This window comes from Stenotrophomonas sp. YJH_SMC_43, from assembly GCF_059372535.1.
On record NZ_JCAFVQ010000003.1, the window covers coordinates 736,324 to 847,989 of the forward strand.

At 65.3% G+C, this 111,666-nt stretch carries 102 protein-coding genes and 1 tRNA gene (2 of these 103 cut by a window edge); 51 read left to right on the plus strand and 52 right to left on the minus strand.

Annotation, left to right across the window (positions count from 1 at the left end; translation table 11 throughout):
* Window positions 1-378, minus strand: the start of a protein-coding gene (gene trpE, locus AC5QAH_RS15560; protein WP_235650923.1) for an anthranilate synthase component I. The gene continues 1,098 nt to the left of window position 1, outside the view; only the first 378 of its 1,476 coding nucleotides appear in the window; its start codon is at window positions 376-378; the stop codon falls past the left edge of the window.
* Between the two features lie 178 nt (window positions 379-556).
* Window positions 557-2,914 carry a Tle-like phospholipase domain-containing protein gene (locus AC5QAH_RS15565; protein ID WP_197597817.1) on the minus strand — a complete coding sequence of 786 codons (2,358 nt, stop codon included), beginning with the start codon at window positions 2,912-2,914 and terminating at the stop codon, window positions 557-559.
* A 105-nt stretch (window positions 2,915-3,019) separates the two neighbouring features.
* Here AC5QAH_RS15565 and AC5QAH_RS15570 point away from each other — a divergent pair, with 105 nt between their 5' ends.
* The gene (locus AC5QAH_RS15570) at window positions 3,020-3,883 is read left to right on the plus strand and encodes an ankyrin repeat domain-containing protein (RefSeq protein ID WP_238379173.1); all 864 of its coding nucleotides are present in this window, start codon (window positions 3,020-3,022) and stop codon (window positions 3,881-3,883) included.
* A 15-nt stretch (window positions 3,884-3,898) separates the two neighbouring features.
* On the opposite strand, the gene yegS is transcribed toward AC5QAH_RS15570, so the two are convergent.
* From yegS to AC5QAH_RS15590, 4 genes are all read right to left on the minus strand, one after another.
* Entirely contained in the window at window positions 3,899-4,834 is a 936-nt protein-coding gene (yegS, locus tag AC5QAH_RS15575; protein ID WP_010482660.1) for a lipid kinase YegS, read from the minus strand.
* Window positions 4,835-5,115: 281 nt separating this feature from the next.
* On the minus strand, window positions 5,116-5,598 hold the full coding sequence (locus AC5QAH_RS15580) for a GNAT family N-acetyltransferase (RefSeq protein ID WP_012481443.1): 483 nt from the start codon (window positions 5,596-5,598) through the stop codon (window positions 5,116-5,118).
* 60 nt (window positions 5,599-5,658) lie between these two features.
* Window positions 5,659-6,333: a ribulose-phosphate 3-epimerase gene (rpe, locus tag AC5QAH_RS15585; protein WP_032127160.1), complete on the minus strand. Its 675-nt coding sequence runs from the start codon at window positions 6,331-6,333 to the stop codon at window positions 5,659-5,661.
* 57 nt (window positions 6,334-6,390) lie between these two features.
* A complete protein-coding gene (locus AC5QAH_RS15590; protein WP_005411327.1) occupies window positions 6,391-6,720 on the minus strand; it encodes a J domain-containing protein in 330 nt (109 codons plus the stop codon).
* A gap of 141 nt (window positions 6,721-6,861) precedes the next feature.
* On the opposite strand from AC5QAH_RS15590, the gene AC5QAH_RS15595 reads away from it, so the two are divergent.
* From AC5QAH_RS15595 to AC5QAH_RS15630, 8 genes are all read left to right on the plus strand, one after another.
* Window positions 6,862-7,788, plus strand: a complete 927-nt coding sequence (locus AC5QAH_RS15595) for a phosphoribosylaminoimidazolesuccinocarboxamide synthase (RefSeq protein WP_029379835.1) — start codon at window positions 6,862-6,864, stop codon at window positions 7,786-7,788.
* A 136-nt stretch (window positions 7,789-7,924) separates the two neighbouring features.
* Window positions 7,925-8,410 (plus strand): Mpo1 family 2-hydroxy fatty acid dioxygenase, encoded by a 486-nt coding sequence (locus AC5QAH_RS15600; protein ID WP_010482667.1) that lies wholly within the window; start codon window positions 7,925-7,927, stop codon window positions 8,408-8,410.
* 332 nt (window positions 8,411-8,742) lie between these two features.
* The gene (locus AC5QAH_RS15605; RefSeq protein WP_227200354.1) at window positions 8,743-11,574 is read left to right on the plus strand and encodes a monovalent cation/H+ antiporter subunit A; all 2,832 of its coding nucleotides are present in this window, start codon (window positions 8,743-8,745) and stop codon (window positions 11,572-11,574) included.
* Window positions 11,574-11,966, plus strand: a complete 393-nt coding sequence (locus AC5QAH_RS15610) for a Na+/H+ antiporter subunit C (protein WP_010482669.1) — start codon at window positions 11,574-11,576, stop codon at window positions 11,964-11,966. The genes AC5QAH_RS15605 and AC5QAH_RS15610 overlap by 1 nt, the downstream gene beginning before the upstream one ends.
* The gene (locus AC5QAH_RS15615; protein ID WP_338712995.1) at window positions 11,963-13,498 is read left to right on the plus strand and encodes a monovalent cation/H+ antiporter subunit D; all 1,536 of its coding nucleotides are present in this window, start codon (window positions 11,963-11,965) and stop codon (window positions 13,496-13,498) included. Before AC5QAH_RS15610 ends, AC5QAH_RS15615 begins: the two co-directional genes overlap by 4 nt.
* The gene (locus AC5QAH_RS15620) at window positions 13,495-14,001 is read left to right on the plus strand and encodes a Na+/H+ antiporter subunit E (RefSeq protein WP_010482671.1); all 507 of its coding nucleotides are present in this window, start codon (window positions 13,495-13,497) and stop codon (window positions 13,999-14,001) included. The genes AC5QAH_RS15615 and AC5QAH_RS15620 overlap by 4 nt, the downstream gene beginning before the upstream one ends.
* Window positions 13,998-14,282 (plus strand): K+/H+ antiporter subunit F, encoded by a 285-nt coding sequence (locus AC5QAH_RS15625; RefSeq protein ID WP_005411334.1) that lies wholly within the window; start codon window positions 13,998-14,000, stop codon window positions 14,280-14,282. Before AC5QAH_RS15620 ends, AC5QAH_RS15625 begins: the two co-directional genes overlap by 4 nt.
* Entirely contained in the window at window positions 14,279-14,668 is a 390-nt protein-coding gene (locus AC5QAH_RS15630) for a Na+/H+ antiporter subunit G (RefSeq protein ID WP_126929389.1), read from the plus strand. The genes AC5QAH_RS15625 and AC5QAH_RS15630 overlap by 4 nt, the downstream gene beginning before the upstream one ends.
* Window positions 14,669-14,803: 135 nt before the next feature.
* On the opposite strand, the gene AC5QAH_RS15635 is transcribed toward AC5QAH_RS15630, so the two are convergent.
* A complete protein-coding gene (locus AC5QAH_RS15635; RefSeq protein WP_495232442.1) occupies window positions 14,804-15,769 on the minus strand; it encodes a sodium:calcium antiporter in 966 nt (321 codons plus the stop codon).
* 74 nt (window positions 15,770-15,843) lie between these two features.
* Complete coding sequence (locus tag AC5QAH_RS15640; RefSeq protein ID WP_495232443.1) at window positions 15,844-16,500, minus strand: hypothetical protein; 657 nt, start codon at window positions 16,498-16,500, stop codon at window positions 15,844-15,846.
* A gap of 125 nt (window positions 16,501-16,625) precedes the next feature.
* Here AC5QAH_RS15640 and AC5QAH_RS15645 point away from each other — a divergent pair, with 125 nt between their 5' ends.
* Entirely contained in the window at window positions 16,626-17,162 is a 537-nt protein-coding gene (locus AC5QAH_RS15645) for a hypothetical protein (RefSeq protein ID WP_054172656.1), read from the plus strand.
* Window positions 17,163-17,232: 70 nt separating this feature from the next.
* On the opposite strand, the gene hmgA is transcribed toward AC5QAH_RS15645, so the two are convergent.
* Both hmgA and hppD read right to left on the minus strand, forming a co-directional pair.
* A complete protein-coding gene (gene hmgA, locus AC5QAH_RS15650) occupies window positions 17,233-18,531 on the minus strand; it encodes a homogentisate 1,2-dioxygenase (RefSeq protein ID WP_495232444.1) in 1,299 nt (432 codons plus the stop codon).
* 103 nt (window positions 18,532-18,634) lie between these two features.
* Window positions 18,635-19,747 (minus strand): 4-hydroxyphenylpyruvate dioxygenase, encoded by a 1,113-nt coding sequence (gene hppD / locus AC5QAH_RS15655; protein ID WP_180870439.1) that lies wholly within the window; start codon window positions 19,745-19,747, stop codon window positions 18,635-18,637.
* Between the two features lie 129 nt (window positions 19,748-19,876).
* Here hppD and AC5QAH_RS15660 point away from each other — a divergent pair, with 129 nt between their 5' ends.
* Window positions 19,877-20,368, plus strand: a complete 492-nt coding sequence (locus tag AC5QAH_RS15660; RefSeq protein WP_026347199.1) for a MarR family winged helix-turn-helix transcriptional regulator — start codon at window positions 19,877-19,879, stop codon at window positions 20,366-20,368.
* 81 nt (window positions 20,369-20,449) lie between these two features.
* Here AC5QAH_RS15660 and AC5QAH_RS15665 read toward each other — a convergent pair whose 3' ends face one another.
* The 4 genes from AC5QAH_RS15665 to AC5QAH_RS15680 form a co-directional block, all read right to left on the minus strand.
* Window positions 20,450-21,589 (minus strand): hypothetical protein, encoded by a 1,140-nt coding sequence (locus tag AC5QAH_RS15665; protein ID WP_049453963.1) that lies wholly within the window; start codon window positions 21,587-21,589, stop codon window positions 20,450-20,452.
* Window positions 21,590-21,790: 201 nt separating this feature from the next.
* Entirely contained in the window at window positions 21,791-22,396 is a 606-nt protein-coding gene (locus AC5QAH_RS15670) for a thioredoxin family protein (RefSeq protein WP_197576800.1), read from the minus strand.
* Between the two features lie 19 nt (window positions 22,397-22,415).
* The gene (locus AC5QAH_RS15675; RefSeq protein ID WP_043399407.1) at window positions 22,416-23,915 is read right to left on the minus strand and encodes a peptide MFS transporter; all 1,500 of its coding nucleotides are present in this window, start codon (window positions 23,913-23,915) and stop codon (window positions 22,416-22,418) included.
* A 181-nt stretch (window positions 23,916-24,096) separates the two neighbouring features.
* The gene (locus AC5QAH_RS15680) at window positions 24,097-24,972 is read right to left on the minus strand and encodes a tryptophan 2,3-dioxygenase (RefSeq protein ID WP_019338596.1); all 876 of its coding nucleotides are present in this window, start codon (window positions 24,970-24,972) and stop codon (window positions 24,097-24,099) included.
* 336 nt (window positions 24,973-25,308) lie between these two features.
* On the opposite strand from AC5QAH_RS15680, the gene pdhA reads away from it, so the two are divergent.
* The 5 genes from pdhA to AC5QAH_RS15705 all read left to right on the plus strand — a co-directional run bounded on the left by pdhA (window position 25,309) and on the right by AC5QAH_RS15705 (window position 30,383).
* The gene (pdhA, locus tag AC5QAH_RS15685; protein ID WP_019338597.1) at window positions 25,309-26,391 is read left to right on the plus strand and encodes a pyruvate dehydrogenase (acetyl-transferring) E1 component subunit alpha; all 1,083 of its coding nucleotides are present in this window, start codon (window positions 25,309-25,311) and stop codon (window positions 26,389-26,391) included.
* Complete coding sequence (locus AC5QAH_RS15690; protein WP_010482686.1) at window positions 26,384-27,451, plus strand: alpha-ketoacid dehydrogenase subunit beta; 1,068 nt, start codon at window positions 26,384-26,386, stop codon at window positions 27,449-27,451. Before pdhA ends, AC5QAH_RS15690 begins: the two co-directional genes overlap by 8 nt.
* A gap of 1 nt (window position 27,452) precedes the next feature.
* Complete coding sequence (locus AC5QAH_RS15695) at window positions 27,453-27,806, plus strand: SH3 domain-containing protein (RefSeq protein WP_005411349.1); 354 nt, start codon at window positions 27,453-27,455, stop codon at window positions 27,804-27,806.
* Complete coding sequence (locus AC5QAH_RS15700) at window positions 27,803-29,185, plus strand: 2-oxo acid dehydrogenase subunit E2 (RefSeq protein WP_049411758.1); 1,383 nt, start codon at window positions 27,803-27,805, stop codon at window positions 29,183-29,185. The genes AC5QAH_RS15695 and AC5QAH_RS15700 overlap by 4 nt, the downstream gene beginning before the upstream one ends.
* 220 nt (window positions 29,186-29,405) lie before the next feature.
* Complete coding sequence (locus AC5QAH_RS15705) at window positions 29,406-30,383, plus strand: hypothetical protein (RefSeq protein ID WP_241874076.1); 978 nt, start codon at window positions 29,406-29,408, stop codon at window positions 30,381-30,383.
* A gap of 36 nt (window positions 30,384-30,419) precedes the next feature.
* On the opposite strand, the gene AC5QAH_RS15710 is transcribed toward AC5QAH_RS15705, so the two are convergent.
* The 3 genes from AC5QAH_RS15710 to AC5QAH_RS15720 form a co-directional block, all read right to left on the minus strand.
* Window positions 30,420-30,806: a VOC family protein gene (locus AC5QAH_RS15710; RefSeq protein ID WP_049435714.1), complete on the minus strand. Its 387-nt coding sequence runs from the start codon at window positions 30,804-30,806 to the stop codon at window positions 30,420-30,422.
* A gap of 263 nt (window positions 30,807-31,069) precedes the next feature.
* Window positions 31,070-31,777: a helix-turn-helix transcriptional regulator gene (locus tag AC5QAH_RS15715; RefSeq protein ID WP_241874077.1), complete on the minus strand. Its 708-nt coding sequence runs from the start codon at window positions 31,775-31,777 to the stop codon at window positions 31,070-31,072.
* Entirely contained in the window at window positions 31,777-32,412 is a 636-nt protein-coding gene (locus AC5QAH_RS15720) for a Rossmann-fold NAD(P)-binding domain-containing protein (RefSeq protein ID WP_197579075.1), read from the minus strand. The genes AC5QAH_RS15715 and AC5QAH_RS15720 overlap by 1 nt, the downstream gene beginning before the upstream one ends.
* Before the next feature lie 105 nt (window positions 32,413-32,517).
* Between AC5QAH_RS15720 and AC5QAH_RS15725 the strand changes: the two genes are divergently transcribed.
* Window positions 32,518-34,056, plus strand: a complete 1,539-nt coding sequence (locus AC5QAH_RS15725) for a GGDEF domain-containing protein (protein WP_010482693.1) — start codon at window positions 32,518-32,520, stop codon at window positions 34,054-34,056.
* A gap of 95 nt (window positions 34,057-34,151) precedes the next feature.
* On the opposite strand, the gene AC5QAH_RS15730 is transcribed toward AC5QAH_RS15725, so the two are convergent.
* Window positions 34,152-35,078: a DUF808 domain-containing protein gene (locus AC5QAH_RS15730; protein WP_010482694.1), complete on the minus strand. Its 927-nt coding sequence runs from the start codon at window positions 35,076-35,078 to the stop codon at window positions 34,152-34,154.
* A 209-nt stretch (window positions 35,079-35,287) separates the two neighbouring features.
* On the opposite strand from AC5QAH_RS15730, the gene AC5QAH_RS15735 reads away from it, so the two are divergent.
* Window positions 35,288-36,931 carry an ABC1 kinase family protein gene (locus tag AC5QAH_RS15735; RefSeq protein ID WP_224329419.1) on the plus strand — a complete coding sequence of 548 codons (1,644 nt, stop codon included), beginning with the start codon at window positions 35,288-35,290 and terminating at the stop codon, window positions 36,929-36,931.
* Window positions 36,932-37,171: 240 nt separating this feature from the next.
* Complete coding sequence (locus AC5QAH_RS15740) at window positions 37,172-39,277, plus strand: phosphoglycerol transferase I (protein WP_049453975.1); 2,106 nt, start codon at window positions 37,172-37,174, stop codon at window positions 39,275-39,277.
* 519 nt (window positions 39,278-39,796) lie between these two features.
* On the opposite strand, the gene AC5QAH_RS15745 is transcribed toward AC5QAH_RS15740, so the two are convergent.
* Complete coding sequence (locus AC5QAH_RS15745; protein WP_049453977.1) at window positions 39,797-42,166, minus strand: DUF3772 domain-containing protein; 2,370 nt, start codon at window positions 42,164-42,166, stop codon at window positions 39,797-39,799.
* Between the two features lie 141 nt (window positions 42,167-42,307).
* A complete protein-coding gene (locus AC5QAH_RS15750) occupies window positions 42,308-42,556 on the minus strand; it encodes a hypothetical protein (RefSeq protein WP_006474562.1) in 249 nt (82 codons plus the stop codon).
* A gap of 182 nt (window positions 42,557-42,738) precedes the next feature.
* Between AC5QAH_RS15750 and AC5QAH_RS15755 the strand changes: the two genes are divergently transcribed.
* From AC5QAH_RS15755 to AC5QAH_RS15765, 3 genes are all read left to right on the plus strand, one after another.
* Complete coding sequence (locus tag AC5QAH_RS15755; RefSeq protein WP_019336294.1) at window positions 42,739-43,233, plus strand: lipocalin family protein; 495 nt, start codon at window positions 42,739-42,741, stop codon at window positions 43,231-43,233.
* Between the two features lie 13 nt (window positions 43,234-43,246).
* The gene (locus tag AC5QAH_RS15760) at window positions 43,247-44,455 is read left to right on the plus strand and encodes an NAD(P)/FAD-dependent oxidoreductase (protein ID WP_049453979.1); all 1,209 of its coding nucleotides are present in this window, start codon (window positions 43,247-43,249) and stop codon (window positions 44,453-44,455) included.
* A gap of 126 nt (window positions 44,456-44,581) precedes the next feature.
* Entirely contained in the window at window positions 44,582-45,064 is a 483-nt protein-coding gene (locus tag AC5QAH_RS15765) for a hypothetical protein (RefSeq protein WP_019661543.1), read from the plus strand.
* An 83-nt stretch (window positions 45,065-45,147) separates the two neighbouring features.
* Here AC5QAH_RS15765 and AC5QAH_RS15770 read toward each other — a convergent pair whose 3' ends face one another.
* Window positions 45,148-45,582: a PepSY domain-containing protein gene (locus AC5QAH_RS15770; RefSeq protein WP_043401290.1), complete on the minus strand. Its 435-nt coding sequence runs from the start codon at window positions 45,580-45,582 to the stop codon at window positions 45,148-45,150.
* Window positions 45,583-45,733: 151 nt separating this feature from the next.
* On the opposite strand from AC5QAH_RS15770, the gene AC5QAH_RS15775 reads away from it, so the two are divergent.
* Genes AC5QAH_RS15775 through AC5QAH_RS15785 form a run of 3 tightly spaced genes read left to right on the plus strand, consistent with a single transcriptional unit; the run spans window position 45,734 to window position 47,999 of the window.
* Window positions 45,734-46,024, plus strand: a complete 291-nt coding sequence (locus AC5QAH_RS15775) for a PepSY domain-containing protein (RefSeq protein WP_010482069.1) — start codon at window positions 45,734-45,736, stop codon at window positions 46,022-46,024.
* Window positions 46,024-46,683 (plus strand): response regulator transcription factor, encoded by a 660-nt coding sequence (locus tag AC5QAH_RS15780; RefSeq protein ID WP_019336299.1) that lies wholly within the window; start codon window positions 46,024-46,026, stop codon window positions 46,681-46,683. Before AC5QAH_RS15775 ends, AC5QAH_RS15780 begins: the two co-directional genes overlap by 1 nt.
* Window positions 46,680-47,999 carry a sensor histidine kinase gene (locus AC5QAH_RS15785; protein ID WP_262088842.1) on the plus strand — a complete coding sequence of 440 codons (1,320 nt, stop codon included), beginning with the start codon at window positions 46,680-46,682 and terminating at the stop codon, window positions 47,997-47,999. Before AC5QAH_RS15780 ends, AC5QAH_RS15785 begins: the two co-directional genes overlap by 4 nt.
* Window positions 48,000-48,087: 88 nt before the next feature.
* Here AC5QAH_RS15785 and AC5QAH_RS15790 read toward each other — a convergent pair whose 3' ends face one another.
* Both AC5QAH_RS15790 and speA read right to left on the minus strand, forming a co-directional pair.
* Complete coding sequence (locus tag AC5QAH_RS15790) at window positions 48,088-48,408, minus strand: DUF6122 family protein (RefSeq protein ID WP_191850154.1); 321 nt, start codon at window positions 48,406-48,408, stop codon at window positions 48,088-48,090.
* 43 nt (window positions 48,409-48,451) lie between these two features.
* Entirely contained in the window at window positions 48,452-50,341 is a 1,890-nt protein-coding gene (gene speA, locus AC5QAH_RS15795; protein ID WP_191850156.1) for an arginine decarboxylase, read from the minus strand.
* Between the two features lie 191 nt (window positions 50,342-50,532).
* Between speA and speE the strand changes: the two genes are divergently transcribed.
* Complete coding sequence (gene speE / locus AC5QAH_RS15800; protein ID WP_049453982.1) at window positions 50,533-51,387, plus strand: polyamine aminopropyltransferase; 855 nt, start codon at window positions 50,533-50,535, stop codon at window positions 51,385-51,387.
* A gap of 144 nt (window positions 51,388-51,531) precedes the next feature.
* On the opposite strand, the gene AC5QAH_RS15805 is transcribed toward speE, so the two are convergent.
* Window positions 51,532-52,437 carry an aspartyl/asparaginyl beta-hydroxylase domain-containing protein gene (locus tag AC5QAH_RS15805; RefSeq protein ID WP_024957655.1) on the minus strand — a complete coding sequence of 302 codons (906 nt, stop codon included), beginning with the start codon at window positions 52,435-52,437 and terminating at the stop codon, window positions 51,532-51,534.
* A gap of 436 nt (window positions 52,438-52,873) precedes the next feature.
* Here AC5QAH_RS15805 and AC5QAH_RS15810 point away from each other — a divergent pair, with 436 nt between their 5' ends.
* Window positions 52,874-53,533: an RIO1 family regulatory kinase/ATPase domain-containing protein gene (locus AC5QAH_RS15810; RefSeq protein WP_019337340.1), complete on the plus strand. Its 660-nt coding sequence runs from the start codon at window positions 52,874-52,876 to the stop codon at window positions 53,531-53,533.
* 125 nt (window positions 53,534-53,658) lie between these two features.
* On the opposite strand, the gene AC5QAH_RS15815 is transcribed toward AC5QAH_RS15810, so the two are convergent.
* The gene (locus AC5QAH_RS15815) at window positions 53,659-53,997 is read right to left on the minus strand and encodes a P-II family nitrogen regulator (RefSeq protein ID WP_005411374.1); all 339 of its coding nucleotides are present in this window, start codon (window positions 53,995-53,997) and stop codon (window positions 53,659-53,661) included.
* A 136-nt stretch (window positions 53,998-54,133) separates the two neighbouring features.
* Here AC5QAH_RS15815 and ubiK point away from each other — a divergent pair, with 136 nt between their 5' ends.
* Together ubiK and arr are read left to right on the plus strand one after the other, a co-directional pair.
* Window positions 54,134-54,385: a ubiquinone biosynthesis accessory factor UbiK gene (gene ubiK / locus AC5QAH_RS15820; protein ID WP_010482078.1), complete on the plus strand. Its 252-nt coding sequence runs from the start codon at window positions 54,134-54,136 to the stop codon at window positions 54,383-54,385.
* 124 nt (window positions 54,386-54,509) lie between these two features.
* Entirely contained in the window at window positions 54,510-54,944 is a 435-nt protein-coding gene (arr, locus tag AC5QAH_RS15825) for an NAD(+)--rifampin ADP-ribosyltransferase (RefSeq protein WP_043401276.1), read from the plus strand.
* Between the two features lie 151 nt (window positions 54,945-55,095).
* On the opposite strand, the gene AC5QAH_RS15830 is transcribed toward arr, so the two are convergent.
* Entirely contained in the window at window positions 55,096-55,461 is a 366-nt protein-coding gene (locus AC5QAH_RS15830) for a hypothetical protein (RefSeq protein WP_241874727.1), read from the minus strand.
* Between the two features lie 55 nt (window positions 55,462-55,516).
* Window positions 55,517-56,119 carry a DUF998 domain-containing protein gene (locus tag AC5QAH_RS15835; protein WP_241874083.1) on the minus strand — a complete coding sequence of 201 codons (603 nt, stop codon included), beginning with the start codon at window positions 56,117-56,119 and terminating at the stop codon, window positions 55,517-55,519.
* A 647-nt stretch (window positions 56,120-56,766) separates the two neighbouring features.
* Here AC5QAH_RS15835 and AC5QAH_RS15840 point away from each other — a divergent pair.
* Together AC5QAH_RS15840 and AC5QAH_RS15845 are read left to right on the plus strand one after the other, a co-directional pair.
* Window positions 56,767-57,123, plus strand: a complete 357-nt coding sequence (locus AC5QAH_RS15840; protein WP_049453991.1) for a hypothetical protein — start codon at window positions 56,767-56,769, stop codon at window positions 57,121-57,123.
* Between the two features lie 45 nt (window positions 57,124-57,168).
* A complete protein-coding gene (locus tag AC5QAH_RS15845; RefSeq protein WP_191863448.1) occupies window positions 57,169-57,657 on the plus strand; it encodes a cold-shock protein in 489 nt (162 codons plus the stop codon).
* 63 nt (window positions 57,658-57,720) lie between these two features.
* Here AC5QAH_RS15845 and AC5QAH_RS15850 read toward each other — a convergent pair whose 3' ends face one another.
* Window positions 57,721-58,626 (minus strand): Abi family protein, encoded by a 906-nt coding sequence (locus tag AC5QAH_RS15850; protein ID WP_495232445.1) that lies wholly within the window; start codon window positions 58,624-58,626, stop codon window positions 57,721-57,723.
* 445 nt (window positions 58,627-59,071) lie between these two features.
* Between AC5QAH_RS15850 and AC5QAH_RS15855 the strand changes: the two genes are divergently transcribed.
* Entirely contained in the window at window positions 59,072-60,571 is a 1,500-nt protein-coding gene (locus AC5QAH_RS15855) for a YifB family Mg chelatase-like AAA ATPase (RefSeq protein ID WP_049453993.1), read from the plus strand.
* Between the two features lie 186 nt (window positions 60,572-60,757).
* Here AC5QAH_RS15855 and AC5QAH_RS15860 read toward each other — a convergent pair whose 3' ends face one another.
* The 3 genes from AC5QAH_RS15860 to yidA form a co-directional block, all read right to left on the minus strand.
* Window positions 60,758-61,144, minus strand: coding sequence for a hypothetical protein (locus AC5QAH_RS15860; RefSeq protein WP_049453994.1), 387 nt, complete (start codon window positions 61,142-61,144; stop codon window positions 60,758-60,760).
* 95 nt (window positions 61,145-61,239) lie between these two features.
* Complete coding sequence (locus tag AC5QAH_RS15865) at window positions 61,240-63,558, minus strand: TonB-dependent receptor (RefSeq protein WP_495232446.1); 2,319 nt, start codon at window positions 63,556-63,558, stop codon at window positions 61,240-61,242.
* A gap of 362 nt (window positions 63,559-63,920) precedes the next feature.
* Complete coding sequence (yidA, locus tag AC5QAH_RS15870) at window positions 63,921-64,754, minus strand: sugar-phosphatase (protein ID WP_049453999.1); 834 nt, start codon at window positions 64,752-64,754, stop codon at window positions 63,921-63,923.
* A gap of 149 nt (window positions 64,755-64,903) precedes the next feature.
* Between yidA and AC5QAH_RS15875 the strand changes: the two genes are divergently transcribed.
* Window positions 64,904-65,566, plus strand: coding sequence for an exopolysaccharide biosynthesis protein (locus AC5QAH_RS15875; RefSeq protein ID WP_126560868.1), 663 nt, complete (start codon window positions 64,904-64,906; stop codon window positions 65,564-65,566).
* A gap of 90 nt (window positions 65,567-65,656) precedes the next feature.
* Here AC5QAH_RS15875 and AC5QAH_RS15880 read toward each other — a convergent pair whose 3' ends face one another.
* Both AC5QAH_RS15880 and AC5QAH_RS15885 read right to left on the minus strand, forming a co-directional pair.
* Entirely contained in the window at window positions 65,657-66,967 is a 1,311-nt protein-coding gene (locus tag AC5QAH_RS15880; protein ID WP_495232447.1) for a PQQ-dependent sugar dehydrogenase, read from the minus strand.
* The gene (locus AC5QAH_RS15885) at window positions 66,960-67,400 is read right to left on the minus strand and encodes a DUF2231 domain-containing protein (RefSeq protein ID WP_043401242.1); all 441 of its coding nucleotides are present in this window, start codon (window positions 67,398-67,400) and stop codon (window positions 66,960-66,962) included. The genes AC5QAH_RS15880 and AC5QAH_RS15885 overlap by 8 nt, the downstream gene beginning before the upstream one ends.
* A gap of 310 nt (window positions 67,401-67,710) precedes the next feature.
* Here AC5QAH_RS15885 and AC5QAH_RS15890 point away from each other — a divergent pair, with 310 nt between their 5' ends.
* Window positions 67,711-69,477, plus strand: a complete 1,767-nt coding sequence (locus AC5QAH_RS15890) for a S8 family serine peptidase (protein ID WP_159360678.1) — start codon at window positions 67,711-67,713, stop codon at window positions 69,475-69,477.
* On the plus strand, window positions 69,477-70,070 hold the full coding sequence (locus tag AC5QAH_RS15895) for a S8 family serine peptidase (RefSeq protein ID WP_043401240.1): 594 nt from the start codon (window positions 69,477-69,479) through the stop codon (window positions 70,068-70,070). Before AC5QAH_RS15890 ends, AC5QAH_RS15895 begins: the two co-directional genes overlap by 1 nt.
* Window positions 70,071-70,206: 136 nt before the next feature.
* Here the strand turns inward: AC5QAH_RS15895 and AC5QAH_RS15900 are convergent, their stop codons facing one another.
* The 5 genes from AC5QAH_RS15900 to cyoA form a co-directional block, all read right to left on the minus strand.
* Entirely contained in the window at window positions 70,207-70,878 is a 672-nt protein-coding gene (locus tag AC5QAH_RS15900) for an SCO family protein (protein ID WP_159360826.1), read from the minus strand.
* A 143-nt stretch (window positions 70,879-71,021) separates the two neighbouring features.
* Window positions 71,022-71,354, minus strand: a complete 333-nt coding sequence (cyoD, locus tag AC5QAH_RS15905; RefSeq protein ID WP_006399830.1) for a cytochrome o ubiquinol oxidase subunit IV — start codon at window positions 71,352-71,354, stop codon at window positions 71,022-71,024.
* A 1-nt stretch (window position 71,355) separates the two neighbouring features.
* Window positions 71,356-71,991 (minus strand): cytochrome o ubiquinol oxidase subunit III, encoded by a 636-nt coding sequence (cyoC, locus tag AC5QAH_RS15910; RefSeq protein WP_010482111.1) that lies wholly within the window; start codon window positions 71,989-71,991, stop codon window positions 71,356-71,358.
* Window positions 71,988-73,964 (minus strand): cytochrome o ubiquinol oxidase subunit I, encoded by a 1,977-nt coding sequence (gene cyoB, locus AC5QAH_RS15915; RefSeq protein WP_010482112.1) that lies wholly within the window; start codon window positions 73,962-73,964, stop codon window positions 71,988-71,990. Before cyoB ends, cyoC begins: the two co-directional genes overlap by 4 nt.
* A gap of 5 nt (window positions 73,965-73,969) precedes the next feature.
* Entirely contained in the window at window positions 73,970-74,875 is a 906-nt protein-coding gene (cyoA, locus tag AC5QAH_RS15920) for a ubiquinol oxidase subunit II (protein WP_049454007.1), read from the minus strand.
* Window positions 74,876-75,058: 183 nt separating this feature from the next.
* On the opposite strand from cyoA, the gene AC5QAH_RS15925 reads away from it, so the two are divergent.
* The 4 genes from AC5QAH_RS15925 to AC5QAH_RS15940 are packed head-to-tail and all read left to right on the plus strand — an operon-like array spanning window position 75,059 to window position 78,931.
* Window positions 75,059-76,474 (plus strand): aminotransferase-like domain-containing protein, encoded by a 1,416-nt coding sequence (locus tag AC5QAH_RS15925; RefSeq protein ID WP_049454009.1) that lies wholly within the window; start codon window positions 75,059-75,061, stop codon window positions 76,472-76,474.
* Between the two features lie 55 nt (window positions 76,475-76,529).
* Window positions 76,530-76,808: a hypothetical protein gene (locus AC5QAH_RS15930; RefSeq protein ID WP_005414763.1), complete on the plus strand. Its 279-nt coding sequence runs from the start codon at window positions 76,530-76,532 to the stop codon at window positions 76,806-76,808.
* Window positions 76,808-77,407 carry a DUF6436 domain-containing protein gene (locus tag AC5QAH_RS15935; RefSeq protein ID WP_049454011.1) on the plus strand — a complete coding sequence of 200 codons (600 nt, stop codon included), beginning with the start codon at window positions 76,808-76,810 and terminating at the stop codon, window positions 77,405-77,407. Before AC5QAH_RS15930 ends, AC5QAH_RS15935 begins: the two co-directional genes overlap by 1 nt.
* Window positions 77,408-77,416: 9 nt before the next feature.
* On the plus strand, window positions 77,417-78,931 hold the full coding sequence (locus AC5QAH_RS15940) for an aminotransferase-like domain-containing protein (protein ID WP_049454013.1): 1,515 nt from the start codon (window positions 77,417-77,419) through the stop codon (window positions 78,929-78,931).
* A gap of 97 nt (window positions 78,932-79,028) precedes the next feature.
* Here the strand turns inward: AC5QAH_RS15940 and AC5QAH_RS15945 are convergent, their stop codons facing one another.
* Together AC5QAH_RS15945 and AC5QAH_RS15950 are read right to left on the minus strand one after the other, a co-directional pair.
* Entirely contained in the window at window positions 79,029-80,330 is a 1,302-nt protein-coding gene (locus AC5QAH_RS15945) for an aminotransferase class V-fold PLP-dependent enzyme (RefSeq protein WP_495232448.1), read from the minus strand.
* Window positions 80,330-82,732, minus strand: coding sequence for a TonB-dependent receptor plug domain-containing protein (locus AC5QAH_RS15950; protein WP_495232449.1), 2,403 nt, complete (start codon window positions 82,730-82,732; stop codon window positions 80,330-80,332). The genes AC5QAH_RS15945 and AC5QAH_RS15950 overlap by 1 nt, the downstream gene beginning before the upstream one ends.
* Before the next feature lie 199 nt (window positions 82,733-82,931).
* Here AC5QAH_RS15950 and AC5QAH_RS15955 point away from each other — a divergent pair, with 199 nt between their 5' ends.
* From AC5QAH_RS15955 to AC5QAH_RS15965, 3 genes are read left to right on the plus strand one after another with little or no spacing between them, the layout of a single operon-like run.
* Window positions 82,932-83,759 carry an AraC family transcriptional regulator gene (locus tag AC5QAH_RS15955; protein WP_071305528.1) on the plus strand — a complete coding sequence of 276 codons (828 nt, stop codon included), beginning with the start codon at window positions 82,932-82,934 and terminating at the stop codon, window positions 83,757-83,759.
* A 13-nt stretch (window positions 83,760-83,772) separates the two neighbouring features.
* Entirely contained in the window at window positions 83,773-84,852 is a 1,080-nt protein-coding gene (locus AC5QAH_RS15960) for an alpha/beta hydrolase family protein (RefSeq protein WP_071305529.1), read from the plus strand.
* A gap of 54 nt (window positions 84,853-84,906) precedes the next feature.
* Entirely contained in the window at window positions 84,907-85,578 is a 672-nt protein-coding gene (locus tag AC5QAH_RS15965) for a VOC family protein (RefSeq protein WP_049435756.1), read from the plus strand.
* A gap of 1 nt (window position 85,579) precedes the next feature.
* Here AC5QAH_RS15965 and AC5QAH_RS15970 read toward each other — a convergent pair whose 3' ends face one another.
* From AC5QAH_RS15970 to AC5QAH_RS15980, 3 genes are all read right to left on the minus strand, one after another.
* On the minus strand, window positions 85,580-86,983 hold the full coding sequence (locus tag AC5QAH_RS15970) for a TPM domain-containing protein (protein ID WP_071305530.1): 1,404 nt from the start codon (window positions 86,981-86,983) through the stop codon (window positions 85,580-85,582).
* A gap of 2 nt (window positions 86,984-86,985) precedes the next feature.
* A complete protein-coding gene (locus AC5QAH_RS15975) occupies window positions 86,986-88,824 on the minus strand; it encodes a M3 family metallopeptidase (RefSeq protein ID WP_311068768.1) in 1,839 nt (612 codons plus the stop codon).
* A 73-nt stretch (window positions 88,825-88,897) separates the two neighbouring features.
* Window positions 88,898-89,410, minus strand: a complete 513-nt coding sequence (locus AC5QAH_RS15980) for a hypothetical protein (protein WP_019336311.1) — start codon at window positions 89,408-89,410, stop codon at window positions 88,898-88,900.
* Between the two features lie 82 nt (window positions 89,411-89,492).
* Between AC5QAH_RS15980 and AC5QAH_RS15985 the strand changes: the two genes are divergently transcribed.
* Complete coding sequence (locus AC5QAH_RS15985) at window positions 89,493-90,119, plus strand: YiiX/YebB-like N1pC/P60 family cysteine hydrolase (RefSeq protein WP_053443660.1); 627 nt, start codon at window positions 89,493-89,495, stop codon at window positions 90,117-90,119.
* Between the two features lie 54 nt (window positions 90,120-90,173).
* Here AC5QAH_RS15985 and AC5QAH_RS15990 read toward each other — a convergent pair whose 3' ends face one another.
* From AC5QAH_RS15990 to AC5QAH_RS16005, 4 genes are all read right to left on the minus strand, one after another.
* Window positions 90,174-90,335 carry a hypothetical protein gene (locus AC5QAH_RS15990; RefSeq protein ID WP_010482135.1) on the minus strand — a complete coding sequence of 54 codons (162 nt, stop codon included), beginning with the start codon at window positions 90,333-90,335 and terminating at the stop codon, window positions 90,174-90,176.
* 273 nt (window positions 90,336-90,608) lie between these two features.
* Window positions 90,609-92,033 (minus strand): short-chain fatty acid transporter, encoded by a 1,425-nt coding sequence (locus AC5QAH_RS15995; protein WP_177178883.1) that lies wholly within the window; start codon window positions 92,031-92,033, stop codon window positions 90,609-90,611.
* Between the two features lie 176 nt (window positions 92,034-92,209).
* Complete coding sequence (gene ubiA / locus AC5QAH_RS16000) at window positions 92,210-93,103, minus strand: 4-hydroxybenzoate octaprenyltransferase (RefSeq protein WP_262102335.1); 894 nt, start codon at window positions 93,101-93,103, stop codon at window positions 92,210-92,212.
* Window positions 93,104-93,201: 98 nt separating this feature from the next.
* Window positions 93,202-95,427, minus strand: a complete 2,226-nt coding sequence (locus AC5QAH_RS16005; protein WP_311068769.1) for a polysaccharide biosynthesis tyrosine autokinase — start codon at window positions 95,425-95,427, stop codon at window positions 93,202-93,204.
* A gap of 580 nt (window positions 95,428-96,007) precedes the next feature.
* On the opposite strand from AC5QAH_RS16005, the gene AC5QAH_RS16010 reads away from it, so the two are divergent.
* The 8 genes from AC5QAH_RS16010 to AC5QAH_RS16045 all read left to right on the plus strand — a co-directional run bounded on the left by AC5QAH_RS16010 (window position 96,008) and on the right by AC5QAH_RS16045 (window position 104,020).
* A complete protein-coding gene (locus AC5QAH_RS16010) occupies window positions 96,008-97,174 on the plus strand; it encodes a nucleotide sugar dehydrogenase (RefSeq protein WP_495232450.1) in 1,167 nt (388 codons plus the stop codon).
* 1 nt (window position 97,175) lies between these two features.
* Entirely contained in the window at window positions 97,176-97,967 is a 792-nt protein-coding gene (locus tag AC5QAH_RS16015; RefSeq protein WP_495232451.1) for a WecB/TagA/CpsF family glycosyltransferase, read from the plus strand.
* Window positions 97,964-99,208, plus strand: a complete 1,245-nt coding sequence (locus AC5QAH_RS16020; protein WP_311068772.1) for a hypothetical protein — start codon at window positions 97,964-97,966, stop codon at window positions 99,206-99,208. Before AC5QAH_RS16015 ends, AC5QAH_RS16020 begins: the two co-directional genes overlap by 4 nt.
* The gene (locus tag AC5QAH_RS16025) at window positions 99,205-100,332 is read left to right on the plus strand and encodes a glycosyltransferase family 4 protein (protein ID WP_311068773.1); all 1,128 of its coding nucleotides are present in this window, start codon (window positions 99,205-99,207) and stop codon (window positions 100,330-100,332) included. The genes AC5QAH_RS16020 and AC5QAH_RS16025 overlap by 4 nt, the downstream gene beginning before the upstream one ends.
* Window positions 100,333-100,413: 81 nt before the next feature.
* A complete protein-coding gene (locus AC5QAH_RS16030; RefSeq protein WP_311068774.1) occupies window positions 100,414-101,574 on the plus strand; it encodes a hypothetical protein in 1,161 nt (386 codons plus the stop codon).
* 89 nt (window positions 101,575-101,663) lie between these two features.
* Window positions 101,664-102,725, plus strand: a complete 1,062-nt coding sequence (locus AC5QAH_RS16035) for an acyltransferase family protein (protein ID WP_311068775.1) — start codon at window positions 101,664-101,666, stop codon at window positions 102,723-102,725.
* Between the two features lie 78 nt (window positions 102,726-102,803).
* Entirely contained in the window at window positions 102,804-103,787 is a 984-nt protein-coding gene (gene galE / locus AC5QAH_RS16040) for a UDP-glucose 4-epimerase GalE (RefSeq protein ID WP_164089817.1), read from the plus strand.
* 156 nt (window positions 103,788-103,943) lie between these two features.
* Window positions 103,944-104,020: transfer RNA gene (locus AC5QAH_RS16045), tRNA-Arg, on the plus strand.
* Between the two features lie 51 nt (window positions 104,021-104,071).
* On the opposite strand, the gene AC5QAH_RS16050 is transcribed toward AC5QAH_RS16045, so the two are convergent.
* The 5 genes from AC5QAH_RS16050 to AC5QAH_RS16070 form a co-directional block, all read right to left on the minus strand.
* Window positions 104,072-104,533 (minus strand): adhesin, encoded by a 462-nt coding sequence (locus AC5QAH_RS16050; RefSeq protein ID WP_495232452.1) that lies wholly within the window; start codon window positions 104,531-104,533, stop codon window positions 104,072-104,074.
* Window positions 104,530-104,949 carry a hypothetical protein gene (locus AC5QAH_RS16055; RefSeq protein WP_495232453.1) on the minus strand — a complete coding sequence of 140 codons (420 nt, stop codon included), beginning with the start codon at window positions 104,947-104,949 and terminating at the stop codon, window positions 104,530-104,532. Before AC5QAH_RS16055 ends, AC5QAH_RS16050 begins: the two co-directional genes overlap by 4 nt.
* A gap of 155 nt (window positions 104,950-105,104) precedes the next feature.
* Window positions 105,105-106,460, minus strand: a complete 1,356-nt coding sequence (locus AC5QAH_RS16060) for a Gfo/Idh/MocA family protein (protein WP_197601638.1) — start codon at window positions 106,458-106,460, stop codon at window positions 105,105-105,107.
* Between the two features lie 65 nt (window positions 106,461-106,525).
* Entirely contained in the window at window positions 106,526-109,501 is a 2,976-nt protein-coding gene (locus AC5QAH_RS16065) for a TonB-dependent receptor (protein ID WP_495232454.1), read from the minus strand.
* A 133-nt stretch (window positions 109,502-109,634) separates the two neighbouring features.
* Window positions 109,635-111,666: the 3' portion of a TIM-barrel domain-containing protein gene (locus AC5QAH_RS16070; protein WP_495232455.1), read on the minus strand. The gene runs 1,328 nt beyond the window's last position; only the last 2,032 of its 3,360 coding nucleotides appear in the window; its start codon lies off the right edge, out of view — the gene reads right to left on this strand; its stop codon occupies window positions 109,635-109,637.

Here is a 111,666-nt window from a genome sequence, read left to right on the forward strand (position 1 = left end):
GAAGCCAAACCAGCCGACCAGGCCGCCGGTGAAGCCCGGCAGGCCTTCCAGCTTGGGCACCGAGTGGGCGCTGCGCAGCGCCTCGACTTCGGCGAAGGGATCGGCTACCTCGCGGGTGTCCACCACCTGGCCGTCTTCGCGCACGGTCAGCGTGTGGCCGTGGAAGGCATACACGCGTCGCGCCGGCAGGCCGATGATCGAGTAACGACCGAAGCGCTCGCCGCCTTCGACGGATTCAAACAGGTAGGTATTGGGGCCGTCGGCGAGCTTCAGATAGACCGAAAGCGGCGTGTCCAGGTCGGACAGCACTTCACGGACGACGGGAATATGGGTGTGGCCTTCAGCGGCCTGCTGCTGAAACTGAGCGTGCGAGTTCAAGACGACTTTCCTTCCGGGACACAACGTTATGGGGGCGGACGACGGCAACGGGCCACCATCGCCACCAACGGCGTGCGGAAGAAAGGGTATGCGGGGTCGTCAGGCTGGACACCCCTTGACTGTATCGCAGCCGGGGCGGGAGGGGAACCCCGCCGCCGCGGCGCGGTTCATTCGGCCATTAGCCCATCCGCCGGGCGTTCTCCTGGGCCTGCAGCCCCTGTTGCTGGGCCAGTCCAGCCGCCGTCACCTGTTCGCGACCGGTGTTCAGGGCGTCAACCTGCGCCGTGCTCACGGCCAGCGGCTGGGCCATGCCGGCCGCCACGTCCACGTGCGCATGTCGGCGGTGGGCCGCCTGCAGATCCGGGGTGTCGACCGCGAATGCCCGCGTGCGGTCGTCACTGAGCAGCACATGGGAAATGGCCTGCAGCCCATCGCGCTTGGCCTGCGCAGCCAACGCCCCGGCCAGCTGGTCGCTCTGCAGGTTCGGGATGCGGCCATGTGCCACATCGAGGCCGTGCACGCCGGTCTGCGCGCCCTTGAACAGATGGAAGTCGATGTGCCCCGGATCGTTCAGCGCTGGCATCTTCGCGGCCCCCTCCTGCAGCTGCGCATGCGGCCGTCCAAGCAGCTTGCGCGCGGCCGCCTCCTGGCTCGCGATTGCCGCGTCGAGACTGGGGTTCATCGTCTCGCTCATGCCATGCCGGTCCACCGACTCCCCCATGGTCGCACTGCCGCGCCCGATCACCCACGACGTCTTGGCAAGGTTGACCAGGTTCTGCGGCAGTGCCGGCGTGGGCAGGTGCGTGGCAATGCCCTTGTTGGCCATCGCACCCAGCCCGACGGTGCCGGCCAGCACGGCCGGCGCCTGCGAGGTCAGCCCGGTGATCTGATGGCTGCTCCAGTTCATGCCCATGTGGAAAGTCGCGCCGTACACGGCATAGCCATTGCGCAGCCCATTGGCCACGCCATGCACGCCCTGCTGCAGCTGGCCGCCCAGATGATGGCCGCCGGCGCGGATGCGGCCGGCATCCGCCGCTGCTTCACGGGTGGCTTCACGGGCCTTGGTTTCGTGTTGATTGCGGGCCGCGTCACCGTGCTCGCGCATCTGCCTGGCCATGTCGTCGGCACCGAGCGCACCCAGCACGCTGGCCCCGATGTTCCAGCCGTAACTGCCCTTGGCCTGCACGCGGTGGCTGACCGATTCGACCAGACCCTGCAGCTCGCGTCCCTTGGCAATGACCGTCGCACCGCCTTCGATGCCGACCCGCATGCTCTTTCCACCGTAGTCGACCACGGTGCCGATCGCATTTCCCTGCAGGGTCGACGCACGCTCGACGGCCACGCCGGACAGGCTCATGCCCCGGCCCGCCAGCGCGCCGACCTGCTCGACATGTTCACCGGCAACCCGTCCGGCACGCATGCCACGCGCACCTGCGATCAGCACCTCGGCCAACGGGCCACCGTATTCGGCAAGCTGGCTTGGCGCTTCTCGATGGCGGCGGTCCACCACCTTTCCATTCACTTCGGTCTTGGCATCCAGCAACAGTTCCATCCTGCCCGCGGCCACCGGAACATTGCGCAATGCCTCCGCCCCGGATTTCGACGCCAGCTGGTCAACCAGCTGGGCGGTGGCCGTCTGCGCACCGGCCGGCATCATCTCCTGCAGCTTGCGGGTAACCATCTGCTGCACGCCGGGCTGGCGCAGCAGCTGGCTGGTCTCGCTGGCCAGCAGGCCAAAGCCCTGCCGGTGATGCTCGTTGAGCCGCTTCAATCCGTTCTGCACATCGTTGAGCACTTCACCCGAGGTCTGGTAGGTGTGCACCGTGTCGCGCGTATTGAACACCGGCAATCCGTGGGATTTCGCGTAGCGATCGGCGGTGGCCGGATGCAGGCCCGCCGAATTGAAGGTGGTCGCATGTACACCGGTCACCGCCGAAGCGGCAGAGGCCATGCCGCCGCCAAGCGAATGACCGGCGAGTTCAAAGTGGGTACCGGAGGTCTTCAAGCGACTCGCCAGTGCCATGGCCCGATCGTAGTAGTCACTCTGCATGCCCACGCCCTGGCGTCCGTTGTTGAGGAAATCCTCGCCTCCGGACTCACGCCGCCCGCCTTTCGCCCGGGGATCGATGATTTCGCCCGTGGATCCCTTGAACACCAGCACCGGCTTGGCGTCATCACCGAACACCCTTTTGTCCGGAATGTAGATCTCTGCGCGGAAACCCGAGTCGTTCGGCCGCATCAGCTTCTTCAGGTCGGCTGCCCCCAGGCTGATGCCCGCTGCTTTGAGCGTGTCCGGGTCGGTCACAGCACTGGCTCGCGTCCACCCGACCGGCGGTTCTCCTTTGCCCTTTGCCGAGGCATACACATCATCAGCAAGCGAACCCAGCTCGCGGGCGTGATAGGTCTCGCGCAAGCGCGCCGCTTCGGTGGCGTGTCCACCGCCCTGCAGTTGCTCGACCAGGTGCTGCTGCGCCTGGACGCTCCTGGCGCGGGCCTGCAGCAGGCGTTCCTGCTGCTCGGGATCGTGACCGCTCATGGCAGACTCCATTGCTCATCAGTGAAGACGTGGTCATCCAGGACCTGCTGGAATGACCACGGCCAACGCTATCATCCCCCGAACGCGTCCATGTCAAGGAATCACATGCACCGTCACCCTCACAGTTCCTTTACGCCATTCTCCTGGCTGGCGCTGATGCTGCTGATACTGCTGAGCGCCTGCGCGCGCACGTCTTCACATGGCGCGGAGCGCTATTTCGAAGGCAAAGCCCTGGAGCTGGCCATTGCCGCCGAACAGGGAGATGCGGCGACGATCACGCGCCTGATCAAGACCGAAGGCGTGAACCCCGACAAGGAGTTCTCGAAGCAGGATGGCATTCCGCTCATCGCGTGGCCGTTGCGCGCGCGGAACCTGGAAGGCCTGCGCGCGATGCTCGACAATGGCGCCAATCCGAATGCACGGCGTATTGAAACGCTGGACGGCGAGACGTTCCGCCACAACAACGCCATGGTCTATGCCGCGAAGATGGACGATCCGCGCTACCTGGCCCTCCTGCTGGATCATGGCGGCGACCCGGACACACGCACCTCCAATACCGAAACGCTGCTGTTCCAGGCCTTCATTTCCGGCAACCTGTGGAAGAACATCCAGCTGCTGGTGGAGCGAGGCGCACACGTCAACGAATCCAACATCGGCCAGGCCGATACGGTCCTGAGCTGGTACACCGGCCGTGGCGGCTTCGAGCAGGCCTACTGGCTGCTTGAACATGGTGCGGACCCCACGATTGCATCGCCGTCATCGGCGCAACCGGGCGCGCCCGATCGGATGGCCATGGTCGAAGCGATCTACTGGGAAATCACCACACCGGACCTGCTGCCGTGGCAGAAGAAGTGCCAGCAGTGGCTGATCGATCACGGCATTGCCCGGCCGCCGCTGCCGCAGTACATCCGCGAGAAGCGTGAAGCATTCGGGTTCCCGGCGAAGGAGCAGGACATACCGCCGTTGTAGGACTTCCGGTGCGGCTCAGCGCGGCTCGGACAACAGTGCACAGCCCACGGGCAGGTGCATCCGCACCCTGCCCGGCACGCACGCGATGCGGAACTGGCGCGCCTGTACCGGTTCACCGTCCAGGTTGAGCGTCAGCGGGCGCTCGGACTCCACCTGCAACCATGGCAGCCGCGCGCGCGTTGCCAGCTGTTCCAGCGCGGCCTGGGTGCCGGACTTCAGCATCTGGCCGAGCGTGGCAGTGACTTCCCCCTCCAGCTCCGGAAGCACCGTCACGTCCAGCTGCCCATCATCGATCAGTGCCTGCGGGCACAATTGCTGGCCACCGCCTGCCTGGCGGCCATTGCCGATGCCGAGCGCGATGAAGTCGCCTTCCCACGCGAAGTCCGGGCCGGACAGCCGCGCGGTGATCGGCTCGATGCGACCCAGCTTGGCGATGCCGGTGATCACGTAGGCCAGCCCGCCCAGCATCTTCTTCAAGCCGGCATCGGTCTCCACCGTTACCTGCGTGCCAAAACCACCGCTGGCAAGGTTGGCGCACCACCAGTGGGTGCCATCGGCGTCCACGCGCAGGAGATCGATCGCATGCGGCGTCGCCTGCCCGATCAAGCCGAAGGCCTCCTTCGGCTCGGTGGGAATGCCGGCAGCAGTCGCGAAGTCGTTGGCGGTCCCCATCGGAATCAGCGCCAGTGATGGCAGCGCATCCGCCGGTTCCTCACGGTGGGCCAGGGTCTCGGCCACCGCGCTGAGCGTGCCATCGCCACCGGCGGCCACGATCACGTCCACACCATGATCGATCGCCTCGGCCACGTAGCGCTCGGCATCACCGTCCTCCCAGGTCACCCGCACTTCCAGCTGCACACCCTGCCCGCGCCAGTGGCCGACGGCGTCGCGCAACTCATCGTTGCCAGCGGATTTGCCATTGAGGATCAGGCGCCAGCGCGGTGCGGCCATGTGGTGCTTCCAGGACGGGGGCGCACAGGCTAGCAATGCGCTGTTTGTCCGCGGTGAATGTCACGCAGATGTCATTCAGCAACCGGAGAATGGAAGGCCATAGCAGGGACGACGGATGGAGGCAGGATCAGCCTCCCACGCATGCAGCGAGGCCACGCCAGTGATTGGCGTGGCTTTTTTTTCGGCGTTCGCAGGGAGTGCGAACCAAGGTTCGCACCTACCTGGTTGCGGTTCGCCCCATCGGGTTGGTAGATCCACGCCATGCGTGGATGCATTTCATTTCAACCGTTGGCGAAATCGTGCAGCGCCTGGCCCTGCAGCCGGTACACGGTCCACTCGTCCTGCGGCTTGGCGCCGGCGGCGGTGTAGAACTCGATGGCCGGGGTATTCCAGTCCAGCACCGACCATTCGAAGCGGCCGCAGCCTTCGGCCACGGCCTGCCGGGCGATGTATTTCAGCAGCGCCTTGCCTGCGCCGACGCCGCGCTTTTCCTGGCTGACGTACAGGTCTTCCAGGTAGATGCCCTTGCGGCCCAGCCAGGTGGAGTAGTTGTAGAAATACACCGCATAGCCGATGGCCTCACCGTCGGCTTCGCAGATCAACGCGCGTGCGGTCGCGTCGGCACCGAACAGGCTCTCGGCGATGCCGATCTCATCGGTCTGCACCGAATGCTCGGCCTTCTCGTAGATGGCCAGCTCACGGATGAAGTGCAGGATCAGGCCGGCATCGGCCACGGTGGCCGGACGGATGTTCAGGAGTGCCATGAGCAGAAGCAGGGGGACGGAGGGGATCAGGCGAGCTTAATCCCCTCCGTCCCCTTTTTGTCAGCGCGCAGCAGCGACGTTGGCGCGCATCTGCGCGATCACGTCCTGGTAGCTGGTCTTGGCGTTGAAGATGGCCGAGCCGGCGACGAAGGTGTCAGCGCCAGCGGCGGCGATCTCACCGATGTTGTCGGCCTTCACGCCACCGTCGATCTCCAGGCGGATGTCCTTGCCGCTGGCGTCGATCATCTTGCGCACCACGCGCAGCTTGTCCAGCGCCGAGGGGATGAAGGCCTGGCCACCGAAACCCGGGTTGACCGACATCAGCAGCACCAGGTCCAGGTCATCCAGCACCCAGTCGAGGATGTCCACCGGGGTGGCCGGATTGAGCACAATGCCCGGCTTGCAGCCCAGCGAGCGGATCAGCTGGATGGTGCGGTGCACGTGGCGACTGGCCTCCGGGTGGAAGCTGATGTAGGTGGCACCGGCTTCGGCGAAGTCCGGGATGATGCGGTCCACCGGCTCAACCATCAGGTGCACGTCGATCGGCGCGGTGACGCCGTGCTTGCGCAAGGCCTGGCAGACCATCGGGCCGATGGTCAGGTTCGGCACGTAGTGATTGTCCATCACGTCGAAGTGGACCCAGTCCGCACCGGCGGCGAGGACGTTGTCGACTTCCTCGCCGAGGCGGGCGAAGTTGGCGGAGAGAATGGACGGGGCGATGAGGCAGTTGGACATGGCCGGGGCCTTCGGAACGGGGAAAGGATTCTCCCGCCCGCAGGCGGGACTGTCGGGTCAGCGCTTGCGCAGGGTCTTGATGCGGTCGTAGGCGGCGTTGATCCGCCGCGACTTCTGCTCGGCCTGCTGCTGCAGCTCGGGGGCGGCACCGCCCAGCTTGTCGGGGTGGTACTGCGAGATCAGCTTGCGATAGGCGCGCTCTACCTCGGCATCGGTGGCCTCGGAGGTCAGCCCCAGCTCCCGGTACGGGTTCTCCTTGTTCAGGCGGAACCAGTCCGAGTCGAAGGCATGGCCGATCAACAGGCCGACCACCGCGCCAAACAGCGGATTGGGCCGGAACAGCAGGGCGCCGGCGATGAATCCGAGCAGTTTTCCGTACCAGCGCATGGCGCTCCGGGGTCGACCGACGAAATGGACGCTCATTTTACGTCACAGCGGGCCCGGACGGCTTTACACTAGGCCGCCCGCTGGTCAGCGGGCCCGCCGGGTCCGTTGGGCAGCCGTATCGACAACGCCCCAGGAGTGCCCGTGCCAACCACGCTGTTGCAATCCGATCTCCCCGGCCTGCCCTTGCGCCATCGCGGCAAGGTGCGTGATGTGTTCGATATCCCGCGCGAGCGGCTGCCTGCAGGGACCCCGCCGGGCGACTACCTGCTGATGGTGGCCACCGATCGCCTGTCGGCGTTCGACGTGGTCCTGCCCGACCCGATCCCGGGCAAGGGCGAGATGCTCTGCCAGGTGTCCAACTTCTGGTTCGCCAAGACCGCGCACCTGATGCCCAACCACCTGACCGGCATCGACGTGGCCAGCGTGCTGCCCGAGGGCGTGGATCCGGCCCTGTACGCCAAGCGTGCGGTGGTCACCCGCAAGCTGAAGCCGGTGCCGGTGGAAGCGATCGCCCGCGGCTACCTGATCGGCAGCGGCTGGAAGGACTACCAGCGCACCGGGAAGGTCAGCGGCATCGACCTGCCCGATGGCCTGCGCCAGGCCGAGCAGCTGCCGGAGCCGATCTTCACCCCCTCGACCAAGGCCGCCGTCGGCGACCATGACGAGAACATCGATTTCGATGCGATGGTGAAGCAGGTCGGTGCGGACCTGGCCGAGCGCGTGCGCGACGCCACCCTGCGCATCTACAAGTTCGCCGCCGACTACGCCCGCGAGCGCGGCATCATCCTGGCCGATACCAAATTCGAGTTCGGTACCGACGCCGATGGCCGCCTGTACATCATGGACGAGATGCTGACGCCGGATTCCTCGCGTTACTGGCCGGCCGACGAGTACGAAGTGGGTACCAGCCCGCCGAGCTACGACAAGCAGTTCGTGCGCGATTACCTGGAGACGCTGGACTGGGGCAAGACCGCCCCGGGCCCGACCATCCCGGCCGAGATCATCGAGCGCACCCGCGCCAAGTACGCCGAGGCGCTGCAGCGCCTGGCCGGGATCAGCGTCGACTGATCCGCCTGCGCCCCCGGCCGGAAAGGCGGGGGCACTCTGAAGGGGTAGTGCCGGCCGCTGGCCGGCAACCTCGGCGAATCCGCAGCCAGGCATGGCCTGGCTCTACTGTCGGCTCTGGCGGGAGTATGCTGGCCGCATGCAGACATCCACCGAGCTTGCGCGGCCGATCGACCGCTATTTCGCCAGCTACTCCGACGACCACCGCAATGTGATCAACCAGCGCATCCACGTGGTGGCGGTACCGGCGATCCTGTGGTCGGTGGTGGCCCTGCTGTGGTGCTTGCCGCCGCTGATCACCTGGTTCCAGTACGGCATCTGGTCGGCGTTCGCGATGTTCAGCGCCTGGTGCTTCTACAACAAGCTGTCGCGCCCGCTGGGCATCGGCATGCTCATCCAGTTCTTCGTGTTCGGCTGCCTGTGCCGCCTGCTGGAAGCCGAAATCGGCCTGCAGGCCCTGCGCTGGCTGGCGGTGGGCGTGTTCGTGGTGGCCTGGATTGCGCAGTTCATCGGCCACACGTTCGAGGGCCGCAAGCCCAGCTTCCTGACTGACCTGACCTACCTGCTGATCGGCCCGGCCTGGGTGATGGCCAAGTTCTACCGCAAGCTCGACTGGCGCTATTGAACTGCGGGCGGCCGACGGCGGCCGTCGTTTCCTGAACGGGCAGATTCCGTCACCCGCACTCCACGACGGCCCTGCCAGCCTGCCCCGGTGACTCGCTCCCCACGTCCCGCCCGTCGACGGCAGCCCCTGTGCGACAGGGCCTGCGGTCTCCCTGCGTGGGCGTAGGGTGTCCCCGAGGGCAACCGGGGAAGGACTGCAGGAACGTGATGCTGCACCGCAGAAAAAATGAATCAGCGAACGTTACATGCAATTGATCGCTGTTCGATGGGTTTCGGCGACATTTCGCGGCCTGTTATCCTCCCTGACCTGCTCGTGAATCATGGATTCCCTGCATGCTCCCCAGCCTGCCCCTGCTGCTGGCCCTGCCGTTCCTGATGGCAGCGGCTGTTGCGGCCTTCCCCCGTAGTTCGCGCTCGACTGCTGCCTGGCTGGCGGCGCTGGCGCCGTTGGGCGGGCTGGCCATCCTCGGCTGGCTGACCCCGTCCGTACTCGGCGGCCAGGTGATGCGGACGATGGTCCCTTGGCTGCCTCAGATCGGCCTGGACTTCACCCTGCGCCTGGACGGGCTGGCCTGGATGTTCGCCGGGCTGGTGCTGGGCATCGGCGCGCTGGTGGTGCTGTATGCGCGCTACTACCTGAGCCAGCAGGACAACGCGCACCGCTTCTACTCCTACCTGCTGCTGTTCATGGGCGCCATGCTGGGCATGGTGCTGTCGGGCAACCTGCTGTTGCTGATGATCTTCTGGGAAATGACCAGCATCAGCTCGTTCCTGCTGATCGGCTTCTGGTCGCACCGCCAGGACGCCCGCGAAGGCGCGCGCATGGCGCTGGTGATCACCGGCGGCGGCGGCCTGGCCCTGCTCGGCGGCGTGCTGCTGATCGGCCGCATCGTCGGCAGCTTCGACCTGGACGTGGTCCTGGCCGCCGGCGAGCAGATCCGCGCCAGCGCGCTGTATCCGTATGCCCTGTTCCTGATGCTGGCCGGCATCTTCACCAAGAGCGCGCAGTTCCCGTTCCACTTCTGGCTGCCGCACGCGATGGCGGCGCCGACCCCGGTCTCGGCCTACCTGCACTCGGCCACCATGGTAAAGGCCGGCGTGTTCCTGCTGGCGCGCCTGCATCCGGCACTGGCCGGCAGCGACCTGTTCTTCTACACGGTCAGCGGCATCGGCGCACTGACCCTGCTGATCGGCGCCTGGAATGCGATCTTCCAGCATGACCTGAAGGGCCTGCTGGCGTACTCGACCATTTCCCACCTGGGCCTGATCACCCTGCTGTTCGGCCTGTCCACGCCAATGGCGGTGGTGGCCGGCGTGTTCCACATCCTCAACCACGCCACCTTCAAGGCCTCGCTGTTCATGGCCGCCGGCATCATCGACCACGAAACCGGCACCCGTGACATGCGCAAGCTCGGAGGCCTGCGTAAGCTGATGCCGTTCACCAGCGCGCTGGCGATCATCGCCTCGCTGGCGATGGCCGGCATCCCGCTGCTCAACGGCTTCCTGTCCAAGGAAATGCTATTCGCCGAGGCACTGACCGCCGGTGGCGGCCCGGGCGCGATGCGCACGGCGGTGTCGATCGCCGCGCTGCTGGCCGGCGTGCTGGGCGTGGCCTACAGCCTGCGCTTCGTGCACGACACTTTCTTCGGCCCCGGCCCGCACGACCTGGACCGCGTGCCGCATGAACCGCCGCGCTGGATGAAGGTGCCGGTGGAACTGCTGGTGGTGATCTGCGTGGCGGTAGGCATCGCCCCGGCACTGACCGTGGCGCCGGTGCTGCATGCCGCTGCGGCCTCGATCCTCGGCAACGCCATGCCCGAGTACAGCCTGGCGGTGTGGCACGGTTTCAACCTGCCGCTGGCGATGAGCGCGATCGGCGTAGTCGGTGGCGTGGCGCTGTACTTCGGCCTGCGCAGGCTGATCAACCTGCACGGCGTGGAAACCCGCACCACCGGGCGCAACGTGTTCCATGCACAGCTGGATGCGATCTCCGCGCTGGCCATGCGCCTGACCAACGGCATCGCCAATGGCAGCCTGCAGCGCATGCTGCTGGGCCTGGTGCTGGTGGCCATCACCGTGGCCGCCGCGCCCTACATCGCCAACCCGGCCTCGCCGAACTGGACCAAACCGCAGCCGATCCCGCTGCTGGGCTGGGCGCTGTGGCTGGTGATGATGGCCTGTGCGGTGGCCACCCTGCGCGTCTACAAGCAGCGCCTGCTGGCGGTGCTGCTGGTGGGCGGTGTCGGCCTGATGGTGGCGCTGACCTTCGTGTTCCTGTCCGCACCCGATCTGGCCCTGACCCAGCTGCTGGTCGAGATGGTGACCCTGGTGCTGATGCTGCTGGGCATGAACTACCTGCCCGCGCAGTCCGGACCGGAGCGGCCGCGCTGGCGCAAGCGGCGCGATGCGGTGATCGCCATCATCGCCGGTGCCGGGCTTGGCGCGCTGGCCTATTCGGCGATGACCCTGCCGCCCAACACCATGGCCGGCGAGCTGCTCGCCCGCGCCCTGCCCGAGGCGTACGGCCAGAACGTGGTCAACGTGATCCTGGTCGACTTCCGCGGCTTCGATACCTTCGGCGAGATCACCGTGTTCGGCATCGCCGCGCTGGTGGTGCACGCCCTGCTGCGACGCACGCGGATGGCGCCGGAGCAGATCATGCCCGGCCCGCCGATCAAGCTGCCGGTACCGGCCGACCTGGCGCAGATCATGTTCCCGCTGACCCTGACCGTATCGATCTTCCTGTTCCTGCGGGGCCACAACGCGCCGGGCGGTGGCTTCATCGCCGGCCTGGTGCTGGCGGTACCGCTGCTGATCCAGTACGTGATCCAGGGCACCGCGTCGGTGGAATCGCGCTTCGGCTTCGACTACATCCGCTGCATCGGCATGGGCCTGCTGATCGCCCTGCTCAGCGGCAGTGCCTCAATGCTGTTCGGCGTACCGTTCCTGACCAGCGGGCACCTGGACCTGCACCTGCCGCTGATCGGCGACGTGCCGCTGGCCAGTGCCATCGGCTTCGACATCGGCGTCTACCTGGTGGTGTTCGGCGGCGCCATGCTGATGCTGTCGATGATGGGCACGATCAAGCCGTCGCGTACCCGCACTGCCCGCAAGGGTGAGATCGACCTGCAACGCCGTTCGGCCCGCACCGGGGAGATGCACTGATGGAACTGGCCCTGGCGACCGCGATCGGCGTGCTGACCGCCATCGGCATCTACCTGCTGCTGCGTGCGCGCAGCTTCGATGTGATCCTCGGCATGACCTTCCTGTCCTACGCCACCAACCTGCTGATCTTTGCCGGTGGCCGCGTGGTGCTGGGCAAGGCGCCGGTGCTGCAGGAAGGTGTGGACAGCCATCTCGGCAACTACACCGACCCGTTGCCGCAGGCACTGGTGCTGACCGCGATCGTGATCGCCTTCGCGATGACTGCCGTGAGCATCGTGCTGGCCATGCGCAGCCGCAGCGACAACCACAGCGACCACGTGGACGCCCACGAGCCGGATGACGACCTGCAGGATGAGCGCGTGCCGCCGCGCCAGGACGAGGACCGCGCATGAATCATCTGGTGATCCTGCCTATCCTGATTCCGCTGCTGGGTGCTGCACTGTCGCTGTTCGTCGAACACCGCCGCTATGGCCCCAGAGTGCAGCGCGCGGTGGCCTGGACCGCGCTGTCGGCGCTGGCGCTGGCGGTGGGCCTGCTGTTTGCCAGCACGGCCAGCGGTGACATCAACGTCTACCTGCTCGGCGACTGGCCATCGCGGCTGGGCATCGCGCTGGTGGCCGACCGGCTGTCGGCGTGGATGCTGCTGACCACCCTGCTGCTGGCCATTCCCTGCCTGCTGCATGCCTGCTCGGGCTGGGACCGCCGCGCACCGCACTTCCATGCACTGTTCCAGTTCCAGCTGGTGGGCCTCAACGGTGCGTTCCTGACCGGCGACATCTTCAACCTGTTCGTGTTCTTCGAGGTGATGCTGATCGCCTCCTACGGCCTGCTGCTCAGCGGTGGCCGCGGCCTGCGCATGCGCATCGGCCTGCACTACGTGGTGTTCAACGTCACCGCCTCGACCCTGTTCCTGATCGCGCTGGGCCTGCTGTACGCCTCACTGGGTTCGCTGAACATGGCCGAGCTGTCGCAGCGCATCGCCGAAGTGCCGCCGGCGCAGCTGACCCTGGTGAAGGCGACGATGGGCCTGTTGCTGCTGGTGTTCTGCGCCAAGGCTGCGCTGATGCCGCTGTACCTCTGGCTGCCGGAAGCGTATTCGCGCGCACCGGCCGCCGTGGCCGCGCTGTTCGCGATCATGACCAAGGTCGGCCTGTACTCGGTGCTACGCATCCAGATGCTGTGGTTCGGCGACGATGCCGGCGCGATGACCGGCTATGGCCGCGACTGGCTGCTGTGGGCCGGCGTGGCAACGCTGGTGCTCGGTGGCCTGGGTGCGCTGGCCGCAACCCGCCTGCGCGTGCTGATCTCCTACCTGGTGATCGTGTCGGCAGCCACGCTGTTCATCGCCTTCTCGGTAGGCACGCCGCAGGTGCTGTCAGCCGGCCTGTACTACTTGCCACACAGCAGCTTCGTCGCCGCCGCGCTGTTCCTGATTGCCGACCTGATCCGCCGCCGACGTGGTGGCGCCAGCGACCGCAAGGAAGTGGTGGCACCGATGCCGGGCAAGGAAACCCCAGCGGTGCTGTTCCTGATCGGCGCGGTATCGGTGGCCGGCCTGCCGCCGCTGTCCGGCTTCCTGGCCAAGGCCGCGCTGCTGGCTGGCATGCCGGCACAGTACACCGCCCCCGTCTGGACCGCGGTGCTGGTCAGCAGCCTGCTGGTGATCATGGGCCTGACCCGCGGCGGCATCCGCCTGTTCTGGCGCGTGCCACCGGTCGATCCCGAGGCACCGAAGCCGCGCAAGGCACGCCTGCGCCGGGTCGAGCTCTACGCCGCCTGCCTGCTGCTGGGTTACGGCATCGGCATGACCCTGGCCGCCGCCCCACTGATGCGCTACACCGACGCCACCGCCGCACAGCTGCTGCACCCCAGCGAGTACGTGCAGCAGCTGCGCGCGACCACGCCGGAGATCCGCCAGCCATGACCGCCCAGCGCTCCCTGTTCCGCCGCGTCATTCCCTCGCCGATGCTCAGCATCATGGTGGTGGCATTCTGGCTGCTGATGTCCGACAGCTTCACCCTCGGCCAGATCGTGCTGGGGCTGGTGCTGGGCGTGGTGGTGCCGCTGTTCGCCGCGCGCCTGGATCGCGAGTTCGCCCGCATCGGCACTCTGCGCCCGTTGCCGAAACTGCTGTGCGTGACCCTGTGGGACATCCTGATGTCCAACATCCGCGTTGCCCTGCAGGTGCTGGGCCCGGAGAAGAACATCCACCCGGGTTTCATCTGGTTGCCGCTGGACATCGCCAACATCCACGGCATCGCCGCGCTGACCAGCATGATCACGCTGACCCCGGGCACGGTCTCGGCCGCGCTCAGCGACGACCGCAAGTTCCTGCTGGTGCATGTGCTGCACCTGGAGGACCCACAGGACCTGATCGATACGATCAAGCGCCGTTACGAGGCGCCGTTGATGGAGATCTTCCCATGACCGGTTTTGAAGTCATCCAGACCACCCTGGTGGTGTGCATGCACGTGGTCGGCCTGGCGATGCTGCTGGCCACCTGGCGCCTGCTGCGCGGGCCGACCGTGCCCGACCGCATCCTCGCGCTGGACACCCTGTCGGTGACCGCGATCGCCGAGCTGATGCTGTTCGGCATGTACCTCAACTCGCCGATCTACTTCGAGGCCGCGCTGATCATCGCCATGCTCGGCTTCGGCAGCACCGTGGTGCTGAGCAAGTTCGTGCTGCGCCGGGACATCGTCGAATGATCACCGCGATCCAGATCGGCCTGTCGATCCTGCTGCTGTTCGGCTGCTTCTTCATCCTGGTCGGCGCGCTGGGCCTGGTGAAGCTGTCCACCTTCTTCAAGCGCCTGCACGCACCGACCAAGGCCAGCACGCTGGGCGTGGGCTGCGTGCTGGTGTGCTCGGTCTGCTACCACATCTTCCTCGGCCAGGACCCGCAGCCGCGCGAGCTGCTGATCACCGTGTTCCTGTTCATCACCGCACCGATCAGCGCACACATGATGGCCAAGGCCGCGCTGTCGCTGCTGATGGAAACCCGCCCCAGCCTGCCCGGCAACGAGCCGGCCGCTGAAGAGCAGCTGCCTCCGCCGGAACCGGTGCGGGAAGAAGAGACCACGCAGAGCCGGTAAATCCGGTAGCGGCCGACCTTGGTCGGCGCATTGTTTGCGCGAGTGCCAACCAAGGTTGGCACCCACCGGGTGATCGGTGGTGGGTGCCGACCGTTGGTCGGCACGAAATCAACCGCATCCACGCATGGCGTGGATCTACAACGCTGGTGCGCCCACCAGCAGCAGCTCCAGCACGAGCCAGCCGACGAACGCGACCAGCAGGATCACGCCTTCGCCACGGCTGATCTTCAGATCGCCACGCAGCATCGGGTACAGCACCAGCGCGAACGCCAGCAGCGCCGGCAGCTCCAGGCGCACGAACGAGGCCGGCAACGCCAGCGGCTGCAGCACTGCCATCGCACCAATCACCAGCAGCAGGTTGACCACGCTGGAACCCAGCACGTGGCCCAGCACCATGTCGCCATGCCCGCGACGCGCGGCGGCGATGGCGGTGGCCACCTCCGGCAGTGCGGTGCCGATCGCCACCGGCAGCAGGCCGACCAGCAGGGGCGTCCAGCCCAGGGCTACGCCGAAGTCCGCGGCGGCGCCCACCACCAGGCGCGCGCCCCAGTACAGCGTCAACGCGGCAATCAGCACGCGCAGCACGTTCAACGGCAGGCTCGTGCGGCTCAGCGCGGATTCGTCAATGGCCGCCTGCACCGCCGCGCCTTCGCTGCGGCCACGGCGCAGCAGCAGCACCTGCACCACGATGAAGCCGGCCAGCAGTATGCCGCCCTCCCAACGTGCGAGACCGCCATCAAGCCCGAACAGGATCAGCAGCACACCCGCCGCCAGCAGCGACCACCACAGCACCGTCTGCAGGCGGGCGCGCAGCAGCAGGGGCGCAGCCATGGCCGCCACGGCGAGGGTCAGGCCCAGGTTGACGATGCTGCTGCCCACCGCGTTGCCCAGGGCCAGCTCCGGTTGGCCCACCGCCAGCGCGCGCGCATTGACCGCCAGTTCCGGCAACGAGGTGGTTACCCCGAGCAGCAGCAGCCCGGCAGTGAACGGGCTGGCCCCGAAACGTTGGGCCAGGCCGGACACGGCCTTGACGATGGAGTCCCCGCCCAGCGCCAGCAGCAGCAAGCCGAGCAGGAACCAGGCAATGGCAATGGCGATCATCGAGCACTCCCCCCAGCAGTGGTGGCGCGATTCTACGCTTGGCCCGCACGCGCGGCTGGGCCGTGGATCAAGGATCAGCCACACCCTTCCGCATAATCGACCTGCGGGGTCTGCCCGACGCGCCAGGCACCCACCCGGCCATCGGCACCGAGTGCGAAGTCGATCACCGCCCCGCCCTCCTGCGCCGGGCGAACGCGCAGGTGCTGGGCCTTCTCGTCGTACTTGTCAGGGCCGACATCGGCCCGCTCCGGGTACAGCACCTGCAGCTCACCCAGGGTCATGCCGACCTTGCCGCCGCCTGGTGCGGTGATGGCTGCGCTGCGCACGTCGTAGCGCACCAGCTTGCGGCCCTCGATCATCAGGCGCGGGTCTTCAGCATCCTGCGGGCGCAGGAAGTAACAGCCATCGTTGCCATCGTCAGCCGGCAGCGGCTTGCCGGCGGCATCGATGCCCAGCCCCTGCAGCGGCGTGCCGAAGCCGGCGCGCACGTCGGCGATGCCGGCCCCCAGCTTCGCACCAGCGAAGCCGTCCAGGCGGGCTGGACTGTCCTTGCGGAGGTCGTTCGCCGGGCGAGCCGCCAGATCAGGATCCGTCGACTGGGCGGGGCCGGTCGCCGAGGCGGTTTCCGCCGGAGTGTCGCTGCCGCTGCCGGCCGCCCCCTGCTTGTCGGGGCCGCCACTGCAGGCGGCGAGCGAAAGGAGCAACAGACCGGCAATCGGAAGGTGCTTCATCGGTGCGGTTCCCTGGCACGAAGGTAGCTGCACGCTAGCGCAGCACACGTGCAGATGCTGCATTGTCATCGCGGTTTCATCGCCTTCGTTCAGGCTCGGCGAGCACCGACCTGGCTGTCCCTTCCATGCAACCGCGCAAGACCGATCTCGCCCGAACCGCGCTGCAGGCCCACCGCGCGCCGCTGGACATGCGCCAGCGCCGGCTGCTGATCCTGTGCGACGGCCAGCGCACCGTTGCCGACCTGACCGGCCTGCTCGGCCAGGAAGCACCGGCCATGGTCATCCAGCTGGTGCAGGCGGGATACCTGAGCACCGGCACTGGCGCCACAGCCCCGGCACCGTCGCCCGCAGCCGCGGTAGCGTCGGTGCCCACAGCACCGGCAGCGGCGCCTGCTGCACCCGCGATCGAACGTCGCCGCTCGCTGGTGGCCGCGCGCATCTACGTGCTGGGCATATTGGAGATGCAGCGCCACCCGCAGGCGGCAGCACTGTTCCGCGACCTGCAGCAGGCGCGTGCGGAAGAAGAGGTGCTGCAGCGGCTGCAGTCAGCGATGCAGATGCTGCCCGGGCTGACCTCGGAGGGCTATTGCCAACGCGTGCGGCAGCGCCTGCTGGAGGCGTTGCCGCTGGAGCATTGCGACGCGTTCGCGGCCACGGCCTGAAAAAAGGGGACGGAGGGGATTAAGTCGTTTGTGGCACAAACGACTTAATCCCCTCCGTCCCCTTTTTTGATCAACGGAAGTTGTTGCGCAGGCCGTTCCAGCACTGCTGGTAATCGCCCTGGCGATGGCCGGCGGCCAGTGCCTGTGCGGTCGGGCGGATCACTGCGCGGGTCTCGAACATGAAGGCCATCGTGTCCTTGATCACATCGGCCTTGGACAGATCGGCGTTGGAGGCCTTGTCGAAGGTCGGTGCATCCGGACCGTGGCCGCTCATGCAGTTGTGCAGCGAGGCACCGCCGGGCACGAAGCCTTCGGCCTTGGCGTCGTAGGCGCCATGCACCAGGCCCATGAACTCGCTGGCGATGTTGCGGTGGAACCACGGCGGGCGGAACGTGTTCTGCGCCACCAGCCAACGCGGCGGGAAGATCGCGAAGTCCATGTTGCTGGTTCCCGGCGTGTCGCTGGGCGAATGCAGCACCAGGAAGATCGACGGGTCCGGGTGGTCGTAGCTGATCGATCCGATGGTGTTGAAGCGACGCAGGTCGTAGCGGTACGGCGCGTAGTTGCCGTGCCAGGCCACCACGTCCAGTGGCGAATGGTCGATCGGCGCACGCCACAGTCGGCCTTCGAACTTGGCGATCAGTTCGAAATCACCATCAATATCCTCGAACGCCGCGTGCGGGATTTCGAAGTCGCGCGGGTTGGCCAGGCCGTTGGAACCGATCGGGCCGAGGTCGGGCAGCTTCAGCAACGCACCGTAGTTCTCGCAGATGTAGCCGCGGCTCGGGCCATCGGGCAGTTCGACGCGGAAACGCACGCCGCGCGGAATCACCGCGATCTGCTGCGGCTCGATCTCGATCACGCCCAGCTCGGTCAGCAGGCGCAGCGCGCCCAGCTGCGGCACGATCAGCAGTTCACCGTCGGCGTCGTAGAAGTAGCGGCCGACCATGTCGCGGTTGGCCGCATACAGATGGATGCCGACACCGGCATGCGCGTCGGGTGAGCCGTTGCCACCCATCGTGTACAGGCCCTCGACAAAGTCGGTCGGCAGCTCCGGCAGCGGCAGCGGGCTCCAGCGCAGCTGGTTCGGCGAGGCCGGCTGTGCACCGAAATCACACTGCAACTGCGACTGCGCAAATGGAGTGAACTCGCCATGGGTCACCGCCGGGCGGATCCGGTACAGCCAGCTGCGGCGATTGCTGCCGCGCGGCGCGGTGAAGGCGGTGCCGGTCAACTGTTCGGCGTACAGGCCGTGGGCCACCTTCTGCGGCGAGTTCTGCCCGACCGGCAGCGCGCCGGCGACGGCCTCGGTGGCGAATTCGTTGCCGAAGCCGGACTGGTAGCCACGGGCGGTGATGGCGGGGGACATGGGGGCTCCTGAAAAACGGCAAGACCGGAACGGAAAGCAGCCGAGCATGGCTCGGCTCTACAGGCAAGCAGGCGCCGGGCGTGACCCGGCGCTGCCCAGGACCTTACAGCACGCCGCGGCGGATCTGGTCGCGCTCGATGCTCTCGAACAGCGCGGTGAAGTTGCCTTCGCCGAAGCCCTCGTTGCCCTTGCGCTGGATGATCTCGAAGAAGATCGGGCCGATGCAGTTCTGGGTGAAGATCTGCAGCAGCTTGCGCTGGTGGGTTTCCGGATCGGCATCGATCAGGATCTTGTTCCTGGCCAGGCGCGGTACGTCTTCACCGTGGTTCGGCACGCGCTGGTCGATCACCTCGAAGTAGGTCTCCGGCGTGTCGAGGAAGTCCACGCCCTGCGCGCGCATCGCTTCGACCGTGTCGTAGATGTTCTCGGTGAAGCAGGCGATGTGCTGGATGCCCTCGCCCTTGTAAGCGTCCAGGTACTCGTTGATCTGGCTCTTCGGGTCGGACGATTCGTTCAGCGGGATGCGCACGATGCCGTCCGGCGCGGTCATCGCCTTGGACACCAGGCCGGTCTTCAGGCCCTTGATGTCGAAGTAGCGGATCTCGCGGAAGTTGAACAGGCGCTCGTAGTAGTCCGACCACTGCTGCATGTTGCCGAAGTACAGGTTGTGGGTCAGGTGGTCGATGAAGGTCAGGCCGAAGCCCACCGGGTGCAGGTCGGCACCGGCGATCGGCTCGTAGTCGCCGTCGTAGATGCTGCCGGCCGCGCCGTAGCGATCGACCAAGTACAGCATGCAATCGCCGATCCCCTTGATGACCGGGGCGCTGACCGCCTTGCTGTCCGGCTTGAAGGCGATGGCTTCGGCGCCGTTGCCCAGCGCGGTCTGGTAGACCTCCTGGCCCGGCTTCTTGAAGCGGATGGCGAAGCCGCACGCGCACGGACCGTGCTTCTCGGCAAAGTCGGCGGCGAACGAATCGGGGTCTTCATTGACCAGGAAGTTGACGTCGCCCTGGCGATAGACGGTAATCGGACGCTGCTTGTGCTTGAGCACCGCGCTGAAGCCCATCTTCCGGAAGTACTCGTGCAGCTCTTGGCCACGGCCGGCCGGGGCGGCGAATTCGACGAACTCGAAGCCGTCGATGCCCATCGGGTTCTCGAAGGTGGTGACCTGCATGCCGGGGTTGGGGTGCGAGGCGGTCGGGACTGCGGTATTCATGGCGTGGCTCCGAATCGGTACCGCATCGGTACAAACCAGGTGCGGGCAGGTAGGGACCCGGCGAGAATGCAGGGTCTGGACCCACCCCTTATAGTTACACTTGAAACCACCAGCAAGGTGCACCGCAACATGAGCCCCGATCCCGCCTCGACCCGCCTGCGTGCCTCGCACGTCCTGCTCGACCTGGAACAGTTCCTGCCGTACCGGCTGAGCGTGCTGTCCAACCGGGTCAGCGGCAACATCGCCAAGCTATACGGCGATCGTTACGGTCTGGCGATCCCTGAGTGGCGGGTGATCACCATCCTGGCGCTGTACCCGGGCTCCTCGGCCAGCGAGGTCTCCGACCGCACGGCGATGGACAAGGTGGCGGTAAGCCGCGCCGTGGCCCGCCTGCTGGAGCGCGGCTTCATCAAGCGCGAGACGCATGGCGACGACCGCCGCCGCTCGGTACTGGCGCTGTCGGCCGCCGGCTTCGAGGTGTACGAGACCATCGCGCCGATGGTGATCGAGATCACCCGCAAGCTGATGTCGGTGCTGAGCGAGGAGGAGGAGCAGCTGCTGGAAAAGCTGATCCTGCGCCTGGCCGGTGACGGCCTGGAGCGGATGGGCGAAGGGGTCTGAAAGCAAAAGGGGACGGAGGGGATTAAGCCGTTTCAGGCACACGAGGGCTGATTACGGCTTAATCCCCTCCGTCCCCTTATTTCAGCTCAGATGCTTGCGGCGCGCATGGATCCACGGCACCGCCAGTGCGGCAATGGCACCGCCGGCGAAGCCGAGCGAGGCGGCAACCGTGGCCGCTTCGACCGCCCCCGGCAGCGCCAGCGCGGCAGCTACAAGCAGCAGCGACGGCAGGCCGACGAAGGTGCCCAGGAAGAAATGCCAGCGCGGCGACCAGGTGTTGAGCTGCAGCAGGCTGACCGGCTGCCAGGCATCGGATGCGGCATCTTCGGCGATCTTCGCCACCGCCTTGGCCAGGTCCACTTCCGGCAGCGCGCGCCCCTGCCGTGCGATCGCCAGCAGCTCGGCCACGGCCTCCACCGGCGGGAAACTGGACGGCCACGCAACCGGCGCCGGCACGCCATAGGCGGTCAGCACCGGCACGCTCAGCCACGGCGCTACCAACGGACGCATGCGGCGGCGACCGTGCACGCACCAGATCTGCGACTGGCCGTGCGCGGTGACGCTGTACAGCGCCAGTTCGTTGGCCGGCGGATAGCCGAGCATGGTCACCCGTGCCGCCAGGCTGTCCTGGCCCATCGCGCGCAGGAAACCGGGGCGGCTGCGCCCTTCCTGCATCCACGCTAGGCCGAGTGCACCCACCAGATAGGCCTCGGCCACGTCCTTGCTGCCGGCGGCGGCGCGTTCGTCGCTAGCCAGGTACCAGGCCAGCGATTTCGGTTCGGACACATCGTCCAGGCCCCAACGGCTGTCGTCCCCCAGCACATGGCGCACTGGCAGGCGCGCGGGCGCGGTTTCGCCACGCTCGCCTGGCTGCAGGAACGGCAGCACGCCCTGGATGAAGGTGGACAGTTCGATCGCACGCACGCCATGGCCCTGCCATTCCGGCGGCAGCAACCCGGCCAGCTGGCCGTCGACGGCCAATGCATCGAGCCTTGATTTCTGCTCAACCAGTTTCTGCACCGCCCCCTTCAGCACCACGTTGTCGGGCAGCGCGATCTGCGGCAGGCGATGGCGCGGCGGGGCCAGTTCAACACTGTCCTCGCCGGTACCGGCGTCATCCAGCAGCGCCTCCTGCGGCGGCAGGGTCACACCCTCGCCTGCTTCGCCTTCGGCCAGAGTACTGGCAGGTTCGGGCAGTCGTTCGGCGTGGTCGCTGTGCATGGGCGTTCCGGTAGGTTGCATCGACGGGTGTCGACTGAGGTCCTTGCCGGTAACGGCGAGCGCGTTGCGATATTGAGATGCCGATTTCGGGAATGTGACCGCAACCACAGTAGATCCACGCCATGCGTGGATGCGACCCGACATCAGTGCCGACCAACGGTCGGCACCTGCCGAGCATGCCGGCCAGCAACCGGCACTACCCTATTCCGGTTTGTCAGGTGCCCACTGCTTGAGGAACGCGGTCACGCGCGCGGGCTGGAAGGCTTCGCCCTTGCGCAGCTCGCCGGTGGCCTGCGACACCAGCAGTCCGCCATCGGCATCGAGCACCAGCAGGTACGGGTAGTCGCGCGCCATCATCGGGAACTGGGCGAAGAAAGCGGTATTGGGTTGTTCGTCGCTGGCGTTGACCTTTACCCACACGTAGTGGGCATCGCGGAAGCGGCGCAGATCACCGTTGCCTTCCACCAGCTCGTCCAGCGCCCGGCAGCGATCGCAGGCAGCATTGCCGACCTCGAGCAGGATGCGCTTCTTGCCGCGCTGGGCTTCCACCTTGGCGGTGGCCAGATCGTCGGCGGGGTTGCGGGCCGGGTCGAACTGCGCGCCGAGCCCGGCGATGGCGGCAATATCCGCCGCCACCGGGGTGTTGCCCGAGGCCACCGGTTCGCTGGGGTCAGCGACCGGTGGCTCGGTGGGTCGGGTATCCAGCGGCTGCGTAGGCTCGGCGGCGGCAGGCGGTTGCGGTTGGGAACAGGCGCCGATCAGCGCCGCACAGACCACCACTACCGCAGTACCGAGCTTGCTACGCATGCCTTCTACCCTCTCATCGTTACTTGACGCCGTGCATCAGCTTGTTGATCAGCGGGGCGATCAGGAACAGCACCACGCCGGAGCCGATCAGGGCCCAGAACCCGAAGGTATACCCCTTCAGGGCCGACTCGACCGTCATGCCGCCTTCACCACTGACCACGCCAGCGAAGATGCCCGACAGGTTGTTGCCGATGCCGGTGGACAGGAACCAGCCACCCATGCCGAAGCCGACCAGGCGCACCGGGGCCAGCTTGGTCACCATCGACAGGCCGATCGGTGACAGGCACAGCTCACCCACGGACTGGATGACGTAGACCATGAACAGGGTCCAGAACGGGATCTTGCCGTCCACGACCATCTGCGACAGCGCGTACATCAGCAGGGCGAAGGCGGCGCCATTGAACAGCAGGCCCAGGCCGAACTTGCGCGGGATGGACGGATTGGCGCGGCCCATGGCCACCCAGATCCAGGCGATGATCGGGGCCAGGGTGATGATGGCCACCGAGTTGACCGACTGGAACCACGCGGTCGGGAACGTCCATTCACCGAACTGGCGGTTGACGATGTTCTCGGCCAGGAAGGTAAACGAGCTGCCGGCCTGTTCGAAGAACATCCAGAACATCACGTTGAAGGCGAAGATGATCAGCATGGCGATCACGCGGTCGCGCTGCACCTTGCCCTCGCGGATGCCCTCGACCAGCAGCAGGATGGCCAGCGCGGTGAACATCGCACCCAGGATCCAGGCCAGCGCGGTGGCGCCGGTGGCCAGCAGGAAGTACGCGACCGGGATGGCGACCACGGCACCGGCCAGCACCATGATGATGCGGCCGAAGCCTTCAGCGCCGGCCGGCGGTGCACCGATGCCCTTCAGGCCGGCGCGACCGATGTAGAACCACACCAGCGAGATCAGCATGCCCACGCCCGAAGCGATGAACACGACCTTGTAGGACGGCATGGCATCGGTACCGAAGACCTTGCGGGCCAGGTACTCGGTCAGCACCGGGGCGATCATCGCGCCAATGTTGATGCCCATGTAGAAGATGGTGAAGCCCGAATCGCGGCGCTCGTCCTTCAGGCCGTACAGCTTGCCGACCATGGTCGAGATGTTCGGCTTGAACAGGCCATTGCCGACGATGATCGTGGCCAGGCCGAGCTTGAAGATGTGCTCCTGCGGCAGCGAGATCATGAACAGGCCGGCGGCCATGATGATCGCGCCGGTCAGGATCGATCGCTGATAGCCCAGTACCCGGTCAGCCACGTAGCCACCGAAGATGGCTGCGGCATACACCAGGGCCAGGTAGGCGCCGTAGATGCGGCTGGCGTCGCCTTCACCGGCAGCGCTGCCGTTGTAGAACTGGGCAACGATGTACAGCACCAAGGCCCAGCGGATGCCATAGAACGCAAAGCGCTCCCAGAACTCGGTCATGAACAGCATCCACAACGGGCGCGGGTGGCCCAGCGTGGTCTTGAAGTCCGGCAGCGCCGGCTCTGGGGTGTTCGCAGTGGCGTTTACGCTCATGCGGGTTTCCTGGTTCGGTGGATGACGAGCACGTCCGCTGTGCAGTTGGAGCAACGCGCGAGGATCACCGACTTCTGGCGTTCACGTCAAATACACGCCGTTTGAGGCAGGTGCCAGCCTGCTCGCTGAACTTGCATCTGAAACGATCCAGCCAGTGGCCGGGATCCAAGCTGAATACGGATCAGCCCTGCGCTGACGGGGGCCCGGCCTGCAGGCTGGTGCGCACCTGGAACAGCTCGGGGAAGAAGGTCAGTTCCAGCGCCTTGGCCAGGAAGCCCACCCCGGACGAGCCGCCGGTGCCGCGCTTGAAGCCGATCACCCGCATCACGGTGCGCATGTGTCGGAATCGCCATAGCTGGAAGGCGGTCTCCAGGTCCACCAGGTCCTCGCACAGCGCGTACTCGCGCCAGTAGCGGTCGGTGTCCTGGTAGATGCGTTCGAAGACCGGCTGCAGTGCGTCGTCGGCCACATGCGGCTGGGTCCAGTCGTGGTTTTCATACACGGCCGGTACGGCGTGGCCGAAGCGGGCCAGGTACTTCAGGAACTCCTCGTACAGGCTGGGCGCCTCCAGCACGGTGCGCAGCTGCGCCTGTCCGGCCGCATCGTGCTCGAACACCTGCAGCATCTGCGCGTTCTTGTTGCCCAGCAGGAACTCGATGTAGCGGTACTGCAGCGACTGGAAACCCGAGGACGGGCCCAGCACGTCGCGGAAGCCCATGTACTCGGACGGAGTGAGCGTTTCCAGCACCGACCACTGCTCGGTCAGCTGGCGCAGCACCTGCTTGCTGCGCGCCAGCACCTTGCGGCACTGCCAGACTTCATCGCGCTGCAGGAAGCCGATTGCGGCACGCAGTTCGTGGCCCAGCAGCTTCAGCCACAGCTCCGAGGTCTGGTGCTGGATGATGAAGAGCATCTCGTCGTGGTGCGGCGGGTTGGACAGCGGCTGCTGCGCGCTGAGCAGCTGGTCCAGCCGCAGGTAGCCGCCGTAGGTCAGGCGCCCCTGCAGGTCGGTGTGGATGCCGGCTTCGAGATCGCGTTGGTTGTTGTCGACGGACATGGTTGCGGCCAGATCGGGGGCGGCAAGGGTAGCGCGTTGCCAGCCGCGCGGGCAGCCGCGCCGTCCATACCGGGGCGTGCGGTGCCCCGTGGAGCATTGGCCGATGCGGGGCCTGCGCGTGGAACCGATCGGGTCGTTGCGCCAGCAGTCAGCCAGAGGCGTATTCTGATGCTTTGCAGCAACGACTGAATACGTTGTTGTTATTGGCCCCCCACCCGCCGGCAGGGGTAAAACAGGGCGTTGCCGTGTTGCGGCGCAGGAAGGCTATTCCGTACGCGTTCCTTAACATGGCGATTCATATCATTTGTAACTTCTCTGTCGAAGGTGCAGTACGCAATGACGGTTGCCGCTGAATTCAAGATCGAATACCTGCAGTACCTGGACGCGGACGGCAAGCTCGTCCGCGATGACCTGCCCGCGTCGCTGCGCGACCCCAAGGTCCTGGTACCGCTGTTCAAGCAGATGCTGTTCGTACGTACGTTCGACAGCAAATCCATCGCGCTGCAGCGCACCGGCAAGCTGGGCACCTATGCCGCCTGCCTGGGCCACGAAGCGGCGCACGTGGGCATCGGCGCAGCGATGCAGAAGGACGACGTATTCGCGCCTTCGTACCGCGAGTATGGCGCGATGTTCATGCGTGGCGTGCGCCCGCACGACGTGCTGATGTACTGGGGCGGCGACGAACGCGGCAACGATTACGGCGGCAACGCGGCCAAGGACTTCCCGTTCTGCGTGCCGATCTCCACCCAGTGCCTGCATGCCGCGGGCGCCGCGCTGAAGTTCAAGCTCAACAAGGAACCGCAGATCGCGGTGGCCGTGTGCGGCGACGGCGGCAGCTCCAAGACCGACTTCTACGCGGCACTGAATTCGGCCGGCGCCTACAAGCTGCCGCTGATCCTGTGCATCGTCAACAACGGCTGGGCCATCTCGGTCCCGCGCTCGGCCCAGACCGGTGCCGAAACGCTGGCGCAGAAGGGCCTGGCCGGCGGCCTGCACTGCCTGCAGGTGGACGGCAACGACCTGATCGCCGTGCTGGCGGCGATGGAGCAGGCACGCGAGCGTGCGCTGGCCGGCGACGGTGGCACCGTGCTGGAACTGATGACCTACCGCCTGTCCGACCACACCACCGCCGATGACGCGCGCCGCTACCGCGACGACGCCGAGGTGAAGGATGCCTGGCAGCGCGAGCCGATGCTGCGCCTGCGCAAGTACCTGATCAACGCCGGTGTGTGGAGCGAAGAAGAGGAAACCGCCTGGGTTGCCGAGTGCGGCACGCGCGTGGACGAGGAAGTGAACCTGTACCTCAACACGCCGGTGCAGCCGGTCGAGGCGATGTTCGACTTCCTGTATGCCGATCCGCCGCCGGACCTGCTGGCCCAGCGTGCCCAGGCGATCGCCCTGGAGAAGCGCCATGGATGAGATCAAGAACGGCGCGCCCGGCGCGCACACCAACGCCGCCGACAGCGCTGCTATCGCGCGCGGAGAAGAGAGCATGACCACCACGCCGATCACCCTCATCGAAGCCATCACCCAGGCGCTGGCCTGGGAGCTGGAGCACGACCCGTCGGTGCTGGTGCTGGGCGAGGACGTGGGCGTCAACGGCGGCGTGTTCCGCGCCACCGCCGGCCTGCAGCAGCGCTTCGGTTCCGAACGCATCCTCGACACCCCGCTGGATGAAACCACCATCGCCGGCCTGACCATCGGCCTGGCCGCGCAGGGCATGAAGCCGGTGGCAGAAGCCCAGTTCGATGGCTTCATGTACCCGATGGTCGACCATATCGTCTGCCACGCCGCACGCCTGCGTTACCGTACCCGTGGCCGCCTGCACTGCCCGATGGTGCTGCGCGTGCCGTGGGGCGGTGGCATCCGCGCGCCGGAACACCACAGCGAAGCCAACGAGGCGATCTTCACCAACGTGCCGGGCCTGCGCGTGGTGCTGCCGTCGTCGCCGCAGCGTGCGTACGGCCTGCTGCTGGCCGCGATCCGCGAACCGGATCCGGTGATCTACATGGAGCCCAAGCGCATCTACCGCCAGTACAAGGAAGTGGTCGTCAACGACGGCGAAGCCTTGCCGCTGGACGTCTGCTTCGTGCTGCGCGATGGCACCGACGTGACCCTGGTGACCTGGGGCGCGCAGGTGAAGGAAGCACTGGAAGCGGCTGACAAGCTGGCCGGCGAAGGCATCAGTGCCGAAGTCATCGACGTGGCCACGCTGCGCCCGCTGGACTTCGCCACCATCGCCGAATCGGTGGCCAAGACCGGCCGCTGCGTGATCGTGCAGGAGGCCCCGAAGACCGCGGGCTTCGGCGCCGAGATCGCCGCGCGCCTGGCCGAGGAATCGATCTACGACCTGCTGGCGCCGGTCGAACGCGTCACTGGCTACGACACCCACATTCCGCTGTTCCGCCTCGAAATGAAGTACCTGCCGAGCGTTGAGCGGATCGTGGCTGCAGCCAAGCGCGCGGTGGCGGCCGGCTGACATGCGGGCCCGCCTTCTGGGGGCTTACCGCAGCCAGTATCCCAACCCGCTCCGGTTCCACACCGGCCAGATCGTCGAAGTAGGTGTCCGTGACGAGGAATGGCCGGCGTTTGCCTGGGTACGCACAAACGATGGGCGCGCTGGATGGGCGCCCATCGCCTGGTTGCAGCTGCTGGACGAGGGTCGCGCCGAAGCCCTGTGCGACTACGACGCCCGCGAGCTGGATGTGGAAAGCGGCGAGATGGTGAAGCTTCATCACGAACACGGTGGGTGGTGGTGGTCCGAGCGCGCCAATGGCGCGACGGGCTGGCTGCCGGCCCGCGAACTGGAACTGCTGGAAGAGAACTGCAAATGAGCCAGACCAAGAACTTCAACCTGCCCGACCTGGGCGAAGGCCTGCCGGACGCGACCATCGTCGAGTGGTTCGTCAAGGAAGGCGATGTGATCAAGCTGGACGAGCCGCTGGTGTCGATGGAGACCGCCAAGGCCGTGGTGGAAGTGCCCTCGCCGTTCTCCGGCAAGGTGCTGAAGCTGTCCGGCGGCGCCGGCGACATCATCCCGACCGGCTCGGTGCTGGCCAGCTTCGAACTGGACCCGAACCTGCCGCAGCGTGCCGATGGCCAGGACACCGGCCACAGCCATGGCCACGCAGCGCCTGCAGCCGCCCCGACCCCGCCGCCGCTGCCGGCTGCACCGGTCGTTGCGGAAGAAGCCAAGCCCGCCGCTGCCGAGCGTGATGACGCCGGTACCGTGGTCGGCGCGATGCAGAGCTCCAACACCGTGCATGCCGAACAGGCGCTGGCCGTCGGCGGCGTCAAGGCCGTGCCGGCCGTGCGTGCGATGGCGCGCAAGCTGGGCGTGGACCTGAGCCGCGTGGCCGCTACCGGCACCGATGGCGCGGTGACGATGGCCGACGTCAAGCAGGCCGCCGCCAACGGCACCGCCAAGCTTGGCGCCGCTCCGGCACCGGTCGCTGCCGCGGCGTATGCAGCGCCGGCCCCGGCGCAGGTGTCTGCCCCGGTGCAGAGCGAAGCCCGCACCCCGCTGTCCGCCGCCGGCAAGCCGATGCGCACCCAGCCGCCGGGCGTGGTCGCCAAGGGCCAGCCGGAACCGCTGAAGGGCGTGCGCCGCAACATGGCCCGCGTGATGGCCGACGCGCACAGCAAGGTCGTGCCGACCACGCTGAACGACGACGCCGACATCCACGCCTGGCTGCCGGGCAACGACGTCACCGCGCGCCTGGTTCGCGCCATCGTCGTTGCCGCACAGAAGGTGCCGGCCATGAACGCCTGGTTCGACGGTGAAGCGCTGACCCGCACCCTGCACGCTCAGGTGGACATCGGCATCGCCGTGGACACCGACGACGGCCTGTTCGTGCCGGCCCTGCGCAATGCCGACATGCTCGACGCGCGTGGCATCCGCGAGGGCGTCAACCGCCTGCGCGAGCAGGTGGAATCGCGTTCGATCGCCGCCTCGGAACTGAGCGGCTACACCATCTCGCTGTCCAACTTCGGCATGTTCGCCGGCCGCTACGCGACCCCGGTCGTGGTGCCGCCGTGCGTGGCCATCGTCGGTGCCGGCCGTGCCCGCCACCAGATGACCCCGGTGATGGGCGGTGTGGAAGCGCACAAGGTGATCCCGCTGTCGGTCACCTTCGACCACCGCGCAGCCACGGGGGGTGAAGCCGCCCGCTTCCTGCGCGCGATGATGGACGACCTGGCGCTGGCCAGCTGATCCAGCTGATCGGTGGGTGCCAACCTTGATTGGCACATGAACGGGAAAAACGCCGGGCACTGCCCGGCGTTTTTTGTGCCCGCTCTACCGTAGAGCCGAGCCATGCTCGGCTCCGTCTTCCTGGCCACCGAAGGAAGAGCGAAAACGCGTTTGAGAATAGTTGCATGGACTCCCTCGCCAAGCGCTCTAGCATCAAGCCTCTCGCCCCACCCGTTCCGTCATGCCCCCAACCACGATCATTGATGCTTTCCTTGCCAAGGGTGCCCAGCTGTTCCACGAGCGGCCCTTCGGGTCATTGCCATCACCGGAAGAAGCACTGGACGAGCTTCCGATTCCAACACTGGTCTATCTGCGATGGTTGGCTTCAACGGGCGCCTTCATCGATCAGCCGGTGGGATCGACCATCGCTCGGTCAGATTCCCCAATGGAACTCGTCGCAAACCTGCAGGCGGCATTTCATGGTGAGATTCCCGGCAATGCTCTCAGCGAGGATGCACTGGACTTCACTGTCGAGTACTTCAGTCCACGCGCCACCTTCCTCTCAGACTTCTTCTCGTTGTTCCCTCAAGATGCCACGCCTTCGCCGGACGCCATGTGGGACAAACAGGAGCAGGTGTACGCAATTATCGACTCCCGTCTGCAGTCATGGCGCAACGGCGAGCCCATCGTCCGGGCGGTGATCCCCAGTGCCGATCAACAAGGACACGCCGAACCGGCTACACCGCTGGACGCTGACGTATGGATCACGATGCTCGCAACACTATCGAATGCTGTGGTCACCCACGAAGGTGACCGTGCATACGCCAACCACTTCTACAGACCACTGACGAAACCACCGTCGGTAGAAGTCGTCCTTGCGGTCATGAGGGAATTCCTTCGGAACCCGCCACATGACGCGTCGATCATGTGTGCAGCCGAGAACTTCCTGTCGGATATTCCGCTCTCGCTCTACATCAAAGCCTATTCCATCCTCGCGCCTGAACTGCTGGACCGTTCTTCAGATGCCGCGCTCAATCTGTTTGATTATCCAGGTTGTGAACTGACGCCCCGTCAGATACGGCAGTTCATCAAGGAACTCAGGCGGTGCAATCCCGGCCGCGATGTGGTCGGAGAGCTGGCCCAGCTGGCCATTGAGTGGGATTCGCAGGACGACGAGACATTTTCAATCGTCATCGAAGCAGCGCAGAAGCAGGGGTAGGTCCAGGAGCCGGCATGTACCGGCTCCCTCCCTGATTCAATCGCGCGCGACCATGCCCTCGGCGCGGCTGTAGACACGCAGGCGGTGCCCGTCAGGATCCACTCCAACGAAGGTGTGGCCGAACTCCAGCGTCACCGGCGCCTGCAGAATCTGCACGCCTAGCGCGCGCCACGCATCGTGCGTCTGCTGCACCGTCTCGGGTTTGGCGACCAACATCGCCAGTTCCGCAGCGCCGGCCTGCGCGGACACCGCCGGCTGCACGTCATCGCGCTGCCACAGGCCCAGTGCGGCGCCATCGCCGAGCAGGAACAGCGCAAAGCCGGGCGACTGCTCGACCGGCGGTTTGCCGAGGATGCCGCTGTAGAAGGTGGCGCTGGCGGCGACGTCGCGCACGTACTGCAGCAGGGTGCTGGGCTTGAACATAGGGAAGCTCCGTTGTTGGGAGCGTCCATGGTGGTACGGACCTGCTGACAGATTCTGTCAGCAGCGTCGAGCTTGCTCGACTGCTGTTGCCATTGCCCTAGTAGAGGTCGAGCTTGCTCGACTGCTGTTCGCGAAGATCCAAGGCGGTCGAGCAAGCTCGACATCTACCAAGAGCAATCAGCAAAGAGCAAAGAGCAAAGGCCACCACTCCATCCCACCAGCAGCAGAAAGCGAAGCGCGGAAGCAGGCGGGAAAACCCGACGCTACGAACGATCCAGCCAATCCGGCGCAATGCCCTGCGCCTTCTGCCAGCGCCGCAGCAGGGTGGCGCGTGGCACGAGGTAGTGATCCTCCAGCACGCGCACCTGACGGATCCGGTCCAGCCTGAAATGCCGGAAGTCCTCGCGGCCTTCGCACCACGCCGCCAGCATCGGCACTTCGTCGAAATAGCCTAGCGCGAACGGCCAGACGATGCGCTCGCTGCGCTGGCCGTGCGCGTCCTCGTAGGCGAACTTCAGGCGCTGCTGCGAACCCACAGCTTCACGCACTGCCTGCAGACGAGCCGCGGGAACCTTGGCCGCAGCGCGCGAAGGGCCCACGCGCAGACCACTGTCACGCAGCGCTTCGCGGCGCGCCGCAGGCAACACATGCGCGATACGCGCCAGGGCGTCACGCGCAGCCTCGGCCAGCGCCGGCTCGGTGCGGGCGGCGACCCAGCGCAGGCCCAGCACCAGCGCATCGATCTCGGCCGGTGGCAGGGTCATGGGAGGCAAGGTATCGCTCGGTGCCAGCAGGTAGCCGACGCCGGCCTCGCCACGCAGGTCAGCGCCCTGCTCGCGCAGGGTCTCGATATCGCGGTACAGCGTGCGCAGACTGATGCCCAGCGCGTCGGCCAGCGTCTGCCCGGCCACCGGCCGTCGATGGCGGCGCAGCAGCTGCAGCAGCTGGGTCAGGCGCAGCGCACGCGACATCAGCCGACCAGCGCGCGCGATGCCACCACGTGCTCGCCCGGTTGCGGGGCCAGCGCGGCCTCGACCAGTGCCTTGGCGATCTCAGCGGCCGGATTGATCCGCCACGCCCGCGGCAGCACCGGCCCCAGCACGCCCAGCACCTTCAATGCGAGGCGCTCACCGCGGCGGACCTCGCTGCGCTCGCCCCCGATCAGCCCTGGGCGGACCAGGGTCAACGAATTGAAGCCCAACGCGCGAAGGTCGCGCTCCAGCTCGCCCTTCACCCGGCTGTAGAAGATCGACGACTGCGGGTTGGCACCGGCTGCGGAATTCAGCACATAAATCTGCGCACCCTGTGCCTGTGCGAGCCGCGCGAACGCCAGCGGGTAGTCATGATCGATGCGGTGGAAAGCCTCGCGGCTGCCAGCCTGGGCAATGGTGCTGCCCAGTGCGCAGATGACCGCATCCACTCGCGCCCACTCCGGTGCGGCCGGCAACGCATCGAAGGCCAGCACCGGGTTCTCCAGCTTCCCGAGAGTTACGCCCAACGGGCGGCGAGTGGGCGCCACGACGGCGCTGCAGCGTGGGTCGTCCAGCAGCCTGGACAGGGTCAGCCCGCCGACCAGGCCGGTCGCCCCCAGCAACATCACGCGCATCACCACCTCCACTGCGGCATCCTGTCGCCCATCCTAGCCGTTCAAGCCGTCGGCGGCCGCGCCGATATGCTGGAACCAGTCCCTGCCAGCCCCAGGATTCGCTCCATGACGGACCAGCCCGACCACCGCCCTGCCCCCGGTACCGCCCTTGGGCCGCCGGCACGCGTGCGCGCGGTGGTGGACGATGGCCTGGGCGACCGCGTGGTACTGCAGGGCGGCGGTGGCGTGGCCCTCCAGCAGCTGTTCGCAGGCGCCGACGCGCCGGAACCGCTGCTGGCGGCGTTCGCCAACGGCATGGCCACCCTGCCCGGCGAACTGGGCGACATGGGCGACCGCCTGCAATCGGCGCAGGCCAGCGCCGATTGGCCGCGCTACGGCCGCGCGATGCGGCAGTTGATCGACAAGTACATCCGCACCATCGAGCAGCATTCCCCGGACGGGCAGCCGGAAAGCCTGCGCCTGTCCGAGCAGCTGCGGCTGCTGCTGGGCGGTGCGGTGGTGGCCCTGCTGCAGCACGACCCGGACCTGCGCGAGCAAGCGCAGGCCCTGGCCACGCGCCTCCGCCAGTGGCAACCGGGTACCGCACTGGAGCCGATCGAACAGGGCGTGCGCGAACTCGGCCACCAGGTCGGTGTGCGTGCCGAGAGCTGGCAGGAGCAGCAGGCGCTGCTGCTGGAGCTGTTCGCGTTGCTGCTGGAGAACGTGAGCGAGCTGCTGGATGACCGCAGCTGGCTGCAGGGCCAGATCGCGGCGGTGCGCCATCTGCTGGATGGTCCGCTGGAAGCCGAAGCAGTCGAGCGCACCCGCGCCGAACTGCGCGAAGTGATCTACAAGCAGGGACTGCTGCGCCAGGGCATCGACGATTCAAAAGCGGCGATGCGCGGATTGATGGGCGAGTTCATCGAGCGCATGGATGGCATGGCCACCAGCACCGGTGAGTACCATGACCGCATCGGCAGCTACGCGCTGCAGCTGCGTGAGGCGCGCAGCATCGCCGACCTCAACCAGCTGCTGCAGGAGGTGATGCGCGATACCGGCAAGGTACAGCAGCAGGCTGCGCAGGCCCGCGATCACCTGGCCAGCGCGCGGCAGGAAGTGGAACGCGCAGAGCAGCGCATTGCCGAGCTGGAGCAGGAGCTGCGTGCTGCTGGTGACCTGGCGCGTATCGATCCGCTGACCCAGGCACTGAACCGCCGCGGCCTGGACGAACTGCTGCAGCGTGAGCTGGCGCGTGCCATGCGCAACAACTCGCCGCTGGGCGTGGCGGTGATCGATCTGGATGATTTCCACCTGACCAACGAGGCGCACGGTCACGCTGGTGGCGATGCTTTGCTGCAGCACCTGGTGGCCGTGTGCAAGCTGCTGCTGCGCGCCACCGACGGCATCGCACGGTTGGGCGGCGACGAGTTCGTTCTGGTACTGCCGGAAACCCAGGGCGCCGACAGCATGGCCACCGTGCAGCGCCTGCAACGTTCACTGGCGCACCGCGTGCTGACCGTGCAGGACCGGCGCGTGCCGGTGCATTTCAGCGCCGGGCTGGCGCAATGGCAGCCCGGTGACGATACCGAGACCCTGCTGCGGCGCGCCGATGACGCGCTGTATGCAGCCAAGCGGCAAGGCAAGAACCGGGTGCAGGCGGGCTGATGATCCAGCGTGCAGACGCTGTAGCGCCCGAGCCCATGCTCGGGCGGCGGCACGCAGCGCCGTAGAGCAGCCGAGCGTGGGCTCGGCTCTACAGATCATTTCCCGCGCAGCTTCTGGAACCCGGTCACCGCCGCCAGCACGATGGCGCCGGCGATGATGCCGACCACCATGTTGGCCGCAGCACTGATCAGCCAGCCCCACTGCCCTTCACCGCCCAGCGCCTGCACCGCGTGGTGCAGCGCCGGCACGTTGTGCACCAGGATGCCGCCGCCGACCAGGAACATGGCGATGGTGCCAGCCACCGACAGGAACTTCATCAGCCACGGCGCCGACGCCACCAGGCCGCGACCGAAAGCGGCAATGGCTCCGCCCTTGCGCGAGAGGTACAGGCCGACGTCATCAAGCTTCACGATGCCCGCGACCAGCCCATAGACGAACACCGTCATCGCCAATGCAACCACGGCCAGCGTGACCACCTGGTTGGTGAACGACGCGGTGGCCACCACGCCCAGGGTCAGCACGATGATCTCGGCCGAGAGGATGAAGTCGGTGCGGATCGCGCCCTTCACCTTGTCCTTCTCCCACGCCACCATGTCCACCTGCGTATCGGCCAGCGCCTTGCGCCGTTCGGCCTGATGCTCGGCGTCGTCCTCGGCTGAGTGCAGGAAGCGGTGCGCCAGCTTCTCCACGCCTTCGAAACAGAGGAAGGCACCACCGATCATCATCAGCGGCACGATCAGCGGCACGTTCCAGCCGCGGCTGTGCAGCCAGGCCTCCAGGGCGCTGATCGCCAGTGCTGCCGGTACCAGGATCACCTTGTTGACCAGCGAGCCCTTGGCCACCGCCCACACCACCGGCAGCTCGCGGTTGGCGTTGACCCCGGTCACCTGCTGCGCGTTCAGCGCCAGGTCGTCGCCCAGCACACCGGCGGTTTTCTTCGCCGCGACCTTGGTCAGGACCGAGACATCGTCGAGGAGGGTGGCGATATCGTCGAGCAGGGCGAACAGGCTGGCACCGGCCATGGGAAGTCCAGAGAGGGAATGAGCGGATTCTGACCGATACCGGGGCGGCTGCGGAAGCGGTCGGATTCACCGCGTGCCTACCGCCCCCCGGCGACACTGCGGAATCCGGACATTGCTGGCCAGCGGCCGGCACGACCGTCTTTGCCGCATGGGAGTTCCGCTTGAGCAATCCGCCCACCGCCAATGGCAATCCCCCGCTGGTCAAAGGCATGAACCGGCGCAGCCAGATCCTGCGCCTGTTGATGCGCTACCGCCATTCAGGCGTGTTTTCCGGCATGAACCTGGATGCCGCGGGCAATCCGGCCGACGTACCGGCAGATGGCAACCCGGAACAGTTCGTCAGTGACCTGGAAGCCTTGGGGCCCACCTTCGTCAAGCTGGGCCAGATGCTCTCTACCCGCCCGGACATGGTGCCGGTGGAGTTCGCCACGGCGCTGGAGCGCATGCAGGAGAAGGTGGCCGAGATTCCGGTCGAGCGCATCCATGCCATCGTCGAGCAGGAACTGGGCGCCCCGGTGAACAAGCTGTTCGCTGCGTTCGATCCCGAGCCACTGGGCTGCGCGTCGATCGCGCAGGTGCACCGCGCGGTGCTGCACGATGGCCGCCAGGTAGCAGTGAAGGTGCAGAAGCCTGAAGTCGCCGCGCAGCTGCGCTCGGACCTGGAGGCGCTGCGCAGCTTCGCGCTGGCCGCCGACCACCTGACCCAGGTCGGCCGCCGCGTCCGCCTGCGCGACTGGCTCAACGAGTTCGCCAAGACCCTGATGCAGGAGCTGGACTACCACGCCGAGGCCGAGAACCTGGCCCGTTTCGGCCGACACCTGAAGCCGTTCCGCCGCCTGTGGATACCGCAGCCGCTGTGGGACTACAGCAGCCAGCGCGTGCTGACCATGGAACTGGCCACCGGCGTGCGCGTGGATGCGATTCCCGATGTGCGCCGCACCGAGCAATCGATGGATCCGCTTGCCGCCGCGCTGATCCGCGGCTACCTGGACCAGATCTTCGTGCATGGCGAGATCCACGCCGATCCGCATCCGGGCAACCTGCGGGTGATGCCCGATGGCCGGCTGGCGATCTTCGACCTGGGCATGGTCGCGCACATGCCGCCGCGCCTGCGCGAGCGCTTGCTGAAGATCCTGTTCGCAGCGGTCGATGGCCGTGGCGAGGAAGTGGCCGACGACCTGATCAGCATCAGCACGCGGCTGGAGGCGTTCGACGAGGAACGTTATCTGCGCGAGACCGGCCAGTTGATCGCGCGTTACGCCGCCAGCGGCACGTTCTCCGAAGGCCGCGTGGTGCTGGACATGGTGCGCATCGCCACCGCCTGCGGGCTGCGCACGCCGCCGGAACTGAGCCTGCTGGGCAAGGCACTGCTCAACCTGGAAACCGTGTGCCGGCTGCTGGCACCAGAGCTGGAAACACGTCGCATCGTCGAGCGCCAGCTGCAGCACGTGATGCGCGCACGCCTGAAGAAATCGCTGTCTGCCGCCAACCTCGCCAGCGAGGCGATGGAGCTGCAGCAGCTGCTGCGCGATGGGCCGCGCAAGCTGTCGGACATCATGGCCCTGCTGGCCGAAAACCGCCTGCAGATGAAGGTGACCGGCCTGGAAGAATCGCGGTTGATGGAGAACCTGCAGAAGATCGCCAACCGCGTCGCGGCCGGCATCATCAGCGCCGCGTTGATCATGGCCGCCGCGATGATGATGAAGATCGACACCGGCTGGCATCTGTTCGGCTACCCGCTGATTGCGCTGATTCTGTTGTTCATCGGCGTGGTGCTCGGCCTTGGCATCGTGACCAGTGCATTGCTGTTCGACCGTCGCGCACGGGCACGCGAAGAACGCGGGCATCGCTAGCACATCAACGAAAACGCCGTATTCATGCGGTTTTTAATGCAATCCAACGTAGCCTTTCACGCTCGTTTTACCTTCTGAGCGCGATTTCGCGCGCGTCATTCCAACAAACATTTCAGTCAGGTTCGTGCATGCACTATCGGGTCATCGGCCTGTCATGTGCATGTGCTTGCGACAGCGCCGGTCGGATGGACACGCGTCGGTACGACGTCCATCAACATCCCGTCACTGCCGAAGCTGCCTATGCTCTGGATACTGTTGTTGTCGTTGTTGCTGCTGTGCTGGCTGTTCCTCGCGTCCGACAAGTGGGTGTGGTGGAAGGCCAGCGCATTCTCGCTGCTGCTGCTCATGCTCAGCGCATGGTGGCTGATCGACAAGCTGTCCGGTGATGGACTCAACGCTGCAACCCTGTACCACCTCGGCGCCGACATGGAAGGCGCCGGTGTCTCCGACTTCAAGGGCTACATCGCCGGCTTCATCGTGCTGGCGCTGGTCTCGCTGCTGCCGCTGTTCGCCACGCGGGTGAAGCGCTGGCGCCGGCCCGGCCACGGTGGCGCGTTGTTCGCCGGTTTCGCGGCCGTGTGGGTGGCCACGATCATGATCAGCCCACTGGCCCGCGACGGCCAGCGCCTCTACCAGCAGCTGCGCCCGGTCGACTTCGCGCGCATCGCCCCCGAGTACCAGGTGCCGACGCAGCCGCTGCAGCGCCCGCGCAACATCGTCTGGATCTACGGCGAAAGCCTGGAGCGCACCTACCTGGATGAGAACGTGTTCCCGGGCCTGATGCCCAATCTCAACCGGCTGGCCACAAAGTCGCTGGACGTGCGCGGGCTGGCCTCGGCCGAAGGCAGCGGCTGGACCATCGCCGGCCTGGTGTCGTCGATGTGCGGCGTGCCGTTGACCACCTCGCAGGGCGATGAGAACAGCATGGACCGCATGGGCAGCTTCCTGCCCAAGGCGGTATGCCTGGGCGACTACCTGAAGCAGCAGGGCTACACCAACCACTATCTGGGCGGTGCCAACGGTCAGTTCGCCGGCAAGGGCCAGTTCCTGGCCAGCCACGGTTTCGATGAAGTGCATGACCTGGCCTGGTTCAAGCAGCAGAAGAAGATCGGCCGCATCCACTACTCGGCCTGGGGCGTGCACGACGACGTGCTGCTGGACACCGCCTACCAGCGCTTCGAGCAGCTCTCGCGCGCCGGCTCGCCGTTCATGCTGACCACGCTGACCATGGATACCCATCACCCAGCCGGCCATCTGCCGGTGTCGTGCAAGGGCGAGCGCTACCAGAGCCAGTACGGCAACATCAACATGCTCAACGCGCTCAAGTGCAGTGACCGGCTGATCTCGCAGCTGGTGCAGCGCATCCAGGCCAGCCCGTACGGCAAGGACACGTTGATCGTGATCGCTTCCGATCACCTGGCGATGCCCAACGACCTCAGCCACATTCTGACCCGGCAGAAACGCGAGAACCTGCTGCTGTTCCTGGGCGATGGCATTGCCCCGCAGCAGCTCAGCGCCGACGCCGGCACCACCCTGGATTCGGGTGCGACCCTGCTCAGCCTGCTGGACCCGAACCTGAAGACGATGGGCTTTGGCCGTTCGCTGATCGATACCCAGCGCGCGCCCAGCGCCAGCGTGGCCACCCAGCGCGATGGCGGCCGCGACTACCCGCAGTATCTGGCCTTCGCCCGTTCACTGTGGCTGGGTGAACCGACCCGCGAGCTGAAGATCGACGGCGACGACCAGGTGGTGGTCGGCCTGCAGCACGTGCAGCCACCGGTGCTGCTCGAGTACGACAAGGACTGGGGTTTGAAGTCCGTGTATCTGGAAAACACATCGCGCCAGTTCGATGATGCCAACCCGGACAACACCCTGGCCTATGTCGACCGTTGCACCGCGTTCGAGGACGGCTCGGCCGACGGTGACTGGTGCGCCCTGCTCGTCAACCGCGACAACGGCATCAAGCTGTACCGCGACAACGACCTGCGTGGCGGCATTGCCGTGGATGCGCCGCTGGACGCCTTCCAGGGCCCACGCCCGAGCGTGCGCCAGGCACACATGATCACCCAGAAGGGCCGCCGTACCCGCGCCGGCCAGTACATGCTGCAGCTGGTGGCGAGTACGCGCCCGGATCGTGGTTTCTGGATCGAAGCGGTGTCGTCGCAGCGCAAGGTGGTGCTGGCCCAGCAGTGGGTGCAGCCCGATGCCAACGGCAAGATCAACGTGTCGTTCGGGCTGGATCACGAAGTGGACGATCTGGAGATCCGCGCGTGGTTGAACCACGCCGAGAAGCTGGCAGTGGATACGTTCGCACTGGTGCCCTCGCGCAGCCGACCGCGGGGGTAGGGTTCTTTGCAGGGCTGCGCCCTGCACCCGCTACAAGCCGGGGCAACAGCAACGGCAACAGCGTGCATTCCGTGGTTGGGTGGGGCGGTGTCGGAGTGCGGGGACGCCGTGAATCCGTCCTTGGAGGCTTGGCAGCCGCATCCATGCGGCTGACACCCCGCACTCCGACACCGCCCCACCTCTGACAGATTCCTGCGGCTGTCGGTAGGTGTCGACCTTGGTCGACACAATCTGTCAGATATCGAAAATCAAAATGGGGTCAGATCCGTTTTCCTACGGAAAACGGATCTGACCCCAAAAGCAATTCCAACAGATCGCGGAAATCTGTCGAAGGCGGGGTGGGGCCGGTTGCGGGAGTGTCCGCGGCATGGATGCCGCGGCCAAGCCCCCAAGGATGGGTTTACGGCGTCTCCCGCAACCGGACCCACCCCGCCAATCCTCGGAATGCCAGCTTTTGCTGTTGCTCTTGCGGTTGACGTTGCTTCGGCGGGTGCAGGGCGCAGCCCTGCAGAACACCCCCTACTCCTGCGGATCGCGGGTGATGTGGATGTCGGTCGGGGTCGACAGCGGAATGTTCCGCTCCGCCAGGATCTGCAGCAGGCTGAAGTACAGATCGCTGCGGGTCGCATACACCTGCCGCGGGCTGGCTACGTACGCGAAGCTGTTGATGGTGATCTGGCCACCGGCAATGCTGTCGATGTAGACCGTCGGTGCCGGCTGATTCAGCACGTTGGTGTGCGCGGTGTACGCATCCAGCAGCGCCTGCCGCAGGTTGCCGACATCGGTGCTGGGCGGCACCGCGAACTGGATCTGGATGCGGCCCTGGTTGTTGCCCATCGTCATGTTGCGCACGGTCTTGGTGACCAGCTCGGAGTTGGGCACGATCAGCGTCGACTTGTCGCCCACTTGGATCTCGGTCGAACGCAGGCTGATGCGGCGGATGTCGCCTTCCTGATCACCCAGCTTCACCCAGTCACCGATCTTCACCGGGCGCTCGGCCAGCAGGATCAGGCCGGAGACGAAGTTCTGGGTGATCACCTGCAGGCCGAAACCAATACCCACCGACAGCGCGCTGACCAGCAGTGCCAGCTTGCTCAGCTGCAGTCCCATCGCGCTCAGGGCCCAGATCACCGCGATGATGATGCCGACGTAACGGGCGACGGTGCTGACCGAATTGCGTGCGCCCAGATCCAGTTCGGTCTTGGGCAGGTAGGTGTCGGTCAGCCAGCGCTGCACCAGCTGGGTGATCGCCAGGCCGGCCAGCAGCGCCAGTACCGCCATCACGATCCCTGCCGGTGCCAGCTTGGTACCACCGATATCGAAGCCGGTCGTGAACAGAGAAGTGAATCGATCCACCACTGCGCCGATGTTGCCGAACGGTGCCACCAGGGCAAGCAGCGTGAGCAGCACAACCACGGTACGCAGCGCCGCCGACAGCAGCACGCCGGCCTGCTCCAGGCGCGACACGCTCAGGCCGGTGCTGAGCAGGATGGTCTGGCCCACCTTGCTGTCCGCGTTGAGCATCCACGTGCTCAGGTCATCAACGAACTTGAACAGCAGGGTCGCTGCCAGCACCACGATGCTGCCGCCGATCAGCTGCTGGTTCACGAACTTGGCGAAGTTCAGGTAGCCCAGCAACGTCGCGACGATGGCGGCCACCACCGCGACGTTGCCCGCCACGCGTGCCAATACCAGCCAGCTGCTGCGGCGCACCGGCGTGGCCGCGCCCACGCCATCGGCCTGTGCCTCCAGCTTGGCCTCGGCCTCGGCGGTCTGCCGGCGATGCAGACGTGCCAGGGTCACCAGCATGGCCATGATCAGGCCCAGGTAGGTCAGGGCAATCAGGCCATCCAGCGCCACCGTGGTGACATCGCTGGTGCGCGTGGCCTGGTCGAGGGCCATCAGCACCGTGCTCAGCCAGGCCAGCGCCGCCGCGCCCCACGCGTACTTGCGCAGCTTCAGCGCGGCGGTGTCGTCCAGGTTCAACAGCCGCCATGACGGGCGCTTGGGCACCAGCATGCAGGCGCTGAGTGCAGCGATGAAGGCGGCGCGGAAGGTGGCCGTCTCCAGGCCGTCGGCCACCACCTGCAGGCGCGGCGCGATGGCATCGATGGCGTCCAGCGCCGCCATCAGCACCACCACGGCATAGCCGGGCAGCAACGTGCCGACCAGCAACAACCACATGGCCAGGCCGGAACGGCGCAGGCGTCCATCAGGCGCACGATCGGACGCGGCGAACTGCCGCCCCAAGCGGCGCAGCCACAGCCGCAGCGGGAACATCATCACCAGCGCGGCGATCAGGCCCAGCAACGGCGTGCCCCAGCCATTGGCCCGGACGCCGGCAACGAACGTATCGCGCCCCTGCTCGGCCAACGGCGCGACGCGTGCGATATCGATGGGCAGGCGCTCGGCCACCTTGCTCCACAGTGCCGGAGACAACGGCGAGGCGACCTTCTTCCCCATGTCTTCGGCGCGCTGCGCAGTGCGCTGCTGGTCGATGTCGGCTGCCAGCTGCTGGGCACGCACGGCACTGGTCTTGGCCTGCGCCACCGATGCGGCCAGGCCGTCGCGCTGCTTGTTGATCGTGCGCCGTTGCGCCGTCAGTTCGGGCGGCTCGGTGGTGCCCTCGGCAGGCGTGCCCAGCTGCGCCAGTTGTTCGTCGAGGCGAACCAGCTGGGGCTGCAGCGCCTTTTCCAGCGCCTCGGCGTCACGCCGTACCTGCGAGGCATTCTCCGACAGCATCGCCAGCGTCTCGATGGCTTCAGCATCGCCACGCTTGCGATCGATCTCCTTCAGGCTGGACTCGATCTGCGCCAGCTGCTGCTTCGGCGTGGGGTCTTCATCCTGTGCCAGCACCGGCGCGGACAGCAGGAGGGCGGTGCACAGCATCAGGACCCACCAAGGGCCCCGTGCACGGATCGATCGCAGGAAAGAAGACACGCCAGCCACACCGGTTCGCGCGGACCACCGCGCCTGCGCGCGACTATACGGCACAGGCGGTAAAGGGCGGATGGGCGACGCGCAGCAGTATCAGTACTTCAGGCGCAGCTCTTCCACGGTCGGCTGCTGCAGCGCGTACCAGTCCTGGAACTCTTCCTCGGTGATCTCATCGGGCGCGTACACCGCCACCGGATGCCAGTCGTGGTCGGTCGGCAGCGGCTGGCGCGGGCCGGCACGCAGGCTGTAGGACACGCCTTCGTAGTCGACCAGATCATCGACCTGCGGCCACTGTTCGCGTGCGAACGCGGATTCACTCTTCAACAGGATCACCTGGTACATCGGCACCTCCACTTCGGTTGGATCAGGAAAACACGGCGCTGGCCGCAGGATACCGCCGCACCGGTGACAACGGGCACGCCGCAGCGGCGACGGAACGTTCTGGACACGGCCATCGCCCCGGCTTCACCCGCCCATGGCAAGGCCCTCGGCATCGTGGAGGCCCCCCCCTGCCACGACCGCCGATGACCGAGCACCCGCCGCTGAAGACCGTTGCCGACCTCAAGCTGCCCCGCTACCTGGGCACCTGGTACGAGATCGCACGCCTGCCGATGCGCCATGAACCGGAAGGCTGCACCGACGTGTCGGCGCACTACACCCTGCTCGACAACGGCAACGTTGGCGTCACCAACCGCTGCCGCATGGACGGCGAGATCGAAGAGGCCACCGGCGAGGCCTGCGCGATCGACAACGACAGCGCGCGCCTGGAGGTCAGTTTCCTGCCCAAGGGCCTGCGCTGGCTGCCGTTCGCCAAGGGCGACTACTGGGTGATCCAGGTTGCCCCGGACTACAGCGTCGCGCTGGTCGGCAGCCCGGACCGCAAGTACCTGTGGCTGCTGGCCCGCGAACCGCAGCTGGACGCCACCGTGCAGGACCATTATCTGGCGTCCGCCCGCCTGCAGGGCTTCGATCTGTCCGAACTGATCCAGACCCCGCATACCGGCCAGCCCACGGCCTGAGCCGCACACGACCATGGACCTGAAGAGTGGTTACCCGTGGTGGGCGGTGCGCAACGGCCTGATCCACGCCTTCCCACCGCTGGAAAAGGACCTGCGCTGCGACGTGCTGGTGGTCGGCGGCGGCATCACCGGTGCACTGATTGCCGACGAGCTGTCCCGGCATGGCCACGACGTGGCGGTGATCGAACAACGCGACATCGGCTGGGGCAGCACGGCGGCCAGCACCGCGCTGCTGCAGTACGAGATCGATACCCATCTGCTGGAACTGGCCCAACGCTATGGCCAGGACGCCGCCGCGCTGGCCTACCGCGCCTGTGCCGAGGCCATTCCGGCGCTGGGCGAGGTCGCTCGCGGCCTGAAGGACGTTGATTTCCAGCGCATGGACAGCCTGTACCTGGCCAGCCGCCATCGCGACGTGCCGCGCCTGATGGCCGAGGGCGATGCCCGTCGCGGTATCGGCCTGGATGCCCGCTGGCTGGGCCCGGAGGCACTGCGGGAACGTTTCGACGTTGAGGCCGGCGGCGCCCTGCTGACCCGGCAGGCGGCCCGGGTTGATCCGTATCGGCTGACCTATGCGCTACTGCAGCGCCTGCGTCGGCGCGGCGGCCATGTGCATGACCGCACCGTACTGCACAGCCTCGATGCTACCGCGCGCGGGGTGACCGCCCGTACCGAAGCCGGTGCCACCATCCGCGCACGCCACGTGGTGCTGGCCATGGGCTATGCCAACCAACGCTGGCTCAAGCAACGGGTCGCACGCAACCGCAGCAGCTACGCCTTCATCACCGATCCCATCGATGCGGACGTGCTCGGCCGGCTGCGCACCACGATGGTGTGGGAAAGCGCACGCCCCTACCTGTACCTGCGCGCCACCGGCGACCAGCGCCTGCTGGTCGGCGGGCTGGACGACGCCATCGACATCCCCGCCCGCCGCGACCGGCGCGTTCAGAGCAAGGCCGACCAGCTGATGAAGCAGCTGCTGCGCTGGTTCCCACGGCTGGACCCGGTGCCGGCGTTCTCCTGGGGCGGCACCTTCGCCGAGACCGCTGATGGCCTGCCGTTCTTCGGCCCGCACGAACAATGGGGCCCGCGGGTGCACTTCGCCATGGCCTACGGTGGCAACGGCATCACCTATTCGATGATCGGCGCGCAGCTGCTGCGGGCCCGGATCGAGCGGCGCACGCATGCGCTGGAGGGGCTGTTCGGGTTCGGCCGGTTGTAGCCTGCAGCCAGGCATGGCCTGGCTCTACCGTAAGCGGGCGCCGACAGGCATCATTCAAGCAACCCCTGCTAGCGTCGGCCTGTACCGCCGCGTGTTGCGTGGCCACCTGTCCGCTGGAGCGCCGTCATGATCCGCCCCCTGACCCTGCTGCTGTGCCTGGCCCTGCCGGGAACCGTGCTGGCCCAGTCCGCCGCAGGCGCCACCGCGCCGCAGGCGGCCGGCCTGGACCTGACGCTGCCGCAGGCGCCGATGCGCTACCTCAACGACCCGGCCCTGCAGCAGGACCCGCCGGGCACGTACTACGGCGACAAGAGCGGCCCGCGCGTGCACGACGACGCGAAGATCGCCGACGTGACCGACGACAAGGTCAAGGTGTCCGGCAGCTTCACCACCGGCATCGGCTATTCCAAGAACGGTGGCAACAGCCACTACAACGCCGCCACGCTGAACCTGAGCAAGAACTACACCACCGATGAAGGCAAGACCCACGGGGTCAACGTCAACATCCACGTGAGCGAAGGCAAGGGACCGGGCTTCTTCGGTCCGTATGGCGGCTATTACGGCCGCGGCCCGGGCTATTGGGACTACCCGCCGCCGTACGGCTGGTAAGCCAGCTCCTGTAGAGCCGAGCCCATGCTCGGCTACGGTTGGCCGCAAAGCCGAGCATGGGCTCGGCTCTACATGGCCAAACGTCAATCCAGCCAGCCATCGCGCTCGCTGTGCAGGATCCGGCCGTCATAACCGCTCAGGCGCACGTCCACCTTCTGGTTGCGTGCATTGCGGGCCTCCAGCGACCAGGTCGCACCATCGCGTTCCAGCGAATGGATCTCGCGCAGGCCATGCGCCTGTGCCCGTGCCAGCACCTGCTCGGTGGTCAGCAGCGCGCGGCCGCTGTGCTCGTCGAAGATCTCGCCGGTCTTCGGGTCCACGTAGACCTCGCTGAAGCGGCCATCGGCGCGGCTCACGTCGGCCTCCCACAGGCCATCATCGCGTTCGATCTCGTGGATCTGGGTGTAGCCGGCCTTGCGCAGGGTCTGTTCAACCTGGGCCATGCCCAGCGGCGCGGCCTGTACGGCCGGCGCGACGGTCAGCAGGGCAACAGTGGCGAGGGTGAGCGACTTCAACATGGGGGTTCTCCTGTTCGTGTTCGTGGCCGGACCATCCCGGCAACGCCACAATGCACCCCGTGGTTAACAGCGCCTTAGCCGGCACTGTTAGCCAGCTGTTAGTCACCCCCGGCACACTCACGCCTGTTCCTACAGCCCTCCCTGCGCCCCGATGCTCTCCACCCTGCCCCTGCTGCTGGCCCTGGCCAACGCTCCTACCGCCGCCGCGCCCGTCCAGGACCCGGCGCAGCAGGTCGCGCGCCGTGCCGTGCAGCAGGGCCGCTACGTGCCATTGGAAAGCGTGGTGCGCGATGCACTCAAGCGCTTTCCGGGGCAGCTGCTGGAAGTGGAGCTGGACGATGGTGTCTACGAAGTGGAGATCCTGCGCGGTGACGGCGTGGTGGTGGAGCTGGACTATGATGCGCGCAGCGGAAAGCTGCTGAAGACGGAGCTCGACGACTGATGCGCATCCTGTTGGCCGAAGACGATGCCGCACTGGCACAGCGCCTGGTGCCCCTGCTGGAGCAGGCCGGCTACGTGGTGCATGTGGTTGCCGATGGCCGCCAGGCCGAGGAAATCGGCCAGATCGAGGACCTGCAGGCGGCCATCGTTGACCTGGGCCTGCCCGGGCTTGACGGATTGAGCGTAATCGAGCGCTGGCGCGGCAACGGCCGCGGCTTCCCGGTGCTGGTGCTGACCGCGCGCGGGCGCTGGCACGACAAGCTGGCCGGCTTCGATGCCGGTGCCGACGACTACCTGACCAAACCGTTCCAGGCCGACGAACTGGTGCTGCGCATGCGCGCCCTGATCCGCCGCAGCCATGGCCATGCCAGCCCGCGACTGCACTGCGGGCCGCTGCAGCTGGACGTCAACGCCGGCCGCTTCGAACTGGACGGACAGCCGCTGGCGCTGAGCCCGCAGGAGTTCCGCCTGCTCAGTTACTTCATCCACCACAGCGGCCAGGTGATCGGCCGTGATCGTCTGGGTGAGCAGGTGTTCGAAGGCGGCCACGACCCGGACTCCAACGCGCTGGACATGCTGCTGGGTCGGGTCCGCCGCAAGCTCGGCATCGATCTGATCCAGACCGTGCGCGGCCAGGGCTGGCGGCTGGCCGCGCCGTGAGCCGGCAATCCTCGCTGCGGCGGCGCCTGCTGCTGGCTGGCGGCGTCGGCCTGCTGCTGGTTTCGCTGCTGGCCAGCGCACTACTGGGCGAACTGTTCAAGCGCAGCGCGCGTGATCGGCTGGACCACGAACTGCAGCAGGACATGCTGACCCTGCTGGCGCAGGCCGAAGTGAACCCGGAAGGACAGCTGCGCCTGCGCCAGCAACCGAATGACGCGCGCTTCCAGCGGGTGTTCTCCGGTTCCTACTGGCAGATCGCCGGTGCCGATGGCCGCGTGCTGCTGCAGTCACGCTCGTTGTGGGATGAAACGCTTCCCGCCACCGTCACTGGCCCGGCCACGCGCAACCTGGCCGGGCCGCTGCAGCAATCCTTGCGCGCACGTGTGCAGCAGGTGCGCCTGCCACGTGCCAGTGAACCGTTCGTGGCCGTGGTCGCCACCGACCGCAGCGCGCTGGATGCCGATGTTGCCGCGTTTCGGCAGCGCACCGCCATCGCGTTGGGTGTGCTGGTCGCAGCGTGGCTGGCGGTGCTGGCCAGCCAGGTGCACTTCGGCCTGCGTCCGCTGCACCGCCTCGGTGCACAGCTGGAACGGGTGCGGCGCGGCGACGCGCAACGCATCGACACGCAGGGACTGGGGGCAGAGGTCGCACCACTGGGCGAAGAACTCAACGCGCTGCTGGAGCACCAGCAACGCATGGTCGCGCGCGCGCGCACCAGTGCACAGGACCTGGCGCATGCATTGAAAACCCCATTGAGCGTGCTGGCCACCGAGGCTGACGGCGACGGCGCGGACTGGCGGACCACCGTGCGCGAGCAGAGCGCACGCATGCAGGCCAGTGTTGACCGTTACCTGGCGGCAGGGTTGGCCGCAGACCATCGCCAGCGCAGCGACGTTGCGACTGTCGCGCAGGCGCTATGCCGGTTGATGGCACGCGTGCATGGCGAACGTGGCATCACGTTCACGGCGGCAGGCATCGATCCGGCGCTGCAGTTCGCCGGCGCCAGTGCGGATCTGGAAGAGATGCTGGGCAACCTGCTGGACAACGCCGGGCGCTGGGCGCGACAGCAGGTGGACATCACCGCAGACATCAGCGACGGACAGCTACGCATCGAAGTACGCGACGACGGCCCGGGCTTGGCCGCGGAGTCACTGTCACAGGTCACCCAGCGCGGTGTGCGGCTGGATGAGCGCGAGGGCAGCAGCGGGCTGGGCCTGGCAATCGTGGGCGATATCGCCGCCAGTTATGGCGGGCGCGTGGCGCTGGAGAATGTACAGCCGGGGTTGCGTGCGACGTTGTGGTTGCCCGTGGCGTGACGCACCGCTGCGCTCGCCGGGCGCCGCCCGGCGCTACCGGTTCACCCGCACCCGGTAGGTGTCGACCTTGGTCGACACGCATCAAGCATCAACGGTGGTGCATCCACCAGCAATCAATCGCGTCCAGCACGATGTGGATGATCAAACCGATGCCGAACAACCTGGTCTTCTTCGGCACGCACAGCCCCGCGTAGGCGGCGATGGCCGGTGCAGTGTGCAGCGGGTGGAAACCGATGCTGCAGCGGTTCGGTGCGTAGATCGGATCGGCCAGCAGATGGTCCAGATCGATGATCCAGCCCAGCAGCATCAGCAACCATGCCGAGGCGAAACGCTTGCGCCAGAACAGCCATGCCAGCAGGGCTGGCACGGCGGCATGCAGGAACAGGTGGAAGATCGCGCGGGCGCTCATGGTGACCGGTAGCGCCGGGCCATGCCCGGCGTTCCCGTAATCATCAGACCAGCGGTTCGTCGGACAGGTAGGTGTAACCGGTCAGGCCGGCTTCCAGTGCCTCCGACAGCTCCTGCGCGCGTTCCGGCGACAGCTTCGCCTCGGCCACGCGCTGCGCATAGGTCGCACGCAGTTCGTCCAGGCGGTAACCCACGTAATCCAGCATCACGTCGGTGGTGTCGCCGCGGCGCTGCTGGGTGATGGCGTAGCCATCGGCGTCGGCCAGCACTTCCACCGCGTCGGTATCGCCGAACAGGTTGTGGATGTCGCCCAGGATTTCCTGGTAGGCGCCGACCATGAAGAAGCCGATGCGGTAGCTCTCACCCGGCTTCATCTTGTGCAGCGGCAGCGAGCTGTCCAGGCTCTCGTTCTCGACATAGGTTTCCACCATGCCGTCCGAGTCGCAGGTCATGTCGGCGATGATGCCGCGGCGGTCCGGGGTTTCGTCCAGGCGCTCGATGGGCACGATCGGGAACACCTGGTCGATCGCCCACACGTCCGGGATCGATTCGAACACGCTGAAGTTGACGAAGTACTTGTCGACCAGGCGCTCGTTCAGTTCGTCCAGCACCGGGCGATGGCTCTTCTCGTCATAGCTCAGGCGCGCACGCACGCCGTGGGCAATGGCGTAGAACAGATCGTCGATGCGCGCACGCTGCGGCAGGTCGATCTGGCCCAGCGCGTAGCTGGCCAGACCTTCGGCATGGAAATGCTGCGCTTCCTGGAACAGCTCCACCGCCGGGCGCACGTCCAGTTCGTCGTGGATCTCGCGCAGGTGGCGGATCGCCGCCGGCTCGTCATCGTGCTGGTCCGGCACGCGGCCTTCCTGCGCCTCTTCCACTTCCGACACGTTGGCGATCAGCACAGCGTGGTGCGCGGTCATCGCGCGGCCGCACTCGGTCACGATGCGCGGCGGGGTCAGGCCGAACTCTTCGCAGGCATTGGCCAGCGGCTGCACGATGTTGCTGGCGTAGGAATGCAGGCCGTAGTTGATCGAGCAGAAGCTGCGCGAGCGGGTGCCTTCATAGTCCACGCCCAGGCCACCACCCACGTCGACGTGGGTGATCTTCGCGCCCAGGCGCGACAGCTCCACGAAGTAGCGGGTGGCTTCGCGCATGCCGTTGGCGATGTCGCGCACGTTGGAGATCTGCGAGCCCATATGGAAGTGCAGCAGGTTCAGGCAGTCGGCGTACTCGGTGTCACGCAGCGACTTCCACAGGTCCAGCAGCTGGCGCGGCGACAGGCCGAACTTGGCCTTGTCGCCACCGCTGTTCTGCCACTTGCCGGCGCCCAGCGAGGCCAGGCGCATGCGCACGCCCAGGCCCGGCTTCACGTCCAGCGCCTTGGACTCTTCCAGCACCAGCTTCAGCTCGGACGGCTTCTCGATGACGATGAAGGTCTGCAGGCCCAGCTTGCGGCCGATCAGGGCCAGGCGGATGTACTCGCGGTCCTTGTAACCGTTGCAGACGATCAGGCCACCCGGACGCGACAGCGCCAGCACGGCCATCAGCTCGGGCTTGCTGCCCGCTTCCAGGCCGAACCCCTCGCCGTGGTGGCTGGCCAGGGTGCCGGCCACGCCACGGGTCTGGTTGACCTTGATCGGGTACACGGCGGTGTAGCCGCCGCTGTACTCCCAGTCCTGCTGGGCCTGGCCGAAGGCCGCCTGCAGCTTGCCCAGGCGCTGGCCGAGGATGTCCGGGAAGCGCACCAGCAGCGGCAGCTTGGCGCCCGCCGCGCGCGCAGCGTCGACCACCTTGGGCAGCGACACCACCGGGCCGTCCGCCCCGGTCGGTCTCACCACCATGTGCCCGGCCTGATCCACGTCGAAGTAACCGTCCGCCCAATGCGGGATCGAGTAGGTCTTGCGGGCTTGGTCGAGGGACCAATCGGTCATTTCAGTCGGCCTTGTTGGCAATAAAAGGGGGGGCATGATAACGCCTATATGCCCACAGGTTCGTTATCATGCGCGCCCGCGCCCGTGACAGGTTTCAACCTGAACGGGCCGATCCGTCCGGATGTGGCATCTGTGCCACGCGGCCCCGCCCGCCAGCCCGGCTCCACCCCTCCGAACAGGACTGTTTTCCAATGACTGACAGCAACAACTGGTACATCGAACACTTCGAGCGCACCGGCTCGGCCATCGGCTACCGCATCACCGGCAAGCTGGACGAGGTGCAGTCGCCGTTCCAGAAGATCGAGATCTTCCAGACCACCGACTGGGGCAACCTGATGACCATCGACGGGGCCATCATGCTGACCAGCAAGGACAACTTCTTCTACCACGAGATGATCAGCCACCCGGTGCTGTTCACCCACGCCGCGCCCAAGCGCGTGGTGATCATCGGTGGCGGCGACTGCGGCACCCTGCGCGAAGTGCTCAAGCACATCGGCGTGGAGAGCGTGACCCAGTGCGATATCGACGAGCAGGTCACCGTGATGGCGCGCAAGCACTTCCCGGAACTGTGCGACTCCAACGACGACGCCCGCGCCGAGCTGCTGTTCGACGACGGCGTGGCCTACATGGCCAACTGCCCGGCCGGCAGCGTGGACGTGGTGATCGTGGACTCGACCGACCCGGTCGGCCCGGGTGAAGGCCTGTTCAACAAGGCCTTCTACGAGAGCTGCTTCAAGGCCCTGAAGGACGACGGCATCCTGGTGCAGCAGTCCGAGTCGCCGCTGATGCAGCTGGAGCTGATCAACGAAATGCGCACCGAGATGGGCAAGGCCGGCTTCGGCTCGTTCAAGACCCTGCCGTTCCCGCAGCCGTGCTACCCCACCGGCTGGTGGAGCGTGACCATGGCGCGCAAGGGCGACAGCAGCTTCGACTTCCGCCAGGCCGACTCGGCCGCCAAGACCTTCAACACCCTGTACTACACCGCCGCGCTGCACACCGGCGTGCTGGTGACCCCGCCGTTCGTGCAGGCGGCACTGAAAGGTTGATCCAAACAAAAACCCGCGCTGACGACAGCGCGGGTTTTTGCTTTCTGTAGAGCCGAGCCATGCTCGGCTGCATTTCGCGCAGAAGCAGCCGAGCATGGGCTCGGCTCTACAACATCCCCCGCGCGCGACCCGGCCGCGGTTCGCTCACAGCGCCCAGATACCCGCAATCACCGCCACCACCAGGCCCCACTTGATCAGCTGGTAGGCCACCACGCTGCGCTCGCGCAGCGCCTTGGCTTTCAGGCGCACCTTGTAGACACTGCCAAACGCCTTGTTGACGCCACCGGTCGGGTCACCCGGCAGGTTCGGCGAGGCACCGCCGGCCAGCAGCGTCGCCGCCACCGCACGGTTGAACAGGCCCGGCAGGCCGAAGCGCAGCGGGCGGGCGATGTCGCAGAACAGGATCACGCGGTCATCGGGCGTCTCGTTGTGCGCGTGGTGGATGTAGGTCTCGTCGAACATCATCCACTCGCCATCGCGCCAGCTCTTCTTGATGCCGTCCACTTCGATGTAGCAGCCGTCGTTGTTCGGCGTGGCCAGGCCCAGGTGCAGGCGCAGCGAACCGGCGAACGGATCGCGGTGCGGACGCAGTTCGCTGCCCGACGGCAGCTGCGCGAACATCGCCGCGCGCACGTCCGGCAGCGACTCCAGCAACGCCGTGGTCTTCGGGCACATCGCCTTCGCCGACGGGTGCGACGGGCCATACCACTTCAGGTAGAAGCGCTTCCAGCCACGGCGGAAGAACGAATTGAAGCCGGCATCGTTGAACGTGCTGGAGGCCGCGATCTTCTGTGCATCGCGCAGCGCCAGCGCCTCGTCGCGGATCATCTGCCAGTTCTGGCGCAGCGGCTCCAGCTGCGGGAACTCCTTGGCCGGGTCCAGAAACGGCGTAGTCGGCACCTTCGAGAACATGTACATGACCACGTTGATCGGGGCCATGAAACTGGAGTGGTCCAGCAGCTGGCGCGACCAGCGTGCGCGCACCTTGCCACGGAAGTGGATGTACAGCACGCAGGCGACGAACAGCGCTGCAATGACGATTTTGATGATCAAAACACTTTCCTCCAGCCGCGGCCGGAACGGGAAACAGGGCGATGCACGGCCAAGCGGCCAGCACCGGTGGGGACCGCGGCAGGGAACGGGGACGTGCCAGGAAGGGGCGGCCGCCGATGTCGCGAATTAACAGCTTATGGTCGGCAGGCCGTGCGTCGGGGTCAAGCCAGACGTGCGTGACGTTCAGCGGGCCGCGGATGAACGAGGCGATGCGACGCCCAACCTATTGATTCTGAAAGAACCAAAGACGAAGTGAGACGGAATTGTCCGATCGGGTGCGACGAACTGTTCCAGCCACGACCCCGACATTTCTCCGACAAATCGTGGAATAGCGAACTGGCGAGTACTAAAATTAACGAAAACTTAGTAACTCCCTGTAACACCGGTTCGCTTGACGCTTTGCGCCACCCACCGGGTCGACCGAGACCCCGACATGCATCTCCCTGCCCTGCCCCCCTCCTCCTGCGGCGAAGACGCCGCCACCCCGCTGCTGCTCAAGCGCGGCGAACGCTTCCTGGCCCCCGACGTCTATCGCACCTGCCTGGACGGGCGCGAGGCGGTCATCAAGGACTACTCCCGCTACCGCGGCACCCCCGTTTCACTGATCGCGCGGCTGATGGTGCGCCGTGAGGCCCGCATGCTGCAGCGCCTGGGCGGCTGGAAGCATGCCCCCGCGCTGCTTGGCACCCTGGGTGGCCTGGCACTGGGCATGGAGTTCATTCCCGGCCAGACCCTGAGCACCGCGCAGGCCGTGGGCAATGAAGTGTTCGAGCAGCTGCAGCACGCGCTCAGCCGTTTGCATGCCGCCGGCATCACCCACAACGACCTGCATGGCACCAACGTGGTGGTCAGCGGCGGCGTGCCGGTGCTGCTGGACTTCACCTCCGCCTGGCGCGCCCCGCGCTGGCTGCGCCGCAACCCGCTCAGCCGGCAGATGCGTCGCAGCGACATGAAGAACCTGCTGAAGATCCGCCAGCGCATGACCGGCCAGGCCCCGAGTGCCGCGCAGGCCGCACTGGTGGCCGACCCCGGCTGGGTCGCTGCCGTGCGCCGGGGCTGGAAGCGGTTCTACAAGTGGGCCAAGCGCCGGTAGGGGTCGAGCTCGCTCGACCGCTTTACCGCTCTTTGTAGAGCCGGGCCCGTGCTCGGCTGCTGTTCCTGCATCGCGCGAAATGCAGCCGAGCATAGGCTCGGCTCTACAACATCCCGCCGAACGGGTTACAACGCGTCCGCGTCCAACTCACCGGTACGAATACGCACCACACTGCCCAGGTCGTACACGAACACCTTGCCGTCGCCAATCTTGCCGGTGCCCGCCGCCTTCACGATGGCCTCAACCACGGCCTCCACCTGGTCATCGGTCACCGCCACTTCCAGCTTCACCTTCGGCAGGAAATCGACCACATACTCCGCACCACGGTACAGCTCGGTATGGCCCTTCTGGCGACCAAAGCCCTTCACTTCCGTCACCGTGATCCCGGTAACCCCACGCTCGGCCAGCGCTTCGCGCACGTCGTCGAGCTTGAACGGCTTGATCACCGCCATGACCATCTTCATCGTCTATCTCCTGTCTTCCGGCGTGGAGGATAGCGCCTGAACGCGTTCGGTGCGAAACAGCCCACGCCTGTGCGGGCGACCGGCCCAGCAGTATCCTTGTGGCCTGCACGGCCCGCCCGCACCACGGAGTACCCCCATGATCGACCTGAACCAACTGGATGACCTTGCCCGTCGCTTGAGCGACCTGGTGCCGCCGGGCCTGCGCGAATCGCGCGAGGAACTGCAGGCCACCTTCAAGAGCGCGTTGCAGGCGGGTCTGGCCAAGCTGGACCTGGTCACCCGCGAGGAGTTCGAAGTGCAGCGCGCCGTGCTGCTGAAGACCCGCGAAAAGCTGGATGCGCTGGAAACGGCCGTGCGTGAGCTGGAAGGGCGCGGCACCGCAGAATGAAAAAAGAGGCGCAGTGCGCCTCCCACTACAGAGTATTTCCCGGATGGGGCCTTGCAGCAAGGCCCACCGGGCGCCCTAGACTCGCCGGCCTGTCGATCCGGCAGGACAGGTAGGGGCAGTGCCGATGGCACAGGACACCGAATGGACACCCGTTTCGCATGACACCTGCGACCAGGTCGCCGGGCCGTTCTATCACGGCACCCGCGCTGACCTCGCGGTGGGCGAGCTGCTGAGCGCGGGCTTCCGCTCCAACTATCGCGACAGCGTGGTGATGAACCACATCTACTTCACCACGATTGCCAAGGGCGCCGGGTTGGCTGCGGAAATGGCCCGGGGTGAAGGGCGGCCGCGCGTGTATGTGGTGGAGCCGACCGGGCCGTTTGAAGACGATCCGAATGTGACCAACAAGAAGTTTCCCGGGAACCCGACGCGGTCGTATCGGAGTACGCAGCCGTTGCGGATTGTGGGGGAGATTGTGGAGTGGGAGCTGTATGACGCGGAGTTCGTCCGGCAGTTGAAGGCGTTTGTTGCTTCGGGGAGTGGGGAGATCATCAATTGAGGGAAGGAGAGACACGTGCTTTGGCCGACGGAGGACCAACGCAGCAGGTCGTCGAACGATGTCCGCTCCCGGCCAAGAGCGGACTCTCGCAGTGCCTCGAACAGACCCAACCACGAATTTGCCTGGCCTGGAACGAAGTATCGGGCCGGCACTACTTGAACATCTCCAACAGATCGCTGTCTTCATGCCGCTGCTCCCACGTGGAGAGAAAACAGAAGCTCACACCACTTCGCATGGCAGCCTTCTGGAACCCGGCCAGTTCTTCCTTCGTGACCGGGTACTCAACCGGATCAAAGTGCAGAATCCCCCACGGCTTGACGAGAGAGAACCCAGGCAGGAGTTCCGAGAAGATCGCCTTGAGCTGGGGCTGGAGAGTAGAGAAGTCCTTGATCGGGCCCGCGCGATTGCCAAGGGCATGACACTGACGACGGATGGTCCTGTCTCCACCCACCACGCGCGCAATGAAGTGGTCCTGGTGCACTCGAACGTAGATCAGCTGCCGGCGAAAGATCTTCATCCCCATCTCAAAGCCACGCGCTCAACAGCCATCCATGCAACTGCATGCCTATCCATCAATGCGCAGGCTCCGCCTTCAGCGCGCTTGAACCCCTTCGCAGCAGGTACAGCGCAACCAGGAATGGCCACAGCGAGTTGATCGACGAGAACACGCGCTGGGTCAGCCCCCGGTAGCCCTCCGGGTCCGCGCCCACCACGTTCAACCAGAGATAGACGATGCCCGCGACGCTCACCGCAGCAGTCACGGCGTACGCCCTTCGGTTGGCAGACCACGCGCTCAATTCGATGTGCGACATCGCCGGTGCAATGATGTTTGCAATGCCGATGGTGTAGAAGCCGTGCATCGGATGGCCCATGGGCCAGAGCCCGTTGGTCAGCATGGAGATGCCAAAGATCATCCAGCAGATCGCGCCTACGGCAATCCGGCGGCCGGACTCCCGCCATACCCCGATGGAGAACGCCACGAAGCCCACACCGGATCCGATGGCGGCGATCCTGCCGCAGATGCTTGCAAGCGTGGGCGCCTGCAGCAGCTCGCTTGCGTGCTGCGCAAGCGGGTTGTAGCCCGGCGCGAACAGGGCGGCAATGCTGGTCCAGAACAGGAACCACGGAAGCGGGAGCAGACCCGCAGACAGAAGAAGTCGATTGCGGCGTAGCACGTACAGTGATCCTTGTATTGGCCTGCGCCAGTGGGTGAAATCCGTTCAAACGCTACAAGACCGTCCCGCTGCGGGCAGTGCAGCCCCGCGTGACTACAGCGGTAGTCAGATTGCGCGCGGCACTCGGTAGGTTCAATAGGCAGGAAGTCATTTAAACCATCCAGCCGGTGTCGCAGCGGTTCGGTTGCATGAGCGATCACACATGCCCAATGGGCGAGTGCTGTCGCATTTGCCGCGCCTGGCATCTCTGGCCGAAGGTTCTGACGACTCCGTTCCAGAAGTGCCGTTCCGCCTAGCACGCCAAGGCTCTCGCCGCTTCCGGTGCTATGCGACAATGCCAAAAGCGTCTCGGGTTTTGGCGGCATTGACCCCTCCCCGTTGGCATTCCGCACAACAGCAGGTAATCGTTACTGCGCCACCGTGCATCGGTGGTCGGGACTCGAAAACCCGGATTGCTAGACGTAAGTTTGCGCTTGCCAGCCGGCACCACCGCGCGTGGTGCCGGCTGGCAATCCGTCTGCCGGCTATGGCGGGCGGGGCGTGGGGGCCTCGTGCCCGCCGGCTTTGTCTAGCAACCGGTTTTCGAGCCACGCCCTGTCCGCCACCTTTATCGGTGGCGGCTTCTGCCTGCATGCACGGAGCCCGCCATGACCACGCCGCACTCCCCGCCCTCGCGCCCGATCCAGGAAGCGCCGTCACCCGCGCCCGCGCTGGACCCCAACAGCCTCATCGCCATCCTGCACGCCATCGGTGCGGGCGCTGCGGCCGACGGCCAGCCCTGGCCCGAGCGGCACCACCTGCGCAGCCGGCAGATGGCGTTGTCCGACGCCGACTGCGCGCTCACCGGCCAGCGCATCGTGCAGGAGATCCTGCTGGCGGCCGAGCGCACGCGCCAGAACGGCGAGCCCGAACAGTACGTGGGCGACCGGGTGATGGAGGGGCTGGTGATGGCCGATCTCGCGCTGACCGCCTTCATCCACGAGCGGATGCGACCCAAGGACTGAGCGCGCTTACGGCGCGGAGTTTTCTGCCTGTGTGCGGGGTGACGAATGAAGATGCACGGCCTGGCCGCTGCGGTGATGTGCATCGCGGTGATCGGCGCAGTATGGGCAGCATGGCCCGAGCCCGCGGGCGATCAGGTGTGGGCCTACCAGAAGCTGCAACCGGCCGATTACCGGTTGCTGCACAGTGATGCGCTGGGCTTCGTCACTGCGAAGGCGCATGAGGGCTTTGAACTGCGCACGCGCTATGCCGGGGTGACGTCCTTCGAAATCCGCTGCAAGGGCGTTCTGGTGCTGGACGTGGAGAACGCGCCCTCGCGCGTGCTGATCCGCATGCCCGCCGATGCCCGCTGGCGGGCACCGGATATCGAGCGTCTGCGCATCAGCTTCGAGCGCTGGCTGGATCTGCACCAGAGCCAAGGGCGATTGCTGGTGGAAAGCGCTGGGCCTTCGTGGGTTGAGACGCGGTTTGGGCGCTTCAATGGGCTGGTGCTGGATGAGCAGCGGTGTCTGTTTGGGGTGCTGGGCCGCCATTGACCGCCCCCCCCCTAACCGGCCCATTCGCAACAAATGTCTGGAGGAAGCGGCGCCTCCTGGGACTTACCCGCGCCAAAGGCGATGGTCCTGCCATCCAGTCGCAACCCCGATGCTTCTCGTTCGGACTTCGGTCGTCAGGCCAGCCGAGAGGTGGGTATCGACACGTTCGCGCCAATCCCTGAAATCAGCGGTCGTCGCTTCCAGAAGTCTGCGAAGCAGGAGCAACAGAAAGAAGCAACGATTCGGTGCGTATGGCGCCTCGCGCTCAGACCATCCTGCCGACCGTGGACGAACTGCCGAAACACCGAGCTCCTTGTTCCATAACCTACTGTGGTGTGCAACGACGTTTCGCGCCACGCTGGTGACATGCAGCCAGTTTGCGAAGACTGGCGCGGCCAGCAGCATCTCACCCGCAACAGCCTTCTGTTCTCTGGAGTGCAGCGCTTTGTAGAAGCGAGAAAGCGAGCCGAGCGACATGACTTCTGTCGCCATCCAGATCGGTACTCTGGGGAATGCGGGTGAGGCGTACTTGTCCTTGTAGTGCCGAATAAACGCCTCCCTGGAGCGCGTCACTTCGCTTTCGACGCCGCCGAGCCAATCCGCATACTCCTGCCCGGTGAATGCCAGATTGCGCGGCTCCAAGTGGCCGAAGGCGCCATAGGCATGGGCAAAGTGGTACGTGAGCACGGTCCGCGTTGCGACCTCGATATGGCCAACGGCCTCCATTACCAGGTCTCGAAGGGCCCTATCGAATTCATAGAGACTGACCGCTTCTTCGAATGTCGCTTGAGCTCGGAAGCTGTCGCTACCGGGCACACGCTGTGTGTAGAGATAGCCCATGAGGCGGTAGTAGCCAACACGCTGCAGATAGCGTTTGGCATTGGCGGCGTCGCCGATGGCCAGCCCGCGCTGCTGGAGGAGATCCAACTGCTCCTGAATCGACAGGGGTGGTTTGCGGTAGTGAGTCATCCTGACTCCAATCAGCAGGCAAAAAAAACCCGCCAATTTGAGCATGTCGCGAACTAGCGCGTCAGAGGCTTGGCGGGTGTGTTGGGTGAATTTTAGCGCCCCTTTTGCTCACCTTCAAGTAAATGTGTGTAGTTCCGGTGAAATGTAAATGCCTGTACGAAAAGCACTTCATAGGGAATTTTCTTGGATTTCCGCAGTCTCGCGGGCGCAGATCCAGTGAGGTGAAAGGCCGGCCCGGGCGAGCGGCAACGGCCTATTCCCCGGCGTTGTTCCACGTCATACCGGTTGAGTTCCGACACTCGATCGCGAACACCGGCCGCTACGAAGCGCGCAGGCGCACTCCAACGGTCTGCAGGAATCCCCCTAGCCGCTTCACCGGCAATTCCCGATAGTCCCTGCAGAGCACCTGCCGCACCATCAAGCGTCTTTCTGCAGGAATCCACACATGAGCCTGGCGCTGGTCCACAGCCGTGCCCGCGCCGGGGTCGATGCCCCGCTGGTGCGGGTGGAAGTGCACCTCTCTGGCGGCCTGCCTGTCACCCAGATCGTTGGCCTCGCCGAGACCAGCGTGCGCGAATCACGCGAGCGCGTGCGTGCCGCCCTACTCTGCGCACGCTTCGACTTTCCGCAGCGGCGCATCACGTTGAACCTGGCGCCTGCCGACCTGCCCAAGGAAGGCGGCCGTTACGACCTCGCCATCGCGCTGGGCATTCTGGCGGCCAGTGGCCAGGTCGATCCGCAGTCGCTGCTTCAATACGAGTTTCTGGGTGAGCTTGGCCTGACCGGCGAACTGCGGCCGGTGGCAGGTGCGCTGCCGGCCGCGATCGCGGCCGCTGAAGCCGGGCGCATCCTGGTGGTGCCGCCAGGGAATGCCGCAGAGGCTGCGTTGGCCGAGCACGCGGATGTGCGTGTGGCGCGTACGCTGCTGGAATGCTGCGCCGGGCTGGGCAATCCGCGCCTGTTGCCACCCGTGGAGCGCGTGGACACGACACCGTTGCCACTGCCCGATCTGGCCGACGTGCGCGGGCAGGCGCATGCACGGCGCGCGTTGGAAGTGGCCGCTGCCGGTGGGCACCATCTGTTGTTGATCGGTAGTCCTGGCTGCGGCAAGACACTGTTGGCCTCGCGCCTGCCCAGCCTGTTGCCGGATACCGAAGAGACTGAGGCGCTGCAGCTTGCCGCGATTGCGTCGGTGAGTGGCGAAGGGCTGGACCCAAGACGTTGGCGGCAGCGGCCCTTTAGAGCGCCCCATCACAGCGCGAGCGCGGCGGCGCTGGTGGGTGGGGGCAACCCGCCCTGCCCCGGTGAAATATCACTGGCCCACCATGGAGTCCTCTTCCTTGATGAGCTCCCAGAATGGAACCGCAGCGCGCTGGAAACCCTGCGCGAGCCACTGGAATCCGGCCACATCCGCATCGCCCGCGCGGCGCGCAGCGTGCAGTACCCCGCGCGGTTCCAACTGGTGGCTGCGATGAATCCCTGCCCGTGCGGCTGGGCCGGTGACCGCAGCAACCGTTGCCTGTGCAGCGACGAGCGGATCAACCGCTACCGTGCGCGGGTGTCCGGTCCGTTGCTGGACCGCATCGATCTGCATATCGGCGTAACACGAATGGACGCGGTGGAGCTGCGGGAGAGCACGCCACTGGGTGAGCCCAGTGCTGCGGTACGTGCACGGGTGGAAGCCGCCCATGCCCGGCAGCAGGCACGTGGCGGGCTCAATGCACATCTGCCGCCGGCGGCGCTGCGGGCGTGCACGAAGCTGAGCGAGGCCGATCAGGATCTACTTGAGCAGGCGATTGAACGTCTGCAGCTTTCCGCACGGGCGATGCATCGAATCCTGCGGGTGGCGCGCACGATTGCCGATCTGGCTGGATGTGAGGACATCCAGACTGCGCATCTGGCTGAAGCGATCGGGTATCGACAGCTGGACCGTGGGAAGCCCTAGAAGCACCGTTCCAAGTGACTGTGGGTAGAGTCGACTGTTAGTCGACTCGCGCTCGCAGCACGGTCTCTTGGTGGGCCGACGCGAAGAGCAGTCGACTAACAGTCGACTCTACCAAGAGCGGGTCACGGCAGCGGGCAACCAAAGCGGGTCATGGCTGCCCGGCAACGCCAAGGTCGTCCCCGTGCATCAGGCGGCGGAATCCACCCGCCCTCGCTTCGCCAGCAACGCCACCCGACGGCTGACCAGCGCGTGCAGCTCCGCCAGCTCCGACGCCCGGTCAGCCGTCATGTTCCCGCCAAACAGCACCCGCGACAACGCCGCCTCGTCGCTGTCGTCCGGGTGCTGCCACCGGTCCCGGTACACCTTCTGGCACACCAGCCAGGCCTGCCGCAGCCCCCCACCGGGCAACGGACGGACCACGCGCTCGTAGACGTGCCAGAACTGGTACTCGGCCTGCAGGTCGATCACAGGCGTCACGGACGGCGCCTGCCGGGGCCGTCCCGGGCCCCGGATGTCGAACAACGGTGATCGCGGGTTGTACTGAGCCATGCCGACAGCATGACCCAGCAACATTGTGGGAACCTTGCGTCGCCGCCAGAAAATCCCTGTTGATTGCGCAAGGCGTGTTTCTGGCAGGGGTCAGCTATCCACGCATGGCGTGGATCTACTCAGAAGGTCATCGAGGTACTGAACATCAGCTGCCGTGGCGCGCTGCGCTGCAGGGTCTGGTAATCCCCCGAGAACGACGAGCCGGCGATGGTGGCGGTGCCGATGTTGTGGCGGTTGAACAGGTTGCTCACGTCCAGCCGCAGCTCCAGCCCCGGCACCGCGCTATCGGCACCGAAGCGGTAGGCGGCATAGGTGTTGACCTGCCAGAACGTGGGCACGCGGATGTCGTTCTCGTAGGTGAAGGGCTGGCGCAGGTACGAGGTGCTGGTGGCACCAAAACGCCAGTCACCGAAGTGCGCGGACAGGTCGCTGACCAGCGAGATCTGCGGGTAGCCCGGCTGGGCATTGCCCTTGATCGGGTACACCGTGTCGCCCACCACGAAATCGCTGTCGTAGTACGAACGGGCTACGGCCACGCCCTGATAGAACTGCAGGTGGTCGGTCAGGTCGGCGGTGATGCCGAGGTCGGCACCGATCACATGCATCTTCGGCATCAGCCGAACCGTGTTGATCTGCGCGAACTGGGTACCGATGGCTGCTGACAGCAGGCGGTTGCGGATGTCGTTGTAGAACACGTCGCCGGTGATCGTCAGCCGGTCGAAGCGATGCGACGCGCCTACGGTGAGGTTCCAGTTCTTCTCCGGGCGCAGCGTGCCGGCCACGCGGTCGAACTCTTCCTGGTCGGTGATGGTCCATGCGGAGGCGGTGTAGCCGATGTTGCCGCGCTGGGCCACGCGGTAGCCGTTCATGGTGTTGGCCAGGTCGATGAAGGCGTCGGTGGATTCGGTCGGGCTCCAGAACAGCGAGACATGTGGCAGGAAGTTGCTCTTCGCGCGCAGCGTACCATTCACCGGCCGGTCCTTGGCATCACCCAGGCCGCCACCGCGGGTGCGGAAGTCCACGGCCTTGAGGCCGACACCCAGCTTCAGCGTGTCGTTCAGCACGATGTCGTCCTGCAGGTAGAACTGGCGCGAGCGGGTCACCCAGCTCGATGCGTTGTCGGTCTTGAACGCGGGGCCGTACACGTCGAACGGGCCGGTGGCCTTCAGCGGCGGGCCCTCGCCCAGCAGTGGCTGCTGGTACCACTCGGTCTTGGCCGCGGCCTTGCTCTTCTCCTGCCAGAAACCGGCAGTGAAGGTGTGCGCGCCGGTCTCGAACTGCAGGTTGACCATGCCGCCCAGGCGGTTGAGGCGCGGCGTCTGTACCTGTTCGGAGAACGGTGCGCCGTTGGGCGACGGTACGGTCGGGTCGGTCAGCGTGGCCTGGGTGTGGCTGTTGGCGTTGTACAGCTGCACGTTGCCACTCAGCGCCGGGGTGATCTGGAAGCGATGGTTGATCGATGACACGCGGTCGCGGGTGGTCTGGCCGGTGTCGTACGGAATCAGTTCGGACAGCTCACCGCAGGTGTAGGCGCCGCAGGATTTGTCCGCGTTTTCCGGCGAAGCCACGTACCAGGCCCACGCATAATCCGGATAGAAGATGTCGGCCTTCCAGCCCAGCTTGCGGATCATGTCGAAGGAGATGTTGTTGTAGCCCCAGACCTTGGCCTTGCTGTCGGACAGGAACACGGTGAAGTCACCCCAGGCGACGTCCTGCTGCAGCTTCAGGTCGCCGCGCAGGAAGTTCTGCGTGCCCTCGCCCTGGTACTTGTCGGCGGACACGCGCTGCAGGTCGACCAGCACTTTTGGGCCATGCTCACCGAGCTGGCCGCTCTGCCCGGACACCGTGGTGACCAACGTGTTGTTGCTGCCCACGCCCTGCTTCACGCGCAGGCTGGGCGTGTCCTGCAGCTCGCGCAGGCGGTATTCCAGGCTGCCGCCGTTGACGCTGCTGGAGAACACGCTGACCGGTGCGCCGCCAGGGCTGACCGTGATCGTGCCGATACCATCGGGCACGCCCACATTCACCACGCTGGTGCCGGTGAGCGAGAGGAAGCCGTTGTCGTTCAGCGGCACGCCCTCGAAGGTGATGCCCATTTCATTCATGCGGAAGCCGCGCACGAACAGGCTGGTGGCCGAGATATCCAGGCCCAGCCCATCGGTGGCGGTGTAGCTGGCACCGGGCACCTGCTTCAGCATGGCCAGGCCGTTGTTGCCGGTGACCATCGCGTCGAGGTCTTCGGCCTTGATGATGTAGCGGTTGGGGCCGATCACCTGGGTCGGTGCCACGGCCGCACCGCGCGGTGTGGCGATGACCTGCAGGGCGTTGAGTGTAGTGGGCGTGTCGTGCGCGGCATCGTGCGTTTCCGCGGCGTACGCAGGTGCGGTGGTGGCCGCGATGATGGCCAGGGCGAGGCGCGTCGTGGGTGGGGTGTTCATGGGCAGATCCAGGATGTAGGGAGAGAGCGGCGCACGTGCACGGCCAGCGCGTTGCAGCACCGGTGTCGGCGCCCTGGCTGGCGATGCGATTGCGTTGGGGGTGACGGCGCAGTGCGCGCCGGTCAGTGGCAGAGGAAGACGATCCTCTGCCTCAGAATTCGATGGCGTGATTTCGACGTGCGAAATTCTTGCATCGCGCTGCCGCATTCGCCATTGCGCGGTGGTACAGCGCGAATGGCGATAGGGATGGGTGGGTTATACGTGGGTATAGCCCCGGCGTGGTCGGGGCCGACCTTGGTCGGCGCTTGCCGTCTGCGTGTGCCAACCAAGGTTGGCAGCTACCTGGACAGCTGACCGCGCGCTTACTGCAGGACAAAGCGCTCGATCGCCCGCGCCACACCTTCATCGGCATTGCTGGTGGTTTCAAACCGCGCCACCGCCTTCACTGCATCAATGGCGTTACCCATCGCCACGCTGGTACCGGCGTACTGCAGCATGGTCAGGTCGTTTTCCTGGTCACCGATGGCCATCACGTTGGCGCGATCGATGCCCAGGTGCTCGGCCAGCTTCTGCAGGCTCGGGCCCTTGCCGGCGCGGCGGTCGAACACTTCCAGGAAGAACGGCGCGCTCTTCAGCACCGCGAAGCGCTCGGTCAGTTCGCTGGGCAGGCGCGCGATGGCGGCATCCAGCACGTCGGGCGCGTCGATCATCATCAGCTTGATGAAGGACATCGACGGGTCCATGTCTTCCACGCGGCGGTAGGACAGCGGCATCCGCGAAAGATGCGAGTCGGCCACGGTGTAATAGCTGATGTCCTGGTTGGGCGTGTACATGCGCTGGCTGTCCAGCGCCTGGAAGTGCACGCCCACTTCGCGGGCCACCTGCTCGCAGAACAGGAAGTCGTCGAAGCTGAGCGGATACTCGACCACGGTTTCGCGCGTGCCGATGCGTTGCACCAGGCCGCCATTGCAGGCGATGCAGTAGTCGTCGTCGCCGGTGATGCCCAGCTCGTGCAGGAACGGTGCCAGGCCGGGAACCGGGCGGCCACTGGTCAGCACGATGTGCACCCCCAGCGCGCGCGCCTGCGCGATGGCCTGCTTGGCCCGGGCGGTGAGCGTGTGGCTGGGGTCCAGCAGGGTGCCATCCATGTCGATGGCGACCAGTTCGATGGTCGATTGCCTGCGGCCCATGTCCATTGCGTTCAACTCGTGCGGGGCACGCCAGTTTACCCCCTCATGCCCGGTTCACCTCTTTGCCCACGTTGGCCGGGATACTGCGGGAGCCTGTGCGTCCCCCACCGCAGGACGGCCCGCTGACCGCCCTTCCCTGGAGAACCTTGCGACGCATGACCTACCGTGCCCCCGAAACCAACGACAGTGCGCCTCTGGCCCAGCAGATCGAGCAGATGATCGACGAGCTGCCCGGCGAGCAGGTCAGCGTCGGCACCCTGCTCAGTGCGCTGGGCGATGAAGGCCTGCTGCTGATCGTGATCCTGCTCTCGGCCATCTTCATCATTCCGGTGTCGATTCCGGGGCTGAGCACCGTGTTCGGCGCCTCGATCCTGCTGATCGGCCTGAGCCGGGTGCGCAACCGCCCGCTGTGGGTGCCGCAGAAGCTGGCGCGCCGCGAGATCGCCACCGACAAGCTGAAGGCCAACCTGGGCCGTGCGCTGAAGTGGGTGCACCGCATGGAGCGGCTGTCGCGGCCGATGCGGCTGGCGGTGATGGTGCGCTCGAAGAAGATGATGCGCCTGAACAACCTGATGCTGGTGTTCGCGACCCTGCTGCTGATGGCGCCCGCCGGACCGATTCCTTTCAGCAACACGCTGCCGGCGCTGGCGCTGATGGCCTTTGCAATCGGCTTCATCCAGCGCGATGGCGCGGCGGTGGCGGCCGGTTACGGCTTCGTGGTGGCCACGGTGGTGTATTTCGGCGTGCTGCTGGGCGGCGTCGGGTTTGCTGCCGAGTCGGTGTTCAGCGGGTTCCGCAGCAGTACTGCGGAACTGTAGAGCCGAGCCCATGCTCGGCTTACGCGCGCACCGCGCGGGTTTCCGTGCACCGAACGAAGAGCAGCCGAGCATAGGCTCGGCTCTACAGAACTACTTGGCCGACACCCGCCACACCACGTCGCCCACGTCGTCGGCGACCAGCAGCGCGCCCTCTGCATCCATGGCCATCCCCACCGGCGCACCCATCAGCGTCTTCTCGTCCTTCGAGGCGAAGCCGCTGACCACGGTCTGTGGCCGCCCGGTCGGCTTGCCGTCCTTGAACGGTACGTAGACCACTTCGTAGCCACTTAGTGGCGAACGGTCCCAGCTGCCGTGTTCGCCGATGAAGGCACCGCCGTGGTACTGCGCCGGCAGTGCCTGGCCGGTGTAGAACAGCAGGCCCAGCGGCGCCACGTGCGAGCCGATGGCGTAGTCCGGCACGATCGCCTTGGCCACCAGGTCCGGCCGCTGCGGCTGCACGCGCTCGTCCACGTGCTGGCCGTAGTAACTGTAGGGCCAACCGTAGAAACCATCTTCTTTCACCGAGGTCAGGTAATCCGGCACCAGGTCGGCACCGATCTCATCGCGTTCGTTCGCAACAGCCCACAACTTTCCGGTGCTCGGCTCCCAGTCCAGGCCGGTCGGGTTGCGGATGCCCGAGGCGAAGATGCGGCTGCCACGGGTGGCCACGTCCACTTCCAGCACCACCGCGCGGCGGTATTCGACGGCCAGGCCATTCTCGGTGATGTTGCTGTTGGAACCCACGCCCACGTACAGCTTGCGGCCATCGCGGCTGGCCAGCAGTTCCTTGGTCCAGTGGTGGTTGATGGTGCTGGGCAGGTCGGTGAACTCGCGGCCCTTGTCGGGCATGCGGGTTTCGCCGGGCACGTAGTGGTACTGCATGATGTTGCCGGTGTTGGCCACGTACAGCGTGTCACCGATCAACTGGATGCCGAACGGCGAGTGCAGGCCCTCAATGTAGACGTGCTGGGTCCAGGTGTTCGTTCCCGGCGTGCGGCGCAGCAGGGTAACCCGGTTGCCGCCCTTGCCGGCCTTGCCCGAGCGCGCCTTCACCTTGCCGGCAATCCACTGCTTGGGCGTGGTGACCGGTTCTTCGCCGGGGCCGTTGCCTTCCACCACCAGCACATCGCCGTTGGGCAGGGTCAACAGCCGCCGCGGATGCAGCAGGTTGGCGGCGATGCGCTCGATCTTCAGGCCCTCTGCCACCGTGGGTGACTGGCCGTCGGCCCAGCCGACGCCCTTGGGCACCTGCATCGGCGGCATCAGGAAGTTCTTCGGTGCCGGCAACGGCGGCTGTGCGCCGGACTGGTCAGCGGGGTGGTATTCGGCCTTGCCCGCGCACGCCGACAGGGTGACGGCCAGTGCCAGCGCGGCCACGGTGGGCAGGATGTGCTTAACCATGACGACCTCCCTGCAGCACCGGCGGCTGCAGTGACAGCAGGATCAGGCCCAGTGCGATCAGGGCCACGGTCAGCGCCGACAGGATCGTGCCTGGCACCGCAACGGCATAGGCGTCGCGGCTGTGCACGAAGGCGTTCCAGATGGCCAGCACCACTGCGACCAGGTTGAGGAAGAAGTCGATGCGGTCGATGCGGGTGGCGGTACCGCTGCGGCGCCAGACCGCGAACAGGTTGATCAGGCGCGGAAGGATGGCGATCAGCAGGCCGAAGGTGATCAGCCAGGCAGCGGCCTTGCCCCACATCACCTCGGCGCTGTTGAGATAGATCGCGTCGAAGATCAATGCACCGACGAAGAAGCCGAAGGGTATCGGGTTCAACAGGCTGAACAGCGTGGTGCCGAGGCCGCGGTGGGCCTGGGCGAGCGGATTGACCATCATCGTGCTCCGACGCGGAAGGGTGCACGGGCTGTAGTAGCACAGCCGCGTGTGAAGCCACGCGATGACACCTGGTAGATCCACGCCCTGCGTGGATACAGGTGCCAATCAGGATTGGCGTCCGCCAGATGCGGGGCACGGCAGTCGTCATTACCCCGCGGCATAAGCGTTTGTGACGCAATCGGCACATCTGCAGATTGGGTGTGTGAAGAGGTAGGGGGTTGTTCGTTGTGTCGCGTTTGGCTCGTTGCGATGGGGCAGATCCGCCCCGCCGTCCTGCCATGCCGATTCACAACAGAAGGATTCGTGTATGAAGCGACACACGCAACGCTCCGCGCCACCGTGCTCCGCGCGCCTGGCCCTTGCCACTGCCCTGGTGCTGGGCAGCCTGGCCGTCACCGCCCAGGCCCAGCAGGCCGATCCGCTGGCCGGGCGTCAGTGGCATCTGCTCAACACCGGGCAGGCTGTACTGGGCGATACCCTGCCGGTGGCCGGCAACGATCTCAACGTGGATGGCCTGTTCCGCAATGGCATCCGTGGCCAAGGCGTCACCATCGCCATCGTCGATGACGGCCTGCAGATCGCCCACCCGGACCTGGCTGCCAACGTCGCGGCGGTCGCGGGCAAGAATTTCGCCAACCAGAGCAACAACCCTTCACCGTCCAATCCTGACCGCGACAATCACGGCACCATGGTCGGCGGCATCGCCGGTGCGGTGGGCTCCAACAACCTGGGCGTGCGCGGCGTGGCCTCGGCGGCCACACTCAAGGGCTTCAATTTCCTGGCATCCAATGCCCAGGGCAATTCGAATTCCAACATCGAGTACTCGTGGTGGGATGGCGCCGAAGTGGCCGACGTGGGGGTCTTCAACAACAGCTGGGGCTCCAGCCCGGGCAACCCCAACCTGCCGTTGGCCTACAGCCAGAACGACATCACCGCCTATGAGCAGGCCATGTCCGGCACCCGTGGCGGGCGCGGTGGCATCTACGTGAAAGCCGCCGGCAACAACCACAACAACGGCGCACGCTCGGATGGCACCGACATCTGCTCGGCAGACACCAAGAACCGCAACACGGGCTGCATTCCGGCCGGCCGCGATCCGCGCAACAACCTGTTCAACGTGATCACTGTTGCCGCCGTGCGCGCCGATGGCGTGCGCTCCTCGTACTCGTCCACCGGCTCGGCGCTGTGGGTGTCCGGCTTCGGTGGCGAGAACGGCTGGCAGCGGCAGGTCGTGCCGGGGCAGCTGGCGATCCGCTACGATCCGGCCATCCTCACCACCGACGTCACCGGCTGCGCGCAGGGCAGCAACAAGAATACGAGCCTGCGCAACACACTGGACGGCGACCAGTCCGCCATCGACAGCACCTGCAACTACACCGGCAAGATGAACGGTACCTCGGCGGCCACGCCGATGGTGTCGGGCGTGGCGGCATTGCTGCTGGAAACCAATCCAAACCTGTCCTACCGCGATGTGAAGTACATCCTGGCCACCACGGCCACCCGCAATGACCCGAACCGGGCGGCGGTCACGCACTCCGATGGCCGCGTGCTGGTGCCGGGTTGGACGGTGAATGCCGCCGGCCGCGCCTACAGCAACTGGTACGGCTTCGGCGTGGTCAACGCCGCCCGTGCAGTAGAGGTCGCCGAGAACTTCCAGTCGCTGGGTGCATTGGTGGACAGCGGCTGGCGCAACACGACGCGCACCGTAGCCATCGGCAATACCTCGGCCACTGCTGCTCGCCTGACCTTCCAGCTGGCCAATGGCGCGCGCAACATCGAAAGCGTGCAGCTCGGCTTCCGGGTCAATCACAGCAACACCCGCCAGCTGCAGTTCGTGCTGGTCTCGCCCAGTGGCACGCGCAGCGTGGTGCAGCCGGCATTCACCGCGATCGGCTCTGGCCTCAATGGTGTCCAGCGCAACTTCACCAACTGGGACCTGCTGTCCAGCAATGCCTTCCTGGATGAGAACGCCACGGGCACCTGGACGCTGGAAGTCACCGACCTGGGGCAGGCCGCGAACGCTGCATCGCGTGGCAACCTCGAATTCTTCAAGATCCGCGTTCTGGGGCACTGATGATGAAGACGACCATTCTGTTGAGCACCCTCGCCCTCGCGGCGATGACCACCACCGCCTGGGCACAGAGTTCGGGCCAGACACCTCCGGCGAAGACCTTGTCGACCGTAGACACGCAGCAGTTGAAGGCGGAGGCCACCGGCCGTTCGTTCAATGTGGGCGGCGCGCGCTTCCAGCTGGCGCCGTCGGCAACCGTGCAGCCGGCCAGCGGCGGCCAGTTCCGGATCACGACCGGGGCTGATGCCAGCGCGGCGGCCGTCGGTACCCGCAGCAAGCGGTCCACCGATGCGTCTACCGGTGTGGCCGCACGTGCAGATGCCGGCGCCAGCAAGTTTGCGGCCGCTGTCTCCAACGATGGCGCGCCGGTAGTGGCGACCTCGCGGGTCAAGGTGTTCTTCACCGATGCGGCCTCGGCCCAGCGTGCGGCCACCGCCACCGGCGGCACCGTGGTGAAGGTATCCAAGGCCTCGGGCCGCGCGATTGTGGAGTACCCGTCGGTGAACGCGGCGCTGGATGCGACCACCAAGCTGCTGTCGACCGCCGGCATCAAGGCCGCCGAGCCGGACGTGGTGCAGTGGGAAGAAACCAAGTAAGGCGTTGAGTGGTGCCCCCGGCCGGTTGGCTCTCCTGGCCGGCCGGGGGATGGGTGGGGGGGGATGTGCCGACCAACGGTCGGCACCCACCAACAGCAGATCCAGACGTGCCAACCAAGGTTGGCAGCCACCAGCGTCAGCGGGCGGCGAGTGTGTCGCTGTGTTTGCGGCTGCAGCTGGCCAGTGCGTCGTTGCCGGCGGCTGGATGAGCGGGCTCCAGCAGCAGGCGCTGCACGTCGGAGAACAGCTTGTCCACCGGCATGCCATAGGGCGCGAACAGGCGCAGGCGGCCCTGGCGGTCGAACACGTAGCCACCGGCGATGTGGCTCATGGTGTAGGTCTCCGGCACCTGGCCGGGTTCCTTCTCGTAGAACGCCTTGAAGTCGCTGGCCATCGCGGCCAACTGCGCTTCGTTGCCAACCAGTGCGATCGCCTTGGGGTCGAAGGCTTCCACATAGGTGCGCGCCACCTCCGGCGTATCACGCGCCGGGTCGACGCTGACGAACACCACCTGCAGCTGGTCGGCATCCTTGCCCATCAGGTGCTTGACCTGGCTCAGCTCGACCATGGTGATCGGGCACACATCCGGGCAGCTGGTGAAACCGAAGAACAGATAGGTCACCTGCCCCTGCAGGTCCTTCGGGCCACGCACGGTTCCGTGGCTATCGGGCATCGACCACTGCTGGCCAAGTTCTTCGCAGGCGATGTCCTTGGAGTAGAAGTCCATGCGCGACTGCGCACTGCAGCCAGCCAGCAGGCCGATGGCCAGGCCTGCCAGCAGCGGCAGGCGGAAACGGGGAGAGAACAACGAACGGACAACAGCAGCAGGACGCTTCACGGGTACCACCAACGCAGATGCGGGCGGGGTCTCGGTCAGGCCTGCCCTTGGGGGAAAAGAGGGCTGAGGTGCCGGGGTGATCGCGCGATCCGTGCCGATCACCCCGGCCACGGTCAGTTGATCATCATGTGGTAGTGCATGCTCCAGATGATCCAGACCGACAACGCGACGACGATGAACAGGATCACCAGGGTGAACACGAAGCTGGCCAGGTTCCAGCCACCTTCGGACTTGCGGTCCATGTGCAGGAAATAGACCAGCTGCACCAGGATCTGCGCCACTGCGAAGCCGACCAGCAGGAACAATGTGAGCGGCCGCGACAGCACCGGATTCATCACCAGTGCGAACGGCACCACGGTCAGCAGCGCGCACAGCACGAAGCCGATCAGGTAGGACTTGGTGGAGCCGTGCGCATTGCCAGCGCGCGAAGTTTCGACGTGGGCCATGTCAGAAGGCTCCGATCAGGTAGACGAAGGTGAAGACGCAGATCCACACCAGGTCCAGGAAGTGCCAGAACAGGCTCAGGCACGACACGCGGGTGATGTTGGTCGGGGTCAGGCCACGGCGGTAGACCTGATGCATGACCACCGCCATCCAGATCAGGCCGCTGGCCACGTGCAGGCCGTGGGTGGCGACCAGCGCGAAGAACGCCGACAGGTAGGCACTGGTGCTGGGGCCCGCGCCTTCGTGGATCAGGTGCGAGAACTCGTAGATTTCCATGCCGATGAACGAGGCACCGAGCACGAAGGTCACGCCCAGCCAGCGCAACACCGCCGAGGTGTCGTGGCGATGCATCGCCAGCACGGCCTGACCGTAGGTGATGCTGGAGACCAGCAGCAGGAAGGTCTCGGCCATCACGAACGGCAGCGAGAACAGCTCCTTGCCGGTGGGGCCGCCGGCGTAGGCGGTGCTGAGCACCGCGTACGAGGCGAACAGCGAACCGAACAGCACCAGGTCGGACATGAGGTAGACCCACATGCCGAACACCTTCATGCCGCCCTGCTCGTGGCTGTGGTCGTGTTCGTGGTGGTCCTCGTGTGCCTGCGTGCCGGTGGCCAGCTCGGGGCGGGTCAACAGGTTCATGCGCGTACCTCCTTCAGCTTGGCAAGGTTGGCCGCTTCAGTGCGCGCCACCTCTTCGGAACTGACGTAGTAGTCCACGTCCTCGTCGTAGGACCGCACGATCAGGGTGACGATCATCGCGATGAAGCTGGCCGCGGCCATCCACCAGATGTGCCAGACCAGGGCGAAGCACAGCACCAGGATCCAGATGTTGAGGATCAGCGGCACGCCGGTGTTCTTCGGCATGTGGATCGGCGCGTACGTCTTCGGCGGCGGCGGCAGGCCGCGCTTCTTCGCTTCGTGGAAGGCGTCCAGCTCATCGGCCTTGGGCACCACCGCGAAGTTGTAGAACGGCGGCGGCGACGGCGTGGCCCATTCCAGCGTGCGCGCATTCCACGGGTCGCCGGTCAGGTCCAGGTTGCGCTTGCGGTCGCGAACGCTCACGTAGATCTGCACCAGCATCAGGATGATGCCCGCGAACACGAACAGCGCGCCGATGAAGGCGGCGATCAGGTACGGCGTCCACGCCGGGTTGTCGTACTGGTTCATGCGACGGGTCATGCCCATGAAGCCCAGCATGTACAGCGGCATGAAGGCCAGGTAGAAGCCGATCACCCAGCAGGCGAACGACCACTTGCCCAGGCGCTCGTTGAGGGTGAAGCCGAACACCTTCGGGAACCAGTAGGCGAAGCCGGCCAGGTAGCCGAACAGCGCGCCGCCGATGATGGTGTTATGGAAGTGCGCGACCAGGAACAGGCTGTTGTGCAGCAGGAAGTCCGCGCCCGGGATGGCCAGCAGCACGCCGGTCATGCCACCGATGGTGAAGGTGACCAGGAAGGCGATGGTCCACAGCATCGGCACGCTGAACTCGACGCGGCCGCCATACATGGTGAACAGCCAGGTGAAGATCTTCACCCCGGTGGGGATGGCGATGATCATCGTCATGATGCCGAAGAAGGCATTGACGCTGGCACCGGAGCCCATGGTGAAGAAGTGGTGCAGCCAGACGATGAACGACAGGATGCCGATCGCCAGCGTGGCGCCCACCATCGACTTGTAACCGAACAGCTTCTTGCGCGCGAACGTGGCCGTGACTTCAGAGAAGATGCCGAACGCCGGCAGCACCAGGATGTACACCTCCGGATGGCCCCAGGCCCACACCAGGTTCACGTACATCATCGGGTTGCCACCCAATGTGTTGGTGTAGAAGTTGAAGTCCAGGTAGCGATCCAGGGTGAGCGCGCCCAGCGCCACGGTCAGGATCGGGAAGGCGGCGATGATGATCACGCTGGTGACCAGCACGGTCCAGGTGAACACCGGCATCTTCATCAGGGTCATGCCCGGCGCACGCATGCGCAGGATGGTGATGAACAGGTTGACGCCGGTCAGCAACGTACCGATGCCGGACGCCTGCAGGGCCCAGATGTAGTAGTCGACACCTACGCCTGGACTGAACTCGATGCCCGACAGCGGCGGATAGGCCACCCAGCCGGTCATGGCGAATTCGCCAACGCCCAGCGAGATCATCATCAGCGCTGCGCCGACCACGAAGATCCAGAAGCTGAAGGCGTTGAGGAACGGGAACGCCATGTCGCGCGCACCAATCTGCAGCGGCACGATGATGTTCATCAGGCCGACCACGAACGGGGTGGCTACGAAGAAGATCATGATCACGCCGTGCGCGGTGAAGATCTGGTCGTAGTGCTCCGGTGGCAGGAAGCCGTCACTGCCCGGCCCGGCCGCGGCCAGCTGCGCGCGCATCATCAGTGCATCGGCGAAGCCGCGCACCAGCATGACCAGCGCCACCACCACGTACATGATGCCGATCTTCTTGTGGTCCACGGTGGTGAACCAGTCACGCCACAGCGGGCCCCACAGCTTGAAGTACGTCACCGCACCGAGCAGCGCGAGGCCACCCAGCACCATGGCCGCCAAGGTGACCACGACGATCGGCTCGTGCAGCGGCACGGCCTCCCACGTCAATTTACCCAACATGTTCGTTACTCCTGGGAAACCTGGGCACCGCCGGCAGCGCCCGCCGGGGTAGCAGCAGCGGTGTTCTCACCGACGCCGATGAACTGGTCGATGACCTTCTTGAACAGCAGCGGTTCAACACTGGAGAAGTGCTGCACCGGTGCGTTCTTCGACGGCGCGGCCAGCGCCTTGAAATGCGTGAAGCTGAGCGCGTCGGGCGCGCTGCGCACTTCGGCCACCCAGCGCTCGAAGTCTTCGTTGCTGCTGGCAGTGGCGATGAACTTCATGTTCGAGAAGCCATGCCCGCTGTAGTTGCCGGACATGCCACGGAACTGGCCGGGTTCGTTGGCGATCAGGTGCAGCTGCGTGCGCATGCCGGCCATCGCGTAGATCTGCCCACCCAGCTGCGGGATGAAGAAGGTATTCATCGTCGAATTGGAGGTGATGTTGAATGCCAGCGGACGATTGGCCGGGAAGTTGAGCTGGTTGACCGTGGCGATGCCCAGGTCCGGGTACACGAACACCCACTTCCAGTCGGTGGCGATCACGTCCACGTGCAGCGGTTCGCCAGCCACGTCCAGCGGCTTGTAGGGGTCCAGCTCGTGGGTCGACTTCCACACGATCACCGCCAGCACCGCGATGATGATCAGCGGCACGCCCCAGACCACGATCTCCACCTTGGTGGAGTGCGACCAGTCCGGCGTGTATTTCGCTTTGGTGTTGCCGGCGCGGTAGCGCCACGCGAACACGAAGGTCAGCACGATGGCCGGTATCACCACGATCAGCATCAGGCCGATGCAGATCAGGATCAGGTCGCGCTGGGCGAGCCCGACCATGCCCTTCGAATCCAGCAGCACCCAGTCACAGCCCGACAGGCCGACGCAGGCCAGGGCGACCAGCGCCAGGCGGATGCGGTTCCAGCAGATATTCATTGGAGGTCAACCCTGTTGAAGAAGCGCGCTTGACCGGCTCGCCTGCGCGCAGCGCCCGGGCGTGGAGCGGCTACACTGTGGGTACGAGGTCGCCTACAAGCAGGCGAACCACTCCAATCAAGCCCATACAAGATACATCATTGTATGGACTTTTGCATCTGCACGTATGGAAAAATCTGACCGATGACGCCACCTGCCGCCGGCCGCCGCCTGAAACATCCCAATCGCACCTGGGTCCGCCCCTTCCGCGAGGGCGCCGGCCCGCTGTACCTGCAGATTGCCCAGCAGGTGCGCGAGGCGGTGGATGACGGCGTGCTGCGCCCGGGCGACCGCCTGCCGCCGCAGCGCGACCTGGCCCAGCAGGTGGGCGTGGACCTGACCACGGTCACCCGCGCCTTTGCCGAACTGCGCCAGGCCGGCCTGCTCGACGCGCAGGGCGCGGGCGGCACCTTCATCGCGCTGTCGGCCGGCAACCGCAGCACCTCGGTCGACCTGAGCATGAACATCCCGCCGCTGCTGGGCAGCGCGCCGTTCGCGCAGGGCATGGAGGCCGGCTTCCAGCACGTGGGCCAGCAGCTGGGCCAGGGCGAACTGATGAGCTACCACGTCGGCGCCGGCACCCGCGAGGACCGCGCCGCCGCCGTACAGTGGCTGGCACCGATGCTGGGTACGGTCGGCGCCGACCAGGTAGTGATCTGCCCCGGCGCGCAGACCGCGCTGTGCGCGCTGATCCTGGCCCGTACCCAGCCAGGCGAGCTGATCGCCGCCGAACAGCTGACCTACCCGGGCCTGCTGGCCGCCGCGCGCGTGCTGCAGCGGGGCGTGATGCCGGTGGCGATGGACGCCGAGGGCATGCTGCCCGACGCCTTGGAAGAAGCCTGCCAGCTACGCCGCCCGCGCCTGCTGTACCTGGTGCCGACCATCCAGAACCCGACCACCGCGACAATGTCGGCACACCGCCGGCAGGCCCTGCTGGCGGTGGCGAAGCGCCACGATCTGACCGTGATCGAAGACGATCCCTACTGGTTGCTGGCCGGTGACGCCGCGCCGCCGCTGGCCGCCCATCGCGACGCCGGCTGCCCGGTCTACTACATCTCCACCCTGTCCAAGTGCCTGGCGCCCGGCCTGCGCACCGCCTACCTGGTGGTGCCGGCCGGCGAACCGATGGAACCGGTGCTGGACGCCCTGCGCGCGATCGCGCTGATGCCGACCCAGTCGATGGTGGCGGTAGCCTCGCAGTGGATCCGCAGCGGCCAGGCCCAGGACATGGTGCAGCGCTTCCAGCAGGAGCTGCGCGAGCGCCAGGCGATTGCCGCGCAATACCTTCCGTCCCGTGCCCAGGCGCATCCGGCCGGCCTGCATGTGTGGCTGCCGCTACCGCCACGGCTGGACCAGTACCGGCTGATCCAGGCGGCACAGGAGCAGGGCCTGGGCATCGCCAGCTCCGATGCCTTCAGCGTGGAAGAGCCGCCGCCGGGCAACGCCATCCGCCTGTCACTGGGCGGCGCGGTTGACCAGGGTGCGCTGGCCGGGGCGCTGGCCAAGCTGAACGAGATCCTGTCTGAGGCCCCCGAGGCACGGCATAACGCCATCGTCTGAACCGGGTGCATGGCACGACATCCATACAAGATGATATTTTGTATGCAATGTATGGATGAAGGGACGTGCATCGATGCGCGCCGAGAAACTGAAGTTCCACCTGGTGATGGCCGGGTGCGGTGGCTTTGTAGTGCTGATGCTGGCCGCGCTGGCCTGGGTCTGCCTGCAGCCGCAGACCGTGGACGTGCAGGCCGCCGAGCGCCACGCCATCGAGCAGTGCGTGCAGCGCAGCGAGGATCCGTCGCGTAGCGAGATCCAGCGCCGCGCCCAGGCCGATTCCTGCCGCGAGATGCGCAAGCAGTACGTGCACAAGTTCGGCCGGGAAGACTCCTGATGGGCGCAGCCGCGCCGCGCCGCCGCTGGCTGCTGCCGACGATGATCGCCCTCGCCTGCCTGTTCATGGCAGGCGTGGCGGCTGCACTGTGGCAGTACTTCGGCTACAGCGCGCAATCCACGTTCACCGAACAGGCCATCGTCTTCGACGACTCGCAACTGCGCCTGCCAGCCGATCTGGCCGGAGATACCGGCCGCATCCGCGTGGTGCATTTCTGGGACCCGGCCTGCGGGGTGTGCAACCGCGAGACCGGTGCCCACCTGAGCTACCTGATCAGCATGTACCGCCGCGCCGGCATCGACTTCTACGCGATCCGTCGCCCTGGCACGCAGGGCGAACTGCCCGAGCCGCTGCGCAACAAGGTGATCAACCTGCCGTCCATCGACGGCATCGAGCACATCCCGGCCAGCCCTGCCGTGGCGATCTGGGACCGGCACGGCCATCTGGCCTACGCCGGCCCGTACAGCATCGGCATGGTCTGCAACTCGGCCAACAGTTTCGTCGAACCGCTGCTGGACAAGCTGGTACGTGGTGAGACCGTACGCCCGAAAGGACTGCTTGCCGTGGGCTGCTACTGCCCCTGGCAGGCCAAGCGCTGAGGACGCGCAATGACATCACTGACGCTGGCCGACGTGGCCGCCGCAAACAACAACGGCGGTCACCTGTCCGAACCGACCGATGGTTATGGACAGGCTCCCGCCGTTGGAAGCAACGATACGCCCCGACATGCTCCGTACATGCCGCGACCGGATGTCGCAGCCCGCGAATGGGTGCAGGACGTGCTCGCGCACAACGGGCCGATCTACCTGCGCATCGTCAATTCGCTGGAACGCACGGTGCGTCGTGGCGGCCTCGCACCCGGACAGCGCCTGCCCTCGCAGCGCGCGTTGGCGCAGCAGCTCGGCGTCGACCTGACCACGGTCACCCGCGCCTTCGATGAAGCACGCAAGCGCGGCCTGATCGAAGCGCGCGGGCCACAAGGCAGTTTCATCGCACCGCCCAAGGCCGGCTTCGACCAGGCGGTGGACCTGAGCATGAACGTGCCGCCGGTGCCTGATGCCGACGCGCTGGCGGAGACGCTGCGTCGCGGCGCCGCCGCCGTGCTTGCGCGCAGCAACGCACCGAACCTGATGACCTATCACTTGGGGGGCGGCAACCCCACTGATCGCCATGCCGCGGCGCGCTGGCTGCAGCCGATGCTGGGCGTCGTGGCTGACAACTGCCTGCTGCTGACCGAAGGCGCACAGGTGGCGCTGGCCGCGATCCTGGTCAGCCAGGGCCGCGATGGCGATACGATCCTCTGCGATGCGCTGGTCTACCCGGGCCTGCTGCAGGCCGCCGCCGCACTGGGTCGGCGGCTGCTGCCGGTGGACGGCGACGAGCACGGCATGTGTCCTGAAGCGCTGCTGCGGCAGGCACGTAGTAGCGGAGCACGGCTGGTCTATCTCAACCCCACCTGCCAGAACCCGACCGCGCTGACGCTGCCCTTGCAGCGGCGCGAGGCGCTGGCGCGGGTGCTGGAGAGCGAAGGCCTGCTGGCGATCGAGGATGATCCGTACTGGCACCTTGCCGAAGATGCACCTACACCGCTGGCGGCACTGGCACCGCGTCATGTGTTCTACGTGGCGACGCTGTCCAAGGTGATCAGCCCCGGCCTGCGCACCGCGTTCGTGCGCTGCCCGAGCGCGGCGCATGCCGAGGCGATGACGGCGGCGTTGCGGGCGACGCGACTGATGGGGCATCCGCTGGTCTCGGCGTTGGCCAGCCAACTGCTGCTGGATGGTTCGGCCCAGTCGCTGCTGGCCCAGGTGCGCACCGAGGCACGCGAGCGCACGCGCATGGCGCGCTACCTGCTGGCACCGTCGCTGCTGCAGCGCGCGGAAGGCCTGCATGCGTGGTGCCGGATACCGGCGCCGTGGACCGACGCCACGCTGGTGCGTACCGCACAGCTACAGGGGCTGGCGATTGCGCCGTCATCGGCGTTCTGCCCGCCGGGGGTCTCGCACCAGTACGGCGTGCGGTTGTCGCTGGGGCTGGCCGCAGACCGACGGCAGCTGGAAAGTGCGCTGCGGCGGATTGACCGGTTGTTGTTGTCGGATGCGTTGCCGGCGATCGAGCGGTAGCCCCCCACCCGATCGGTAGTGCCGGCCGCTGGCCGGCGGAAGATTCCCCGGCACGGTTGGAATGTGCCAACCAAGGTTGGCACCTTCCAAAGCAGGGTCAGGCCAGGGCGGAGAGCGCCTGCACCAGCGCATCCATCTGCTGCGGCCGGGTGAACACCGACGGCGTCACCCGCACGCAGGCGCCGGAGTCCAACCCGTCGCGATGCGTGGTGAACACGCGATGCTCGTCCAGCAGGCGCTTCTGCAGCGCCATGTTGTCTGCCACGCTGGTGCGCCCACGCAAACGGAAGCTGGCCAATGCGCTGGCCAGCGCCGGATCCGGCGAAGACAGCACTTCAATATGCGCCATCTGCCGTGCCGGCAGCGTCCAGCGCTCGCGCAGGTAGCGCAGGCGCGCCTGCTTGTTGGCCACGCCGATGCGCTGGTGCAGCGCGATCGCTTCAGGCAGTGCCAGGTAGGCGGCGAAGTTGACCGTGCCGGTGTGTACGCGGCTGCCCACGCGGCCGTCGTCGGTCTCGCCCATGTACGGGTCGAGGTCCGCAACGCGGCCCCTGCGCACGTACATCGCGCCGACGCCGACCGGCGCACCGATCCATTTGTGCAGGTTGATGCCAACGAAATCGGCCTTCAGCTGTGGCACCGCGTAGTCGATCTGGCCAAAACCGTGCGCCGCATCGACGATCACGTCGATACCGCGTGCGCGTGCACGCTCGGTAATCTCGGCCACCGGCAGCACCAGCCCGTGGCGATGGCTGACCTGGGTCAGCAGCACCAGTTTCAGGCGTGGCAGCCGCGCGAACGCGGCCTCGTAGGCCTGCAGGATCTGCGCGTGGTCGGGCACCGCCGGCAGCCCGATGCGCTCGACTCGCACGCCACGGCGCTGCTGCAGCCAGCGCATCGCGCCGATCATGCTGTCGTAGTCGATGTCGGCATACAGCACCTGGTCGCCGGGCTGCAGGCGGTTGTAGCCGCCAATCAACGCCAGCATCGCCTCGGTGGCGCCCCGAGTCAGTGCGATCTCATCCGCACCCACATCCAGCAGCTCGGCCACCTGCCGCTGTACTGCCAGGTACTGCGCCGGGAATTCACGGCGGCCGTACCAGGCGTTGCCACGGTTCACTTCAGCGGTGTGGCGCTGGTAACTGGCCAGCGTCTCAAGCCCCATCGCGCCCCAGTAGCCGTTCTCCAGATGGTTCACTTCGTCGGTGATGTCGAAGTGGCTGGCCACGGCGGTCCAGTAGTTTTCATCGCGGGCCAGCACGTCCGGCGCCACGGTCGTTGCGGGAATCTGCATGGGTGCAGCGTAACGCGCGGCAGCCGTGGCGGGCAGTGAAGACAGTGCAGCTGCAGCCGGCAGCAGGGTACCTGCACGCAGCAGGGAACGGCGGGCCGGGTCCATCAGAAGCTCAGCCGGTACTGCGCGTACAGATTGGCACCGTCGGTGTCGTACGGCGCGTTGCGCGAGTAGACCAGGCCGCGGCTGGCCTGGAACGTGGCCTCATCCGGGTAGCGGTCGAACACGTTGTCGGCACCCACGCGCAGGCTGTGATGCTCGTTGATGCGATACCCCACAGCCAGGTCAAGGAAGCTCATCGCCCCGAAGCGCTGGTAGATGTCGCCGACCGCGTTGCCGCTGGAGTCGGTCCAGGCACCGTAGTAGCGCATGCGCGCCATCAGCGACCAGGCGCCGATGTCCCAGCTGCCGGTCAGGCTGCCCTTGTGCTCGGGCAGGCGGTCTTCGAACAGCACGCGCTGGGTTTCGTTGGTCGCCACCGAGGTGCTGCCGTTGTCCACGCGGGTGCGGTTGTAGTTGTAGGCCAGGGTCAGCGTCATGCGGCCTGCACCGAGGTCGCGCAGGTAATTGCCGACCACGTCCACGCCGGTGGTGGTGGTATCGAAGTCGTTGGTGAAGTAGTTCACCGAGGTATAGCCCAGCGGATTGGGCGTACCGGCCGGAATGGCGAAGCTGGCCGACTGGCTGAAGCGGTCGGTGAGCCTGATCTGGTAGACATCCACCGAACCGGACAGGCCCAGGTCGGTGCGCCAGGTCAGGCCCAGCGAGGCGGTGCGCGATTCTTCGGGCTTCAGCGGCATGGCACCGAGCAGCTGCGCCAGTGGATCGTTCGGCGACAGGCGGCCACTGGTGAAGATCTGCAGGGTGCGCGTGTCCAGGCCCTGGGTGGTACTGGTGGTGTTGAGCTGCGCCGGCGTCGGTGCACGGAAGCCGGTGGACACGGTACCGCGCAGGGCTACGTCCGGCGTGATCGCGAAGCGCGCCGACAGCTTGCCGTCCAGCGTGCTGCCGAAGCTGGAGAAGTCCTCGTAGCGGCTGGCCGCACCGATGCTCCAGCGCTCGCCCAGCGGCACTTCCATATCCACGTAGGCGGCCTTGCTGCGCTGGCTCCACTGCCCGGCCTGGCTGGCGGAGAAGCCCGGCGCGCCGTTGGAATTGGCTTCCAGCCCCGCCGCCGCGCCCGGGCCCACCGCGTACGAGGCCGGATCACCGGCACGCACCTGATAGGTTTCCTGGCGGAACTCGGCACCGAAGGCGACGTTGATCGGCTTCGACAGCGCAGCCACGTCCCATTCGTAGTTGAAGTCCGCATTGGCGTTCTTCTCGGTCTGGGTCAGCCGGCCGAGGTCGAAGGAGGTCGGGCTGTCCGGGCCAAGCGATGCGTTGATCGAGTTGTCCAGGCTGTAGTCGATTGCGTTGCGGCCATACGAGGCGCTCAGGTCCCAGCGCAGCTTGGGGGTGATCTCACCGCGCAGGCCAGCGACCAGCTGCAGGTCGTTCTGCGTGTTGCCGTACTGCGGGCTGAAGCCTACCGGATACAGCGAGCGCAGGTTCCAGCCCGGGAAGATGCTGGTCGTACGGTACGCGCCAGTGGTGGTATCCGGGTTGCGCCAATTGAAATCGCTGACGCCATCGCTGTGGCTGTACAGGCCGAAGGCATACAGCTCCAGGGTGTCGCTGGCATTGGCCTTCAGGTTGAAGCCCACGCGGCGGCTTTCCAGCTCCGGCTGGCCCCAGCGCTGCACCGGATTGGGCACATCCAGCTCGGGGTGCGCGGCCTGGAAGGCGATGGCGTCGGGACGCTGGCGGGTGCGCGAGGTGGCGTCGGAGTTGGACGATTCGGCGAACAGGGCCAGGCTGCCGTAGTCCCCCAACGCCCAGCCGGTGCGCGCACTGAAGTCGCGCGAGGCACCGTCGCCCTGCGCGTACTGCGAATAGCCGGCGGTGATCTCGGTGCCCGGACCATCTTCGAGGATGATGTTGATGACACCGGCGATGGCATCCGAGCCGTACTGTGCCGATGCGCCGTCGCGCAGCACTTCGATGCGCTTGATTGCACTGGTCGGAATCTGCGCCAGGTCGGCGGCCTGCGCGCCACGGTTGCCGAGCAGCGCGCTGCGGTGGAAGCGACGACCGTTGACCAGCACCAGGGTCTGGTCCGGCGACAGGCCACGCAGGGTGGCCGGACGCACGAACACCTGCCCGTCGGCCATCGGCAGGCGCTGCACCACGAACGACGGCACCAGCTGCGCCAGCACGTCCTTCAGGTCGGTGGATTCAACGGACCTGATGTCTTCCTTGGTGAACACGTCTACCGGCGCCAGCGTTTCGAACTGGGTGCGGTTGGACGCGCGGGTGCCGGTGACCAGCATCGCGTCGAGCTGGGTGGGCGCGGCACGGCTACCGCCTGCGGCGTCGATCGCATCGGCCTCCGCTGCGATCGCGCCTCCTGCGCTGGCCATGGAAAGGGCAAGGAGGATGGAGCGCGAGAGCTTCGAACGATGCACAGCAGGACTCCGGGAGGACGCGACAGGGCCAGCACCTGTGCGGACACAACAGGCCTGGACAAGGCGCGCAGTCTCGGCCCGATGTGTGAAGGAGGCATGACGTCAGTACGACAGCTTGATGCCGCACAGGCGCAAGAACTGCTAAGCGCCGCGCCTGCCGATCCGCTACTGTGCCGGCATTGGATTCGGGGAAAGGCAGATGAGCGCGGCGGGCAAGGCGTTGTGGTACATCGAAACCCATGCGGACCGGCCATTGGCACTGGCCGATATCGCCGCTGCGGCGGGACTGTCACCCTTCCATCTTTCACGCCTGTTCCAGGCCCGCACCGGTACCTCGGTGGTGCGCTACCTGCGGGGACGGCGCCTGACCGCTGCCGCGCAACGATTGGCCAACGGTGCGGGCGACATCCTGCAGGTCGCGCTGGGGGCCGGCTATACCACCCATGCCGCGTTCACCCGCGCCTTCAGTGAACAGTTCGGGCAGACGCCCGAGCGCGTACGCGAACAGGGCACCGATGGGCTGGCGCTGGTACAGGCGATTCGCGTGGATGATGCGCCGGCGGCCTGCGGTGAGGCACCACGCCTGCTCGACACCCCGGCGTTCCAGCTGGCCGGGATCGGCATGCGCCACACGCGCGACAGCGGCGGTGCGATTCCCGGGCAGTGGGCACAGCTCAATCGCGAATGGCCGGCGCCGGCCCCGATCAGTTTCGGCGTGTGCTGCAACAGTGATGACGACGGTGGCTTCGATTACATCGCCGCACTGCCGGCAAGCGTGGTGCCGAGCGTGCCTGCACACTGGCAAAGTGTGCACATTCCGCCGCGTCGCTATCTGGTGGCCTGGCACGGCGCGCACATCTCGACCATCCGCTCGACCTGGTTCTGGCTGCTGGATCATTATCTTCCTGCGTCCAACCTCAGCCTTGCCGATGCACCGGATCTGGAATGCTACGACGCCCGATTCGATGAGCACACCGGCAACGGCGGCGTGGAGATCTGGCTGCCAGTCGACGAACGTCCCAACTGACAAGGAACTGAAGATGCGCATGACGGTTACTGTGCTGGGAATGATCCTCATGGTCTCCACTGCCGTGGCCGATGCCAGCGAGACGCAGGCAGCCGGCGAGCGCCACGGCGCCACCACGGTGGCCAGCGCGGCTGTACGCGATGCGCAGCACCACGACGCGCTGCGCTACACGGTCTGGTATCCAGCGCTGGCCGGCAGCCGGGAAACCGCCCTGACCATCGGCCCGCCCGACGCGCCGCTGTTCGACGTCGGACGTGCCGCGATGGAGGCTCCCGTCGCAGGTGATCGCCTGCCAACGCTGCTGCTCTCGCATGGCAACGGCGGCAGTGCGCGCATGATGGGCTGGCTGGGCACCGCGCTGGCGCGGGCCGGGTATCTGGTGATCGCGGTCGATCATCCAGGCAACAACGGCATTGACACGATGACCCTGCCCGGCAGCATCCTGAGCTGGTTGCGTGCGGATGACCTGCGCGCCGCCCTGGCGGCCGTGCGGGCCGATCCAGTGCTGGGCCCGCACGTCGATCCTGAACGCCTGGGTGTTGCCGGGTTCTCGGCCGGTGGCTACACGGCGCTGCTGGCAGCCGGTGCACGACCGGACCTGCAGCGACTGCTGGCCTTCTGCACCGCACATCCGGATGACGGCGTCTGCCGGCCTCAACAGGAGGCCGCAACGCACTCAATGGAAGCGCGCGTTGCCGCTGCAGCCTCTCCAGCACTGGCGCCATGGATCTCCCAGGCCAACGACGCGCGCGCGATTCCCGGCGTGCGGGCGGCATTCCTGCTGGCTCCGGCGATCATCCAGGCCTTCGCGCCCGAGCAGCTGTCCTCGTTACGGCTGCCCGTGTCGATCGTGCTGGGTGAGGCTGACACGGTTGCGCCGCCACAGACCAATGGCGCGGCCGCCGGGGTCCTGATTCCGGGCGCGGAACTGCAGCGCTTGGCCGATGTGGGCCACTATGATTTCCTGGCCGCGTGCACCGCGACCGGGCAGCAGCGGCTGCAGGACCTGTGCACTACGTCGGTGCCAAAGGCACAGACCCACGCGCAGGCAGTGGATGCAGCGATACGGTTCTTCGACCATTCACTGCGCTAGTGGCCGCCGGGCATGGCCTGGCGCTACAGTGGACGCGTCCACGGAGAACCGATCATGCGCCTGCTGCACCTCACTCTGCCGGTATCTGACGTGGGTGCCGTGGCCAGCTACTTCCACGATGTGCTGCAGCAGCGCGTGGTCGGTACCCATGTGCACATCGGCTGGAGCACGATTGAACTGCAGCCCGCTGAAGGACGTCCGCTCGGTGGCGTGCACCTGGCGTTCAACGTGCCGGACAACCGCTTCGGCGAGGCGATGACCTGGTTGCGCGAACGCACGCCACTGCAGCGCAATCCGGCGGGACTGGACTACTTCGCGCTGGAGAGCAGCTGGCAGTCGCAGTCGGTGTACTTCACCGGCCCCGATGGCTTGATCCTGGAACTGATCGGCCGCCGCCGCTTGCCGGCCAGTGCGCATCAGGGCGCCTTCCACGGCAGCGAGCTGACCTGCCTGAGCGAGGTCGGCCTGCCCAGCCACGATGTCGACGCTGTGCGCGAACAGTCCAGCCTGCGGTTCGGCCTGCAACCGATCAGCCCGCCTTCGCCGCAGTTCGCGCCGATGGGCGACGACGAGGGCCTGCTGATCGTGGTCGCTGCGGACCGGCGCTGGTTCCCCGAGCAGAAGGACCTGCCCAATGCACAGGGCCTGTTGCTGCAGGTCGGCGACGTGGCCGGCCCGGGCGTTGTGGAGGACGCTGCACTCGGCTGGCGGGTACAGGCGATCTGAGCTACCAGCTGCCGGACGCGCCGCCTCCGCCGCTGCGGCCACCGCCTCCGGACCAGCTGCTGGAGCTGCTCGACGACGAACTGCTGGATGACGAACTGGACGCGCTGCGTTCGCGGCGTGACGAAACCCGGCCACGTGCGCGCTCGCCCGGCAACATGGTGAACAACCCTACGAAGTACAGCAGCACGCCACACACACCTGACACAATCATCGCCAGCAGCCGTGGATCGTCACCTTCGGCACGATGGATCGCCAGCAACGCGCCCGCGGCATAACCGAGGGTCAACAGCACCAGCACCGTCATGCGCACGACGAAGCTGCTGCGATTCTTCTTCCAGCGTGCGCGACAGGCCTGCACCAGCAGGAACACCATCAGGGTGACAACACCCGCGGCGGCCTGCAGCAGCAGGTGCCGGGCCAGGCTCGGCGGCAGCTGGCCACGAAGCAGCGCCTGTACCAGCAAGACCATGCTGAGTACCAGCATGCCGCACAGGACGATGCGCACCCCGCGGCTGCGACGCCAGCACCAGCCGAGAAGGGCCGCCACCGGCACGCCCAGCACCATCACAAAGCACAGGCCCGCCAGCAGGTGGCGTGGCAACAGCAACGCCACGGACAGCCCCCCTGCGGCAACCACCGCTGTCAGCAGCATCGGACGCCCCCAGGCCGGCAAGGTCGGCCAGCTCGGCCTCGGTGCCGACGCATTGGCGGCCAGTGCCTTGCGCCGCCGCTCCCGACGGCTGCCGCTGAAATCGTCCTCGGTCTTCGCTGGCGGGAGGGGCGGCGGCGAGCGCCACAGCCCGGCCAGGAAGCCGGCCAGCAGGGTCAACGCCACCACCGAGTCTGCGCGGCGCCAGTCCGCAGGCAGCACATTGCTGGCCGACGGCGCTTCCCATGCAGGCAGGTCCTCGCCTTCGATCAGCGCCACCATGATCGTCGTGCCATCAAGCACGCCCTGGTCGAAATCACCCTCACGGAAGCGCGGCACGATCGCGTTGTCGATGATGCGAGCGGCGTACGCGTCCGGTAGCACACCTTCCAGGCCATAGCCGGTCTGGATGCGTACGCGGCGGTCCTGCACCGCCACCAGCAACAGCACACCGTCGTCGACACCGGCGCGACCCAGCTGCCACTGATCGAACACCCGCTGTGCGTAGGCCTCGATGCCCTCGTTGCCCACGCTGGGTACCACCAGTACCTGCAGCTGCGCACCTTTCTGCACCTGCAGCTGCAGCGCCTGCCTGCGCAGGGTGGCGCGGGTTTCAGCGGACAGCGCGTTGGCAGTGTCCACCACGGGATCGTCCAGCGCCGGGACCGGGATTGCCGCCAGCGCCGCCATCGGCAGCAGGCACAGCAGCAACAACAGCCACCTCATGGCTGCAGTCCGCTGTCCTGCGCGCAGCATGCTCACGTACCCTGCCCTGCCTCGATCCGCGCATGCAGCGCCTGCAGCTGTGCCACCGCCTGGTTGAACACCTGCAGATCGGCATCCACCAGGGCCGCCCAGTCTGGCGCGTGCCCCAGCAGCTGCGCCACCTGCTCGTCCGGCGCGCGATCGAAGCCTTCGCCAAGCACGGCAAGATAACGCTCACGGAACCCTTCGGGGTCGCGCTGGTCCTGCACATACAGCTGCACGGCCAGCAGCCCCGCATACAGGTAGTTCACCAGATAGTTGGGGTCTTCATACATCAGGCGCTTGCCGATCCAGGTGTTGCGCAGCTGCGGGTAGCGCTCCGGTTGCTGGCCGAAGCGCGCCAGCACCTGCCCGGTCAGCGCGTCCAGATCATCGGCGGTGCCCAGCGTACCGGCGGCAACGCCCTGGTAGATCGACTGCTCCAGCTGCGCTTCCTCGGAGGAGGTGAACAGCTGCAGCACCATGTCGTCCAGCAGCGATTTCAGGTAATAGGCCTTGGCACGCGGGTCCTGTGCCTGCTGGTACAGCTGGTCGCGGAAGCGCAGCTCGTTGTAGATCGCGAACGCCTCGGTCAGCCACTGGCTGCCATTGCGCTGCAGCGGCGACGCATGACCGCGCTGCATCCACTCGCCATGCACGGCATGACCCGCTTCATGCGCGATTTCGACATCGCTTTCCAGATCGCCACGGCGCACGCCAACGAACAGCATTGCCGGCACACCGGGAGCGCTCACCGGGAACGCGTCCTGGCTGCGGTCACCGCGTTCGGTGGCCAGATCCATACGCTGGTTGGCCGGATCGAGCAGCGCGCGCAGTTCAGCGACGTACGCTGGCCCCAGATGCTGCATGGCATCGGCGGCGTTGTCGCGCAGCTGCGCCAGCGTCAGCACTGGTGGCGTGTAGCCGGCATCGGGCACGGTGGTATCCCAGATCTGCGGCGCATCGATGCCGGAACGTGCGGCGTGGCGCAGCAGCATGTCCTGGTAGGCGCGGCGATCCCCTGCGTGATGTTCGATGGCTACCAGCGTCGCATCCACTGCCGCTGTATCCAGGCCCATGCGCTGATAGCCGTGTGCCGGCGCCGAGCCATCGCCCTGCAGGCGTGCGGCGGCGTCATTCACCTGCACCAGCCCCAGCAGCACCGAAGCCATCGGCTCACGACGCGAGTGCAGCCCCTGCCAGTAGCCCTTCCAGCCTGCCTCGCGCAGGGCACGGTCGGGCTGCTGGGCCAGCGCCTGCTTGTCGCGTCCCGTGTCCCAGTGCCGGCCGCCGTGCTCGATCTGCGGGTACTCGGCGCTGCGCAGGATCTGCCCGCGCAGGCGCGCGAAGCTGTCCAGCGCCGGATCGGCCAGTGCCTCCACGGCCTCATCCAGCGCGGCATTGGCCGGGGTGGCAGCCTCCTTCAGCGCGCGTGCGCGCAGGAAGCCATACGGTGCTGCCCACGCTGCATCTGCGGGTGCTTCGCGCAGTGCGGCGCGACCACTGCGAGCGATGCGGCTGCACAGCCCCGCGGCCTGCTCCATCGCCTGTGCCGGGCGAAGATCGCGTGCGTTGCGGGCGGACTGGAGGTGCAGGTAGGCGAGATGACGCAAGCACTGCGCTTCCAGGGCCTCGGCCTGCCGGAAGCGTTCCGCCGGTGCAAGGGTGGAAACCTGCTGCAGGGCCTCGACGCGCTTGCCCAGCGCGTCACGCGCGGCCTGCTCGGCGGTGGCATTGGCGAAGTAGGCGCGGTCATCGGCATGCACCGACTGTGCCTGGGCGCCGCTGAAGGGGGCTATCGCCAATATGGCGGCGACGGCGGCGGTGGTGGTTCGCTTCCTGAAAGCCTGCATCGGCGTCTCCCTGCCTGGACCAGGGATCGAGCCTAGCAGCCACTGGCCCGCCGCGCCTGTGCCGGATCAGGCTTCAGATCGACTCGTCCTCACGCTTGACCAGCGTCCAGCACGGCGTCTGCGCAAAGGTATAGGTCTGCTGGTCGCTGCTGTCCGGTATGCGGATCTGCACCTGCCGCTGTCCATCTGCCAGGGGGCTGACCTGCATTTCGCGGCCCTGCCCGGCCAACGCGGCTGGATCGGGCATCACCGGCCACTCGACATCGGCCAGCGCCAACCGGCTTTCCACCTTGCGCGGTTCCGGCTCGGCCTCCGCATCGATGTAGCTGTCCAGCAGCGGATCGGCCGTGGCCTTTTCCTGCAGCGTGATCTCGTTGCCGAAATGCTTCAGGAACGTATCGAATTCCGGGTAGAGGCATTCACTGGCTGCAGCCACAGGTGTGGGCTCGGTGGCGCTGGTCGCCGACGCCGCTGCGGCAGTCACGGCTTCGGCCGCTGTCTGTGGTGGCTGCGGCGCCGGCGTGCAGGCAACCAGCACCGCGCCGCAGGCAAGCACCAGCAGTGCAGGAGAAGGGTATCGACGCATGGGCTCATCCTGAATCCGGTCCGGTCGCTCCATGCTACCGCGCACCCTACAATTCCGGCATTCCGCCTGTCCGAGAGTCCTCATGCATCGCCTCCTGCTCCTGATCGGCCTGCTGCTGCCCGCCCTGTGGCCGGCCGTGGCGTTGGCCGTCGATGTCCACGAAGGCGACTTGCTGTTCGTCACTGCCGGCCGCAGCGGCCTGAGCGCGGCCATCGACGATGCCACCGGCACGCAGGGCGCACCCAGCTTCGATCACGTCGCCCTGGTCGCCTCGGCGCCGAAGGGCTGGGAGGCGCTGCACGCCGACGAGAAGGGATCACGCCGGCAATCGCTGACCGAGTTCCAGCAGGACGCCCACGCCAAGCAGCGGCAGATCGTGGTCTATCGCCTGCGCGCGCCGCAGCAGGCGGCCATCAAGGATGCGGTCGCCACCGCGCGCACGATGCTGGGCAAGCCCTACAACACGTCGTATGTGTTGAACGAGGACAGCTATTACTGCTCGGACTTCATCGAGCGTGCGTTCCGTGCGCACCGCGTGTTCGCATTGCAGCCGATGAACTTCCGCAACCCGCAGACCGGGCAGATCGCCCAGCACTGGGTCGATCTTTACCGCGGCATGGGCATGGACGTGCCGCAGGATCAGCCGGGCACCAATCCGAACGACATGTCGGCGGCGCCGGTGCTGCAGCGTATCGGCGTGCTGGAATAAGCAAAGCCCCGCACGGGGCGGGGCTTCGCCGGTCACGTTGCGCGCGCAACGCGATCATTCTTCTTCGTCGTGGCCGCCCTGCTGCTGGTTCTGGTTGCGCTTCTGCTGTTCCTGCTGCTGTTGCTGCTGCTGGTCGCGGCCACGGCCCTGCTGCTGATCCTGCTGGTTCTGCTGGCCCTGCTGCTTCTGGTTCGGGTTCTGGTTCTGCTGTGCCATGTCCGATCTCCAAAGCCACACGCGGAATGCGGTGGACGTGGCCATCGTCTGCAGCGAATGGTTAATCACGCGTGGGTGGGCGGCTACATCTGTGTGTACGCCTGTGAATGAACGCGCAGAAGCCCTTGTGGCACAAGCGGCTGAAGGATTCATGCGGGTTCGGCATGTGCTCATGCCGTCATCGGCGTTGCACGCATTCATGGCGCTCGCAGCCGGAAACACGCGCTGAACGAGGCTGGCTTCCCGGCTCACGCAGGGAAGCCAACGCTGCATTCAGGGCATCACCGGCGGCACGTACGCCAGGGTCATCCCCAGCAGCCACAACAGGCCCAGCACCAGCGGAATGTGCACCAGCAGCTGGATGAAGGTGAAGCCGACGATGTCGCGTGCCTTCAGCCCCAGCACGCCCAGCAGCGGCAGCATCCAGAACGGATTGATCAGGTTCGGCAGCGCTTCGGCGGCGTTGTAGACCTGCACCGCCCAGCCAAGGTGCGCCTTCAGTTCGTTGGCGGCCTGCATCACGTACGGCGCCTCGATGATCCACTTGCCACCACCGGAGGGCACGAAGAAGCCCAGCACGGCCGAATAGACACCCATCACCAGCGCGAAGGTATCGGTGCTGGCCACGTGCACGAACAGGCTCGACAGCCGGTGCGCCAGCGTCTGCCCATCGCCGCCAGCGGCGTGGGTGAGGATCATCGCGATGCCGCCGTACAGCGGGAACTGGATCAGCACGCCGGTGGTGCTGGGCACCGCCTTGGCCACCGCGTTGAGGAAACTGCGCGGGCGCCAGTGCAGCAGCAGGCCCAGCGAAATGAACAGGAAGTTGTAGGTGTTGAGGTTGGCGATGGCGGTGACCACCGGCTTGTTGGCGAACTCGTTGAACAGCCAGCCGAACGCCAGCAGCGAGAGCAGCACGGTCAGCAGCGGGCTGTATTCCAGCCATTCGCCCGGGCGCGTGCGGCGCTGCAACGGCTCCGGCTCGGCCTGCGCGGCACCGGGGAAGTCTTCGGCGGTGCGGGCGCTGCCTGCGGCCGGTGCGGTCAACCAGGCGATCAGCAGCGAAACCAGGATCAGCACCGCAGTCAGCGCGATCGACTGCCACAGGAAAATGGTTTCGGTAAACGGCAGGACGCCGGTAATCTCCACCAGGCCCGGCGGCATGCTGGCCGGGTTGGCCTGCAGCTGTGCGGCCGACGAACTCAGCCCCATCGCCCACACCGCGCCCAGCCCCAGGTAGGCCGAAGCACCGGCCGCGCGGTAGTCCATGCGCAGCTCGGTGCGGCGTGCCAGCGCACGCACCAGCAGGCCGCCGAACACCAGCGAGAACCCCCAGCTGAGCAGCGAGGCCAGCATGCTGACCAGGCCCACGTACACCACCGCACCACGCCCGGTGCGCGGCACCCGGGCCAGGAAATCGATGAGGCGAGCGACCACCGGTGCCGTCGCCACGGCGTAGCCACCGATGACCACGAAGGCCATCTGCATGGTGAAGGGAATCAGGCTCCAGAAGCCGTCGCCGAAGGCGCTGGCGGTGGCCTGCGGGGTCGAGCCGAAGCCCATCGCCGCCAGCGCGACGATGACCACGCCCAGCACCGCAAATACGTACGCATCGGGGAACCACTTTTCCGCCCAGGCGGCCGAGCGCAACGCTGCGCGCGCCATCCAGCCGTCCTGTACTGCTGCCGTCGAGGCCATCGCCTACCCTCCCAGGTTCGATGGCCCGATTCTGGGCGGTGGGGTGCGGGCTGTCAGCCACCTATTGGTCGTAGGTGGCGGACGGCCCGGCGCTGTGCGCCGCCGCCGGAGCATGGGCTCGGGCGCTACAGAAGCACTGTCAGCTGTAGAGCCGAGCCCACGCTCGGCTGCGCTTCTCAATGCAGCGCCAGGTCCACAGCGATGCCGGCAAACAGCGCGGCACCCACCCAGTTGTTGTGCAGGAACGCCTTGAAGCACGGGCCGCGCTCGCGGTTGCGGCAGATCCAGAACTCGTAGACCACCAGCACCGTGGCCACGGCCACGCCGGCCAGGTAGTAGCCGCCCAGCCCGCCGCGCACGCCAACCAGCGCCATGGTGGCCAGGAACAGCGCGTACAGCACGCCCTGGATGACCAGGTCCAGGTCGCCGAACAGGATTGCAGTGGAGTGCGAGCCCATCTTCAGGTCGTCCTCGCGGTCGACCATGGCGTACCAGGTATCGTAGGCGGTGGACCACAGGATGTTGCCGGCGTACAGCAGCCAGCCCAGCATCGGCACTTCGCCCTGCACGGCGGCAAACGCCATCGGGATGCCCCAGCCGAACGACATGCCCAGGTAGACCTGCGGCAGGTGGGTATAGCGCTTCAGGTACGGGTAGCTGGCGGCCAGGAACACGCCGATGAAGCTCAGGCCGATGGTCAGGCCGTTCAGGGTCAGCACCAGGCCGAACGCAACCAGCATCAGCACCGCAAACAGCGCCAGCGCGGCACGGCCACTGATCGCACCGGTGGCCAGCGGGCGCGCCTTGGTCCGCTCCACATGCGGGTCGAGCCAGCGGTCGGCGTAGTCGTTGATGACGCATCCGGCCGAGCGGGTCAGCCACACGCCGGCGGTGAACACGAACAGGGTCCACAGCGGCGGCAGACCACCTGCGGCCAGCCACAACGCCCACCACGTGGGCCACAGCAGCAGCAGCGTGCCGATCGGGCGATCAGCGCGCATCAGACTCCAGTAATGCCGCCAACGCGGCGTCGCCGGCGACTGCGGCGAAGTGAGGGGGGTATCAGCCATGGCGATAGGATACTCCTGCGCCAGGGCCGAGACTCAGAAACGACAGGGCCCGATGCGCCTGCGCGCACCGGGCCCCGATATCCTGCCCTGCGAAGTGGTCAGGCCTTCTCGTCGGACTTGTACTCGTAATAGCCGTAGCTGTAATAGCCGGTGGCACGTTTCTCGACCGCGTTGAAGATCGCGCCCTTGATCTGCACGCCGTTCTGCTCGAAGCGCTGCAGCGTCAGCTCGATTTCCTTGGCCTGGTTTACGCCGAAACGGGTGACCAGCAGGCTCGAACCGGCATGGGTGGCGACCAGCGCCGGGTCGGTCACGGCCAGGATCGGCGGCGTATCGACGATCACCAAGTCGTACTTGCCGGACATGTCCTGCAGCAGCTGCGCGAAACGCGGGTGCATCAGCAATTCGGCCGGGTTCGGCGGGATGTCGCCACGCACCATGTAGTGCATGTTGTCCAGGCCGGACACCGGATGGATCACGTCGTCGACGCTGAGCTTGCCGCCCAGCACGTCCGACAGGCCCTTCTGGTGCGACACACCCAGGATCTTGTGCAGCGTGCCCTTGCGCATGTCGGCGTCGATGACCAGCACGCGCTGGCCTGCCTGCGCGATGACCGCGGCCAGGTTGGTGGACACGAAGGTCTTACCCACGCCCGGGCGCGGGCCCGAGATGGTCAGGATGTTGTTCTTCGCTTCCAGCATGGCGAAGTGCAGGCTGGTACGCAGGCTGCGCAGTGCCTCCACAGTCGGGTCGGCTGGTGCGGATACCGCCAGCAGGTGCTGGCGACCGTCGGCCACCACGCGCGTACCGTGCTTGCCCTTGCGCAGCTTGGGCAGCGTATTGGACACGCTGAGCGGAATGGCGGCGTAGACCGGCAGGCCCAGAGCTTCGATTTCGGCGGGGTCTTCGATGCCCGGGTTGAGCATGCGCTGCAGGAAGACGAAGGCGGTGGCCAGGAAGGCGCCGAGCAGCGTTGCGATGGCCACGATCAACGCCTTGCGCGGCGCCACCGGGTTGGCGATGTCGACGATGGACGGATCGACGATCCGCACATTGCCCACGGCGCCTGCGCGTGCCACATCCAGCTGCTGCGCCTGGTTCAACAAGGCCGTGTAGAGCTCGTTGCTGACCTGCAGATCGCGGGTAAGACGCAGCAGTTCCTGCTGGGTTTCCGGCAGATCGCCGACCTGCTTCTGGAAGCCTCCCTTGCGGCCCTCCAGATCACCAATCTGCTTCAGCAGCGCACGATAGGCCGGGTGCTCGCGCGTGAAGCTGCGGTCCATCTCGGCCTGCTTCAGGCGCAGCTGCTGGATGCTGGCCTCGACGGCCACCTCCTGTTCCAGGAGCCCCTTGGTCTGCATGGTGATGTCCACGGACTTGGACTTGGACTGGTAGGCACTCATCGCCGCCTGTGCCTGCTCCACCTGGCGGCGGATGGTCGGCAGCTGGTCCTTGACGAACTGCAGCTGGGACGCTGCTTCAGCAGAGCTGCGGTCCACGTTCTGGCGCACATAGGCGTCGGCCACGTGCTGCACGAAGGCCTCGGCGCGCAGCGGGTCGGTGTCCTGGTAGGAGAGCTGCAGAATGCCGGAGTCCTTGCCCTGCTCAGCGGCCTTCAGCTCGGTCTGCAGCGCGGCGACAACGTCCAGGCGGCGCAACCGGGTGACTTCAAACCGCATGCCCGGGTTGGCACGCAGCGTGTCCACCTCCAGGGTGACGCCACGGCCCTTGGCCGGCGTGCCCGCCTGTCCACGCAGCACCTCGTCGCCGTCCTCATCGAAGAGCACGAAATCCTTTCCGGTCTCGCCCACTTCCAGCAGCAGCGTGGTGTCGACCATGTTGACGGGAACATCCAGGCGATGGATGCCCAGCACGTCGCCGCCCCAGCCGTAGCCCGAAAGCCCCAGCTTGGCCGGTGCGATCGCATTCTCGCTCTCGGGCTTGAAGCGGCGGACGAAGAAATTGCCCAACAGCGGGAACCGCTTGGGCTCAATCTCCACTTCCAGATTCAGCTGGTCAACCGCCGTTCCGATGACCGTCCGCGACGTCAGCAGGGCCACTTCCGTGGTGGCCGCAGTGCTGCCACTTCCCCCCAGTGACGCAAGGTCGGCAAGCCCAGGAATGCTGGGCACCTTCGATTCCACCTGGACCATGGCCTGCGCCTGGTAGACAGGCCGGGCCAGCAGTGCGTAGAGCACACCGACAACAAAGAAGAGCGCGGTGGCGACGATGATCAGCCACTTCCGGTCGAGCAGCACGCCCAGCAGCTCGCGAAGATCGATCTCATCATCCTTGGGTACGCGGGATTCCATTTGCTTCCTCATTGCTTCCACATCCTCTCGAGAACGGCAGGCTCTGGCCCTCCTTGCCGTTCGGTCTTCCAACACCGGAATTCGTCGCGCGAGCAGTACGCTCTTGAAGCACACCCAAGGCGGCACCCCAAGCCACACCGCGTGCACCGCCGGCGCACTGTCGTGCAGATCAAGCCTGCTAGTATACCACTTTATGAATGCTGATCGAATCAGCATCCCCCAGCACTTGCAATTCGGCAAAGGACGAGGCGACCGCCTGAAATTTGACACGCCATCGATCAGGCGGGCCAACATTGCTATCATGCGGGGTTTGTTGCCTGCAAATGGCAGCGAATGTGCCCCGCTGAAGGCAGGCCAGGACGCTAAGGAAAAGGACGTCGCAGTGTTCAATCAATCTCGCTGACAGGACGTCAGCCTCCAGCGGAACGGTCCGCGCCAGCACAACCACGCCCCCCTACTGGCGCGGTTGGTGCGGCGGCACTGCGGCATCAGGAAGCCCGCGCCCCGAGGTCGGATCGACGACATCGGCGAGCAGCGTCCTGCCCCGCGTCTCTTCGCGTAACGATTCTGGATTCATGCAAAAGGACTTGAAATGAAGATCGCCGTTGTCGGCACCGGCTATGTCGGCCTTTCCAATGCTGTGCTGCTGGCACAACACCATCAGGTCGTGGCATTGGACATCGATGCAGACCGGGTTGCGCTCATCAATGCCCGTAGGTCGCCGATCGAGGATCGCGACATCGCGTCGTTCCTTGCGCACCGTTCGCTGGATCTGACTGCGACGCTCGACAAGCAGGAAGCCTACGCCGGCGCAGACTATGTCGTGATCGCTACCCCGACCGACTACGACACGCAGACGCATTGCTTCGACATCAGCTCGGTAGAGTCGGTCATCGCCGATGTGCAGAGAATCAATCCCGATGCGGTGATGGTGATTAAATCCACCATCCCCGTTGGCTGCACGAAGGCACTGCGTGAGCGGTTCGCGACAGACAGGATCATCTTCTCGCCGGAGTTCCTCCGCGAAGGCAACGCACTCCACGACAACCTTCATCCCAGCCGCATCATTGTCGGCGAGCGCTCCGCGCGTGCCAGCGCGTTTGCTGAACTGCTGAAGGAAGGCGCGGTCCGCAAGGACATGCCCATCCTGTTCACCGATGCCACCGAGGCCGAAGGCATCAAGCTGTTCGCCAATACGTACCTGGCCATGCGCGTGGCCTACTTCAACGAACTGGACACCTACGCTGCCACACATGGTCTGGATACCCGCCAGATCATCGAAGGTGTCAGCCTGGACCCGCGGATTGGCACCCACTACAACAACCCGTCATTCGGCTACGGCGGCTATTGCCTGCCGAAGGACACCAAGCAGCTGCTGGCGAACTACCGGGATGTGCCACAGAACCTGATCCACGCGATTGTGGAAGCCAACAGCACCCGAAAGGATTTCATTGCTGAAGAGATCATCAGGAAGAATCCGAAGGTTGTGGGTATCTACAGGCTGGTCATGAAGTCCGGGTCCGACAATTTCCGCGCCTCTGCCATTCAGGGTGTGATGAAGCGGATCAAGGCAAAGGGCGTAGAGGTGATCGTGCATGAGCCAACACTGAGGGACCAGAGTTTCTACAATTCTCGGGTTGTCAATGATCTAGTGAAGTTCAAGACAGAAGCGGACGTCATTATCGCAAACCGTCTGTCTGAGGACCTTGAAGACGTGCCCAGAAAAGTCTATACCCGCGACCTCTTTGGGAGTGACTGATATGTCATCTAAAAGCACTTGGGTGCCTCTGAGGCACATTCGAATTGGGGGGCAGCGAGTAGCCGTGGCTTCTCGCAAGGAACTGACGAGCGCTTTAATTTCTGACTGCGAAATTTCGCCCGCGGAGCGAAAAGCCAGACTGGTGTTTGACGTAAATGGACAGGGTCTGTCGCTAGCCAGCACGAGTCCGGAGTACTGCGAAGCCATGAAGGCCGCGCACGTTGTGCATGCGGATGGCGGCTTCATAGTGACGTTGTCGCGATTCCTCGGTGCAGGCCGAATTTCCGAACGAAGTGCGACCACCGATCTTATGGAAGATTTTTCTCAGGCCGCCGTAGAGCACTCTCTAACTGTGTATTTGCTTGGCGGCACTCCAGATGCAAACGAAATGTGCAGGTCGGCACTGTCCAATCAATACCCGGGCATAAAAATTGTCGGCAATAAACATGGTTATTTCTCGACCACAGAAGAAACAGGGATTGTTGAGGATATCTCACGACTTAATCCTGATCTCTTGTGGGTGGGGCTCGGCAAGCCAAAAGAACAGCAATTCCTTGCTCGACATGGCGACGCATTGAGAGCGGGCTGGGCTGTAACCTGCGGGGGCTGCTTTAACTTTGTTAGCGGTTCTTACTCCAGGGCACCAAAGTGGATGCAGAAGACCAACCTTGAGTGGAGCTATCGTCTCCTTAAGAATCCTAGGCAGTTCTTCTGGCGTTACGCAAAAACTAATCCCCACGCCCTCTATCTCGCACTGTTCAGGACCAATTGGCGCCAAGCACCGCATCAATGAAGATCAGTAAGAGCGCCGCTAAAGCAATGATTGGCCCTGTTCTTTTTGCAGGGTCAAACTTGCTCGTATCTGTTCTTCTGCAACAGGCTGATTCGGCCACCAACTTTGGAGCGTATGCTTTCGCCCAAGTCGTCGTTGCAGCATCACTAGGAATATCAAACGGCTTGTTTGGAATTCCAATAATTTCAGCCATCGGGAAGGGTGACGCAACCGAGGTGGAAGCAGTGCGTTCGTTGGCGCTGGCCAACGTAGTCTTCTGCCTGTTTGCATCCATCACTTCAATGCTACTAATGCTTCATGTTACGGGCGGATCCTACGGTACATCCCTCTTGGCGCTCGTCTTCACTGCTCTATCAGGCGCTCGATGGTTTGTACGACTACATTCCCTAGCCGATCTAAACAGCGCTTCCGCATTTCGCCTCGACGGCATCTTCAGCGCCATCGTAGTGCCAGGATCTTTGCTGCTATTCAAGAGCGGATTACTCAATACAGCCTGGGCTCTTGGTCTCATGTCGCTCGCATGCGCCGCTTCACTGTTTGGCGCGAGAAAATATGCTCGGCGTTATGTCTGTAGTTTCGTTGGAATTGGAAAGCCCCAAGACTTGAGCGACCTCAGGAAAAGAGGCTTGGCTGCTGTATGCATTTCCATGTGCTTTGAGGCAATCGCCACCGGACCAGCCTACTATCTTTCTATCGCACAAAGCACCGCAGCGTATGCGCCTGTCGCGGTGGCCCTACTATTTTTCAGACCGTATGGGGTTCTGCTTACAGCCGCCATGCAGTATCAAAGGCCGAGAGTTGCGAGGGCGATTAGAGATCAAGGGCATGGATCCGTAGCCAAGATGCTGGCGAAGACTGTCATGAGCCTCGGGGCAACATGGGCTCTGAACGTCATCGGCATCATGATTATTGTTCTTGTCATTCCTGAGCGCATCTACCGAAGTGGCTACGAGGCAGCAACGGTCAATGCAAGTCTGCTTCTGGTTGGAACATCCGTTCTGGTGAAAGCTTTCAGGGAGCCCCTTGCATCTGTGCTCCTAGTTACCGACCAGTTCAAACGCCTCGGTCTAGCCGCGTTGATTGGAGCTGCCACGTCCGCCTCAATCCTGTTTTACGTGCACTTAAGAGGCACAGCGTCGCACTCGTCAGTCTTGTCCAGCGTACTGGCCGGCGAGCTCGCCGCATTTGTATTCATACTCCGCGCATACATGCCCCAGCTCGCCGGGAAAACTCAGCTGTGACCCACGAAAAAATCCTTTTTGTCTGCACACAGATGGAGGCCGGCGGAGTGCAGCGCCGCTCTACGGCCATGAGTGAGGCGCTCAACGCGAAAGGGATCCCTTCACGGGTAGTATTTTTGTATAGAAAACGTGGCGCTTACGACGGCTTGGACTTCTGCCACTCTCTGCTTATGGGAAAGCCCAAAGGTTTGCTCGACGTCCTGAAGGTCCTATGGCGCCTGGCTAGAGATATCCGCCAGTTCAAGCCTACTGCAGTTGTGGGAATGGCGCATTATTCGTCTCCGATAGCTGCCATCGCCGCGTTCGCTTTGGGCGTACCCAACCGCATTGCAACACAGACAAACCCCCCAGCAACGGTTCCGCTTATTGGCAGGATCCTGGACTACGCTTGTGGAGTGGTTGGCCTATATACCTCCAACATTTGTGCGTCTCATAGTATCGAAAGCGACTTCTCCGGCCACCCCAAATGCTACAGACGAACTCTCACGACTGTTGTCAACGGTGTCGGCGATCTACCACCGCCCTCCACTGAACTCAATCGAAAATCATTGAGGGCGAAGCTCGGACTGGATGAGCGCAGCATAGTCATAGTTAATTGTGGAAGGCTCTCTTCTCAGAAGAACCAAGCACTGCTGGTCGACTGCATCAAGCATATCGACGCCCATTTGGTAATTATTGGCGAAGGTGAACTTCGCTCCGATATTGAGGCGAGGATCATCAGGCTGGGCGTCAGAGACAAGGTGACACTCGTCGGCGAGGTGGCACCATCCGAAATCAATTCATATCTTTCCGTTGGCGACATCTTTGCATTTCCGTCCAACTTCGAAGCCTTCGGATTGGCAGCCGTTGAAGCGATGCGGTCCGGCCTGCCAATTGTCAGCTCCAATCATCCGGCGCTGGCCGAGGTGGTCGGTGATTCAGGGGTTCTCATCGATCCTAGAGACGAGACCAGATGGATCAGCGAACTCAATAGCCTAGCTGTAGACAATTCGCGCCGCTCGGAACTAGCGGATAAGAGTCGATCTCGTGCCAAACACTTCTCATTCGAAAGAATGCTTGATGGATTTGTATTCGAGTCGACCAAGAACAGTCCTGCGACACCGACTTCAAACGAAAAGCTCTAATCCAACAGAGCGCGACAGCATATTCTCCCAGTGTAAATTACTGCCCCTCATCGAAGTAGCGACGAAAAGCAGATAAGAAGAATGGCATCAATTAAGAAATTCGGCCGCGTCGAAGGAATTTATTTCGCATCGATAGTGATTCTTGCATTAGTTGGCCTATTCAGCCCCACTTCCTATAACGTACTTCCGGCGGGCCCTATCCTTGAGGGCATACTAGCACTGTGCGCCGTCCTGATACTGCGGACGCCAAAGAGAGAGATGATTCTCCCTTTGATGATGGCCACCGCGTATGTAGTGGTCTCATTCATTCTGATGTCAGCCTATCAACCTTCCAACTATCTTGATTTCGCGCAGGCCTTCAAGGCGTTCATCTACATCATTCCGCTATGCTTCTTCTTCAAGCGCGACATTTTCCAGAGGGATCAAGCACTTATTGTGCTTAAGATCCTCATTCTTGCATTCGCCATCAAGTACGCCTATTCAATAGCACTCAACATCACTCCCAGAATGGGAACGAGGCCCGGGCTGCTTATTGAGAACAACTTTGAACTGATATTTCTATTGATATATTTCTTTGTCCTGCATAGAGATTTTGGCCGAAAACTAACCCCTTGGTTCTTGGCGGTTTCCTTCATCATCCTGATATCTGGATCAAGAAGCTCAGCGCTGGCACTTATTGTGGTGTTTTGCGGGATATATCTAAAGAACTTAAATACTAAAACAGTATTCTATGTTGCCGGCCTAGCAGTACTAGGATCTTTTTCGGCGACCATTTTTCTATCCAGAGGCTATGCATCGGGTGGCCTTGAATCCATTGACCGCTTCAGGTTCATGCTGGTATTCATCCACGAAATCCGCGACTGGACAGCTCTAAATTACATATTTGGATCATTCCCAATAACCGCGCTCTCGCCGGAATCCTGCCGTTCATTGTCATTCTATGACGTACTATTTAGTTACTCAGGAAATGGATCTTGCTACTCCGTAATCCTTCACTCCTACTTCTTCCGGGTCATATTTGATCACGGTGCATTCGGCCTTGTTCTTCTTTTCTCCTTCCTGGCTGTGGCATTGAGAAAATATGGATACAGCAAGATGGACGTTGGCGTGGTTATCGGAATCCTCAGCGCATCTGCCCTATCTGTTTCGGCCATGAACAGTGTCTTTGTTACGCTGGCAATTGCACTTGCAATAGGCCTTCGAAAGCCTACAGCGTTGGCACATCAACCGGGAAAAATTTAGAACAAGTCTCAACCGGATGGAAGGAACGCACATATGTGGGGATGCAATGCTATTGCCCCTACTCTACGTTGGATGCCTGAGACGGACTCATGAAAAAGGAACTTAGAAACTCTTGGGTTGATCACGCTAAAGCGTTGGGCATAATTTTGGTTGTCTATGGCCATGTCGCTCGCGGCTTGGTATCAGCGGGAATCATGCACGACAGCGATCTTTACCGATTGATCGATAGCGTCATCTACTCGTTTCACATGCCGTTGTTCTTTTTCCTTTCAGGACTCTTCTTTGTTGAGTCACGACGTCGGCGCGGAATCTCCGGAACCCTTGCCACAAAAATAGATACAATCCTATATCCATTTATTGTCTGGTCTATAATCCAGGGCGGAATTGAGGTCAGCCTTTCCAACTACACCAATGGCTCACTGGCTTGGCGCGATGTGTTCCAGATGTTTTGGCAACCCAGAGCACAGTTCTGGTTCCTCTACGCCCTCTTCTTTGTATTCGCGCTTGCATTAATAATTTACAAGTCACAGTCCAGCAGATCAATACTGACAGTTTTGGCGATCTCGTCGGCAGCTTACATCCTTCAAGGATTGTTGGCCGATCACAGAATTATTCTTTACATCGCCGACAATTTTGTCTTCTTTGCACTGGGCGTTGCTTTTACACATTTCTCGCTAGAAGATCGCACAGGAAATCGGGACGCCTTGGTGAAATGCGCCTCCGTCGTACTCCTTGTTTTTATTGCCTTGGAAATTGCACTGCACAGCACTGGCAAAAACTACACCGACAAGGGATTTATCAGCTTGTCAGCGGCCATGGCTGGTATATTTATGATTGTTTTCATTTCTATGATCACCGCATGCGCGGGCATTCGGATTCTCGGAACAGTGGGCGCCATGTCCATGAGCATCTACCTGATGCACATTATTTCAGGAAGCGGCGCAAGGATACTATTTGGGAAAATAATGGGAATCCACGACCCAGGCACTCACCTAGCCCTAGGCACGCTGGCTGGATTATTCATCCCATTACTCGCAGCGTTGGCAATGAATAGAATTGGCATGGATTTCCTGTTCGCTCCGCCAAAATTACTGTCAGCTGGTCGCCGACTTGAACGCCTTCGATCTGCCCCGCGGTCAAATCCAAGATGAGGATTTTGCAGAACTTTCCATTATCACATCAAAGAATGTGAACACTTTTTCTTCAACCCGGATGTAGGCTGTTTCCAAATGAATAAAAAAAGGATTTTGATCTGCGGGGGCGCCGGCTACATCGGCAGTCATATGTCTCATTGGCTCTACGAGCGAGGTCACCAGCTCTATGTCTTGGACAACCTGTCGACGGGCCACCGATCTGCCGTTCGCTGGGGCGAACTCATTGAAGCTGATCTGCTCAATCCCATGTCACTGGAAATAGCCTTTGAACGCGTCAAATTTGACTTGGTCATGCATTTTTGTGCGCGCTCTCTGGTCGGCGAATCAGTTATCGACCCCTACAGTTACTATCAGAACAATGTCACGGGCACTCTCAATCTCCTGCATGTCATGCGGCGGCATGCGGTGAACAAGCTGATTTTCTCGTCGACGGCCGCTGTATTTGGGAATCCGTTGATGCCCACCATCAACGAGCAACACCCCAAAAATCCGATAAACCCATATGGCGCGAGCAAGTTGATGGTCGAGCGCATTCTTGCTGATGCCTACACCGCCTACGGCATCAGCTCTGTTGCTTTGCGTTACTTCAATGCTGCCGGCGCGCTGGCCCAACATGGTATTGGGGAAGCCCATACCTGCGAGACGCATTTGATACCGAACGTGTTGAAAGCTGCGCTGGGTACGGGACCAGCATTAAGCGTCTATGGGAATGACTACGACACTTTGGACGGTACTTGTGTTCGTGACTACGTGCATGTGCAGGATCTTGCATTAGCTCACGCATGCGCCATGGACTTCCTGGACGGGCAGCCCGGCGCGCATGCGTTCAATCTGGGAAACGGGCAAGGCTTTAGTGTGAAGCAAGTAATCGAGACGGCTGCCGAGGTCTCGGGCCGCCCGATCCCCTACACTATCGCGCCCCGTCGTGACGGTGATCCGGCAGTTCTGGTGGCAGATAGCGAGCGAGCTCGACGTGAGCTTGGCTGGAGCCCTGCGTGGACTGAACTTGGCCCGATCATCGAGAGTGCTTGGCATTGGCATAGGAACCAACCCTTCTGATGACACAGGCGAGGCTTCGGACAGTGGAATGCTTCTCGATGCATTGAGGGGGAGATTTATCACCCAATTCCAGATAGAATGCCCCACTCGCGGCGCCTCTTCGGGGTGCCCTGACGCCCACCCCGACGCTGTTCGGCGGTCGGGCGGTTCCACAACGCGCCCGTAGCTCAGCCGGATAGAGTAGTGGCTTCCGAAGCCATTGGTCGGGGGTTCGAATCCCTCCGGGCGCGCCATCTTCCCCTGCTCGTACCCGTCACTCCGGGCCTCTCGCTTGCGCTTCCACGTCAACGCGGTTCAGGAGCGAACGGCTTCGAGCGATGTGCGCAACCTTGAAGATCGCGCACGACGATGGAAAGCGTCTGCCCTTTCTGCACGGCACCGGGCAGGAAGGCGCCCTTGCCGTCGTACAGGAAGGTTTCAATCTCACCACGTGTAACCACCAGGTCCGCAGCCGGCGGCTTGAGCTCTTCCAGAACAACACTGAAGGGACGCCAGGCCAGGCCGTGTTCGTCGCGGATATCGGTCGATACCGCGTGTGCATGCGCCTGCGGATCCACGCTGGCCAGTGGCAGCCGTAGTGCCTGCGATCCCTCCGTAGCGATCTGGAACCTGCCAAGGACCACGGCATCCACGGTTTCACTGCCGATGTAGGTGATCGTGGCCTCGGGACACTGCACCGCATCGGCCGGGTGCGATGCACACGCGGCCACGCTTGCGGTCAGGAGCAGAATGTTCGGCCGGATCATGGGCTGGCACCTGGCACATCGCTACCCTGCCCAGGGTCTGCAGCGGCGCACGAAGCGGTAGCGCCTGGCCTGCGCGCATAGCTGTAATCGGGATCGCGCCAGGCGCGCACGATCGGGCTTCGTGCGTGCCTGATCACGCCGGGGAACCAGGACAACGCGAACACCACGGCCCAGATCGCAGCCAGCCAGAGCCAACGGCCCGAGGCATAGGCCCAGATCATGGGCAACGCAGCCAGCGTTACGATGACCTGCGTATACAGCAGGTAGAGCGTGTGCAGACCCAAGCGGGGATCCGAGCGCAGCACCACGCCACATCCCCTGCATGCCGTCTTCGCCTGCCGTCTCGATGCGGAAAGCAGCGGAAACCGCTGCCCTGCTGCGCCGCAAAGTGGACAGGTGAAGGTCAGCAGGCGCATCAGGCAGCTCCTCTCTGTCGATTGACATCAACTGTCGGGTACGAAGCCGAGCCTAGCATGCGCTTGGCAGGGGGGCGCCACAAACAGCAACGCCGGGCAGTGCCCGGCGTTGCTTTCAGATCATTCGAGCATGGCTCGACTCTACAAAAAGCAGATCAGTATTTACCGTCAAACGCGAAGATCGGCTTGCGCTGCTTCCACGCGCCGGCGGTGAAATCCGGGAACTCCAGCGTCTGGAAGCTGTTGGCGATCGACTGCTCGCTCAGCGGCGTGATCGCACTCCAGGTCACCGCGTCGTAGATGTCGATCGGCATCGGTGCCTTGGCCTTCAGCGCTTCCACAAACGCGTGGATGACGAACCAGTCCATGCCACCGTGGCCAGCGCTGGCGGCGGTGTCGGCATTCTGCTTCCACAGCGGATGCTCGTATTCGTCCTGGTACTTCTTGAACTCTTCCCACTGGTGCGGCGGGCTGCGGCCTTCGATGTGGATCGAATGGTTCACGTCCATCCACAGGCCCTTGGTGCCCTGCACGCGGAAGCCCATCGAGTACGGGCGCGGCAGCGAGGTGTCGTGCTGCAGCAGGATGGTCTCGCCGTTCTCGCAGGCCAGCGTGGTGGTGACGATGTCGCCCAGCTTGAACTTGACCTTGGTGCTGGGGTGGGTGGTGCCGCCACTCTTGGCCACGGTGTATTCGTGCAGGCCGCGCGCCTTGGTCGCGAACGCGTTGATGTGGGTGAAGCGGTTGCCACGGTTGATGCCGGTGTACATCGCGCACGGGCCGATGCCGTGGCTGGGGTACAGCTCGCCGTTGCGCTCCACCGAATGCTCGGTGCGCCAGCGTGCTTCGCTCCAGCCCTTGGGCCCGAACTCCACGCCGCTGTCGTAGGGCTGGTTCGGGTCGCCGGAATTGAACTTCACGCCGCGCAGATCGTGCTGGTAGCCGGCCTGCAGGTGCACCAGCTCGCCGAACAGGCCCTGGCGCACCATCTGCAGCGCGGCCATCACGTCGCGGCGGTAGCAGACATTCTCCAGCAGCATGTACGGGGTACCGGTGCTCAACTGGGTCTTCAGCACGTCCCAGTGGTCCTGCAGGGTGATGCCGGCCACCACTTCACAGCCCACGGCCACGCCGGCCTGCATCGCGGCAATCGCCATCGGCGCGTGGTACTCCCACGGCGTGGCGATGATCACGCCATCGATGCCCTTCTGTTCCAGCAGGCGCTTCCAGGCGTTGCTGTCGCGATCCTGGCCATAGGTCTTCGGGGCCGGCTTGCCAGCCTTGGTCACCATCTCCACGGCGCGACCGAGCATGATCGGCTCGATATCGCACACGGCGACCACCTCGACATCGTCGCGGCGCGCCAGTTCCTTCAGCAGCACCAGCCCGCGCATGCCGGTACCGATCATGGCCAGGCGCACCTTGCGCCCGCGTGCCCATGCCGGGGTCTGCGGCAGCAGGCTGCTGGCGGCGACAGCGGCACTGGCCGCGATGAATTCCCTACGCTTCATGGCAAACATCTCTCCTCTTGGCAGCGAGCCGGCCGTAGCCGGCTCGCCGGGTCACGCAAACGGAATTACTTGAAACGGTAGCCGATGGTCACACTGTAGCCACGGCCGAAGATGGTCGCGTAGTCACTGGAGTCACCCAGGAAGCTGTTCGGATCGTAGAACGGCAGGCGGTTGAACAGGTTCTTGACGGTGAAGCTCAGGTTCCACGCATCATCCGGGCGCCAGGTGACACTCATGTTGGCGGTCCACCACGACGGCGCACCGTCGCACTTGCTCTTCTGCAGGGCCAGGTAGCCGCCGGTGCAGGTTTCCTTGTTGTTGCTCACCTCATCAACCTGGTCGGTGGCCCACTTGGTGCCGCCCACGTAGTTGACGAACATGCTGGTGGTGACCTGCTTGTAGGTCCAGTCGGCATTGAGCGTGGCACGCAGGCGCGGGTTGTTGTAGTAGCCCACCACGTCGCCGTAGTACCAGCCGTTCTCCGCGTCCATGTAGAAGCGGTTGCGGTTGGCGATGGTGGCGGCCAGGCCGATGTTCAGGTTGCCCCAGTCACCCAGCGAGAAGCGGCTGCGTGCATCGATGTCGAAGCCGTCGATCAGCGTCTTGCCACGGTTCTTGTACTGGCCCACCACGCTGGCCACGTTGCCGGCGGAGTAGCCCGGCAGCACCGACGGGCAGCTCACGCCACTGGCCGGGTCGGCACACATCGCCGCCAGCTGCGCCAGGTTGGCGCGGTCACTGTCGGTGATCGGCGAGCGCGACGAGGAGATGATGTCTTCCATGCGGCGGTAGTCCGGCGCGACGATTTCATTGTCACGGTAGATGAACCAGTAGTCGGCCGACACCGACAGCCAGCTCGCTGGCTCGTAGACGAAGCCGAGGGTGGCGATCTTCGCCTTCTCGGGCTTCAGGTCCTTGTTCGGCTGGGTCATGCGCGCCACGGTACGGCTGCAATCGACGTTCAGCAGGTTCTTGCCCAGGTCGACATCGCCCGGACGCTGCGAGCGCAGCAGCAGGTTGGCGATGGCGTTGGTCTCGTTGCAGCGCAGCTCGTCGCGGTAGCCACCCAGCTGCGCGAACACGCCGCCGTTGCCGGATTCGGCCAGGCTCGGTGCACGGAAACCGGTCGAGTAGGTACCGCGCAGCATCAGCTGGTCGAACGCCTGGTACTTGAAGCCGATCTTCGGCGCGACGTTGGCGCTGAAGTTCGGGTACTTGTCCACGCGCACCGCCGCATCCAGTTCCAGCTTGTCGGTGATCGGTGCCACGGTCTCGGCAAACAGCGCGTAGGTGTTGCGCTTGCCGTCGAACCAGGAACCACCCTGCTGGGAGATCAGGCCGTTGGCTGCATCCGCGTTGCCCGGGGTGTAGAAGGTTTCGCGGCTGGCGTTGAAGCCGAACGCGGCGCGCATTTCACCGGCCGGCAGCTGGAACAGCGGGCCTTCGATCTTGCCGTCCAAGGTGTGCAGACGGGTCCACGACTGGATGTCGAAGGTCGGGAACGCTTCACGGATCAATGCAGCGTTGGCTTCGCTGATCTCACCGAACTTGTATGCCGGGTGGTCGGAGATGATCACGCGGCCGGTGGTCGGATCGACCGAGTACGGGCCGAACGCCTTCTCGAAGCCCTTGATGTTGACGTTGATCGTCTGGTACGTGGTGGAGTGGGTGCCGGCACTGGCGAAGGCGGTCTCCCAGTTCCAGTCACCCCGGTTGCCACGCGCACCGGCCAGCACGCGGTAGCTCTTGTCGGTATTGCGCTGGCCAAAGTAGTTCGGGCCGGCATCCTGCAGCAGGTAGTTCAGGCCGACCACGCCGCCCATCATTGCCTTCATCTGCGGGCTGGCGTGGTTGTACTCGTTGTTCGGGCCCAGGAACGGGTACAGGAACTGGTTGACGGTGTTGCCGGTGTTGCGCGAGAACCAGCTGGTCGGGTTGCCGGTGGTGGTGCCGTAGGTGCGCGGCGTGCCACCGTTGGCGCGCAGGTCGATGTCGGTGTAGGTCGCCTCGGCGAAGATCTCGGTGTTGTCACCCACCAGGAAAGTGCCGTTGAGGTAGGCGGTATTGCGCTCGGACTTGGCGCCGGCATCGATCTCGTTGTTCATCCAGGTTTCCCAGACGCAACGCGGACCGGCCGCTTCACTGGTCAGCACGTTCTTGCAGCCCGGCGCGGCTTCCTGCACGCGGCGGCCGGTGACCGGATCGAAGGCGAAGTAAGTGCCCGGATTGAATTCACCCGGCTTGCTGCCCACGCCCAGGCGCAGGTTGTTGAGGTAGTTCGGATTGTTGACGTAGTACTGGTCGGGCCGCTTGTCGTAGAAATCGCTCAGCGGAATCGCGTCGCGGCGGTACATGTTGACCGCACCGTAGATGTTGAAGCGGTTCTCGGCCAGGTCACCGAAGCCGGCGGTGATGCTGGCCTGGCGCTCGCCGTAGGAGTCGATGCGCGAGGAGGTGTCGTTGGTGAAGCTGACCTCGGCGCCCTGGAAGTTGCGCTTGGTGATCACGTTGATCACGCCGGCCACCGCATCGGTGCCGTACACCGCCGACGCGCCGTCGGTCAGCACTTCCATGCGTTCGATGGCCGCAGCCGGGATCGCGTCGATGTTGACGAACTGGGTCTGGAAGCCGGCCGGTGCACCGTAGTACGACAGGCGACGGCCGTTCAGCAGCACCAGCGTGCCCTGCGCGCCCAGGCCACGCAGGTTGGCCTGCGAGGCACCGTCGGAACCGGTGAACAACGAACGCGCATCCTGCTGCGCCGGACGTGCGGCAGGCAGGTTGTCGAGCACCTGCAACAGCGTGCGCGCACCCATGTTCTGGATGTCCTGCTTGCTGATTACCTGCACCGGCGAGGCGGTTTCAACGTCGGTGCGGCGGATGTTGGAACCGGTGACCTCGATGCGGGCCAGGTCGGTGGCTTTGTCCTTGCTCTCCTGGGCAACGGCGGGAGCGGCAATCGAGAACAGCGCGCCGGCGATGGCCAGCGTCAGCGGAGCGATCGAGCGACAGGGGGGGCGGTGGTGGCGGACGGGCAACATCGGGGTTCTCTCCTGGCAGGGGTGCGGCGCAACTGAGTGAGCGCGTGGGCGTTCGGCGGGCAAAACGCTCCCGGGCCACGGCCATGAGGGCCGTAGTCGGAATGGGCGGGGGAGGAGCGGTGTTACGAGGGGGTCATGGGGCGACGATGCTGGCGGAGTCGCCCTCCTGGCCGATCAGTACGGCGTTGGCCCAGTTGGCGCAGACCTGGGCGGGTTGGCTGCCCTGCGCACCCAGCGTGCGCAGGCTCAGGGTGGAAAGGCCACGGATGTCCAGCTCAGGCTTGACCACGCCGGGTGCCTTCACCAGGCCGCTGTCATACAGCAGATGGTTGTCACCCCAGACCTGGAACTGCAGGCCACCGGCCGTGCGGCAGGCGTCGTCGATGCCGAGGTCGGCGCGCAGCAGGCGCCAACCACCCTGCAGGCGCAGGTCGATGCGGCTGTTGGCGCCGACGCCCAGGCCACGGCGGAACTGCAGGCCGTTCATGCGCATGCCGGCGTCGCCAGTGAACGCCTTGTCGGCGCGCACCTGGCTGGCCAGCGCGGCCGGCACCGGCAGCTCGGAGAGATAGCGCTGCCGGGCCGGTCGCTCCGGTTCCTGGTGTTCAAGAATGTGGAAGGTGGACAAGGCGATCGGGCCGACGTCGCGCGGCTGCAGTGCATCGAAGGCGCGGGCGCTGCCCTGTGCGGCGGTGACCATCGGGTCGGCGCTGCTGGCGCCGTCGCCTTCGGGGTTCTGCACGCTCAACACACGGAAGCGCAGCAGGCGGCCGGCATGGGCCGGGAACGCGATGCGCTGCACGCCTTCCTTCAACTGCAGGCGGCCACGCGCGATCGGCTCGCCCCACTCGCCGTTGCTGTCGCCCAGGTAGACCTCGTAATCGCGTACCTGGCCGTGCTTCCAGTTCTTGTCGTTGCGCGGCGCGATGTCGATGCCATCAATCATCCTGCGCTCGCCGAACCCGATCACCCATTCATGCGCACCGGTGCGCACGGCCTGGTTGCGCACACTGCGGAACCAGGTACCCGGGTCATCATCGAAGGCGTTTTCCAGCGCGTGGCCGGGCTCTTCGGCCGGGCGGTTGACCACCAGCAGGCTGTCGGCCGGCAGTTCGCGGCCGAGTACCGGTGCCGCCGGATACGCATCGTCGGCAGCGGCGGCGGCGACCGCGAAGTCCAGCTGCAGTTGCAGGGGCTGGCGGATGTCCTGGTTGGCGGTGCGCACATGCAGCGTGCCGCGTCGTTCGGCGGCATCGAAGTACCAGCCTTCAGCAGCAGCGTTGAACGCAGCGGCATCAGCCAGCGCCGGCAGCGCGCGGCCAGTGGCCTGCACCGCACGCGGCGCCTGGCGGCTGAGCACGCGCAGGCCATAGCGGCGCTGCGGCAGCTGGCCGTTGTACTGGCCCTGCACCGCATCGATCTGCACCTGCACCGGGCCACTGCCCTGCGCGGGCGCCTGCACGCGGATCACCTGCGTGCTCGACTCGCCCTGCTGGTAGCGGCGCGTGCTGCCATCGTCTTCGTACAGCGTGTAGTGCGACTCGCCCTGCGGGTACAGGTCGAAGGTCACTTCATCGAGCGGCTTCTCACCGTCGAACAGCATCGACGGGTACATCGGCAGGATCGCTCCGGCACGCACGAACACCGGCAGCGTGGCCAGGTCCACCTGGCGGTCGAGCTGGCGGCCGTCGGCGCCGGCCTGCACGCGGCGGCCGTCCCAGTAGTCGATCCAGCCGCCGGCCGGCAGGTGGATATCGCGGCGCCAGCCACGGCTGGCCGCCTGGCTGCGGTACACCGGCGCCACCAGCAGATCGCGGCCAAGCAGGAACTGGTACTTGTAGGTTTCATCCTGCGCGTGCGGGTCGCGCGGGTTGTCCCACATCAGGCCACGCACCGGTGGTGCGCCGGTCTGCGCGGCCTCGTGCACCAGGCCGTACATGTACGGGGTCAGGCGCATCTTCAACTTCAGGTAATCGCGGTTGATGCTGCGGTAGGGCTCGTCGTACCACCACGGATGCTTGCGTGCGTTCGACGACCAGCCGCTCATGCCCATCAGTACCGGCGTGAACGCCTTCCACTGCAGGTCGCGGGTGAAGGTCTCGGCGCTGCCGCCGAAGATCGCATCGACGTCGCCGCTGGCATAGGCCATGCCGGACAGGCCGGAG

What these genes read in the sequence shown, in the direction of transcription:
- AC5QAH_RS15565 (WP_197597817.1), bottom strand. Translation starts at nt 2,914, where the DNA reads ATGAGCGGTCACGATCCCGAGCAGCAGGAACGCCTGCTGCAGGCCCGC.
- AC5QAH_RS15940 (WP_049454013.1), top strand. Translation starts at nt 77,417, where the DNA reads ATGACATCACTGACGCTGGCCGACGTGGCCGCCGCAAACAACAACGGC.
- AC5QAH_RS15695 (WP_005411349.1), top strand. Translation starts at nt 27,453, where the DNA reads ATGCGGGCCCGCCTTCTGGGGGCTTACCGCAGCCAGTATCCCAACCCG.
- AC5QAH_RS15705 (WP_241874076.1), top strand. Translation starts at nt 29,406, where the DNA reads ATGCCCCCAACCACGATCATTGATGCTTTCCTTGCCAAGGGTGCCCAG.
- AC5QAH_RS15625 (WP_005411334.1), top strand. Translation starts at nt 13,998, where the DNA reads ATGACCGGTTTTGAAGTCATCCAGACCACCCTGGTGGTGTGCATGCAC.
- AC5QAH_RS15855 (WP_049453993.1), top strand. Translation starts at nt 59,072, where the DNA reads ATGAGCCTGGCGCTGGTCCACAGCCGTGCCCGCGCCGGGGTCGATGCC.
- arr (WP_043401276.1), top strand. Translation starts at nt 54,510, where the DNA reads ATGGCACAGGACACCGAATGGACACCCGTTTCGCATGACACCTGCGAC.
- AC5QAH_RS15740 (WP_049453975.1), top strand. Translation starts at nt 37,172, where the DNA reads ATGCTCTGGATACTGTTGTTGTCGTTGTTGCTGCTGTGCTGGCTGTTC.
- AC5QAH_RS15840 (WP_049453991.1), top strand. Translation starts at nt 56,767, where the DNA reads ATGACCACGCCGCACTCCCCGCCCTCGCGCCCGATCCAGGAAGCGCCG.
- AC5QAH_RS15890 (WP_159360678.1), top strand. Translation starts at nt 67,711, where the DNA reads ATGAAGCGACACACGCAACGCTCCGCGCCACCGTGCTCCGCGCGCCTG.
- AC5QAH_RS16060 (WP_197601638.1), bottom strand. Translation starts at nt 106,460, where the DNA reads ATGAAGCGTAGGGAATTCATCGCGGCCAGTGCCGCTGTCGCCGCCAGC.
- AC5QAH_RS15990 (WP_010482135.1), bottom strand. Translation starts at nt 90,335, where the DNA reads ATGGCACAGCAGAACCAGAACCCGAACCAGAAGCAGCAGGGCCAGCAG.
- AC5QAH_RS15980 (WP_019336311.1), bottom strand. Translation starts at nt 89,410, where the DNA reads ATGCGTCGATACCCTTCTCCTGCACTGCTGGTGCTTGCCTGCGGCGCG.
- AC5QAH_RS15770 (WP_043401290.1), bottom strand. Translation starts at nt 45,582, where the DNA reads ATGTTGAAGTCGCTCACCCTCGCCACTGTTGCCCTGCTGACCGTCGCG.
- AC5QAH_RS15605 (WP_227200354.1), top strand. Translation starts at nt 8,743, where the DNA reads ATGCTCCCCAGCCTGCCCCTGCTGCTGGCCCTGCCGTTCCTGATGGCA.
- AC5QAH_RS15760 (WP_049453979.1), top strand. Translation starts at nt 43,247, where the DNA reads ATGGACCTGAAGAGTGGTTACCCGTGGTGGGCGGTGCGCAACGGCCTG.
- AC5QAH_RS15880 (WP_495232447.1), bottom strand. Translation starts at nt 66,967, where the DNA reads ATGGTTAAGCACATCCTGCCCACCGTGGCCGCGCTGGCACTGGCCGTC.
- AC5QAH_RS15815 (WP_005411374.1), bottom strand. Translation starts at nt 53,997, where the DNA reads ATGAAGATGGTCATGGCGGTGATCAAGCCGTTCAAGCTCGACGACGTG.
- AC5QAH_RS15850 (WP_495232445.1), bottom strand. Translation starts at nt 58,626, where the DNA reads ATGACTCACTACCGCAAACCACCCCTGTCGATTCAGGAGCAGTTGGAT.
- AC5QAH_RS15995 (WP_177178883.1), bottom strand. Translation starts at nt 92,033, where the DNA reads ATGGCCTCGACGGCAGCAGTACAGGACGGCTGGATGGCGCGCGCAGCG.
- AC5QAH_RS15930 (WP_005414763.1), top strand. Translation starts at nt 76,530, where the DNA reads ATGAAGGGACGTGCATCGATGCGCGCCGAGAAACTGAAGTTCCACCTG.
- AC5QAH_RS15600 (WP_010482667.1), top strand. Translation starts at nt 7,925, where the DNA reads ATGCAGACATCCACCGAGCTTGCGCGGCCGATCGACCGCTATTTCGCC.
- AC5QAH_RS16005 (WP_311068769.1), bottom strand. Translation starts at nt 95,427, where the DNA reads ATGAGGAAGCAAATGGAATCCCGCGTACCCAAGGATGATGAGATCGAT.
- AC5QAH_RS15925 (WP_049454009.1), top strand. Translation starts at nt 75,059, where the DNA reads ATGACGCCACCTGCCGCCGGCCGCCGCCTGAAACATCCCAATCGCACC.
- AC5QAH_RS15715 (WP_241874077.1), bottom strand. Translation starts at nt 31,777, where the DNA reads ATGTCGCGTGCGCTGCGCCTGACCCAGCTGCTGCAGCTGCTGCGCCGC.
- AC5QAH_RS15725 (WP_010482693.1), top strand. Translation starts at nt 32,518, where the DNA reads ATGACGGACCAGCCCGACCACCGCCCTGCCCCCGGTACCGCCCTTGGG.
- AC5QAH_RS15645 (WP_054172656.1), top strand. Translation starts at nt 16,626, where the DNA reads ATGCAACCGCGCAAGACCGATCTCGCCCGAACCGCGCTGCAGGCCCAC.
- AC5QAH_RS15700 (WP_049411758.1), top strand. Translation starts at nt 27,803, where the DNA reads ATGAGCCAGACCAAGAACTTCAACCTGCCCGACCTGGGCGAAGGCCTG.
- AC5QAH_RS15635 (WP_495232442.1), bottom strand. Translation starts at nt 15,769, where the DNA reads ATGATCGCCATTGCCATTGCCTGGTTCCTGCTCGGCTTGCTGCTGCTG.
- AC5QAH_RS16065 (WP_495232454.1), bottom strand. Translation starts at nt 109,501, where the DNA reads ATGTTGCCCGTCCGCCACCACCGCCCCCCCTGTCGCTCGATCGCTCCG.
- AC5QAH_RS15895 (WP_043401240.1), top strand. Translation starts at nt 69,477, where the DNA reads ATGATGAAGACGACCATTCTGTTGAGCACCCTCGCCCTCGCGGCGATG.
- AC5QAH_RS15955 (WP_071305528.1), top strand. Translation starts at nt 82,932, where the DNA reads ATGAGCGCGGCGGGCAAGGCGTTGTGGTACATCGAAACCCATGCGGAC.
- AC5QAH_RS15755 (WP_019336294.1), top strand. Translation starts at nt 42,739, where the DNA reads ATGACCGAGCACCCGCCGCTGAAGACCGTTGCCGACCTCAAGCTGCCC.
- ubiK (WP_010482078.1), top strand. Translation starts at nt 54,134, where the DNA reads ATGATCGACCTGAACCAACTGGATGACCTTGCCCGTCGCTTGAGCGAC.
- AC5QAH_RS15935 (WP_049454011.1), top strand. Translation starts at nt 76,808, where the DNA reads ATGGGCGCAGCCGCGCCGCGCCGCCGCTGGCTGCTGCCGACGATGATC.
- AC5QAH_RS16020 (WP_311068772.1), top strand. Translation starts at nt 97,964, where the DNA reads ATGAAGATCAGTAAGAGCGCCGCTAAAGCAATGATTGGCCCTGTTCTT.
- AC5QAH_RS15790 (WP_191850154.1), bottom strand. Translation starts at nt 48,408, where the DNA reads ATGAGCGCCCGCGCGATCTTCCACCTGTTCCTGCATGCCGCCGTGCCA.
- AC5QAH_RS16010 (WP_495232450.1), top strand. Translation starts at nt 96,008, where the DNA reads ATGAAGATCGCCGTTGTCGGCACCGGCTATGTCGGCCTTTCCAATGCT.
- AC5QAH_RS15710 (WP_049435714.1), bottom strand. Translation starts at nt 30,806, where the DNA reads ATGTTCAAGCCCAGCACCCTGCTGCAGTACGTGCGCGACGTCGCCGCC.
- AC5QAH_RS15830 (WP_241874727.1), bottom strand. Translation starts at nt 55,461, where the DNA reads ATGAAGATCTTTCGCCGGCAGCTGATCTACGTTCGAGTGCACCAGGAC.
- yegS (WP_010482660.1), bottom strand. Translation starts at nt 4,834, where the DNA reads ATGGCCGCACCGCGCTGGCGCCTGATCCTCAATGGCAAATCCGCTGGC.
- AC5QAH_RS15810 (WP_019337340.1), top strand. Translation starts at nt 52,874, where the DNA reads ATGCATCTCCCTGCCCTGCCCCCCTCCTCCTGCGGCGAAGACGCCGCC.
- AC5QAH_RS15750 (WP_006474562.1), bottom strand. Translation starts at nt 42,556, where the DNA reads ATGTACCAGGTGATCCTGTTGAAGAGTGAATCCGCGTTCGCACGCGAA.
- AC5QAH_RS15665 (WP_049453963.1), bottom strand. Translation starts at nt 21,589, where the DNA reads ATGCACAGCGACCACGCCGAACGACTGCCCGAACCTGCCAGTACTCTG.
- speE (WP_049453982.1), top strand. Translation starts at nt 50,533, where the DNA reads ATGACTGACAGCAACAACTGGTACATCGAACACTTCGAGCGCACCGGC.
- AC5QAH_RS15775 (WP_010482069.1), top strand. Translation starts at nt 45,734, where the DNA reads ATGCTCTCCACCCTGCCCCTGCTGCTGGCCCTGGCCAACGCTCCTACC.
- AC5QAH_RS15640 (WP_495232443.1), bottom strand. Translation starts at nt 16,500, where the DNA reads ATGAAGCACCTTCCGATTGCCGGTCTGTTGCTCCTTTCGCTCGCCGCC.
- AC5QAH_RS15680 (WP_019338596.1), bottom strand. Translation starts at nt 24,972, where the DNA reads ATGTCCGTCGACAACAACCAACGCGATCTCGAAGCCGGCATCCACACC.
- cyoB (WP_010482112.1), bottom strand. Translation starts at nt 73,964, where the DNA reads ATGTTGGGTAAATTGACGTGGGAGGCCGTGCCGCTGCACGAGCCGATC.
- yidA (WP_049453999.1), bottom strand. Translation starts at nt 64,754, where the DNA reads ATGGACATGGGCCGCAGGCAATCGACCATCGAACTGGTCGCCATCGAC.
- ubiA (WP_262102335.1), bottom strand. Translation starts at nt 93,103, where the DNA reads ATGGCTGATACCCCCCTCACTTCGCCGCAGTCGCCGGCGACGCCGCGT.
- galE (WP_164089817.1), top strand. Translation starts at nt 102,804, where the DNA reads ATGAATAAAAAAAGGATTTTGATCTGCGGGGGCGCCGGCTACATCGGC.
- AC5QAH_RS16055 (WP_495232453.1), bottom strand. Translation starts at nt 104,949, where the DNA reads ATGCGCCTGCTGACCTTCACCTGTCCACTTTGCGGCGCAGCAGGGCAG.
- AC5QAH_RS15875 (WP_126560868.1), top strand. Translation starts at nt 64,904, where the DNA reads ATGACCTACCGTGCCCCCGAAACCAACGACAGTGCGCCTCTGGCCCAG.
- AC5QAH_RS15970 (WP_071305530.1), bottom strand. Translation starts at nt 86,983, where the DNA reads ATGCTGCGCGCAGGACAGCGGACTGCAGCCATGAGGTGGCTGTTGTTG.
- speA (WP_191850156.1), bottom strand. Translation starts at nt 50,341, where the DNA reads ATGACCGATTGGTCCCTCGACCAAGCCCGCAAGACCTACTCGATCCCG.
- AC5QAH_RS15960 (WP_071305529.1), top strand. Translation starts at nt 83,773, where the DNA reads ATGCGCATGACGGTTACTGTGCTGGGAATGATCCTCATGGTCTCCACT.
- AC5QAH_RS15975 (WP_311068768.1), bottom strand. Translation starts at nt 88,824, where the DNA reads ATGCAGGCTTTCAGGAAGCGAACCACCACCGCCGCCGTCGCCGCCATA.
- AC5QAH_RS15660 (WP_026347199.1), top strand. Translation starts at nt 19,877, where the DNA reads ATGAGCCCCGATCCCGCCTCGACCCGCCTGCGTGCCTCGCACGTCCTG.
- AC5QAH_RS15965 (WP_049435756.1), top strand. Translation starts at nt 84,907, where the DNA reads ATGCGCCTGCTGCACCTCACTCTGCCGGTATCTGACGTGGGTGCCGTG.
- AC5QAH_RS16030 (WP_311068774.1), top strand. Translation starts at nt 100,414, where the DNA reads ATGGCATCAATTAAGAAATTCGGCCGCGTCGAAGGAATTTATTTCGCA.
- AC5QAH_RS15865 (WP_495232446.1), bottom strand. Translation starts at nt 63,558, where the DNA reads ATGAACACCCCACCCACGACGCGCCTCGCCCTGGCCATCATCGCGGCC.
- AC5QAH_RS15945 (WP_495232448.1), bottom strand. Translation starts at nt 80,330, where the DNA reads ATGGACCCGGCCCGCCGTTCCCTGCTGCGTGCAGGTACCCTGCTGCCG.
- hppD (WP_180870439.1), bottom strand. Translation starts at nt 19,747, where the DNA reads ATGAATACCGCAGTCCCGACCGCCTCGCACCCCAACCCCGGCATGCAG.
- AC5QAH_RS15730 (WP_010482694.1), bottom strand. Translation starts at nt 35,078, where the DNA reads ATGGCCGGTGCCAGCCTGTTCGCCCTGCTCGACGATATCGCCACCCTC.
- cyoA (WP_049454007.1), bottom strand. Translation starts at nt 74,875, where the DNA reads ATGAATATCTGCTGGAACCGCATCCGCCTGGCGCTGGTCGCCCTGGCC.
- AC5QAH_RS15630 (WP_126929389.1), top strand. Translation starts at nt 14,279, where the DNA reads ATGATCACCGCGATCCAGATCGGCCTGTCGATCCTGCTGCTGTTCGGC.
- AC5QAH_RS15615 (WP_338712995.1), top strand. Translation starts at nt 11,963, where the DNA reads ATGAATCATCTGGTGATCCTGCCTATCCTGATTCCGCTGCTGGGTGCT.
- cyoC (WP_010482111.1), bottom strand. Translation starts at nt 71,991, where the DNA reads ATGAACCTGTTGACCCGCCCCGAGCTGGCCACCGGCACGCAGGCACAC.
- AC5QAH_RS16015 (WP_495232451.1), top strand. Translation starts at nt 97,176, where the DNA reads ATGTCATCTAAAAGCACTTGGGTGCCTCTGAGGCACATTCGAATTGGG.
- AC5QAH_RS15570 (WP_238379173.1), top strand. Translation starts at nt 3,020, where the DNA reads ATGCACCGTCACCCTCACAGTTCCTTTACGCCATTCTCCTGGCTGGCG.
- AC5QAH_RS15765 (WP_019661543.1), top strand. Translation starts at nt 44,582, where the DNA reads ATGATCCGCCCCCTGACCCTGCTGCTGTGCCTGGCCCTGCCGGGAACC.
- cyoD (WP_006399830.1), bottom strand. Translation starts at nt 71,354, where the DNA reads ATGGCCCACGTCGAAACTTCGCGCGCTGGCAATGCGCACGGCTCCACC.
- AC5QAH_RS15845 (WP_191863448.1), top strand. Translation starts at nt 57,169, where the DNA reads ATGAAGATGCACGGCCTGGCCGCTGCGGTGATGTGCATCGCGGTGATC.
- hmgA (WP_495232444.1), bottom strand. Translation starts at nt 18,531, where the DNA reads ATGTCCCCCGCCATCACCGCCCGTGGCTACCAGTCCGGCTTCGGCAAC.
- AC5QAH_RS15610 (WP_010482669.1), top strand. Translation starts at nt 11,574, where the DNA reads ATGGAACTGGCCCTGGCGACCGCGATCGGCGTGCTGACCGCCATCGGC.
- rpe (WP_032127160.1), bottom strand. Translation starts at nt 6,333, where the DNA reads ATGTCCAACTGCCTCATCGCCCCGTCCATTCTCTCCGCCAACTTCGCC.
- AC5QAH_RS15735 (WP_224329419.1), top strand. Translation starts at nt 35,288, where the DNA reads ATGAACCGGCGCAGCCAGATCCTGCGCCTGTTGATGCGCTACCGCCAT.
- AC5QAH_RS15720 (WP_197579075.1), bottom strand. Translation starts at nt 32,412, where the DNA reads ATGCGCGTGATGTTGCTGGGGGCGACCGGCCTGGTCGGCGGGCTGACC.
- AC5QAH_RS15620 (WP_010482671.1), top strand. Translation starts at nt 13,495, where the DNA reads ATGACCGCCCAGCGCTCCCTGTTCCGCCGCGTCATTCCCTCGCCGATG.
- AC5QAH_RS16035 (WP_311068775.1), top strand. Translation starts at nt 101,664, where the DNA reads ATGAAAAAGGAACTTAGAAACTCTTGGGTTGATCACGCTAAAGCGTTG.
- AC5QAH_RS15675 (WP_043399407.1), bottom strand. Translation starts at nt 23,915, where the DNA reads ATGAGCGTAAACGCCACTGCGAACACCCCAGAGCCGGCGCTGCCGGAC.
- AC5QAH_RS15985 (WP_053443660.1), top strand. Translation starts at nt 89,493, where the DNA reads ATGCATCGCCTCCTGCTCCTGATCGGCCTGCTGCTGCCCGCCCTGTGG.
- AC5QAH_RS15580 (WP_012481443.1), bottom strand. Translation starts at nt 5,598, where the DNA reads ATGGCACTCCTGAACATCCGTCCGGCCACCGTGGCCGATGCCGGCCTG.
- AC5QAH_RS15745 (WP_049453977.1), bottom strand. Translation starts at nt 42,166, where the DNA reads ATGCTGTGCACCGCCCTCCTGCTGTCCGCGCCGGTGCTGGCACAGGAT.
- AC5QAH_RS15590 (WP_005411327.1), bottom strand. Translation starts at nt 6,720, where the DNA reads ATGCGCTGGTACGGAAAACTGCTCGGATTCATCGCCGGCGCCCTGCTG.
- AC5QAH_RS15670 (WP_197576800.1), bottom strand. Translation starts at nt 22,396, where the DNA reads ATGCGTAGCAAGCTCGGTACTGCGGTAGTGGTGGTCTGTGCGGCGCTG.
- AC5QAH_RS15690 (WP_010482686.1), top strand. Translation starts at nt 26,384, where the DNA reads ATGGATGAGATCAAGAACGGCGCGCCCGGCGCGCACACCAACGCCGCC.
- AC5QAH_RS15780 (WP_019336299.1), top strand. Translation starts at nt 46,024, where the DNA reads ATGCGCATCCTGTTGGCCGAAGACGATGCCGCACTGGCACAGCGCCTG.
- AC5QAH_RS15885 (WP_043401242.1), bottom strand. Translation starts at nt 67,400, where the DNA reads ATGGTCAATCCGCTCGCCCAGGCCCACCGCGGCCTCGGCACCACGCTG.
- pdhA (WP_019338597.1), top strand. Translation starts at nt 25,309, where the DNA reads ATGACGGTTGCCGCTGAATTCAAGATCGAATACCTGCAGTACCTGGAC.
- AC5QAH_RS15860 (WP_049453994.1), bottom strand. Translation starts at nt 61,144, where the DNA reads ATGTTGCTGGGTCATGCTGTCGGCATGGCTCAGTACAACCCGCGATCA.
- AC5QAH_RS16050 (WP_495232452.1), bottom strand. Translation starts at nt 104,533, where the DNA reads ATGATCCGGCCGAACATTCTGCTCCTGACCGCAAGCGTGGCCGCGTGT.